Genomic DNA, 115,343 nt, shown 5'->3' with positions numbered 1-115,343 from the left:
TATACGAGATTTAGCGACGACCGGTAAAGGCGGTCTGGGTGTTGATTTTGATAATGACTTTGAAGCAACTTATAAAATAAGTAAAGATAAGAAAGATGTTGTAAAAGAATTAAAAGCAAAAGCGAAGAAAGCGGATGCTGTTTATCTTGCAACTGACCCCGACCGTGAGGGAGAGGCAATTTCTTGGCATCTTGCGAATGAACTAGGCGTTGATCTCGATCAAGATAATCGTGTTGTTTTTAACGAGATTACAAAAGATGCTGTTTTAAGTGCATTTGAATCACCACGTCATATTGATATGAATTTGGTAAAATCACAGGAAACACGACGCATACTTGACCGAATTATTGGTTTTAAACTTTCAAAATTATTGCAAGCTAAAATTAAAAGTAAAAGCGCAGGTCGAGTGCAATCAGTTGCGTTAAAACTAATTGTAGATCGCGAAAAAGAGATTGATGCATTTACACCAGAAGAATACTGGTCTGTTCTCGCATTTTTTGAAAATGAGGGAAATATCATTGAGACAAGTGCAGAACGTTATAAAGGGAAGAAACTAAAACTTACGAATGAAGCAGAAGCACAAGCAGTATTGGATGCATCACAAGGACCTTTTAAAATTACAAAGCTTGAGAAGAAGAAACGTAAGAAAGAATCAAAACTTCCTTTCATTACATCGACACTTCAACAAGAAGCATCGACACGTCTCGGTTTTCCTGCAAAGAAAACCATGCGTGTCGCTCAAAAGCTTTATGAAGGAATTCAGATGGGTGCAGATACAGAAGGTTTGATTACCTATATGCGTACGGATTCTACACGTCTTAGCAATGTGTTTGTGGATGACGCAAAGGCATTTATTGTAGAAGAATATGGTAAAGAATATTTAGGTAAATACCGTCAAGGTAAGAAAACTGAAAATACTCAGGATGCTCACGAGGCAATCCGACCAACAAGTATTTCGCGTCGCCCCGAAGCTGTGAAATCTTACCTGACCCCTGATGAATATAAATTATATCGTTTTATTTATTACCGAACACTTGCATCGCTTATGGCACCATCCATTTCCGATTCAGTAAGTGTTGTTTTCAGTCAAAATGATTATGATTTTAATGGTAGTGGATCGATTATGACATTTGACGGTTACTTAAGAGTATATGAATACGAAAAGACAACCGATAAGGTCATGGGTGAGTTGGATGAAGCAAAAGCTTATAATGCACAAAAAATTGAAAAGAACCAACACTTTACACAACCACCTGCACGCTATACAGAAGCGCGCTTGATCAAAGAATTGGAAGAATTGGGAATTGGTCGTCCAAGTACCTATTCAATGATTTTGGAAACGATCGTTTACCGAGCATATGCAACATTTGGTGCAGTTTCGGAAACATCTAAAACTAAAGTCTTTAAACCTACTGACCAAGGAATTCTTACAAACGAAAAACTTCAAGAACATTTTTCGGATATTATCAACGTTCATTACACCGCAAATATGGAAGATGAGCTTGATCGTATTGCGGAAGGTGAAGAAAACAATGTTGAAGCACTGCAACGATTTGTCGATAAATTTTATCCATTGCTTGAAGAAGCTGATGAAAAAATGGAAAAAATCGAAGTTGAGAAAGTTGGAGAGGTTTGTCCCGACTGTGGCGGTGAACTTGTCTACCGATTTGGACGTTTTGGTAAATTTATTGCATGTGGTAACTTCCCTGAGTGTCGATACAATCGTGCGCTGGATCAAGATAAACGTCCAGAGCCTGAAAAAACGGGCGAAATGTGTCCGGATTGTGGTGAACCTTTAGTAAAACGTAAGAGCCGTTACGGAACGTTCTTTGTAGGATGTTCAGGATTCCCTAAATGTCGATACATTCAACCCAATGAAAATGCTAAGAAACCAAAGACGAAAAAGCCGAAAGAAGCGTCAGCGGAGCATGAACCATTAGGTGAAGAAATTAAAGATTAAATAAACGCTGACATCGCTTTTAAAATTATGGTGCATTAAACACGTTTGAAGGTGATGCATCGCGTATAATTTGAAGTGTATGTCAGTTTTCTTTGGCATAAATTAAGATAAGGATGGTAATTATGAAACAACCTCAAGTTAGAGTTATAGGGGCAGGATTAGCAGGAAGTGAAGCTGCTTATCAACTTGCGAAACGTGGATTTATTGTAGAACTTGTTGAGATGCGTCCGGTTAAAATGACGCCAGCTCATGTTACAGAACATTTTGCGGAACTCGTATGTTCAAATTCATTTCGTTCGGATGATTTAAATAACGCTGTTGGACTACTAAAAGAAGAAATGCGTCGTTTTGATAGTATTATTATGAAATCAGCGGATGAACATCGTTTACCAGCCGGTAGTGCGCTAGCCGTTGACCGTGTTGGTTTTAGTGAAAAGGTATCAGAAAAAATTTCGAAAATGGACAATATTATCATTTCAAATCGTGAAATGACGGAACTGGATGATTTGCCAACGATTGTTGCGACAGGTCCCCTTACATCTGATAATTTTTCAAAGTACTTAATGAATTATCTTGGACAATCAGAGATGTATTTTTATGATGCGATTGCACCGATTGTTTCTGTGGATGGCATTAATTTTGATATTGCCTATCGTAAATCACGTTATGACAAGGGTGATGGTCAGGATTATATAAACTGTCCAATGGATCGTGATCAATTTGAAGCATTCCATCGTGCTATTTTAGAAGCGGAAGAAGCTCCAATGCGCGATTTTGAAGATGTCAAAGTTTTTGAAGGGTGTATGCCCGTTGAAGTTATGGCTCGCCGTGGTATCAAAACCATGCTATTTGGTCCGTTAAAACCTGTTGGTTTGGAAAAACCAGATGGTACGCGCCCTTATGCTGTCGTACAATTACGTCAAGATAATGCTGCTGGATCACTGTATAATCTCGTAGGATTCCAAACGCGATTAAAATGGGGAGATCAAAAACGGATTATTCAAATGATACCAGGATTGGAAAATGCTGAAATTGTTCGCTATGGTGTGATGCACCGTAATACCTTCATTAAATCACCATTACTTCTCAACCATCACTATCAATCAAAAACGCAACCAACGCTTTTCTTTGCGGGACAAGTGAGTGGCGTGGAAGGGTATGTTGAATCGGCGGCCAGTGGACTTGTAGCGGCACTTAATATGGCTCAATTCCTTAAACAAGAACCGTTGATTGACTTACCTCAAGAAACAGTCATGGGTTCGATGGCTTATTATGTTTCACATGCGAATCCCTCACAATTCCAACCGATGAATGCAAACTTTGGAATTGTAGGCAATCGTTTAAAAGATCGTGAAGCAATGTCGGTTCGCAGTCTTGCACATATCGATAAGCTCGTTTCACAGTTTGGTTAAGACACTTCGGTGTCTTTTTTTCTTGAGATTAGCGTATAATAAAAAAAGAGGTGATTGAATGAAGACTGAAGATATTGTAATCGATTTTATGCGTCATATTGCGATAACCAATACGTCATCCGAGCATACAAATCTTGCATATGAACGTGATATTCGGCAATTTCTTGATTTTATTGAAGACATACCGTTAAAAGATGTAGGGCGCTCGACAGCATACGATTACTTAAATATGCTTTATGATTCAAAACTGTCAAGTGCAAGTGTTGCACGTAAAATATCGACATTACGATCTTTCTATAAATTTCTGCAGGTCAATTACGGACTTGCAGATAATCCGTTTCAACAAATTAAGATTAAACGACAAGGAAGACATCTTCCCCATTTTCTCATGTACGATGAAATTGAAACACTACTCCTAAGTTGTGATGATTCTGTCTTAGGTGTGCGAAATCAGGTGATGATTGAATTGATGTACGCATGTGGTTTGCGGGTAAGTGAAGTTGTTGATTTACAGATTCATGATTTAGATCTCACAGAACGATCGTTACGGGTAATTGGTAAAGGAAATAAAGAACGTCAACTTTTTTTCTATGAATCATTGGTTACTAAGCTTTGGTCGTATCTCAATGTATATCGGCCTCAAATTGCCAATAGTTCAAGATCACATGCTGTTTTTTTAAATCAAAGAGGAAATCCACTTACGCCACGCGGAATACAACACATTCTAGAGCACCAAGGTAAGACCGCAGGACTTCGGATGAAGTTGCATCCACATATGTTGCGACATAGCTTTGCGACGCATTTATTGGACAATGGTGCGAGTTTACGTGTTGTTCAAACGCTTTTGGGTCATGAATCTCTGAGTACAACGCAAATCTATACGCACGTTAGTATGCAAAAAGTTAAAGAAGTCTATGACGATGCGATTGAAAAAATACCAGTCACATAATCTTACATACTTCTGGTATATTTCTTACATATTATTTGTGTATGATTCAAGTGTAAGAAGAAACTCTTACACGTATGATTCCTCTTCTCCTTTATTCATATCCCCTTATGAATAACCAAAAATCATACATAATCTTTCCCCTTATAAATAAATAGAAAAAAAGAGAAGCTGATAATAGAGCTTTTCTTTTTTTGTGTATAAGAATCTTATTGGTCTAAAATAAATAAATCTTGACTTGTTATGCTATTAAGGATATAAAGAGTATGTTATTTTAGTTTTACAATTATACAGGTTATACAAAATTAAGGTTGATTTTATAAAAAAACGAATCATCGAAAACATGAACGGTTTCGTTTGACATTCCAGTTTGTAATCTATATAATTAAGTAGCGTTAAAGAGTAGGGTGAGAGTATGAAATTTTATAGAGCTGATTTAGATCGGTTAAAATCACCACGTTTAGAAATAGACGAGGAAATTATCATCGATCAAGATCTCTTGAAAGGTTTTTCTCTATGTACTGCTTTACGTGAGATCTTCGCAGTAGGTCATGGTTATTATGACGAACACACTTCTAAATTAATTACCGATCTGACAATAGAAGGTATTATGACAGTACCCTGCGCCATTACACTTGAACCATTTGATATCGAATTTTCGATTCCAGTTGGTGATGTGTTTAGTTTCGAGAAACTCGAAGATGACGAAGTAGGTATTGAAATTGAAGGTGAAGAGCTTGATCTTGATCCATATATCGTGGATTCTATCTTAGCTGCAGTTCCCCTAAAGGCAATCCATCCGGATCTTAAGGAATATCCAGAGGGAGATGGCTGGCAGGTTATGACTGAAGAAGATTATACAAAAGAGAAGAGTCAAGAGATTGATCCTAGACTTGCAAAACTAAAAGACTTTAAGTTTGATTAAATGGAGGTGAGACGATGGCAGTTCCAAAAAGACGCACATCTAAAGCAAGAAAAAACAAACGTCGTACACATTACAAATTACCTAATGTGACATTAGCTAAAGATCCTCAAACTGGGGAGTGGAAATTACCACACCGTGCAAATCGCGACGAGGTTAAATAATATAATTAAGTCTTGGATATCCAAGATTTTTTTATGTGAAAATATGGGAAAATTTGGGAAAGTGAGTGTTTAGTATGAATCGTAAATCAGTCGTTTTCGGTCCATTGGCAGTAATTTTTTCATTCGCATGCTTAGCATGCGTTTTAGTATTTACGAAGTATATGCCGATACGGAACCGTCTTATAATATTAGTTGTGGCGGTTATCGTTGCAATGGTGGTCATGATTGTGACCAAACGACCATTTTGGCGTTATTTAATTGCGATTTGTATCCTGATAACCAGTGTATTTGTATTTAGTTCTCAACGATTTGTCGATCAAATGGCGGATACTAAAGAATACGAACTCATTAAGTATGATTTATTGCGAATGAAAGATCATGAATTCGCGAATAATCCGATTATTGGACTCTATGGTGTAAAAGAAAATCATCTTGAGGCCATTTCTGATGACCTTAAAAATGAGATTGGAACCGATCGATTTAAGAAATTCTCGGATATAGATGAAGTTGTTTCTTCGTTTTATGATCAAGAGATTGATGGGCTTTTTGTAAACAAAGCAATGCTTGCGAATTTATCCTTTCTGTATCCCGACTTTTTAAAAGATACGATTTTAGTCAATAGCTATGAATACCGTCTAAGCCGTGATTCTATTGTGAAACATGTGGATGTTTTAAAAGAACCGTTTACCATTTATCTAAGTGGTATTGATGTATATGGAGATGTTGTTACACGATCACGAAGTGATATGAACCTTCTGTTATCTGTGAATCCTAATACCAACGAAGTCTTAACGGTCTCTGTCCCGCGTGATACATATGCTCCGTTGGGGTGTGAAAATGGTGAAATGGATAAGTTGACACATGCAGGTCTTTATGGCGTTACTTGTTCCGTTAAGACGCTTGAAAAGCTATTTAATATTGATATTAACTATTATATTCGTGTTAACTTCACAGGCTTGGTTCAGATAGTTGATACCTTAGAAGGTGTGGATGTTCTCTCTCATTATGATTTTATCACTGAGAATGGGGATGTGTTTATGAAAGGCATGAATCATGTTGATGGTGAAAAGGCTCTGGCTTTTGCGCGTGAGCGAGACCATGTAGAATATGGTGATGTTGCCCGTGGTTTACACCATCAAGAATTGGTCAAGGCAATCTTTGAAAAAGCTACACAAACTGAAAACCTGATCAAGGCACCACAATTAACAGGGCTTGTAAGCCAAGTTGTTGATACTAATCTGGATGATGGTAGTATCTCTAAATTGATTTCTAAACAAATTGAAACCAGTGATCGTTGGCATTTTGAAGAAGATTATCTTCGCGGTACCGGTGATATGCAACCAACCTACAGCCAAGATGGTCGTTATAAATATTATGTATATTGGCCTTCAGAAGAAAGTGTTGCATCGATACAAAAACAAATTAGCGATTTAATCGTCGCAAATAAGGAGGGGTCGTAGTGGGCGATACCACAGCGAATTCAGTTTTATTTTTAAATGCTTTTGTACAAATTGAAATGTATTTGCGAAATTTATTAAATAATCCCAGTGTTGGTTTTGTGCAAATGGTTCATATGGGTGCGCGAAAAGATGAAGTTATTCGTCATTTTCAAACAGACTTAGTGGAGTATGCTCAATTGCGTAATGCGATTGTTCATAATCGTGGTGGTAATGAAGAAGCGATTGCAGAACCGCATGACTCAGTTGTTACGCATATTCAAACAATTGTCTCGAAAATTTATAATCGTAAAACAGTGATGGACTTAGTGCATGACAAACCATTCAGTGTCCCTTCGGATACGTTATTGCTCGATATGGTGAAGCAACAAAACCATCAACATTACTCGGCAATTCCGGTGTATAATAAACATGTTTATGTTGGGGTGGTGCATCCGCGATTATACCAAAGACTGATGGAGGATGCGTCACGTACGTCTTATGATTTAGCGATGATGCGTGTTGAGGACTTACTCAAATATTATCAACCAGATGATCGGGTTGTTTTTGTACCCTTGACCATGTCGATTCCTGAATTGTTGGAGGTCTATGAGACAAATCACAATCGTGGAAAAAGTGTCATTGCAATTATTGTGACAGAAACAGGAAAACAAAATGAAAAACCGCTCGGAATTTTTACCGTTGCGGATTTACCAAATCTTATACGTGAACTTGAATAATTGAACAGTAACGTGTATATTTATCATTGGTAACACTATATAAAAGGAGTTCTTATGGCAGATTATTTTGTGATGAAAAATGCGTCGTTAAAACGCTATAATACAATGAGGTTAGATGTAACAGCGGATACGGTGATAATTCCTCATACTGTTGATGGATTAGTGGAAGCATTACGCGATCATACAGGGAAACGCATTGTTCTTGTTGGAAATGGATCAAACATGATTTTTTCTCAAGAGCATTATGATGATAATACCGTATTTATTATCACAATTTTATTAAATGATTTGGAAATTGTTGATAATGAGATTGTTGCAGAATCAGGGGTTCGTTTAAATCGTCTTGCTTGGTTTGCGTGTGAGCAATCTTTAGGTGATATGGAATTCTGTGAAGATATTCCTGGAACTGTTGGTGGTGCATTAATTATGAATGCGGGTCAATGGCAATATGCGATTGGGCAATTTGTAAATTGGATTGAAGTGTTTAATTATGAAACACAAGAAGTTGAACGTCTTGTTCCCGATGAAGCATTTTTCGGTTACCGTTATTCACGTTTGAATGACCTGCCGGTTTATGTTTTACGAAGTGGATTAAAAACAATTGAAGGCGATTATAATCAAGCGTTGGAAAAAATGCTTTACTATCGCCATGAGCGTTATGTGAAACAACCACGTAATTATGCGAATGCAGGAAGTGTGTTTAAGCGACCAAAAGATAAAAACGGTGAATCACTCTTTGTTTGGAAACTTTTTGATGGTGTTGATCTTCGTGGATTCCGTGTGGGTGATGCGATGGTATCTGAGAAACATCCTGGATTTATTGTGAATGTGGGTCAAGCATCCGTTGAAGATGTTCAAGCTGTGATTCAAGAATGTAAGAAACGTGTTAAAGATGAATACGATGTTGAGTTAGAACTAGAATGGCGTGTAATCTAACATGAAAAAAACGACGATTATTGTAATGTTTATCGGTGTCCTGTCTAAAGTCTTAGGCTTTATCCGTGATATTACCTTATCTTCAATGTTTGGTATGGGGGCCATCACCGATGCATTTAATGCTTCGGTAGCAATCCCTACGGTTGTGTTGTCAGTGATTGGTTCGGCTTTGATTACCGGGGTAATTCCAATGCTGACAAAGATTTCTCATGAAGACAAAAAACGTGGTGATCGATTTGCAAGTAATGTTCTTAACATTATGATTGTGTTTTCTTTAGTGTTATCGCTTTTTATGTTTTTAGTTCCGGAAGTTGTTCTAAAAATAGTAGCGGGTGGATTTAAAGGAGAAACATTGGCGTATGCGGTTGTTTTCGTCCGAACGTTATCCCTCGGTGTTTTCTCAGTAGCGGTGATGCAACTGGGAACAGGATATCTTAATGTAAAAGGAAATTTTATCGTTCCCGCAATGGTAACAATTCCAATGAATCTTATTGTCATTGCAGGGATTGCCATTAGTAGTAAAGCAGGGAATCCTTACATTCTTGGTTATGCGCAACTTATTGCGCTGATTGTGCAAGCAGTAATCATTTTATTCTTTATGTGGCGTAGTGGTTTTGTATATCATGCTGTTATTGATTTAAAAGATGACGATTTACGTTCAATGGTTGCTTTAGCGTTGCCATTGGTACTATCTTCATTTCTAGGTCAATTTAATGATATTGTAATGAAAAATTATGCGACCGTTTTACAAGGTGAGGGTGGTTATAGTTATATGACTTATGCCACGAAGCTTATTGGTTTTGTGCAAGGGATCTTTATTATCGCAATTCTCCAAGTAACCTACCCAACTATTGCAAAGAGTGTGGTTGAGAAGGATATGCGTAAGGTGAATGATTCGATCAACGATGCGGTGCTGATGATTGCATTGTTTGTATTGCCAGCGATGGTTGGATTTATAACCTTAGCACGTGGTATTGTGGAGTTTGTATTCTTGCGTGGTGCAGTAACACCTGCGGATATCTCTGTGATTGTTCCAATCTTTATTTGTGATACGATTGTTCTTTTTGCATATGCGATGCGGGAGTTAATGTTCCGAATCCATTATGCGTATCACGATATGAAGGGGCCGGTTCGCAATACCGTTCTTGTATCGGTACTGTTTGTTGTCGGAATGGTGTTGTTTAGTTTTATTTTCGGTAAATTTGGAATGCCTTTGGCTGGATTGTCCTTTGCGTACTCCTTGGCGGCATTGATTTCATGTGTTCCGTTATATAAGAGTATGAAGAAACATATACCGCGTTCGCGCTTGCGTTTTATTGCATTGGATTTCATCAAGATTACATTGGCAGCATTCATTATGGGTGTTGTGGTTGTACTCCTCAAAAATCCTGTTCAATACTTGATTCCGGGTAAATTGTCGACGATTGTCATCATCCTTGTAGCAGTATTGGCGTATATAATCGCAATCTTAGCCTTAAAAGTTCAATTTGTACGAAATTTAATCTTAAGTTTTCTGAAATAATCGTGAAATGATAAAAAAACGCTTTGGGAGTGGCTTATGCCACTCCTTTTTCTGTGGGTTGATTTCTTCCCATATATCAGGTGATATGATACAATAGTGGTACAAAGTGGTAAGAAGTGGAGGAAAGTGGGGACAATTCAATGTTTATTGGAGAATATCAGCACAATATCGATACCAAAGGAAGAATCATTGTTCCCGCTAAATTCCGTGAGGAGCTCGGCGAAGCAATGATTGTTACGCGTTGGCTCGATGGATGCCTCGCACTTTACACACTTGAACAATGGCAACAAGTCTATGAGAACTTAAAAAAGTTGCCATCAACGAAACGAGAAGTTCGTATGTATACACATATGATTATGTCCAAGGCCGCCGAATGTGATCTGGATTCGCAAGGTCGGATTCGTATCCCTGCACATTTAACACAAGAAGCAAAGTTAACAAAAAATTGTGTTGTAGTTGGGGTAAGCGATCATGTTGAGATTTGGGATCAAACACGATGGACTGAATACTGTGATGCAGCGAGCGAGAATTTTGAAGAAATAGCAGAATCGCTAACGGAGTTTTTCTAATGAAACATATATCAGTCATGCTTGATGAAACAATTGAATTATTAAATATAAATCCAGAAGGAATATATGTTGACGCAACATTAGGTGCCGGAGGTCATAGCTATGAAATTTGTAAGCAATTGACAACAGGAAGACTTATTGGGTTCGATAAAGATTTGGATGCGATTGAACGTACTTCCAAACGCCTCGAAGGTTTCGGTGATAAAGTCACGATGGTTCACGGGAGTTATACGCAACTTACGGATAAACTCAATGAGTTGGGTATTCACGAAGTGGATGGGGTTCTATTTGACTTAGGCGTCTCATCACCTCAGTTTGATGATGCAGATCGTGGATTCAGTTATCGTTTTGATAGCAGGTTGGATATGCGTATGGATCAAACCCAAGCGCTCAGTGCTTATGAAGTTGTGAATGAATATGATGAAGAAAAATTGGTACAGATACTGAAAGACAATTCGGATGAGCGATATGCACGTCGTATTGTTAAACAGATAATTGAAAATAGACCTGTGGAAACAACATTTGAACTCGTTGAGTTGATCAAACGTGCATATCCAGGAAAAGAACTTAAAAAGGGACATCCGGCTAAGAAAACATTTCAAGCTTTGCGTATCGAAGTTAATAATGAGTTTGAAGAAGTTAAGGATGCAGTTGAACAAGCGGTTCATGTTATTAAGCCAGGTGGCCGTGTTGTTGTTATCACATTCCATTCTATCGAAGATAGAATTGTTAAACGAATCTTCAGTAACTACGGTAAACCCAAAAAGGTTGATCCAAAACTACCAATCATTGAAGAACAAGTACTTAATTATAAATTGGTTTCAAAGGCACTCAAGGCCTCTGCAGAAGAATTAGAGTTTAATAATCGCGCACATAGTGCAATCTTAAGAGGGATCGAAAGGGTGAAATAATTATGGCAAAACACGTAATTAAAAGAAAAAAGAAAACAATTCGTTGGAGTGGACTTGTTGGTTTTGTATTCACGATAGCATTATTATTTTCATTTGTTACGCAAATTTTTGTTCGTTCTGAAAATGCACGTCTTGCACGAGAAATTCAAGTTGTTAAACAACAACAAGCAGATATTAATGTCAATAATGAAAAGCTAACAGCTGAGATTCAAGATTTAAGTGATTCAAACCGCGTGGTGTCAATCGCAACGGAAGCTGGATTAGATAACACACATAATGTTGTAACCGTAAAGCATGGTGATTAGATTTGGAAAAGAAGAAGTTACGAAAAAGTGCAAACTATAAAGTTTTAATTGTATCAATCACAATGGCGCTCCTCTTTGTTGTAGTGGGTGCCAATGTTTTTGTTGTATCCGTACTGGGTTATCATTTAAACTCGGGTACGGATTTTCGTGATGACATCAATGGAATCCATACAGTAGAACGTAAAATTCCTGCGAATCGTGGTAAAATTGTTGATCGAAATGATACGGTAATCGCACAAGATCTTGTTGCCTATACGTTACAAGCAAGTCTTGACGAATCACGGATGCATTCGGATAAAACGCCTGCACATATTGATGACAAAGAAAAGGCAGCACAGGTTATTAGCGAGGTTATTGGAACGCCATATGATAAAGTTATGGAAATTATTAGTCAAGATGCGCTTCAAGTAGAGTTTGGATATGCCGGTAAGTATTTAAGCTTAGATCAAAAAACAGAGCTTGAAAACTCGGGAATTCCGGGATTGATGTTTGAAAAAATTATTACCCGGAATTATCCTTTAAAAGTTTTTGCATCGAAGTTGATTGGTTACTCACAATATGATGAATTGGAAGAGGGGCAAGTTGGGCAGATGGGACTCGAAAGTGCCTATAATGATGTATTGGAAGGAACCAATGGATTTGAACAATACACCCATGATCGTGATAATTTTAGACTTCGTTTCGATGATGGACAGCGGAAAGATCCAATTAATGGTAATGATGTAAAGTTAACCCTTGATCGTGGGATTCAAGATTCATTAGAACGTGCACTGCTTGGCATCACCCAAGATCCGGGTGTTAAGGCATCAGAAGCTTGGGGACTTGTTATGGAAGTTAAAACTGGAAAGATTTTAGCGTGGGGAGATGCACCAAGTTTTGACCCGAATGCGCCTGATTTCAGTAATGGTTTTACGAACCGTGTATCTCAAAGTACTTTTGAACCGGGTTCAACGATGAAAACATTCACCGTCGCTGCAGCCATTGAAGAAGGTGTCTGGAATAATGAAGAAACATTTGATTCCAATCCATTCCATGTTGGGGTTGAAAATAATAAAGCATACCGATTACCCTCTGAGGATGGCAGTGTTCATACCATTACCAATGCAGGGGGTCATACTTATGGTCAAATGCGATATGACTATGGGTATGCATTAAGTTCGAACGTTATGATCGCGGAATTACTTACGAATAAACTAGATCCAGAAGTGTTCCACGATTATTTATATAAACTTGGTTTTTATAAAAACGTAAATACGGATAAAATACCAGAAGAACAAGGCTATGATTTATGGCAAGAACCGCTAGAGAAAATTAGTAACGGTTTTGGTCAAGGGTCAAGTGCTTCGATCTTACAGCTTGCTCAAGCTTACACGTCTGTTTTAAATAAAGGTGTAATGGTTAAACCTTATTACATCGATGAAATTAAAAATTCACAGACTGGTGAAGTTATTTATAAAGGACAAACCCAAAATCTTGGTAAAGTCTTTTCTGAAGAAACCGCAAAAAAAGTTCAAGATTTAATGCGATATGTTGTAGATATTACGGGTTCAGGGTATCGTTTTAATATTCCCGAGACTAATGTGATTGCGAAGACAGGTACTGCGCAAACGGTTGTTGAAGGGGTACCGGGTTATTCCCCAACAATCTATAACTTTTCAAGTGCGGTAGCATTACCGTATGAAGATCCGGAAGTGCTTGTTTATACAGCCTATAAAGCGAATTATGGTCATGATGTTGATTATTCAGCGGTTTACATTCGTGATGTCCTTCATAAAATCGCTGCGACTTACGGTATGACCAACGAAGGTGGTAAGGAATCTATTTCTGAAATAACAGTTCAGGAACTTCAAAATTATATTAATTCACCGGTTCCTAAAGCGAAAGAGTCACTTGAGTCTTTAGGTTACAAACCTGTTGTAATTGGTGATGGTGAAACGGTTATTAACCAGAAACCCGAAGTAAATCGTCAGGTTATCAATAATGAGCGGGTTTATCTCTATGCTGGCGATCATAATATGACCTTACCAGATTTTAAAGGGTGGACACGTAAAGAAGTACTCAGTTTTATGAGTATTTCGGGATTAAATGCGGAACTGTCGGGTTCGGGATATGTTACTGAACAGTCTATTCCGCCAGGAACAATTTTCACAAAAGAAGATACGGTTTCACTTAAACTGAATTAAGAATTTGTTATAATAAGTAAGATGTAAGGGAGAAAGATTATGATTGTAGGAATTATCGCGATGTTAACAGCATTTGCGCTCAGTGTTGTTGCTTATCCAAGATTTATTAAATATCTTCAAACAAGCAATATGGAACAAAAAGTCAGTGAATATGCATTAGAAGAATTTAAAAACAAACAAAAAACACCAACTTTTGGAGGCTTTATTTTTGTTGTTGTTTCGGTTTTAGTTGCTCTTGTTTTTAACGGATTTAATTTCAATGGCTCGGTTCTTTTACTTATCGGTGTGTACGCAATGTATGCACTGATTGGTCTCATTGATGATTATAAAATTGTGAAAGAAGGCAAAAACGACGGTCTTTCACCAAAAGTTAAAATGTTTTCACAGTTGTTATTGGCTGTTTTATTTTATGTTATCTATATAAAAATGGGTGGTGATAATAAACTCGCACTTCCATTTATGAAAGAACCCATTGATCTGGGTTGGTTCTATTTACCACTGTTAATGTTTATTTTTGCGGGTGCTTCAAATGCCGTAAACCTAACTGATGGGATGGATGGATTAGCGGGCGGTACAAGTGTTATTGCGTTTGCAGCATTTGCTTTTGTTGCATACACCTTGAACCGCATGGATGTATTTATGGTTCTTTTAGCAGTTATCGGTGGTCTTCTTGGATTTTTGGTTTATAATCGCAAGCCTGCCAAGATTATCATGGGTGATGTCGGATCGCTTGCTTTAGGGGCTTTATTTGCTGGGGTATCGGTATTGCTCAATAAAGAAATTCTTTTAGCGATTGTTGGAGGCGTTTTTGTCTTTGAAACACTCTGTGTTATTATTCAACGGACGTCTTGGAAATTAAGACATAAAAAAGTATTTAAATATACGCCGATTCATTACAGTTTTACACTCAATGGATGGAAAGAGGAAAATGTCGTCAATTTCTTCTATGCACTTGGTGTAGCGTTTGCCATCATTGGTTTAGCCTTAAACGCGATTGCATAGTATGAATGCGTTAATTATTGGAGGAGCACGTTCAGGGATTGGATGTGCTCGTCTTCTCAATAAAGAAGGTTTTGAAGTGATTTTGACGACAAATCAAGACTTTCCGGAGCGTCATGAACTTGAAGCTTTGGGGATCAAAGTTTCTTTAGATGATAAAGATCTGCGTCTTGTTGCACCTTACGATTATGTAATTAAAAATCCTGGGATTCCAAATGATCATCCACTTGTATCCCAATTTTCACGTACCTATAATGAAATCGAAATTGCATCACGGTATGCGAAAAACGCAATGTTTTATGCGATATCGGGGACCAATGGTAAAACAACCACAACTACATGTCTTCATGAAATGTTATTAAAGAAAGATTCGAACGCATTGCTTGCAGGGAATGTGGGATATGCATTGAGCGAAGCGGTTTATCGCGATGGAGATGTTGTTCGTGATGTCGCCTTAGAAATATCGGCTTTCCAAATGGAAGGAACACCGACCTTTTCACCGGAAGTTTATGCGCTTATGAATTTAAGTCCCGATCATATGGATCGTTACGACCAGGTTGATGACTATTACAAGGCAAAGCTAAATATCCTACCCAACGTTAAAACATTTATTCGTAACTGTGATGATGAAAACATTATGCGCTTAACACGCGATTATCAAGGAACGGTTTATAATTTATCAATTACTCATGATGCCGATATATGTGTCCGTCAAGGTTGGGTATATTTCCTGGACCAAGCATTGGTCGAGGTTGCGTCTTTAAAATTAGTGGGGGCGCATAATTTAATGAATGCGGCTTTTGCGGCGAGCCTTGCTTTTCTAGCGGGTGTTGATCTTCAAGCCATTCAAAATGTGATTCAAACATTTAGTGGTGTGGAACACCGTATTGAATTTGTGGATGAAGTGGATGGGGTTCGTTATTATAATGATTCAAAAGCAACCAATCCAGAGTCTACAGAGGTATGTCTTCAAGCCTTTGAAAAACCCATTATCTTATTAGCGGGTGGTTTTGATAAGCATATTTCATTTGATCTCCTTAAACCTTATGAATCACGCATTAAGACCTTGTATGTATTTGGTGAGAGTGCTGATCAAATTTGTGAAGTATTTCCGTTTGCCATCAAAGTCGATTCGATGAAAACAGCGTTTATAGAGGCGAAATCGCATGCAATTCCTGGCGATATCATTGTATTGTCTCCTGCATGTGCAAGTTATGACCAATTTGAAAATTTTGAAATTCGTGGTAACATATTTAAAGAATACGTTAAAACTCTCTAGTTAGAGTTTTTTCTTTTGTGTTTTTCGTGTATCATATACGTGATGAGGCGAGGTGAATGTATGAAAGATGATAATACACAACAATTTAAATTGTTACTAACATTAAGACTTCGTCAAATACATAATAATGGATTAGAAGGCGTTTCATATGATGATTTGTACCGCATGTTTACAACCTATGTATGGCGTCATAAAGAGCCATCTCGGTTAAGTGAATTAGCCGATGATATTTTTAAAACGACGGATGAAGATGTTGTAAGGTGGCTTGCGACGGAATCTAAAATCAATGGGTTAAAATCATCTCTTGAAGACTATCAGAATTTATTTGAGGATGAGGAGATTCAATGAAAACAAAAGCTGAGTTAAGAGTTTCGTTTATTGTAATCATTGTTACTGTTTTGGTAGGTTTTTTGACGCTTACGACGGTTGGGAGATTAAATACGGGTTTGGGCTTTGGTCACGATGTTCGTCTAATCGTTGAAACAAAAGATCGTACGGGCTTAAACAACTTTCTTTCAAACCAAACACGCAATAATCGTGAATGGCGTAAACGTGTGATTGATTCAAATCACTATGCGTTATCCTTTTCAGGTGTCGAAAATATAACCGACCTTGTTAATAGTATTGATGCTCATGTATCAGATTTAGTGGTTTGGAATACAGGAACATTTGGATCGGTTACAAAATTGATGAGTACTCAGAGCTTTATTAGTTTGTATCTGGTTTTATTTATGGCCTTAACGGTCGGTTATTTTTGTTTTAGGTTTCGGTTTTTTGGATGGATTGCAGGGATGGAAATCGTAATTGGTGTGATGTTATCCCTGCTTTTAGTTTCGTTATTTGGTTATCCGTTTACAAAATCGCTCTGGTATTCAGTCTTGATTTCTTTTATGATGCTTGTTTACCAAAAACAGATGTATTTAGTGGACTCTGAAGGCTTAACCTTGCATGAGGTTGTGGAGTCGCGTCAAGATATCCGTAAGCGACACATTCGTGTATCGTTGCTTCATTCCGCATTTTATTTGATTTTTGGTTTTGTTGCGGTCGTTTTGAATCGATATGGGCTTGTTCGTACCGGCTGGTACATGATTTTCTTAGGCTATATTGTTTTAATACAATTCCTATTATTTAATTTTGTATTTGAACGATTCCTATTAAAAATTCCAAAATCATCGAGTTTTATCCATTTTCAAAATATTAATGTTTTAAAAATAACCCAACCTACCCATGCGTTATTTAAAAACACTGTGTCAGTTATGCTTGCAGTCTTGCTATTAAGTACCCTGTTTGCGATCCCAAAAGGGATTGATTTACACAAGGGTTGGGATTTTGCAAATCAAAATGTATTAATTATGAATGATGCGCGATCAACGGCATACCTTGAACTTCAAGCGACGCTTTATGAAGTGGGAATTTTTGATAATCAATTAAGCTATGAGGTAACCGAACAGGGCGACACATGGATTCATTTTGATGAAAATGTCACCTCCAAACAATTGGGTGCTGCTGCGCGTGGGGTTAAGACGAAATTTAATGTTAAGGGAACTTATTACGATACCCATGAGAATCTATTTCCTCTGGAAGATGTTGATTTCTATCTAACCTTAGGTGTGTTTATTCTTGCATCATGGATTATGGTAAGTTGTATTTTTGGATTTAAACGGAGTATCTTGATTCCAATTTTAAGTGTGTTGTCCTCAATGCTCTTTGTCTTCTTAACGATGGTTTATCATATTAAATGGAGTCGAGAGACGGTTTACATTGTCTGGACGATTCCATTAATCATTGGATGTTATTACAGTTCTCAATATTCCTTAAATCGATTTTTTAATTTAGATTTGTTTGAATCGGAGTTTATGGACTCATTGATGCTTAATCTCATTTTATTTGCGATTATTTCAACACCGATTCTAATAATTATTCCGGTTCCAATAACGGTTGAAATGATTGCGATTTTAATGATGATGGTTTTTGCGATTTATTTAGCTTTAATCATCCTCTATTGTATTGCTTGGTTAATTAAAAGGTGGGTACACAAACGTGAACGATATGACTAACGCTTTATCACCCCTTGTACAAGAAACGCTTAAAACGATGAACTTAACGGACTCTCAATTACAGGAATTATTCAATCCAACAGACCGTATTGTTTCCAATAAGGCCATCGATTCCATCATTGATTTCTATCAACGTGCTACTAAACTCATTGTTTGTGGCGATTATGACTGTGATGGTGTTTCTTCAACAAGTATTGCGGTGCTCTTAGCAAAAAAATGTAATCTTGAAGTCGGTTATTATATTCCAAATCGACTTAAAGAAGGATACGGGGTCTCAAAGGAGACCATAACCATGGCTCACAAACGGGGCTATAAGGATGTCTTAATTATCGATAACGGGGTTAAGGCTCATGAAGAGATTGCGTATGCGCAAGCGTTAGGAATGCGTGTTGCGGTGGTTGATCATCATATCATTGATGAACCCGTCACCGCTGATGCGTTTTTACATCCCGACGTATGCAGTCCGTATGAAGCATCAATGTGTGCCAGTGGACTCATATATTGTGTTGCGGAACGCATGGGTTTAAGTGATTCATACATGCTTGCCTTGGCATGCACTGCTACGGTTGCGGATGTAATGCCGCTTTGGGGTAAAAATCGTGAGCTTGTTCGTAACGGAATTCAGGCATTGAATCAAAATCAATTCTTGCAATTTGATGCGTTAGTTAAACGAAATCGCTTTACGCATTACTCCGCAAAACTGTTGTCATTTCAAGCAATTCCAAAAATCAATACGGTTGGACGCTTGGGTGATCTTGCGAATGTGAATACCTTAGTCCAATACTTTACAACACCGGATGAATCGGTAATTACGTCATATGCCAAACAATTATTCAAACTTAATGATTACCGTAAAGAACAAGGAAAAGCATTGAAAGAAGTAGCCATGGCTCAGGTTAATGATGATCCCATTCAAATTATTGTTGATAAGCGATTCCATGAAGGGTTGCTCGGTATTGTTGCGAACCAAGTTGCACAAGAAACCATGAAACCAACTGTTGTTCTTACGGAATATGATAATGTATTAAAAGGAAGTGCTCGAAGCATGACGTTCTCACTTCAAGATATTTTTACTGAAGTTCATTCAGATTACTTTGTGGCCATGGGTGGCCATGATTTCGCATACGGAATGACTTTAAACAAAGCAACCTTTGATGCTTTTAGAGCAGATGTTAATCAGGTTGTATCCGATTTTGGAGCGTTTGAAGGACGTCATGAGACCGTGCTTTCCATTGATCCGGCTTGGATCACTCAAACAGCTTTGGATGAGTTACGCCACCTAGAACCCTTTGGTGAGGGTTTTAAATTGCCGTTAATGCGCATTGATATCCCACGTGATTTTCAATTATACAATCTTAATGGATATGGATTTAAATATGCATTTAATGGGTTTCCATTTGATGAAGCGGTATTTTTTACCCAACAATATCAAAAATATCAATTGCAAGCTGCACGCAGTTTAATTGGAACATTAGATTTAGACAGTCGTTCAAAAAATGTATTGTTCGTAGAAGATTTTGAATAACTTATGATATGATAGAAATATTGATGAGGAGGCATGTTATGTTTAAAACATTTTTAGCCACAGTATTACTTCTGAGTGGTATTGGGCCAAATCCACAAATTAATAAGCAACCCATTGCGGATAAGATTCCTCCTGCTACGCATCGTGTTGCGGTATCGCAAGATGATACGGAAGTTGTTAAAGATCCAATAAAAATTAAACAAACCAAATATGATTTGTATGAAAATTCAAGCATGCAAATTGATTACACCTTAGAAGGGCTGAGCAAGCAAGCGACGGTATCCTTTAAAAGTGAAAATCCAGATATTGTAAGTGTGTCGGAAAAAGGCTTGCTTACAACGCTTTCAAAGGGATCGTCCATCATCACTATTGTTGCAGTGGATGGGGAACAAATTTATACGAAAGAAATCAGTGTTAAAGTAAATGTTTTGGATGGAACCATCAATTTTAAAAATGAAGACATTTATATTAACCGTGGATTTGAATATGAACTTGAATATACCTTAAGCAATGACGCCATGAAAGATAAAAGCATTATTTGGTCATCTGAGAATACGGCCGTTGCAGATGTTGTAAATGGCAAGGTAACCGCGAAATCTGCGGGGACGACAACGATAACTGCGCAGATTGGAACCATTACATCCAGTGTGAAAGTTACCGTAACCATTCCTTTACGTGATATTGAGTTTAATCCTTCAAATCTCACCATTGTTTTGGAAGATGAAGTCGCAATCCCTGATCTTATTTTTGTACCTTATGATACAACGACTTCACGCAATGCAAGTTATGTTTCGGAAGATAATGGTATTGTGGAAGTTATCGGAGATCATTTGGTTGCAAAGAAAATTGGTAAAACCAAAGTTACCGCAACAATTGGTGAACATCATGCTGAACTTGAGGTTACAGTTAAATCAAAGCAAACAGAATCCGGTGCCGATATTATCAAACTGAAGGTTGATAAAGAAGATGGCGATCGATTGGTTCTCGTTACAGATAATCTTAGTAAGGCAGATAATCAAAAATACGCGCTTACATTACCGGATGAAATCTTAACGAAGTTTATTGAAACTCGTGATCATTCAGAAGTGATATTGGTTCTGGATGATGTGTTATTAGAAAAAGATATGGCAAACCTAGAGTCCTTTGTTGTTTCTGAAGCAGTCATGAGCGCCTTAACGGATAAAACATTATCCATTCATTTGGTTGATAAGCGTAACGTACCTCTAATCATCTATAATTTTCAAGGTGCCTATCCACATGATGTGGATTTACGATTTAAAATCATCCAAATCACAGAGCGTTCACCCTTGTATGAACAGTTATCAGGGCGGGCTTTTGAGTTGGTTTTTGCGAATCAATCACAATTTGGTGAAGGGACGACCGTAGAGTTGTCTGCGAAATTGATTGAGTCAACGTTCTCCCAGATGCATTTTATCTATGAACGTACAAACAAAAACGATCTTGAGTTTACCAATCAAGAAGTCTCTGTATCCAATGAAGATCGACTTAAATTTTCGGTAACCAATAATGACTATGTGATTACATTCAATAAGCTTGCGAAAACCGATGATCATTTTATCATTATCTCGTTACTCATTATTGTCCTAACAATAATTGGAGGAAGTGGTTTTTTCTATTTTAATAAGTACAAGAAAAAGAAGAAACTATGATATAATAAATAATGTACTTTGGAGGATGTTATGGATTTAAAAAACTATATTGCAACAATTGATGATTTCCCTAAAGAAGGCATCAAGTTTCGAGATATTACCCCTTTAATGGCCGATGGTGAAGCTTTTGCGGAAGCAACGCGCCTCTTTGAAGGTTTTGCCCGTAAAGTCGGTGCAGATGTTATTGTAGGACCGGAGTCCCGAGGGTTTATCTTTGGGTGTCCAGTTGCTTATGCAATGAATATTGGGTTTGTTCCTGTTCGTAAACCGGGTAAATTACCTCGTGAAACGGTAAGTTACAAATACGATCTTGAATATGGTTCCAATGAACTTCATATCCATAAAGACGGTGTAAAACCAGGACAAAAAGTGCTCATCATCGATGACTTACTTGCTACTGGTGGAACGGTTGAAGCGTCGGTAGCACTTATTGAAGAATTGGGTGCTGAAGTTGTAGGATGTGGATTTCTTATTGAACTTGAAGATTTAAATGGTCGCGACAAACTTGAAGGCTATGAAGTCTTTACAATTATGCAATACTAAGAACGAAGATCCCTTCGTTCTTTTCACAAATTTGGAGGTAGCCGATGAGACAATTTCAAGATATTAGTTTTGATATGATACTCGAAGAGACGTCAAAATATATTACATCACCTGAAAACATTGAATTAATTACGCATGCATATAAGTTTGCGGAAGCGAAGCATTCAGGTCAATATCGTAAAAGTGGTGAACCGTATATTGTTCATATTTTGCACGTGGGTTATATCCTTTCAAATTTAGGCATGTCTCCAACCACCATTTCTGCAGGATTGTTGCATGACGTAATTGAAGATTGTGATGTAAGTAAAGAAGAACTTGCAGAAGAATTTAATGAAGAAATCGCAACACTGGTGGAAAGTGTTACCAAAATAGGAAATATTGAATTTAAAGATGAGAAGGAGTATCTTGCGGCAAATCATCGTAAAATCTTTATTGCGATGGCAAAAGATGTCCGGGTTATTTTTATTAAACTTGTAGACCGTCTCCATAATATGCGAACGCTCCAATATCATACTCCAGAAAAACAAAAAAAGATTGCGGCAGAAACCTTAGATGTCTATGCTCCGATTGCCCATCGATTGGGTCTTGGTGAAATTAAAAATGAACTCGAGGATTTAAGTTTCAGTTATCTTCACCGTGATAAATATTATGAGATTGCAAGACTCGTGGATGATCGTAAAGCAGAACGCGATGCACAGGTCACACGCATGATTGAAGATATTGCCGAGCTATTGCTCGAGAATAATATTCGTTTTAATATTTTTGGGCGTTCTAAACATCTCTATTCGATTTATAAAAAAATGACGACCAAACATAAACGTTTTGATGAAATTTTAGATTTACTTGCAATCCGAATTATTACCGAAACCGAATTAAATTGTTATGAAATTCTGGGTCATATTCACGCGAATTATCGCCCGATTCCAGGGCGTTTGAAAGATTATATAGCAATGCCGAAAATGAATATGTATCAATCCCTTCATACCACAATCGTTGGTGATGAGGGCGCTATTTTTGAAGTTCAAATTCGAACGAAACAAATGGATGAAATTGCGGAGCGTGGGGTTGCAGCGCATTGGCGATATAAAGAAGGCAACACCAATCAAGAAGCAAATCAAAAAGAAATTGAAGATCGCCTTTCATGGTTTAGAGATATTAATATCCTTACCGAAGGTGTGGATGAAAATGCACAAGACTATATGAATGTGCTTCAAAAAGATATTTTTGAGGCTAATGTTTATGTGATGACTCCCAAAGGTCGCGTTATTGGCTTGCCAAATGGTGCAACGCCAATTGATTTTGCGTACCGAGTGCATACCGAAGTCGGACATCAAACCGTTGGTGCTATTGTCAACGGAACCTTAGTACCTTTAAATACACCCCTTAAAACGGGGGATGTTGTTCAGGTTAAGACATCGAAGCAATCGACACCCAGTGAAGATTGGCTGAAAGTAGTCAAAACAACGCATGCCCGAAATAAAATTCGTAACTTTCTTCTAAAACAACAAATGGATAACCGCAAAGAAGTTGTGGATAAAGGCGAGTCTATGTTTAGAGAAGAATGTAAACGTCGTGGTATCGATGAGAAGGAACTCAAGGCTTCAAAACGATTTGAACATGTATACAGTCAGTTTTCAGTAAATTCTTTTGACGATTTAATGTATGCGATTGCTTCTAAATCACTATCCTTTCCTGCTCTTTTTGAAAAATTAGACCTTAACAAAAACATCAATGATGAAAACAGTAAAGTTGAAAAAGTGGTTGCTCGCAGTGCAACGCAACAAAGCAAGTCAACCAGTAAATCTGGCGTTAGTGTTTCCGGAATTGATTCAATGATGATTGGTTTAAGCAATTGTTGTAATCCAGTCTATGGCGATGAAATTGTAGGTTATGTTACAAAGGGGAGTGGTGTTAAGGTACACCGCAAGGATTGTCCAAACATTGCCCATGAAACAGCCCGTCTCATTGAAGTGCAGTGGGAAGAAAATCATGAACAAGGGGAGTATGAAGCAGTGCTTCAAATTCTCTCAACGGATCGTAACTTCTTGCTTACAGATATCATCACCATTGCTTCACAGCTTAAAGTGCGTTTGAATGCTGTTAATTCAGAAATCAACGAGGATCGTATTCATGCGACCACAACGATGCGCGCTGTTGTACGGGATGCAGATCACTTGAAAACATTGATTGCGAATCTGCGAAAAGTTGATAGTGTGATTCGTGTTGATCGCATCACATTGTAATTGCATCTCGAGTTCGATTGTGTTAAAGTAATATCATATTCAATGATCATGATTAAATTCTGGTTTGATGGTAGAGAAATGCTGGTTGGTGAAAAGCATATCAATAAAGGAATGGGACACATGGGAGATACAATTTTGAATCAGTAGAAATTGTCGTGACTCGCGTTAAGAGATTAAGTAAACAACAAAGGTGGTACCACGCGAATAGCGTCCTTGGTAGCACCTTTTTATATACTATAGGAGGTAGAATTATGTCAGAAAATTATCGCGCACCTCGCGGTACACAAGATGTTTTTGGAGCAGAGGCTAAAAAGTGGCAATATATTGAACGCATTGCTCGAGATATGTGTGATCGTTACCATATCACTGAAATGCGCACGCCAATCTTTGAACATACGCATGTATTTGCGCGAGGCAATGATGGTAGTGATGTTGTGAATAAAGAAATGTATACGTTTGAAGATCGTGGTCACCGATCGCTTACACTAAAACCGGAAGGAACTGCGGGCTTAGTTCGAAGTTTTGTTGAACACAAACTGTATGCAACTGGTGGGGCGCTGCAACGTTACTTTTATATTGCACCAAATTTCCGCTATGAAAGACCCCAAGCAGGACGCTTGCGAATTTTTCACCAATTTGGTGTTGAATTTTTAGGGGAAGCAAATCCATATATCGATATTGAATCCATGCTCGTTGGAATTAATATATTAAAAGAAGTTGGAATTACTCAGTTTAAACTTGTTGTAAACACATTGGGTGATCAAGCGTCACAAGATGCATATAAAAAAGCATTGCGTGATCATTTCAGTGGCCATTTAGATACAATGTGCGCGGATTGTCAACGTCGCTACGAGCAAAATCCATTAAGAATGTTGGATTGTAAAGTAGATCAAGACCATGAAGCCATGAAGACGGCTCCATGTAATCATGACTATCTAAACGATGCTTCACGCGATTACTTTGAAGCTTTAAAACGTACACTTGATGAACAACAAATCGAATATGAAATTGATTCTCGTTTGGTTCGTGGTTTGGATTATTACCATCACACGGTTTATGAACTCATTTCTACAGATCCTAAAGCTGCATCGCAATCAACAATTTTTGCAGGTGGCCGTTATAGTAAACTCGTCGAATACTTCGGTGGACCTTCTGTGGATGCGATTGGATTTGCGATGGGATTAGAACGTTTACTCCTGTATGCAGATTTAGCAGGCGTTGAATTTGATACAGAAGATCGCATTGACGTCTTTGGGATGCCTTTGGGAAGTGAAGCAAATGCATCAATGTTTAAGATGGTCGAAACATTACGTGAAGCAGGTTATGATGCGGATATGGATTACTACAACAAATCCATGAAAGCACAATTTAAACAAGTAGATCGCTTTAATGCGAAGATTGCAATGATTTGTGGGAGTGATGAAGTTGCGGAAAATGCAGTAACCTTAAAAAATATTGAAACACAAGAACAATGTCGTGTTGCACAGACCGATGTTGTGGAACAAGTTAGAAAATGGATTGGAGCTAAATAATGGAAAGAACACATCATAATGGAATGTTAAGAATTGAACATGTTGGGGAACATGTGGAACTTGTTGGTTGGGTTGCGAAACGTCGTAACTTTGGGTCCATTAATTTTATTGATTTAAGAGACCGAAGTGGCTTGGTTCAATTAGTTGTGAATCATGATGAATATCCAATTGTTCAAGAATTAAAGAATGAATTTGTCATCGCGGTTCGTGGAACGGTTCGTGAGCGTCAGGACAAAAATCCTAAGATGGCTACAGGGGATATTGAAATCGATGTAACTGACGTTAAAATTATTAATAAAGCAGCACAAACACCAATGATTATTGCGGATGAAACCGATGCATTGGAGGAAACACGTTTAAAGTATCGTTATCTTGATTTGCGTCGTCCTGTGATGCAAAATAAATTAATTACCCGTGCACGTATTGTCACGGAGATGCGTCGTACCCTTGATGAGATGGGATTTATTGATGTTGAAACGCCAATGCTTACCAAATCAACACCAGAAGGCGCTCGTGAATATCTTGTGCCTTCCCGTGTTCATGAAGGGGAATTTTATGCCCTTGCGCAATCACCGCAAATATTTAAACAATTACTCATGATTGGTGGCCTTGAGCGTTATTACCAAGTCGCACGTTGTTTCCGTGATGAAGACTTGCGTGCTGACCGTCAGTTAGACTTCACCCAAGTCGATATTGAAGCATCCTTTTTGGATCAACAACAATTTATGAGTCTTATTGAAGAAATTGTGAATAACGTGATGGTCAATGTATTAAACCTCGAAAAACCACGTATTCCTCAAATTCGCTTTGAAGATGCATTGAATGTTTATGGTTCCGATAAGCCTGACATGCGTTTTGAAATGTATCTTCAAGATTTTAATCGAATTTTTATGCTGAGTGAGTTTAAAGTGTTCAGTGATACCCTTAAAGAGGGTGGTGTCTTGAAAGGTCTTGTCCTTAAGGGACAGGCTGAATCGATGACCCGTAAAGTCATGGATAAGTACACAGATCTTGTAAAGAAAAACGGATTAAAAGGTCTTGTCGTCTTGAAAGTTGAAGAAGAAGGTTTCATCGGTGGTGCGGCTAAATTTATCGATGAACAAGAACGCCTTCAAATGATTCAAGAATATGATTTAGAAGTCGGTGATGTTGTCTTTATTGGAAGTGGTATGTGGGAAAACACATGTACGGCAATTGGGGCACTTAGACTTCAACTTGCTAAAGATTATCAGTTAATTCCTGAAGATGCATTTGCATATTGCTGGGTTGTGGATTTCCCAATGTTTGAAATGGATGAGGACGTTATTATTGCCCGTCACCATCCATTTACAGCACCACGAGAAGCGGATGAAGCACTCTTAGAAACTGAACCCCTTAAAGTTATTGCGCAGGCTTATGACCTTGTATTAAACGGATTTGAAATTGCAGGTGGATCGATGCGAATCTACCGTCAAGAATTACAAGAACAAATGTTTGAAATTATTGGCTTTACGCCAGAACAAATTCAAAAACGTTTTGGTTTCTTTGTAGATGCCTTTAAATACGGTACACCACCACATGGTGGTATTGCGTTTGGATTGGATCGCTTTGCGATGGCGTTAACACATTCGGATACAATTCGTGATGTTATTGCGTTCCCTAAAAATGCATCAGCACGTTGTCCATTAACCAATGCGCCATCCCCTGCCGTTGATAAACAACTTGAAGAGCTACACTTAGAGATTGTTCATAAAAAGAAAGATTCTGAATAAACGAAACGCACCCACTGGGTGCGTTTCTTCGTTGTCGGCTTTTCAAAAATTATATTTAAAATAAGTATAGGCAGAATCGTAAAATAAATGTATAATATGTTGGCTAATAATTCACGCTTTGTGGACTTTGTTTCCGGAGCTGTTATTGAGTATTTCATTGACATGTTGATATGACCGTGATATACTTACCAAGCAATAAGAAAGTAGAAGCACACTTCTCACCTGATGATTCATTCATAGGTAATAAGCTTAGGTCACTATTAATTTATACCTTTGAGTGTGTTTCCTATAATGAGACACATTTTTTATTGTTTACACCACAAGGAGGTGAATTTTATTAGTAGAAGATATGGAAATGAAAAGCCAAAAGGACCCGAGGATTTAGTGAACGAAGCAATTCGTTTTAAAGAAGTTCTTGTTATTGGACCTCAAGGTGAACAACTTGGTATCCTTATGCGTCGCGAAGCGTTAGAGAAAGCTTATGAGCACAATCTTGATTTGCTTTGTGTTGCGCCTAATGGAAACCCACCAGTATGTAAAATCGTGGATTACGGTCGCTATCGTTTTGAATTACAAAAGAAAGCGAAAGAAGCGAAAAAACATCAACATGTTACGCAGGTTAAACCACTTCGCTTATCACCAGTTATTGATCAACATGACTTTGATACAAAGTTACGTCATGCTCGTAAATGGTTAGAAGAAGGAATCAAAGTTAAAGTTGACATGAGATTTAGAGGACGTCTTATCACTCGTTTAGAGGTTGGACGAAAGACAATGGATAGTTTCATCGAGGAATGTTCAGATTTAGGATCCGTTGAAAAACGTCCGAAACTCGAAGGAAATACAATGTCTGTAGTAATATCTCCAAATAAAAAGAAATAGTTTATAAGAGGAGGGCCAGTTATGCCTAAAATGAAAACAAAACGTACTTTAGCAAAACGTGTTAAACGTACAGGAACAGGACAATTAAAAAGACAACAAGCTTATGTTTCTCACTTTGCTAGACATAAGACAAACAAACAAAATCGCCAACTACGTAAAGCTACATTAGTTTCTAAGAGCGATTACAAACGCATCAAGCATTTGTTACAAGATTAAGGAAGGATGAATTAGTATGCCAAGATCAACAAATTCAGTAGCGTCACGTGCACGCCGTAAAAGAACATTAAAATTAGCGAAAGGTTACTATGGTTCAAAACATGTACTTTACCGTACAGCTAATGAACAAGTTATGCGTTCACAACGTTATGCTTACCGTGACCGTAAACAATTAAAACGCGAAATGCGTAAACTTTGGATCACACGTATTAATGCTGCTGCTCGTCTCAATGACATTAGCTACAGCCAATTAATGCATGGTCTACGTTTAGCAAACATTGAAATTAACCGTAAAATGTTATCAGAAATTGCTATCCATGATCCTAAAGGATTTACAACTTTAGTAGGAAAAGCTCAAAAAGCTTTAGAAAAATAATAAATCATGAGAGATGATGCTGGTAAAGTAATTAATGAATTATTGGTGGATATTTTTAATCAAATTTTAATATTAGAAGAACGATATCATCGTGTTCATGGTGTTCGATTATCTATGACGGAAATTCATGCACTTGAAAGCATTCAAAAAAGCAAATCGAAAATGATGCGGGATGTTGCGGAGGCGCTTCGAATAACACAAGGCACTTTAACAACAACAATCAATCGATTAAGTCAGAAAGGCTATGTTCTTCGTGAACAAGATGAGAACGACCGACGTGTTTATCGACTCCGTTTGACGGATAAAGGTGAAGCAGTTATGGAAATTCATAATCAATTTCATGAAGCGATGTCTGACCGACTGCTACTTCATCTACAAGATAAAGAAGAACTCATCGATTCCATTGCGGAAATTAATGAATTCTTTAAAGAGTTATATGAAATTAATTAGATCCTTCGGGATCTTTTTTATTATCAATAAAAACAACACACACCTTTTAAACGTTGGCGTGTGCTGTTTTTTGATATGCTTCACAGAGCCGCTGATACTTTAAATCAGCAATTTCTTGATAGATGGGTTGCTGATGAGACTCAAACATCATTTGCCCCCAAGCGCACCATAACGCGTTATGAGCGACTTCAAAGACATCAAGCTTATGTTGTAGTGCTGCATCGGGTAAAGAACCAAAGTAGGCTATATAAAAGCGATTTCGGGTCTCGTGATCGATAATGTCATTTTCTGTGATAAAGGACATCACATCTGAACAGGGATCGTTATCCATAGCATACTCATAATCAATAAGATAATCGTGCGTAGCTGTAAATAAAAAATTACCAGGAACGAGATCATTGTGACATAAAATCGGATCATCATGAGTATAGTGGTCTGCTTGATCCATTAGATTCTCAACAAAATCTAGATGATAATAGGGATTTTGAATACGGCTACAGTATAGTTCAAAATGCGCTTTGATACTGAAGATTTTTGCAGACTTAAGATGACGTTTATGGAGTGAAGCCATAAGCTTTGCGGCACGTTCAAGATATTCAATCGAGAAAGCTTGTGCGCCATGAACATAATCGGCACATTTAATTCCTGTTTTGGGATCGAAATACCACAAATGCGGTTCCAGTTCAGTCTTTTTTAAAAGATTAAGAACAGACGCTTCATGGTGATAGTCAAACAAGCCTTGGTTTTCGGGTTTTGGCATTCTTAAAACCACATCATAGTGTTTGGTTTTTACGTGGTAGTTATCATTCGTAAGCCCAGTCTCGATGTGTTCTATCTGAAGGGGTGCTTCATTTAAAATCTGTACAATGGTTTTTTGAATTTTCATAGTGTAATTATAGCATAAGTGTTATAATTTCATAAGACTTGGAGGTATTCTATGGAACTATTAATTGCAAGCCATAATGAAGGAAAGATTCGAGAGTTTCGCGAACTTTTAGAACCTTTAGGCTATTCTGTACTCAGTGCAAAGGATTATGGCATTTCAATGGATGCTGTAATTGAAAATCAGGAAACATTTCGAGGCAATGCCCGTCTTAAATCAAAATATTTATCTGAACAAACGGGCCTAACAGTAATTTCAGATGACTCAGGCTTAGTGATTGATGCGCTGCCTGATATTCTTGGTGTGAAATCAGCACGTTTTATGGGTGAGGATACATCTTATGAATTAAAAAATAATGAAATACTAAAACGTCTTGAAGGTGTAGAAAATCGCAGTGCTCATTTTCATTGTGCGATATCCTTGTATGGCCCTGAATGTGATGAGATTTTTGAAGGTGTTGTTGAGGGGGTCATCGGTGCGATTCAAAATGATGGTACAGGATTTGGTTATGATCCGATTTTCTATCCGGAAGGCTCAGATCAATCGTTTGGTACAATGTCACGCGCTGATAAGAACAACATATCGCATCGTGGTCGTGCAGTTCAATTACTCTTGAATTATTTAAGGGGGTAATCATGAAGCGAAAATGTTACGGATTCGCTGTGATGATTTTTGTTATTTGTATGATGATTACAGCAATTGATTTGTTGTCTTTTAACAGAAGGATGTATGAAACATTTTATAAACGTGATCAAACAGCACAAAAAATTGGAATTACTGAAACTGAATTGGAAGATGTTACGGTGCAACTGTTAAATTATCTAAAAGATCGCGAACCGAGCTTGTCCCAGACGGTTGTCATTAACGGAGAAACGGTTCCTATGTTTAATGAACGTGAACAAGAGCATATGAAAGATGTAAAGGTTTTATATCAAAAAGCGATGTTGTTTCGTAATTTAGGGATGATTTTTGTGGCAATGATGATAGTGGTAAGTTTGGGTTCAGGTGATTATCTTGATCTCGTTCTTAATCGTGATGTCCTCGGCTCATCATTAATGATTTTATTGATGATTTTGGGAACGATAGGAATGATTGCGATTTTGGATTTTGATACGTTCTGGCTTACTTTCCACAATATTGTCTTTAGTAATGATTTATGGCTTTTAAATCCTCGAGTGGACCGATTAATACTTTTGGTTCCCGAACCTTTTTTTATGGGGCTTGTTTATCAGATTCTTGCTGCCACGGCAGCGCTGTTTGCCCTTATGGGCGGTGCCTATTTTGGCTTAGATTGGAAGGTTAAATATGATTCACGTCGTGCTTTACGAACCGGAGATTCCTCAGAACACCGGTAATATTATGAGAACATGTGTAGCAAGCGGTGCTGCACTTCATCTAATTGAACCACTCGGGTTTATCTTAGATGAGAAACGCGTTAAGCGAAGTGTAATGGATTACTCGGATGACTTAGTCTTAACACGTCATATGGATTGGGAAAGTTTTTTAGAGACAGTGAACGGTCCCGTGTTTTATCTTACTCGTTATGGCGAATATACTCACAGCGACTTTGACTATGCGGCTCTTGAAGAAACAGATATTTATCTTGTTTTTGGAAAGGAGAGTACGGGGATTCCTAAATCAATTCTAAAAGAAAACTATGACCATTGTTTTCGAATTCCCATGGCTCCCAATGCGCGCAGTATGAATCTTTCAAATACAGTAGCGATTTGTGTATTTGAGGTATTACGTCAAGTCGGATACCCAAAATTAGCGACGCATGAGGTATTAAAAGGAAAAGACTTTTTAAAAGATTTTAATGAATAAAGAACAAAACATGCATGGTGCGGATTCGTTGAATTCAAAAAACCATTAAACTATAATATAAGAAATGAGGTGACAAAGATGATTGAAGATTTAAATGGGTTTTTGAGTTTAGGAAGCCTTCTAATTATCGTCGTTGGTGCGATTGTGGGTTACTTCAAATTAAATAAACGCTTTAAGAAAGATGAAGAAATCGACGAGTACTATCGCGATTTATTGTAGGAGGCATACATCATGGTTCGAAAACAAATCCGTCCCGAATCCGGTCCGAAATCTGTAGGTCCGTATTCAATGGGATTACTGATTGATCAGACGCTTTATGTTTCAGGTCAGTTACCCATTGATGCGGAAGCGAATGTTGTTGCGGAAGATATTGTGAAACAAACAATTCAAACAATTGAAAACATGGAACATATTTTGGAAGCCAGCGGTTTAAGTTTAAGTGATGTCGTGAAAACGACCGTTTATCTTACCGATTTTGAAGATTTTGATAAGATGAACCAAATGTATGCAATTTACTTTTCATATCCTTATCCAGCGCGAAGCTGTGTTGAAGTCTCACGTTTGCCTAAAAATGCCAAGATTTCGATTGATTGTGTAGCAATAGCGCGTGATGATTTGGAATTTGAAGAAGATGAAGATGAAGGATGTGAGGGATGTTGTTGTGATTAGACGACAACCTCTTTTTTTATATCTGCTTGCGATTGTGCGTGTATTCACATAGTTTTTATCATGGATTTTCAAAAATAGGGATTGATTGATTGGGTTTTTATAAAAATGTGGTATTATCAATTTAGAGTTAAGAAGGGATGTACTCAAAGTACAGTTATGATAAATATGGAAAATTTAAGGTTAATTAAACCCAAACATATCGTTGGAATTGTTGTTGGTGCGTTGTTTTCAGCGCTGGCAATTAAGACCTTTGTTCGTCCCGGGAATTTAATTCCCGCTGGAGCTGGTGGATTAACAATCTTATTACTGAAAGAGAGCAGTCGATTATTTGGAATAGAATTGTCTTATGGAATTATGTTCTTCCTCATTAATGCTATTGTGTTGATGTTTGTATGGAAAAAACTCGGTCGTCGTTTCCTTGCATTATCTTTTTTACACGTAGGATTGGTGTCGTTATTTGTTGAATTATTACCTACAGTTTCCGTTTTGCCAAATGTCGATCCGAACGATCAATTGATCCTCCTGGCAATTTTTGGAGGGGTCATGAATGGGGTTGGATCGTCATTTGCCTTAAAAGTAGGTGGTTCTGCAGGGGGTACGGATTTTGTCGCAATCTATTATTCCATGGTTAAAAATAAGCCAATGTGGGATAAGATTATGTATTTCAATATTACGTTACTGATTTATTCAGGCTTTGTTTATGGTTGGATGCTTGCGTTGTATTCAATTATTTATCAATTTGTATCGACACAGGTTATTGATCATTATCATGATCGCTATAAGTTGTCGAGTTTACACATTATTACCGATATCCCTACGGAAGTATCGGAGGCGGTAATGGCTGTTACACGTCATGGGATTACCAAAATTGATGGTATTGGGATGTTTAAACAAAAATACAAAGCAGTTCTTTATATTGTTGTGAATCAGTTTGAACTTGCATGCATCATTGATGCGATTACGCATACAGATCCAAAGGCGTTTATTGAGATTTCATCTGTAGAACGTATTGAAGGAAATTATCGTCAGAAACCTCTGGAATAGGCATTTATGCTTATTCCTTTTTATATTTGTTGATGGGTCTTGCATAAGTACCGATAAAATGCATGATTTTCATTGCATTTTGGGATCAATTAGTTTAAGATATAGGCACGATTATCAAGAGTTGAGGTAGAGAGTTAGCTCATTAACCTCATACCAACCTGCTAGTGCAAGGTGGTACAGCTAACAACGATAAGAAGCTATAGATGTATTTCTGAGCCTTAGTGTTGTTGCTAGGACTTTTTTTTATGTCGTTAGAAAAGAGGCTAGTATGAATTTAGTATATTTTACATCAGAGAGTGTTACGGATGGTCATCCGGACAAGATGTGTGATCAAATTGCCGATGCAATTTTAGATCAAGCATTAAAACAAGATTCCAATTCTAAAATGGCAGTAGAAGCGACCATTAAAGATAATTTTGTTTTAATTTATGGGGAGGCGAATACAAAAGCAGTGATTGATTATGCACAGGTTGCGAAAGATGTCATTGCAGATATTGGTTATCCTGAAGATTATGAAGTCATGGTAAAGGTTAATAAACAGTCATCTCAAATTAATAACGCGGTTGTTTCCCAAGAAAATGTGGGAGCCGGAGACCAAGGAATTATGTTTGGATTTGCATGTAATGAAACCGAAAACTATATGCCCCTTCCGATTCATTTGGCACATGCTTTATCAAAACGTTTAAGTGATGCGAAATCAGAAATTGATTGGCTTTATCCGGATGGAAAAACACAAGTTACAGTGGCATATGAAGGGAATGAACCGAAGTTTGTGCATACTGTTTTAGTGAGTGCATCTCATCGTGCAGGCATTGATCACGAAACCATCGAGAACACCATTATGGAGTCTGTAATCAAACCTGTTATTGATTCAAAATGGATTACTGAAGAAACACGTTTTATTGTGAATCCAAGTGGTGAATTTAGTATTGCGGGTCCTTTTAGTGATAGTGGTACGACAGGTCGTAAGATTGTCGTGGATAGCTATGGTGGGTTTGGCCGTATCGGTGGTGGCTGCTTTAGTTCAAAAGATCCATCCAAAGTGGATCGCTCAGCCGCTTACTTCTCACGTTATGTCGCTAAGAGTGTGGTTGCGGCAGGGCTTTGTGATAAAATTGAATTGCAATTAAGTTATGCCATTGGTTTATCTGATCCTTTATCGATTCATATTGATACATTTGGAACGCATAAACGTCCTGAATCAGAGATTTTGGACATAATAAAAGCCAACTTTGATTTTAAAGTCGGCAATATTATTTCGGAACTTGATTTATTACGTCCAATCTATCGTAATACCGCTAATTTCGGTCATTTTGGTCGCGATGGGTTCCCATGGGAAGTCATTAAACCCCTTAAGTTTTAATAATTATTTCGGAGACTTCTTGTTTAAGAAGTCTTTTTTGTGTCGCTATATCTTTGGGTAAGGTGTAGACTTCGGTGGCACGCAGTTCAAGATCTTTGAACTGATAATGTTTAAACTGGGTTGTGTAGGGAATCTCTTCATCGGATAATTGACGTAAGTAAGCTTTACCACGTGAATTCATCCCTAAGACCCGCACTTGTTTTAAGGGACGTTCAAGATCCTTGGAATAATTTAAAAGGATATTCATCAAGGTTCGTTGGATCCGTGATCGTGTATAACGTTTTGAGGTGCATGTATCAATTAAATCGGATAGGGGTAAGTGTCGATGTTTGATAAATAGATTTTGAATGCCTTCCGATACGAGTGAATTTTGACTGAGTGTCTCTGATGATTGTACCGAAAGCAAATAACGTATGTATGGTTCATATTCTTCGAGTCGATAGGTGGTTAAGGCATTAAGATTTAAGGGTGTTGTATGGCTTACCGATGTGCCTTCGTGATGGGCCTTTCGGATTGCTGAGGCACTTGCGATATTAGCGGTGATTGAAAGATCATGGTAGGTGTTGGTACGCTGAATGGTAAGAGGTGTAATGCCATACTTTTGACATGCTTGTACATAGTAAACCCCTAAAATATCATTGGCTTGGTGGTTTGATGTGTTTGCGGCATGTGCAAAGGAGTGACCTTGTTCAAGCAAACGTTTATCAAACTGTGGTTCTGCTGGTAAAATATTTGTTTCTGAACCGAATACGAGTGATTGAATTTGTACATGATTTAAGATTTCAACCGCTTTTGACGCAAAAACATCAGCACTTTGAAGTGTATAAAGTGTGGGTAACTCTAAAACGAGATCAACGCCTGCATCCAGTGCGGCTTCGGTACGAACCCACTTATCCAAATATGCCGGTTCACCACGTTGCACAAAATTGGGAGACATAACCGCAATTAAAACATCACTATTCGTGATTTCGCGTGTCTTTTTAATATGGTAAACATGACCATTATGTAAGGGATTATACTCAACTATAATCCCCGTTGCAGTGAGTTTCTTTTTCATATTTGTATTTTATCACATATTCATGAAAATAATGTAAAAAACGAGGTAAGAAGTCTTGAAGCATGGTACAATGTACATATTAAAATGAGGATGATTGCATGAGATTACGTAAAAAAGAGTGGAGCTCAGAAGTCTTTGAAACTTTTGCAGACTACACAGTAACAGAATTTGAAACAATTAAAGGAAATTGGAAGGAAGCACTCGGTAGTGAATTGCTTCATTTAGAGATTGGTTCGGGGAAAGGCGATTACTGGCATCAGTTATCGGCCCTTTATCCAGATCGTGGTATTGTTGCGATGGAGCGTGATTTTACGGCTTCTTCGATTGCATTGAAAAAATTAGAAAACAATCCTGGAGATCATAAGAAGTTTATTTATGGTGACGCCGAGAATCTGAATGATATGTTTGCGCCCGGTGAAGTGGATGTGGTTCATTTAAACTTTAGTGATCCATGGCCGAAGAAGCGTCATACAAAACGTCGTTTGACGTATAAGGATAAATTGGATGAATATTATTCAGTCTTATCGGAAAACGGCGAGATTTGGATGAAAACAGACAATGTGGGTCTTTTTAACTATTCACTTGTGAGTGTTGGCCAACATAAGTTTGAACTTGTGGAGGTGGATGTTGATTTTAGAAGTCATGAACATGAAGATCCATTTACTGAATATGAACGTAAGTTCCACGAAATGGGACAACCGATTTTTAGAGCGATTTGGAGGAAAAAATAATGTTGAATGAAAAACAATTAAATTGGTTTGAGACCTTAACACAACTTGATGGAGTGAGTGGTCATGAACATCAAGTAGCTCAATATTTATTTAACGAATATTCAAACTATACGGATGAAATTCTCCGTGACAACTTAGGAAGTATTCTTGCGGTACGTCGAAGTAAGAAAAAAAATGCACCTAAAGTCTTGGTTTTAGGTCATATGGATGAGGTTGGATTTTTAGTTCGAGAAGTTACTGAGACCGGTGTATTAAAGATTCATCCTGTTGGCGGTTGGTTTAGTCAAGTGCTTTTAGGTCATCGTGTACGCGTGACAACACGTCATGGTGAGGTTTATAATGGTGCGATTGGTGCTACACCGCCTCATATGCTTTCAGCTGAGGATCGTTTAAAACCAATTCAAATTCCTCAAATGACTGTGGATGTTGGGGCTACAACACCTGAAGAAATACATGCGATGGGTATTCAAGTTGGTGATATGGTTGTGGTTGATGGTGAATTCAATGTCTTAAACAAAGGGAAACGTCTTTTGTCCAAGGCATTTGATAATCGTTATGGATGTGTAATGGGCTTGGATTTACTTGAAGCATTAAAAGACCAAGAATTCGATTATGACCTCTATGTTGGATGTAGTGTTCAAGAAGAAGTTGGGTTGCGTGGTGCACAGACGGTCGCAAACCTTGTGAAACCCGACCTTGCCATTATTCTTGATTGCTCGCCTGCAAATGATGCTTTAGATTCAAAAGCTATCGGGAAACTGGGTGGTGGTGTCTTGGTTCGTGTAATGGATGGTAATATGATTGCGACAAAAGATTTGATCTATAAATTTGTGGATATTTGTAAAGAACATGATATTAAGCACCAATATTACTTTTCACCAGGTGGGACGGATGCAGGGGCTGTACACAAATCAAATTCAGGGGTTAAAACGTTAACATGTTGCTTATGTGCACGTAATATTCATACATCCAGTTCAATTTTGGATACGGATGATTATTTAGCGGCGCGTGAAGCGTTATTACACTTTATTGATAAGAAGACATGGGGTGATGTCATTGCGTAAGTTAATGACTGCATTGGTACTGTTACTTCTTGTAAGTGGTTGTACACCAGCAGCGGTAAATTATGATGACCTTGTTAAGAGTGCATTAAGTCGACCAATGCCTGAGGCGACAAATCATAATAAAAAATACTATCGTTATTATTTATTGCCTGATGTGGGGATTAAACAATCAACACAGATTTCAACGCTTTATGAAATTGATCGTAAACCCATCATGCTTGATTTGGATGTTGCGAATATTGTAGCGAAACGATATACCGAAATTTCAGAAAATACTGAGGGAAAAGAAAAAGGCGATCAAAAAGAAGATTCTAAAATTCAATTTTCCTCCTTAATCAAAGAAGAAGCGGTGTCCTACCGGACAACGGGGACTTATGTAGACGGTTCAGATAAGGAACAACATTTTATCTTTAGCATCGTTGATCTCGAAAAAAACAAAGCTGTGGTCTTAGAGAATGGTCAAGTTGATATGATGGCAATTGTGAATGATGCCAATATGGATATGATTGTGCAATCAATGTTTACGACAATGCGAAGCATTACCGTAAATGAAGATTTAGTAGTCCAAGATTTCTCAAAGAAAGATATTATTACATATCATGAGCGATATGAAGAATTCTTTGAGCATGCGATACCAGAATCTGGAGCAATCTCGGATATAATTGATAAGACAGCTCCAAAAACGGAGTAGGATAGAAAGGTAGAGGTAATATCATGTTTCGTCGTTTAGCATCAGTTTTATTTAAAGAAGAAGAAATTGTTATTGAAGAAGAAATTTCTGATCATGTTGGTGAAGTGGAAATTCCTGAGTTGAAACCAATTCTTCCCAAAGAAAAGAAAATTGTAGAAAAGCCCAAAATCGTAACAGAACATGTTGATATAACAGAAACTGTTATACGTGAAAAGCCTATTACTGATATGACTCCTGACGAGGTAGCGAATACAGCCAGTGAGTTAAACCGTAAATCACGCATGATTACGGCTGATGATGACCTTGCAAAACGTAAGATGGAGCGCGCTAAAGTAGCACGCACATCCGAATTGGAAGTCAAAAAATTTGAATACCAACGAAAAGATATTATCAGTCCTATGTACGGAGGCCCTTCACAACCTTCAGAGCCATTGGATATTCCCAAAAAGAAGTATCCATCAAAGCATGTGCCTGTTGCGGAAGTTATTAGTCCAATGTATGGAAAAGTTCAAGAAGAGTCAAAAGCAGAAACACGTAAAATTGATGAATCCCTTATGGATTTACGTGTTGATGATATTATTTCAAATGAAGGAAAAGGAGAAACCGTTCAAGTTTCTCTGTATGATTATTTAGAAGGAATTGATGAGCATGAAGAATAAACCAATTTATTTTATTGGTATTAAAGGGACAGGTATGGCAGCATTAGCACGTATCTGTTACAAAATGGGATATGAAGTGATGGGGTCTGATATTGATCGTCATTTCTTTACAGAGGATGCACTCAGAGCGTTAAACATCCCAATCGTTCCATTCAGTAAAGACAATATTAAAGATAATACAGTCGTTATTATTGGTAATGCCTTTTTAGATGATCATGAAGAGGTTCAAGCTGCGAAAGCCAATCCAACTGTGGAGACGTATCGTTATCATGAATATCTGGGTAAGATTATGGATTCTTATCGTACCATTGCGGTAAGTGGATCCCATGGTAAAACAACGACAACGACACTTTTACGTGATATGTTGAGTTATTCCAAAGAAACTGGATATCTTATCGGTGATGGACGCGGAGATTTGCAGCGTGATGATGAATACTTTGCGGTAGAAGCATGTGAGTTTCGTCGTCATTTCTTAGCCTATAAACCTAAGATTGCGATTATGACAAATTTCGAGATTGATCATGTGGACTATTTTAAATCGGTTGATGATTATTTATCAGCGTTTAAGGAGTTTGCTCAGAATGTGGAATCGTTAATCATTGTCTGGGGTGATGATCCACATTACCAAGACCTAACATTCGATGTGGAAACGTGGTCTTATGGTTTTGGTGAAGGCAATAAAATTCGTGCAACCGAACTTGAGAAAACAACCACTCACAGCATTTTTAATGTTGAGGTGGATGGTAAGCATGTTCACCGATTTACCCTTCCAATTGTAGGCGATCATATGATTTTGGATGCACTTGCAGTGATTGCAGTGGGGCTTTATGAAGGCATTGAACCCAGCGATATTGAAGCAGGTCTTCAAACCTTTACCGGTGCGAAACGCCGATTTGTCATCGAAACGGGTAAAGAGAATGTCTATATTGACGACTATGCGCATCACCCAACTGAAGTTCGTGTAACACTTGAAGCAGCACGAACACGTTATCCGGATCGTAAAATTGTTGGTATTTTTAAACCACATCGTGTAGGACGTGTGTATTATTTCGCAGATGAGTTTGCGGAAGCGCTAAGCCTTGCGGATGAGGTGTGTTTATGTCCATTCACAAGTATCGATGATGCGGAAGAAGGAATTGATATTGATATTACATACCTTCAAGATCGCATAGAAGGCAGTCATGTTGTTGATTTAAATGATCAAGATTTGGACCTGCTTGAATCCTTTGGACCAGCAGTTTATGTGTTTATGAGTTCCAAAGATATTTATGATTTAAAAGATGCATTGAAAATACGTTTCAACGATTGAAAACTTTTTCATATACAGTTATAATGACATTAGAGAGGTGATAGAATGGATGCATTAATTCAGAATTTACGTGAAGTATCAATCTTAATTGCACCAATTGTGGGTGTTGTTTGTTTAATTATATTGGCAATGATTTTGTATCGTGTTTATGTTGTTGTGAGGGATTTGCCGAAAACAATTGACCGTGTAAACGGTGTTATTGACTCGACACAAAGTTCAGTGGATCAACTTCAAGCACCTTTAAATACATTAAATAATGTCACAAATACAGTGGATTTAGTCAATCAATCAGCCGTTAGTGCTGTCAGCTCGGTCGCAAGTTATGGGGCCAAGCATTCGGATACCATTGTAAATTGGACAAAAGATTTCTTCGATAAACGTCGAAATGGCCGAAACCCAGAGAATTCGGATGTTCAAAAATCTGGAGATGAAAAAGAGGAGGATTTTGGAATTTATGAGTAAATATGATGAAATTTTAAATGAACTTGTTTATCAAATTGATGATGTTGTATATAACTTTTATAGTGAAAGTAATGAAATTATTGCCACTAAAAATGGTCAAGAACGTCTTTTAACGTTTAGAGATAAAACATTAAATACCATTAATGATATGAATGTCCGTTCATTGGAAATTATTGCAAGCTTTAAGGATAGTCAACTTATTCAAGAACGCACAGAACATTTACTTGTTAAGAATAAAGATATTGTGGATTCCGCATTAGAAGTGCTTCGTGCAGCTCCAGAACGTAATGAATTCTTTGATGATCTTGGTAATCTTGCGTCGGGATTTTTTGAATCCGCAAAGACTACATTTCAAAAAGTTGAAGAATCTGAAACGTTTGACCGCTTAAAAGTAGGGGCACTATCGGGTTTAAAGAAAATGCAAAAAGGATTGGATGATCTTTCAAAACATCCAAGTGTTGTTAAAAGCACTGATATTGTAAAAGAAAAAACAAAAGAGGCTGTTGATGCTGGCGCTCAAATTGTCAAAGATACCACAAAAAACGTTACGGATTGGTTATCTGAACAAGAATTAAAGGCTAAGGCTGAAAAAGTCTCAAAAGAAGTTCATGCAGGCGCTGAAACCGTTAAAGTTAAAGTTCAAGATGGTGCAGAAAAAGTTGCTGATTTTGTTGAAGAAACCGTTGAAACAAAAGCTCAAGAATTTGAAGAAAACGCATTTAGTTTCCTGGATACGTTAGAAGAAGAACTGGATCAAGTATCTAAAGATGCTGAATCCATGATTGAATCTTCAAATATTGTGGAAGCGGCAGAAAAACAAGTTCGTGAACTCGATAAAAAATTAGATGAAGTAAAAGAGGATGAAGAAGTATGAAACGTGTAACGATTTATGATGTAGCGAAAGAAGCAGGGGTATCACTCGCTACTGTATCACGTGTAATCAATGGTCTCGAAATTGTTCGTGAAGAGACACGTGTTAAAGTAGAAACTGCAATTGATAAATTAGGATACAAACCAAATGCTATTGCCCAAGGCCTTGCTTTACAAAAAACTACGACGATTGCGTTACTCGTACCTGAAGCAAGTTTTGGCTATACCGGTCAAATCATCAATGGTTTGATTGATGTCGCAAAAATTTATAAATATAATATTATGCTTCACACAATGACCGAAGGTATTGTGGATATTAAAGATGTTATTGATGATATCATTAAATCTCGTGTGGATGGTGTAATTATCTATAATGATAAACTTATGGAAAATGAATTGGCTGAATTGAATAAATATCAATTCCCAATCGTAATTATTGGAAATAAAATGTCTGATAAACAAATTTCATCTGTTTATGTTGATATTGAAAAGGCAGTTTATGAACTGACAATGCAAAAGATGCAAATGGATCCTAAAAATCGTGTTGCGGTAATTCAAGACCGTAAAAATGATTTTACTACAAACCAAATGGTTTCTGGGGTACAACGTGCATATAAAGAATTAGGCATCGATGATGACGGATATATTGAAATTCCTGTAGAATATCGACGTTCCTATGACTATTTCTTAGACCATATTGAATCCATGGATTACAATTTCTTAATTGCAAACCGTGATTCTCAAGCGATCTCCGCAATGAATGCAGCGCATGAGCGTAATATGAATATTCCTGAAGATTTAGAAATTGTATGCTTAATTGATACGAAATACAACTCAATGGTGCGTCCTCGTTTATCAAGTTTCGCAATTCCATCGTATGATCTTGGTGCCGTGGCAATGCGTGTTCTTACCAAGATGCTCAATGAAGATGAGGTTGAAGATAAAGAAATCGAACTCAGTTATCTTTACACACCACGTCAATCAACCAAAAACTAAAAGACCCTAAGGTCTTTTTTTTATACCCAAAAACATATGATTTGTGACTTGTTCAGAACTTCGATTCAAAATACCATAGTAGTGTAAGCGTTTTCCGGGAACGTATGCACACTTGAAAGGGGATATTTATGAAAAGAAATTCTAGATTTAAGTCTTATCTCAAGACAACACTTGTGGTTGTCACCAGTTTTTCGTTACTATTACCTTTTTTTGTAATGCCATCTCACGCACTTGTAACGGGGGATGGAACGGATGAGGTGAATGAAGCATATCACGAGGGTCTATCGCTTCAACCGTTATCACCTGCATTTCGACTTGAAACATTGATGAAATGGAGTCCAGAAACTGATCCTGATGCTGAATTAAATCGATCAACCATACCGTTAAATACCAATCGTTTTAAAGGGCATCAAATTAATGATCTTGCGCATCCCGATGCAAAGATCACGAATGCGGCAATCATTAATGCAAATCATGACAGCTCACCATCAACGGGCGGTAGTGATTTTAATATTTACGCATTTGATAACTGGCAGTACATTGATTCCCTTATATACTGGGCGGGTACGGATGAAGGGATTTTTGCGTTGCCTTCACCAGATATCGTTGATGCGGCGCATAAAAATGGGGTACCGGTTTATGCTACGTTAGGATTTCCTTGGGGAAGTGGTCAACCCGACTCCCTAAAAGAACTTGAAGCCATGGTCCAACAAAATCCTGACGGTTCATTCCCAGCAGCTGATAAGATGATTGAGATTGCTCAATATTTTGGCTTTGATGGCTATTTCTTTAACCAAGAGACGTATGGTTCCAACCAGCGTGTAGCAAATCAATTGAATGCAATGTTGCGTTATATGCGTCAAAAATCAAGAGATATGGGTTACCCAATAAATATCTCGTGGTATGATGCTATGGCAAATAATGGGAACGTGAGTCATCAAAATGCCATCAATCAATATAATGATTTATGGATGAAACCGGTTGATCACGATAATGACTTTGGTGTTGATGAATTCTTTATTAACTATAACTGGCAAGGTCGTGTGCAAGGAACTTCAGACTACTTAAAATCAATCGGTCGTGATCCTTTTGCGGCTTATACCGGTTTTGAAATCCAACAACGTTCACATAAAACAAATATTGATGCACGGACTTTAATTGGTACGGATAAACGTATTTTATCATCCATTGCATTGTATGCATCCAACTCAACCATGGGGCTTGCGAAAGATCCTGAAGATTTCCATAACCAAGAAAACATCTTATATACAGGTCCACAAGGCGATCCAACTTTAGCGGATGATTCCCAAAATTGGAAGGGGATGTCACGTTATGTAGTGGATAAATCTGTAATTACCGGAACTGAATTCCAAACAAGTTTTAATTCAGGTCACGGACGTAAATGGTTTGCAGATGGTGTTTTAGCCCGTGAAGGCGCATGGCATAATCGCGCAATTCAAGATATTATGCCAACATGGCGATTCTGGGTTAAAGATCTCAAAGAAGGTGTGCCACGTGCCGCCATTGCTTACGATTTTGATGATGCGTATAATGGCGGCAATTCTTTAAAAATAGAAGGTGATTTTAAAGCAGGGGACGCCAATGAAGTGATGTTATATAGTACCAAATTAAATGTAACCGATACGACAAAAATTGATATCGTTACCAAAACAACTCCGAATACATCATTAAAATTAGGGGTATCTTTTCATGAAAACTATAAAGACCACAATGCAACACATTTTACGCTTGCATCCGATGAAAACGGATGGGTACGCCATACGATTGACTTAGCGGATTATAGTGGTTCTGTTATGTATGCATTAAGTTTAAACGTTGGAGCTAATCAAACGGGACCGATTAAAGTGAATCTCGGTCAAATTCAGGTCTATACAAACACCGCACCGCTTCTAGCAGGTCCATCAAATATTGTTGTTACAGAACAATTACTTTCGGATGCACGTATGGGCCAATTTAGAGCGACATGGGACACGGTAGAGGGTGCCAAGTACTATGAAGTCTATCAAGTCAATAATGACGGTGTAGCCGTATTATTAGGAACCAGTACAAATAACCATTTCTATGCGGATAAGATCACCCGAAGTGATGCGAATGCATTTGAAGACAATCATACAACCATTCAAATTAAAACAGTTAATAAAGAGGGGTATCGTGGTGAACCAAGTGTAGGTCGTTTTGATTGGGGTGTCGATTTAAACCGAAGTGAAGTGGTTGAGATGGAAGTTCCGGTCAATGTAGCATTAAATGCGGAAGTTACTGGTGTCAGTCACCAAAACGATGCGGAACCAGCGTCAAAAGCACTGGATGGAACCGCACAAGGAAACAGTAAATGGGCATCATCACCTAAGAGCAGCGGTTATATGGATATTAAACTTGATGCTGCACGCACCATTAAACGTTGGCGTGTTGAACATGCTGAGTATGGCGGTGAAGCGAAAGACATGAATACGATTAACTTCTCGCTACATTATAAAAATGAACAGGGAAATTGGGTCCTCGCAAAAGAAATACGAAACAATCGTGAAGCGGTGACGGATGTCTTGTTGGATCAACCGATTACGGCTCAGGAATGGAAATTAAAAATCGACTTAGCGGGATCATCGCCATGGCAAGCCGTTCGAATTTATGAATGGCAGATGTTTGAAACAGATTCTTTCCCAAAACCGAATAATCTACTGCTTAGTCAAGTAGAAGCAAAACCACAATCAAATGGGATTGGATCCTTAACATTTAAACATGTTCCCGAAAAAACAACGATTCATCTCTACCGCAAACTTGAGGATACAAAACCGGTTCAATCTATTCGAAATGAGAAAAAAGGAACGGTTGCACTTAAAGAATTTAATTTTAAGGAATACGATGGTTTAATTTATTACACCATTCAACCCGATTTTTCAGAGGAAAGTTTTAAAAACAGTATTGCCTTTGAAATTCCAACTGAAACCAAGGCCTTGACCTCAATTCACATTACAAGTGATGTAGGGGAAGCTGTGACAGTACCGTTTATGATTAAAAATAGTGTTGGTGAAACGGTATTTGAGGGGATAAGTGGTGCAGATCATCTCCAAACGGAATTGCTACTGGGACAATACACACTGACACTCAAATCATTACCGAAAGGATATCCGGATAATGTCCGTGAGTATGCTTTTGATGTGAAAGGTGATGTGGCTCTTGATGAAGTCCTTATCACACTGGTTCAATCGAAATCATATCAAGCACTGGTTACACAGCTCAAAGCATATCAAGCGCTTGATCGTAAAATCTATACTGAAGCATCCCTTCAGCTTGTGGATGCCGTGATCAATGAAGCACAATCACTGATTGATCAAGAAAGTAGCCAAGAAAACGATTATCAAATGATGGTTACCACGTTGACTGATGCAATTAAACAACTCGAAAAAATTCAAAATATTGAGTATGTGAAACTTCAAGAACGTCTGCATGAAATCGAAGCGATGGATCGAAGTGTCTATACGGAAGACTCTTTAGCTAAACTTGATGCAGTCTACGAAGAAGCTAAAGCGTTGGTTTCAGGTAATGAAGGAACCGAAAAAGACTATGAGTCAATGCATGAACGACTCCATGAAGCACTGGAACAGCTCGTGTTAAAATTAGACACAAAAGCACTTGATGCTCTCATTGAAGAAGCAGCATCCATTGATATCAAGCTTTACACAGACGCGAGCATCGCAACACTTAAAGATGTGCTGGAACATGTTAAAGCATCACGAAATGATGTAGACAGTCAAGAGGCGATAGATGCATTGGTACAAACGCTACAGGAGGCCATGGATGGCTTAAAACGTATCCGCAATACAGAATACCTCGAGGAATTGATTCAAGAAGCAGATGCAGTTGATCTAAATCTCTATACAGAATCCAGCCTCATTCGTCTTCATGATGCACATAAACACGCGCGTACGATTGCGGCATTAGAATTATCAACGCAACAAGATATTGACGATGCAGCTGAAAACTTAAAACACGCCTTGTCACTGCTTGAGCGAATTGATAACCCTCAAGATTGGGAAGCCGTTGATGAACTCATGGAAGTCCTTGATGAACTTGAGTCAAACCGTTATGACGCGTCATCCTTTAAAGCCCTGCATGAATCCATTGAAACTGTGAAAGCAATGCGTGGAAACCATGATCTCCCCCAAGATGAGATTGATGCACTTGTGGATAAACTTCAAGATGCAATCTTAAACTTAAAACCAATTAAGCTTGATGAAGCATTGATTCAGCGATTGGAACAACAAATCGAAGAGGTGCGCAATCTTGATGAATCAAAGTATACTGAAGCAAGTTTCTCAAAATTTGAAAATGCACTTCAAGAGGCAAAGGCAATCTTGAATCGAATTCAAGGGCGTCAATTTAGAAGCATTGCAATACCCAAACCTGTTTCACCAGAAGAGTTGAATCAGGCAGTGGAAAATCTCGAAAATGCAAGGAATTCACTTGAACTGAAAGATGTAGTGGTAGAACCTCAAGAACCAGAGGAAAAACCAGAGGAAAAACCAGAAGAAAAGCCAGAAGAAAAGCCAGAAGAAAAGCCAGAAGTGAAACCGGAGCAAGACACAAACCAAGTGGACTCCGTAGATGGCACTTCCAAACTGGAAAATAATGAAGTCACCGCGACTTCGACACTTCCTAAAACAGGAGTTTCAAATGCTAACCTTTACAATGGCATTATTCTATTAGGGTTGGGAATTGCATTAAAACGACGTCATAATGATTAATTGAAGAGAGGGGAAACCCTCTTTTTGTTACGTTACTCGATACTTGTTACTTTGTTATCAAAGTAAATCTTAATAAAAATTTAATTTTTGGTTATATCCTTGACAATAAATGACCAAGAGCGTATTATTGTACATGGTCAGTGATGACCGGTTGAACACCAAATATTCTTTACCCCCCCACCCAAGATATTTGTGTGATTCAACAACTTCATTGAAAGGCGCAGCGTGCGTCTTTTTTTCTATTACAAGGAGGTTTCAAATGATCGTTAAATATCTCGAGGATGATCAATTTAAAGAGGCTAAAATCTGTCATGTTCGTAATACCGTTCGTTGTTTTGTCATGAATGAATTGGGACAGTGTGCGATGATTTTGATTAAAGGCCAGGATTTATTTGGTAAACGAAATCACTACGAATCACCCGGTGGTGGCATTGAAGTTGGTGAGTCGATGGTTCAAGCGGTTCATCGCGAAATTCATGAGGAACTGGGATATGAAGTTGATTCAATTTCATATCTCGCAAGTATTGTGGACGTCTATAATTTATTAAATCGCACAACGGTGCATAATTATTTTGTCTGTTACATTACAAAAAAGACGCATTCAGCTCGAACGCGTCTTGAAGAACAGTTATTTGACGATGTTATTTGGTGTTTCCCTGAAATGTGGCTTGAAACACTCAATCAGCCTCAAGAAGGGGTTAATGAGCTGGTTCATGCACGAGAGCGGGTTATGATGCGTTATTTCTTAGATCAACAAGAAATGTAATGGGACTAAGCGGTGTTTCATATTCTAAGGTCTCATAAGGCAAGTGGGTTGAGACGATATAATCACGAACAGCCACATACTCTTCATAACCGCCTTCATGTTTTAAATAACAAGCGATAACTAAAAAATCAGTCAGCAAAGGTATAATAATTTTGAGGGAAGCGACCGTCGTATGTGATGTTGTGATGATCGACTTATCGCTTCGAGGCAAGTATCCAAGATTGTAGATAGCACCTGTAAAGGGTGCTTTTTCTTTGAAATTGACACGACTGTGATCGGAATGAATATAGGTTATATTCGTGGATCCTTGATTCAGTTTTTTTGCACTTTCGATCGCTTCTTCTTGAATATCAATTGCATATACATGACCTGCTTGTGACGCAAGAAATTGTGTATCATAGCCATTACCACAGGTCATATCAACAACAACAGCGTCATTGTTGAGGAATTGTTGCATCCATTTATGAGATTGTTCTTTATGATTCATAATACCTCCAAAAAAAAGCCCTATGCTTGTGGGCTTTTTAAAATAACAATCATTACATCAGGATTTGATAAAAGGCGCATTTCAGGTTCTTTTAAACCAATTCCTGAAGAGATGATGAGGGTTGTTTCATCAACCGTTTGACGTTTATTAATATAATCTGAGGACTCGGTAATCGATCCAATGAGTGGTAAACGAATGTAACCACCCATGGTTTTTCCAGAGAGCATCAGATCGACTTCAGTATCATCAAACTCTTTAACATTATCCGGATTATTGGCAATGGTAATGTTGAAGATGTCTTGGGATGTTGAAGGGTAAGGGAACTCAGTTTCTTTGTTGATGTCATTGTTTGCATCGATTCCAACGAGTTGAATCGATTCATTGGTAAAGTTATGAACATCAATTTTAGTATTTGAAATAAGTTTGAATCCACTTTTCGTTAACACAGCCTGTGTTACTTCGTTTGCTTTACGGATATCATTTTCACCCAATACCGCATACTTACCAAGTTTCGCATTCAACTTACTTAGTTTTTCAATCATTATAGTTTGTTCTTTTTCTGATGGTGCTGCTTTAAATAGATTACCACCAAAAATAATCATATCTGGCTTAAACGAATCAAGTTCTTTTAAGGCCTTATCGAGATTATCATCATGACTGTACACATCGGATAAAAATCCAATCGAAAAATTGTTAAAGGATGCAGGAATGCGTGTTGATTCCACCATTTCAATACGCAACTTAACACGCTGGGGTGCAAAATGTGTCATTTCTAAATAGATTAGAGATGACGTAATTGCGATTAACCCCAGTAAAACCGCTAACTTTTTTTTACTCATGCTTTACGCGGTTGTTGAGGTTTTGGTGCTTTTGGTGATTTTGGTTTTTTAGCATCCTTTTGTTGTTTCGGTTCGTGATTTGGTTTGTTGTTATTTTTTTTCTGTTTTTTTACAGGTTTCGCTTCTTGAGTCGTGTTTTCTTTTTTTGATTCACCTTTAACCGGTGCCATTGCTGTTTTTTGATTTAAGATTACAGGAATAACAAGTGGGTTACGTTGTGTATGTTTGTATAAGAATGGCTCAAGCGAACCACGGATTGTGTTTTTGATTTCCCCGAAGGTAACTTTTTTTGTCATGCGTTTTTTTAACGCTTCATAGACAACAAGCTCAGCTTCTTTGAGTAATGTTTGATTTTCTTTAATAAATACAAATCCACGTGTCACAATCGTTGGTTTACATAAAATTTTATTTTGACGTGAATCGATGGTAACAACGACTGAAACAAGACCACTGTCGGATAAAATCTTACGATCTTTAAGAACAGCTGTGGATAAACCGCTGGAATCATTGCCATCAACATAAATATCGTCTGCTTGAATTCGTGTATCGCTCATAAACGCAACACCGTCACGAAGGGCAACGACATCACCATTTGAACAAATAAAGATGTTATCTGGATCAACACCCGTTTCGATTGCTGTTTGACGGTGTGCTTTTAGCATCTTGTATTCACCGTGCATTGGCATAAAGAATTTTGGTTTGATTAATTGAAGCATCAGTGTTTGTTCTTCTTTTGAAGCATGACCTGTTGTATGAATTGAATTTAGAGGTGAGTTCGTGAGAACATTTGCCCCTGCACGTGTCAATTGGTTTACAACATGGGAAACACTGGTAGCATTTCCAGGAATTGGGCTTGAAGAAAATACAACAGTATCGCCAGGCATAATGCTGATTTGACGGTGTGTTCCATTCGCAATACGGCTTAGAGCAGCGAGTGGTTCACCTTGGCTTCCTGTACAAATAATACAGGCTTGATCTGCAGGTAATTTGTTTAATTGATGCGCATTAACGAAATGTTTATCCGCAGCATCGATATGTCCAAGTTTACGAGCAATATTTACAACGTTATCCATGGAACGACCAAAGATTGCAATTTTGCGGCCATCCGCAATAGCTGCTTCAATAATTTGTTGAACGCGATAAACATTTGAGGCAAACGTTGCGATAATGATGCGTCCTTCCGTTTTATTGAAAATGCGTTTAATTTCGCGACCAACTTCTTTTTCACTGATGGAAAATCCGCTAACTTCCGCATTAGTTGAGTCACTCATCAATAAGGTCACACCAATCTCGCCCATATATGACATGATTTGGTAATCAGGATTATTTCCAACCGGTGTTAAATCAAATTTGAAATCTCCAGTTGAAACAATACGACCATTTGGCGTATTTACAAGAACACCAAGAGCATCTGGGATTGAGTGAACGACATTAAAGAATCCAATAACAAAATGTTTTGTTTTAATGGTAGATTTTGAATCAATTTCTTGAATCTTATGTTTTGTTCTTATTTTACGTTCTTCAAGCTTGCGCTCAATTTGTGCTTTCGCAAATTGAGGTGCATAGATTTGAGGAACATTAACTTTTTGGAGTAAGAAAGGAATTCCACCGATGTGGTCTTCATGGCCGTGTGTAATCACAAGCGCTTTGACTTTCTTTTGATTGCGAATTAAGTGAGCATAGTCTTGAATGACATAATCAACACCCAATAAGTTTTCTTCGGGGAACATTACCCCACAGTCAATAATGATAATTTCATCATCATGTTCAATACAGTACATATTTTTACCGACTTCGCCCAAGCCACCTAAAGCATAGACTAGGGTATCGGTTTTTCTTAATTTCATATTTTTTTCGTCCATATAATCTCCTATTCTATGATTTTAAGTCCTTTTTCAGCCATCCATGGGTCCTTTGAATCAATGTGATCGTAAAAGAGCACACCATTTAAATGATCAATTTCATGTTGTAAAACAATTGCTAAGATGTCTTTTGCGACAATCTCAATACGTTGGTCTGTAATCATATCGTACGCTAAAACTTTGATGCGTTGACTACGACGTACGAGGCCAGGATAATCTTTCCGAATGGATAAGCACCCTTCACCATAACTGAGCGCACATTGTTTTACTGAGTGAGAAACAATCTTAGGATTCACTAAGGCATATTCAACGGTTTTGACATTGCCATGCTTATCTTCAAGATCAACAACAAGGGCTGTCATTTGTTTCGCAACACCAATTTGAGGTGCGGCAATGCCATTTGCTGGTTGCAAATTATACTTTTCAGCAAGTTCAGGATCCCTTGAATCACGAACATATTGCAACATGTTTTCAAGTGTATTACGGTCTTCTTCCGACAAAGGAAAAGACACCGGTTCGCATTTTTGACGCAGAACTGGGTTTGGATCTAGGACAATTGTGTCCATATTTATATCGTGCATTTAAAATTCCTCTATTCCATGATAAAAATAAATAATATACACTACATATATTATAATATTTAAGTATGAATTATATGTGGGTCTATTCAAACTCTTTAAGCATAGTTTATCGTATTTTTACTCTTTTTGAAAGGCTTTCGCTTATTTTTCATTATATCTATGATAGAATAAAGCCATGAAGAAAAGAAAAATATCACTTAAAATGCCAATGGGCTATAACCGCCCAATTCATGCAGCAGCGTTAATATTAAATATCTTTGGGGTCCTTATGGTTATCTCCGGAAGTATGACATCAGGAAGTACAGCCAAGTCATTAGTCTTAGTCGGAGTTAAGGAGCTTGTTTTTGTAATTGTATCCTATATTATGATGGTTATGGTTGCGCGGCGATTTTCGCTTAATTATTTTCGAAAGAATTACGCCAAAATATTACTCTTAATGGTGGGTCTTTTGGGGATTACGCTCGTTTTCCCGGCCATTAATGGTGCAAAAGCTTGGATTAATCTTAAAATTATGACCATTCAGCCCAGTGAGTTTGCAAAGATTTTCGGAATTTTAACCATTGCGACGTTTCTCGCAGATCGAAATAAACGGACGAAGGCAAGCACATTTGATTTAGTAAAGAAGCCGTTCTTTATTATTCTTGCGATTTTCCTTTTTGTTGTGAAAGCACAGCATGACCTTGGGTCGGCGGTTGTTATTCTTGGAATTGCTTATATCTGTGTATTAATTCCATCTCATGATAAACTAACGCGATTACAAAAGTGGATGTTCATCCTAGCAGGTGTGGGAATTGTTGGACTGATCTTTTTAGATTCCTCATTTGGTATTAGTCTTATTGAAAAATTAAATATCCCACCTTATATGATTGGTCGTTTTAAAACGTCCTCAAATCCATTCTTGGACCGCTATGGTAGTGGCTACCAAATCTTTAATGGAATGGTTGCAATGTTTAAAGGTGGCATGTTTGGGATGGGTTATGGAAATAGTCTAATCAAATATGGGTATCTTCCTGAAGCGCATACTGACTTTATTCTCGCTGTCACAATCGAAGAATTAGGCATGATTGGATTCTCAATTATAGTAATTGGATATGGTACGATGTTGTATCAACTCGTTAAGTATTCGTTCAAAGTGAAACAAGAATCGGATAAAGTTATCTTAATGGGTACTGTTGCTTATATTATGATTCACTTTATCTTTAATATCGGAGGTATTACCGCGTTGATTCCGTTAACTGGAGTACCACTTCTGTTTATCTCTAAAGGGGGATCCAGTCGTATGGCGATTATGTTGGCGATCGGGTTAACACAAAATGTCATTTCACGTTATGAAATGGGAATTATTAATATCAAACGTAAAGATCAATTACGCATAAAACAAGAAGAAATGAAACGCAAAGAGAATTTGAAACGCTTAACAGAGGTAGTGTAATGAGAGTTGTAGCAGGAACATTTGGTTCGCGACCAATTAAGACGTTAAAAGGAGATACAACGCGCCCGACGACCGATAAAGTTCGCGCAGCAATCTTTAATCGGATTGGGCCATTTTTTAATGAAGGAAAAATGTTAGATGTCTTTGGGGGATCGGGAGCTATGGCTCTTGAATCAATCAGTCGAGGCATCGAACATGCAGTTGTTTTTGAGAAAGATGTGCGTGCTTATAACGTTATTCGAGATAACATCAAAACTTTTGATCTTGAAGGATGTGTCCAACTTAAAAAAGGCGACTCAATGAAATTATTGGAGACGGTATCTGGATCTTTCGAGTTTGTTTTCCTTGACCCTCCATATCGATACGAACATACCCTTGAAATTATCAAAATCATTATTAAGCGTAATTTGGTTGCAGAGGATGGCTTAATAATTTGTGAGACGGATAAGAACTATGATTTGCCGGATGTGATTGACGGGTTTTATCTAGACTGCGTTAAGGATTATGGTATAAGTAAAGTACGATACTACAAAAAGGACAATTAGGTCCTTTTTTATTTTTTAGCACTTAAAGGTTGACAGTGCTAAACTCGTGGTGTAGAATAATACTAGACACAAAGAATAGAGTGTTTAGGAGGCGAGAATAATATGTTGACGCCACGAAAAATAGAGATATTTAAGGCGATTGTTAAAGAGTTTATTAACACTGCTGAACCAGTGGGTTCGAAGACGTTAATCGATAAATATAACTTATCATACTCGTCTGCGACAATACGAAATGAGATGTCAGATTTAGAAAAAATAGGACTACTGGAAAAGACACATACGTCCAGTGGACGCATTCCTTCAACAAAAGGGTATCGATTCTATGTAGAACACCTCATGGATGAAGAAGAGAATTACGGGATTGAAACCGCGATTGCTCAAATTTTCTCCGATCGACGACTCGGTATTGATGAAGCGATTCGACAAAGCTGTGATATTTTATCACAGATGACGAATCTAACCACGGTTGTATTAGGTCCCAGTGCGATGAATGAAACACTGAAAAGTGTTCAATTAATTCCATTGAGCGAATTTAATGCAATGGCCGTGTTCGTTACAGAGTCAGGGCATGCAGAGCATCGAATTTTTAATTTTGATAGTAAAGTCGATGTGAATGACCTTGAGGCGTGTACTTCAATATTAAATGAACGATTAAAAGGTACAGCACTTTCAGAAGTTGTTGATAAGATGGAAAGTTTAAGACCAATTTTATCAAGACGAATTGAAAAATATGAGGTACTCTTTGAAGCGTTTGTAGGAGCATTTATTAAATTTGCTCAAGACGAAGTCTATTTAAGCGGTGAACGAAATATGTTATACCAGCCAGAATTCTCAAACATAGAGAAACTTCGTGAAATGATGGATATGCTCGAAAACAGTGAAATGTGGCGTAACTTATCCACAGGACAAAATCACTTGAGTCTTAAAAAAGGCGATCAAAGTGAAATTGTTTGGGTTGATGATATGGCCGTTGTATCCAGTTCGTTTAATTTACTCGATAATCATGAGCATAAGTTGATGATTGTGGGACCAAGTCGAATGGAATACAGTCGCGTTGTCTCGTTGATGGATTATGTTTCGGAGATGATCGAAACGGTGTATGGGAAAGGTGGCAATGATGAGCAAGACGAATAAAACCGCTGAAGAATTGCATGAAGAAGTTCAAGATGAAACAGTACTTGAATCAACAAACAGCGAAGAAATTGAAACTTCAGACTCAGTAAATGATACTTCTGAAAATGATGAAGCAATTGATGAGAATGAAGCCTTACGAAAAGAAATTGAAACGTTAAAAAACGACTATTTTAAAATGTTAGCAGATACAGAAAATTTAAAAAAACGTCTGCAACGCGAGCATGATCAACTGCGTAAATACCGTATTCAAGGATTTGCAGCAGATGTGTTGCCTGTGTTAGATAATTTGGAACGTGCATTAAAACAAGAAACAACTGATGAGGCTTTACGAGATGGTGTACAAATGATTTACGATCAGTTAATGGCATCGCTTAAAGCAGAAGGTGTTGAACCGATTAATGCATTGAACCAACCCTTTGATCCAAATATTCATCAAGCAATGATGACAGAGGAAAAAGAGGGTGTTGAATCCAATATAGTTATTGAAGAATTCCAAAAAGGATATATGTTAAAAGATCGCATTCTACGTGCGAGTCTTGTAAAAGTGAGTCAATAGGAGGATATATATTATGAGTAAAGTTATTGGTATTGATTTAGGAACAACAAACTCAGCTGTTTCCGTAATGGACGGTGGAGAAGCAAAAGTAATTACAAACCCAGAAGGAAATCGTACAACACCTTCTGTAGTCAGCTTTAAAAATGGTGAGCGTATTGTTGGGGATGCAGCGAAACGTCAAGTTGTAACAAACCCTAACTCCGCAGTATCAGTTAAACGTTTAATTGGTACAGGCGAAAAAGTTACACTTGAAGGAAAAGAGTATACACCAGAAGAAATCTCAGCAATGATCTTAGGCTATATGAAGAGCTATGCAGAAGATTATCTTGGTGAAAAAGTTACAAAGGCTGTAATTACCGTACCTGCATACTTTAATGACGCACAACGTCAAGCAACAAAAGATGCTGGTAAGATTGCAGGTTTAGAAGTAGAACGTATTATTAACGAACCAACTGCGGCTGCGCTTGCATTTGGAATCGATAAAACAGATAAAGATGAAGAAAAAGTATTAGTATTTGACCTTGGTGGTGGTACCTTCGACGTTTCCATTCTTGAATTAGCAGATGGTACATTTGAAGTATTATCAACTGCTGGAGATAACAAATTAGGTGGAGATGACTTTGACCACATCGTTGTTGATTATTTAGTCGATATTTTCAAAAAAGAAAATGGTATTGATTTATCATCCGATAAAATGGCTATGCAACGTCTAAAAGAAGCAGCAGAAAAAGCGAAGAAAGATTTATCTTCAACTGTAAATGCTTCAATTTCATTACCATTTATCTCAGCAGGCGAAAATGGTCCATTACACTTGGAAACAACATTATCACGTGCTAAGTTTGAAGAAATGACAAAGAGCCTTGTTGAACGTACAATGGTTCCAGTTCGTCAAGCACTAAAAGATGCTGGACTTACTAAAAATGATATTCATCAAGTATTGCTTGTTGGTGGATCAACACGTATTCCAGCTGTGGTTGAAGCTGTTAAAAATGAATTAGGAAAAGAACCAAATAAATCTGTTAACCCTGATGAAGTTGTTGCAATGGGTGCCGCAATTCAAGGTGGTGTTATTTCAGGAGATGTTAAAGATGTGTTACTTCTTGACGTTACACCATTATCATTAGGTATTGAAACAATGGGTGGTGTGATGACCGTTCTTATTGAACGTAATACAACAATCCCAACATCAAAATCACAAGTATTCTCAACAGCAGCAGATAATCAACCCGCTGTAGACATTAACGTCTTACAAGGTGAACGTCCAATGGCTAAAGACAATAAATCACTTGGTTTATTTAAATTAGATGGTATTGCTCCTGCAAAACGAGGTATTCCTCAAATTGAAGTTACATTCGATATTGACGTAAATGGTATCGTAAACGTTTCAGCAATGGATAAGGGAACAAACAAAAAACAATCCATTACAATTTCAAACAGCTCAGGATTAAGTGATGAAGAAATCGAACGCATGGTTCGAGAAGCTGAAGAAAATGCTTCCGAAGATTTACGATTAAAAGAAGAAGCAGAGCTTAAAAACCGTGCAGAACAATTTATTCATCAAATTGATGAGTCCTTAGCAAGTGAAGATTCACCTGTGGATGATGCTCAAAAAGAAGAAGTTACAAAATTACGTGATGAATTGCAAACAGCAATGGATAACAATGATTTTGAAACATTAAAAGAAAAACTTGATCAATTAGAACAAGCAGCTCAAGCAATGTCACAAGCAATGTATGAACAACAAGCAGGTCAAGCTGAAGCAGATGCTTCGTCAAGTGATGAAACAGTTGTTGACGCTGAATTTGAAGAAAAAAACTAGTTTAAAAACTTTCGGAGGTAGATATGGCAGATAAAAGAGATTTTTATGAAATACTTGGAGTAAGTAAATCTGCCACAGATGCAGAAATTAAGAAAGCCTATCGCCAGTTAGCGAAGAAGTACCATCCTGATATTAACAAAGAGGATGGTGCTGAAGCTAAATTTAAAGAAGTCCAAGAAGCCTATGAAGTCCTTAGTGATTCTCAAAAACGTGCGAACTATGATCAGTTTGGCCATGCTGCCTTTGATCAAAGAGCCGGCGGGTTTGGAGGCGGCTTTAGCGGTGGATTTGATGATTTCGGTGATATCTTTAGTTCATTCTTCGGCGGCGGAGGCGGAGGCCAACGTCGTAATCCTAATGGACCTATGAAGGGTCAAGATCGCTTTATGAGTATGCGAATTGACTTTATGGAGGCTGTGTTTGGTGCCAACAAATCCGTGACTTTAAATGTCGATGAAGAATGTACATCGTGTCATGGTTCGGGTGCACATAGCAAAGATGATATCAAGACATGTTCACGTTGTGGTGGAACGGGTCAAACGGTAACGCAACAACGTACACCTTTTGGTGTGTTCCAATCTCAAGCAACATGTCCAGACTGTGGTGGTACTGGTAAAACAATTACAAAACGCTGTGGCGAATGTCATGGTAAAGGATATAATACAAAGCGTGTCGAAGTGGATATTAAAATTCCTGCGGGCATTGTTACCGGACAACAATTACGTGTTTCTGGTAAGGGTGAGCGCGGCGCCAATGGTGGACCAAACGGCGATCTCTTTATCGAGATTGTAGTTGGAACACATAAGCACTTCAGACGTGAGGGGAATGACATCCATATTAACATTCCTTTATCAGTAATCGATGCCACATTGGGTACGGAGATTGAAGTACCAACTGTGCATGGTGATGTTAAATTAACAATACCTGCAGGTACACAACCTAATACTAAATTTAGACTTCGTGAAAAAGGGGTTAAAGACCTTCGATCAGGACGTATGGGAGACCAATATGTTGAAGTTAAATTAGAAGTTCCAACTAAATTATCACGTCAACAACGTGAACATTTAGAAGCGTTAAAAGAAACAGAAGTAAAAGGTGATAGTGTCTTTGACCGCTTTAAAAAAGCGTTCAAGTGACACACGTCACTTTTCTTTAAATTAAATATTAGCACTCTAAGTAGTTAATTGCTAAAATGGAGGTGAATTGCATGAACTACGAAAATTTAACTGAAAAAGCTCAAGCAGCTTTAATGGAAGCTGTGAACTATGCGACACAAATGCAACACAGTGCCGTGTCGTCAGCCCACTTGATGAAAGCACTTTTGAATTCAGGTGATCTCGATTTAATTTTGGAAGAGACAGGAACGAATAAGTCGAAACTTCTTCAATCTGCCGATGAACGGTTGGATAAACTTCCAAAGGTGCAAGGTGCGCAATTGACCATGGACCAAGAAATCACACATGTTTTTGCGAAAGCTCAAGCATGGTCAACGAAACAAGGGGATACCTATATTTCCCTATTTGCCCTTTTTCTGGGAATTTTGGAAGCTGTAAGTGCATATCGTAATCTTGTGGATACCCGCACAATCGAGGCTTCAATTCTCAGTCATCGTTCCGGAAGAGTCATGGATTCACCCCAAGCTGAAAATCAAATTGATGCCTTGTTAAAATACGGACGTGATTTGGTGAAGGATGTTCGTGATGGTAAGATTGACCCTATTATCGGGCGTGATGATGAGATTCGAAGAGTAATCCAAATTCTATCACGTAAAACCAAAAACAACCCAATTCTAATTGGAGAACCGGGTGTTGGTAAGACTGCGATTGCTGAAGGACTTGCATGGCGTATTATGCGTGGTGATGTGCCTTTTAGCTTGAAAAACAAACAACTCATCGAGTTGGATATGGGCTCTTTGATTGCCGGCGCAAAATACCGCGGTGAATTTGAGGAGCGATTGAAGGCGGTTCTCGAAGAAGTAGAACAAGCAGATGGAAACATCATTCTATTTATTGATGAAATTCATAATCTTGTAGGTGCAGGTAAAACAGAAGGATCTATGGATGCCGCAAACTTATTAAAACCGATGTTAGCCCGTGGTGAACTCCACCTAATTGGTGCGACAACGTATAATGAGTACCGCCAACACATTGAAAAGGATGCCGCACTTGAACGTCGTTTCCAACGTGTATCTGTAAGTGAACCTTCAGTAGATGACACCATTTCCATATTAAGAGGTCTTAAAGATCGCTTTGAATCGCATCATGGTGTTAAAATTTTGGATGAATCCATTGTAGCGGCTGCGAAATTATCGGATCGATATATTACAGATCGCTTCTTGCCGGATAAAGCCATCGACTTGATTGATGAAGCATGTGCTTCCATTCGCGTCGAAATGGAATCGATGCCAGAAGAATTGGATGAATTAACACGGAAAATACGCCAACTTGAAATTGAAGAAGCTGCCCTAAAAAAAGAAACTGATGCGAAGACGCTTGAACGTCGTGATGAGATTGTAGAAGAACTCAGCAACCTCAAAGAGACCTATCAAGATCTTTATGCACGATGGGAAAAAGAAAAAGCACAAGTTGATGGGGTTAAAGATGCGAAAGAGGCTTTAGAACGTGCACGTTTAGACTTTGAGAAAGCACAAAATGAAGCGCGTTATGAAGAAGCTGCACGTCTACAATACGAAACCATTCCTGCCCTTGAACGTCAAATTCAAGAAAGCAATGATAACGAAAATTCTGGAAGCATGATTCAAGAAGTAGTTGATGAAGCGTTGATTGCTGAAATCGTATCGCGTTGGACACAAATTGATATCACAAAACTTGTAGCTTCCGAGCGTGAAAAACTCTTGAACCTTAAACATGAGTTGGAAATGTATGTTAAAGGACAAGATGAAGCCCTTCAAACAGTTACAGATGCAATTCTTCGCTCGAAGGCACAAATACAAGATGAGAATAGACCTTTAGGTTCATTTATGTTCTTGGGTCCAACAGGTGTTGGGAAGACAGAAGTTGCTCGTGTTTTAGCCCAACAGCTTTTCGACGATAAAAACCGAATTATTCGTATCGATATGAGCGAGTATATGGAAAAACACAGCGTATCAAGACTTATTGGTGCCCCTCCTGGATATGTTGGTTACGAACAAGGTGGACAATTGACGGAACAAGTACGTCGTCATCCGTATTCAATCGTGCTTTTGGATGAGATTGAAAAAGCACATCCGGATGTGTTTAATGTACTCCTTCAAATTCTGGACGATGGACACATTACGGATAGTAAAGGGGTAACGGTTGATTTTAAAAATACAATCATCATTATGACCTCGAATCTTGGAAGTCAGTTTGCTTTTGAACCGGATCAAGCAAGTAGAGATAAACAATACATGCAAGCGGTCCAAGCACATTTTAAACCTGAGTTTATCAATCGTATTGATGAAATCATTGTCTTTAATGCACTAAACGATGCGGTGCTTCATGATGTTGCTCGTAAGTTCATTGATGAGCTTGCGGTCCGTATTGGAAGACGTAACCTTAAATTAAGTGTTACAGACAAGGCAATTGATTTAATTGTTGCGGAAGGTAGCGATGTAACCTATGGTGCAAGACCAATGAAGCGTTTTATACAACGTGAAATTGAAACCAAAATTGCATACCTTCTTATTGAAAAGGATGTGGAAGATAACAGCATCCTTGAAATTGATGCACATGATCATGAGTTTGAAATTCATATTCTTGGGCCTCATAAAAGCTTAAATTAAAAAGAGCCACCTCGGTGGAGTAGTAAACTAAAAGTAGACAAGTAAAAAAGACTTGTCTACTTTTTTTGTGTAATAATAAAATCAAAGATAAAACGGAGGTATTAATGATGGGAAGACCCAAAGGTGGATTAAATAATAAATGGACTTTAATGGTTGATACCTTCAACAATGAAATTATAAGTTCTGCATTATCGCGTACAACTGGTGATCCTAAGCCTTACTACAAGTGTCTCGAGGATCTCCTTGGGCTACTTAAGGATAATAAAAAAACAGCTCCCACGATTCTTCACACAGATCAAGGAGCTGTCTACCACTCTAAAGCTTTCGCTAAAGCGCATGAAAATTATAACATAATTAGATCTATGTCGCGAGCTGGAACACCTACAGATAATCCAATTATCGAATCATTAAATGGATGGATTAAAGCAGAAATGGCGTGTGATTATCAATACTGGTCTGTAGATAACTTTGAAAATTTTATCGAAGAATATGTACATTATTTTTAATTTTGAAAGACCTACTTACTGTTTAAATTACAAAACCCCTATCCAATATAAAATGGATAAGGGTTTCTAGTCTTTTATTAATGTCTACTTTTGTTTGACAACTCCACCTTGGTGGCTCTTTTTAGTGTTGATGATAGAAACAAAAACTAAGATAAATGAAACATATAAAACCAACAATCAATCCTAATGCAAGCGTAGCATTGATGAAACAGAGTAGACAGGTTGACGTCATGGCGCCTAAAAAAAATAAGAACCATGTTAGAATTAATGTTGATACTTCATGCCAGCTCGTCTCTTTGCGTACAAAGCGCGCAAACGCTTCACCAATACCATAAAGCACTCCGGTCATAAATCCTTTCCCAATTGTTGCGTTATTAACTTCAACTTGGGCCTTGTTTTGAATTCCCATCGCAAAACTTATGAGGGGAAAACTCCACGTTTGATAGGTGGTAAATTGAAACGCCAGAGCGACGACCAAACAGAGGATATCAAGTTCTAAAATTTTTTTGATGGATTGCGCATGACTACCAGTGCAGAAAAGGTTACCGATAAAAGATCCTAGAACAAAGGAAATGAGTACCAAAACATAGCGAAGAACTTCAATCCATTCTTGGTTAATCAAATGAATCCCTAAGCGGGTTGAGTTACCACTCATAAAAGACAGGAATACACCACCAATGGCAAGGATTCCTAAAACATCTAAATAACCGGAAATAAATGAAAAAACATATGCGAAACGACTGTTCTCGTGTTGAAGATCGATTGATTTCATAGTACACCTCTTTTTACTGTTTTTAGTATAGCACGCACCGTCGTAAAAACGATATTTTTTATTAGAAATGCTTGAAATAATTGACATTGATACGCGACCGCGTTATGGTGTTACGGTTGTGAGCGCCGTTACATAAACGCTCATTTAATTTTCATGACACATGACCATGAATACGATAAGATAGGTTTATGGAGGATGTCGTAATGATTTGTCTTGGTACCCCAGAACAACTTGAAGAATTGGTATATCTAAGCATTATGTGTGAGACTGATTGTTCTTACGAACATCGACATGCCGTAATACAAGAACAACTAAATTCAGATCAAGATGTTTTTGTTATTAAATATGATTGTGGCTTTCCAGCAGGGTTTGCGCACATTCAAAAAGATTCCGTTAATAAGAATCACGCACGACTTCAAATGATTTATGTCGAGGAAGCGTTTCGAGGGAATGGATACGCAACTGAAATGGTTGCGATGTGTAAGACGTTAATCGGATGCAATGACGAGGTGCGTTTATCCTCGGAGTGTGCCTTTCAGGTTTCTTAAATGCACCTTAGGTGCATTTTTTTATTGCTCCCAAGAGCGTTGGTTCATGAAGGATGAATTAATGAGCTAAATTAAGGTATAATTAAAGCAAGTAATTTTGAGGAGGATGTATGTCAATGGATTACAGAGAAGATATTTTCTACGGTGAGACGGTTAACCACGAGGTTGGGATTGGGGACATTGAATCCCCTTTAAAAGGAAAACGATTATTTTGGAGTGTGCTTTCCATTTTTATTTTATCGACATTTTCAGATGCATTTGTCGGGGTGTTTATTGAGATGAAAATGGTTCAAGAAATAAACATGACTGCGTTTACGCCCATTGTAATGATGTTGTTAACTACGGTAATTTTATTATGGATTAATTTACCATTAATCAAGGAGGCACGTACGTTTCCAAACCCATTAACACGTATACACATATTACGGAAGGTCGGTTTCTATTTTGTAGTAATGGTTTTTGCGAATTTTATTGTAAGTCCATTGGTGGCAATGCTTATTGAAACACTGGGTGGATCCAGTCAACCGATTAATCAAGAAGCGCTGATTGCAATGAAAGGGATTGGATTCCCTATGTATTTTGTTTTTGCGGTTGTTGCTGGTCCAATTAAAGAAGAACTGCTCTTCCGAGGATTAATTTTCCGCAAGTTGATTCATAAAAACCGCTTTGCAGCCTATGCAGTAAGCTCGATTTTGTTTGGCTTGATGCATCTTACGACGGAACTTGTGACTGGGCAATGGGTGATGATGTTTAATCTTATAATTTATGCAGGAATGGGCGCATTTTTCGCATATATCTATGAAAAGACAAACAGCATCAAAGCTGCAATGTATTTACATATGATTTGGAATACATTGGGCGTAGTCGCGATTTTCGCAGTCTAATTCAAACATGAAAGAGCCGATTTATTTACTAGAAGGGATTATCCCCAATTCGATTTTAGTTCAAGAAGCAGATCGTTTTATCTGGGTTTCGAATTTTCCTCATAAAGGCATTACTGTGACATCTGAAACGGTACAATCAAATTTGAAATCATGGGATGTGGTTCGTCGTGTAAAAACCATTGATTATGTTAAGGAGACATCATTGTGTGCTTGGTCTGATGTTTATCATCTTTGGTATTCGACTAAATTTTTATGTCAAGAAATTGATGATACCAAAGCTCGAACTCTGGGTCGGATGCTCGCCTCGCAAGAAAATGATGATTTCGAAACGGTACGGGAACAAATTATGGATATTATTTACTGTACTTCTACCCCTGAACGCATCAAAGGTTGGTTTCAGAAAGCGATGGCTCATGAACGTAAGCAAAATCCAAAGATTGAGCTATTTCAGACGGTAACGGAAGATGCATCGGATGAAGGGGTGTATCAAGGGATTTGCCAACTTGAGGCATACGCTCATAAACATTGTTTCTTTTTCCAACTGGAACCCTATACAAAAAGAGAAGCTAAATAGCTTCTCTTTTTCGTGAAATTTGATGGATACTGCGTTTAATTTCGGACTGAATCGTCGGATGGTCGCAGGTTAAGTACTGGCTGTTTAAAATTTCGAGCGCACGATCAAGTGGAAATACTGAAAGACATTGCATGCATTTCCAAAGAATTAAATCATCATCTGCGTAAGTATTGATGAGATATTCGATGACATTTAAGTGTGCTTGTGTCGCCAAATGAGGATGCTCTGAAATAAAATAACCGTAAGCATCAACAAACTCACTGACTTGATTTTGTGAGAGCGAACCTAAGGAATCAATCATTGTGTATAGAATTGCGGCATTCATATTACCCAATGTACGTGCAATGATATCACGCGGTAAAGGATAGCTTCGTTTACGCGAGACTGCCTTTGGGATGTTTTGATGTTGGTTGTGCCCAATCTCTCCAAGATAGGGCATCATCGCAGCGGCGACATCATTATTGCCACCTTCTAAAACACGACATATTTCAAGTCGTGTATAGAGCGCTTTTTCATTCATTAATTGCTTCAAGAGCAAATCAACAAACCAGGGTTCGTAATTCCATCTTCTTGCGCCGACATGGACAGCTGCCGTGCGTTCTTGTGCAGTTTTCGCATTTAATTGTTTTACCAATGCGTCATCACTAAAGTCTGCACACTGTGTCACGATATTTAAGTCGAGATATCCTCGATGTTCAAGATCGTGTCGTGTGTTTTCCATATTATCACCTATGATTATTATATCATTCTTGGGAAAGGGTTTATGAAATTCACGCAAGATAACATAATGCTTTAATAGAAAAAACGTGAGGATTCACGCTTTTTTGTTTGATTTATCTTTAATCGTTTTCTGAATTTGAATTGCATCATAGATAACGTAAATACCATAAGCAAGCATAAACCAAAAAACACCTGTTCGAATTATTTGTGGAAGCCTTGATAAAGATAATCCCAAAATAAAAGCGATAAAACTTAAAAGCATCTTTTGATGCTTAATGATCGATTGTTTCATATTTCCATCCCCCCTAAGAGGATTGTAACATAAAAAAGACTCGAGCCTGTATGAGAACTTGAGTCTTGTTTGTAACGATTGTACAGATGATAACTTATTTTCATGGAGAAAGACATGCATCGCTACATCAAAATTATAACAAGCTCCACCCAAATGAAACTAAGAATTAGGTATTCTTAATAAAATGTTAATGAATATTAAGAAATCAAAAGACCCTTATCCATAAGGGTCTTTTCGAGATATTGATGTTCTTTTAGGTTTAATACTTCTTGATTTCTATGATATCAACCTAAAATTCACCTGTGTTTTTATTCAAAGTAATCAGTTTTAATCACGCTGTAGTGACCTAGTTCGTAGGTAACTTGGTTGAATAAAATATAAGAAGGGTAAGTAATTCTTAGTTGCTTTGTAACACGATATTTACTAAATGAGAGAAACTAATTGGGTAAATTTTCAAGAGCGTAATTTGCTTGATCTTCTGTAAAATTCTCTCCATGTTCTGAAACAAGTTGTTCCCAAATAGAATCACGAGACATGCTCATTCGAGATTGATAAGTTTTTGCTTTTTCAAGTGCGTTGTTATTGTAATCTGCTTTGATATTCTCAATAGCGTACTGTGCAGCATCCTCAGGAAAATTCTCTCCGTATTCTGACACAAGTTGGTCATAGATGGCACGTTCAGACATATTCATGCGATCGGCATACTGTTGTCCTTTAATCAGGGCATTTTTAAATTCAACAGATACAGACTCTTTCTCTTTCTCCGAAGACTCTGTTTTTATTGTTTCGTCTTTTGACTCCTTCTCGGGGTCTTTTGCGGATTCTACTGCAACATCTATCTCATCGGTGCTTCCAGTAGAGGGGGTATTAACCATAGCAATCCCAAAGAGTACGACCGAACCTAAGATGATAAACAAGGGTTTCTTCTTACTCGTTTTTTTAAATAATGAAATGACGAATAAGATAATTCCTATAAAAAATGTAAGAATTCCAAGTATTCCAAATAATGCTACCATAATTATATTTCCTCCTTAGTTTTCAATAAATTATTTTTCACTAAAATGAAAAAAGGAACTTTTTGTATTACACGCTCATAGAAAACATGTGTTGTTTAAAGTAGTATTGAGTCCATGGAAATGATAAGCCATGACCAGATGAGTAAGTCAAAATAATATTTAATGAATCTCACGTGTTTTTTTTATTATAGAACATTGTGAGAAAAATCATCTTGAAATCCATCCCTTCTTGTTCACATAGTACTATAGTGGACATGAAGGGTCAACTGAAGTCGAGATAAGGGCGGATGTGTTTAATGATGAGTTACATTTAGAAATACCAAGTAATTTGAGACGATTTAAACAATCTGTAGGCCTTTTGTAGGCCATAAAACAAGAGGGTAACATAAAAAAACCACTCGAAAGTGGTTGTATTTATATAATTGGCAGGGGTAGCAGGACTGTCTTAGTTGTATCATTCAGTGTCTAAAACCCACTATTTAGTGGGTTTTGCTATCATAGGGTATCATCAAATATCGCTATTTTTCATGGTTTGTATGGCAGATGTATGGCAGAAACTAGAAAGTGATATTCTGCTTTAAATCTTCAAGAATCTTGTTAAAAGTGGTTTCGATTATATAAAAAGATTGCCCTTTTATGACTGAAAGTATTTTATCTTCAAGATTATCGTCATTCATACTTTCTGATGTGCAAATAGAATCATCATTAATATAATTTTGAATGGCATTAATTGCACGAGCATCATCGCCTTTAAATAAATGGACATAAGTTTGCATTGTTTCTGAAATTGAACTATGACCGAGTCGTGCACTTACTACAGTTATTGGAATATTCTGGCTTGCAAGGAATGTAGCGTGAGAATGTCTCAGATCATGAATTCTAACATGTGGAATTTCTTTTAAGCCAATTTCTCTGCGAGAGATATTAGCTTTATATAAACATGCACTAAAACGACGATTAACCGTGTTAGGAGCGAGATTTGTTTCTCCGCCTAATAAGAATTTACCTTTGCTCTTTGCGTGCGGTAGGAGGCGATTATAGAGGTCGTCGTGTATTTTGACTCGCCTATAACTACTCTCGTTCTTTGGTGGACCAACTTCCTGATATGAATTAATTGAGTTATAAACGTCTAACTCTTTTGTACGAAGCAAATCCTTTTTGAAAAGAGCTAGTGCTTCGCCGCGTCTAAGTCCTGCCCAAAAGTAAATTTCATATAGAAGTCTAAATACTTCTAATTTTTCGTACTGTATGACTTCCTGGAATTCCTCAGGAGTAAGAGTGTTGTATGTGAATTTTTCTTTAACCTTTGGTTTGATAATCTCTACATCGGAAGCAATATCATTGATACCAAAAATTCTCTTACCAAATTTATAAATCGATTTAAGAAGATAGATGGCTTTATTTTTTTGTGTTATGGATCCATCTGCTGCTTCAATATTATTTCTAAGGGTGATTAAGTTAAAAGGTGTAATATATTCAATTTTTTTATTGGAAATTTGAATGAGATACTTCGTAAATAACTCTCGTTCTTTTCTTAACGTTTCGGGTTTAACATTTGGTTTTGACTCGTGATATGCTTCAAATAGTCTTATAAATGTCATCTCTTTAGTAACACCAAGTTTTAGTTCTTCAATTAATAGATTCTCGGCTAAGATTGCGTCTCTACGTGTACCATAAATAATCTTTCTACGTTCAGTTGGTTTGCCGTATCCATTTCTATATGCAACACGCACATCATATTTTTTATTTTTTATAAGTTCTTTAACTGCCATCTGTAATCACCTCCAAATTATGTTATAATTTAGGTACAACAAAAGGGAATCTGCTCGATTCTTAGTTGTTTTAGCACCGGTTGCTGCCGGTGTTTTTATCTAGTTTGAATATTCTCTGATGATTGTGTCAAACATTCTTAATTTAAAATTTTGTGAGTATCTTGTGCCTATTCCGTCAATTATACTGACATTGATAGGTAGATATTTTGAAGTTACAATAATATCATTTTCTAACATACTTTCAACTTGAATCTAAATGATATTGATTACTTTAAAGATTTAAATTATATATTAGTATCTTTTTTATTGACAGATTATCCATGTATGCTATAATTTACCCATGAACCAACCAAAGTGTTGATTTTAAATAAATATAAACAAGAAACATAGTTGCGGTTTAGGTTAGCCCTGAATGAGATAATTATGTTTTTTTGTTTTCAATTAAATCTAAGTACATAACACTTCGTTTGAAATATGTTGATTTTAAACAATCGTCTTTTTTTAACATATAATGTTCAATGCAAAAATCTCTTATGATTTCTTGAGTAAAGTTTCTAATATTTTTACCTAGAACTTTGAATATGATATCAACTCTCTCTTCATTAAGTTTGGCTAAATGATCATTCAAATCATTTATGTCAACAAACTCAGGAACTTTTGATAGATTTCTAATTATATTATTTCCGTATATCGTTTCATAAGAATCCCTAACTAAAAATTTATTTAGATGCGGATTATTAATTTTTTCTTCTGAAGTGAGTTTTTCATAATATTTATATATTGGTACGAGATTAGTTTTCGCTACTGACTTCAATCTCTCAGATACTATTAAGTTTGGAACATACCCAAATGAATCAAATAAAATGTCTTCGAATAAGTTGGAAATATGGAAAGTAGAATATCCATATTTCCCCAGAATTGCTTCTTTTTTCCCGAATGCGATAGCAATTTCATTGTTATCTAGATTATCTAGCTCTTCAGAGTTAACAACTATGGTTGAAGTATCACCTGTTTCTAAACTACTATCAACTATATTTTTTATTAGACGTTTCGTTGATTTGACCAGTGAGGACGGAAGTCCTGGTGTGATTTTGTTAAGTTCTAAATATAACCGTGAATAGTTATCTGTAGATATTTTCGTTATGGGAATGGTGCCTCGAGAAGTAACAATATTTTCTCTTGTTTCAATAAGTCCTTTTTCTCCAGGCTTAAATTCTACAAAAATAAAATGATCTTCAATTTTTTCAAAATCTTCCTTGTCAACACATTCCAAAAAATCCAAGATGATATTTTTGATGTTTTCGTCTTCAAGAGAATAGCCTAAAAAAATAATTGGGGAATCAGAAAAAAGTGTCAACATTTTTGCAATGATTAATCTACGATTATAGTTGAAAGAGTCATAATCTTGTTTGGTGAATACTAAAGAAGTTACATTAGAAATACATCCATGGATTTTATAAATTTCAGCTATATTAAATCGCTCCGATTTGAATAAATCACTTTGATTTATATAAACATCGAAACCTTCATTGAAAATATGATCTTCTAAGAATTTGTCATAGTTTGTTGTGATAATTGAGGAAACTTTATTGTTTAGTTCTCTTAACAGTCTAACTTCTTTTTTCAAGTATCCGTTCTGCTTAAATGATATTTTCTTAAAACGATTTTTAAGATATATTTTATAGGGAGAAATGTCTTCAGCTACCCATTTTGGAATTGTTTTTACGCCTCTTTCTTTCAAAGAGTTATAAAAATAATCATTATAATATTCTTCTGCTTTTGAGCCTAGGTATTGATTGGTTTCGAAAACCGATAAATTTTTTTGTTTACATTTATTTAATTCCTGAGCGTAGGTAATCCCAGAAGGGTCAACAACTTTGAAAGATTCTTGAATTACAGTTACCCAATCTGGAGAATCCTTTAAATATCTCTTTGACAAGCCTGCCCCAATGAATAGCACTGGCAATCTCTTACTGGAAACAACTCTTTTAATTACTGTTTGATAAGCCATGTTAAAGATACCTTTTTCTTTCTATTTATACAAATACCAATTCCATTACTTTTATCATTGCGTCTATATCTCATTCACATTCCCAGGCTTCATGAATGCCATATGTGAATTAACTCTTTAAGAAGTGTATAATTGCATGAATTAAGATTTCTTTCAACTAATCATATATCTACTAGAGTATCCTACTAATCCTGATCCCTCTCTTTTTTTATCCCTTTAGCAACCATCAATACCGTTTCCAAATCGATAGGTGATAAGTCTTTAGAGATACTGAATAACTGTTGTAGTTGTTCATTATCATGAATTTGACGATAGATGTCAAACAATTCTGGTTTATCTGAAAGACTTTTTAAGTTTGTATCTTCAACGTTATCTACCGTAGTGTAAAAGGTATCCGGATCATCGGATGCCAATTTAATATTTCCATCAAATGTTTCCCATCCGGTAAGATACCCAGGAGTGGTTTTTAAAGCATCAGCCAACGGTTCCAAGATTGTAGTTGGTAAATTTTCAATATCACCATTTTCATACCTATATATTGTTGCTCTGTCTTTTCCAATCAAGTCCGCTAGCTGCTGAGCGGTTAAGTTTAGTGATTTTCTTCTTTCTTTAATTCGTTCTCCGATTTTATTCATGTTTTGCACCTCATGTTTCTATAATATACCAATATTCGCAAATATGCAACTGACGTTAACAAAATCAACGACACAATTCGCGTTTGGCGCGAATTACTGTTGACAATATTATTCTTTCAAGTTATTCTATGTGTGTCGCAGATAAGCGACTAAGGAAGGAGGTGTCTATGTGAATTCGAGATTACTTAGAGCAAGAATGTTAGAAAATAAGATTTCTATAGATCAATTGGCAAGCTTACTCTCAATTCATCCAGCAACGCTTTATCGAAAACTCTCGAATGATAATGGTACTTTTACAATTAAGGAAGCATATAAGGTTGTAGAATTACTAAATCTTAGTTCTAATGATGCACTATCTATTTTTTTTGATGGTGTTGTCGCAGATAAGCGACAACCGGATAGTAATGATATCTAAGAAAGGAGAAGTAAATGCCTAAACGAACAGATGAAGAAAAAATGTTATTTGATGATTATATAGCAGTAACGACAATTCAAAGATATTTTTCACTCAACAAAATAGATGCCCAGGATATCTTCATCAAGGCAAAGAGCTGGGATGAAGATAATGGATACTTGGATATCTTTCCAGAAAGGGTAAGGAAAGGGGCGGTACTACAAGTATTGGGGTTAAATTTAGAAACGATGTTGATGTGTTATCAGATTAAGAAAGGGAAATAATAGTTCAGATAATTTGATATACATTTGACGCGGATATTACTTAGTATCAAACGTATTGGTTAAAAAACATCGCTATGAAAAGCGATGTTAATTAAAAAATGATGCTTTGCCACGGAAATACTAGAGTTTATGAGACAGTTACTGACTGTCCATCTTCTGAAAAATCTAGTGAATATCCGGAATCTGTCAATGCATTCACTATTTCATCTTTAGATAGAGCATATTTACTAAAAATAATCTTACGTTTTGGAAATTCAATTAAAGGATTTTCGAATTGCATATCCAATTCAGTTTGTAACTCTTTCCAAGATGGTTTTGAATATCTAGAATCAGGTTTACGTTTTAAATTACCCATATTTACCCCCTTCCTATTCTAAGTAGACTATATCAAAAGAAGGAGAAGTATCAGTGAAAAAACAAAACAAAAAAAGGACACTCACCTTGGCCGGAAAAGTAATCCTTTACGGCTTTATTTTAACATTAACTTATTTAACTGTCCAATCTCTTGAATTGGCCAAAAAAGAACGAAAAGTTTTAGAGTCAAAAATACAATTAATCAATCAAGAAATGGTGAGACTAGATAAACAACAAATTGAGAATAAAACCAAAATTGAAACTATGAAACATATCTCAAATGTTGGAGCAGAGGTAACTTCCGTTAGAGTGTATATTACTGAATATGGAACTTGGGATGGGGAATCAACAAACAATACTGCGTCAGGATTAACGATAGAAGATTTTACCGTATCTGACGGAATTTATCAGTATCAAGGTAAAGATGTACTTGCAACTGCGAACACAACTCGATGGCGAGAACGATTGAAGGAAGGATTTAAGTCATACGATCTGTATGAAACTGTTAGTTATGAATTAAATGGGGTTTTAAGAACAGGAATTGTCTTAGACGTATGTGGTGCATGTCATGGGGTAGATGGTGAAGAACTGCAAAGGATTGATGTGTTTACAGAAAGCCCAGTCATAGGGAAGAAAGAAGGGAAGATATATGAATGATAAAAACAGCGTGATAATTAAGAAAGAAAAAGATGGAATTGATATCAAATGTAATGGAACACAATGTTTTCTATTAAATGCATTAGTAGGTTTATGTAAAGCAATCCATGAAGCAGGGATTCCAACTGAGTTACAAATTTTAACAATCCTGGGTTCTTGTGAATTTACAGAAAAACTAGAAAGAGAGGGAAGCTTGAATGAATTCCATTAAAATAAGTAAATTGGAAATTGAAAATGTTAAACGTGTACGTGCGGTACAAGTTGTACCATCTGAAAAAGGTCTGACAGTCCTTGGTGGTAAAAATAATCAAGGGAAGACATCTGTACTAGACTCTATTGCTTGGGCACTAGGTGGTAAAAAATATCAGCCATCAAATCCACGAAGAGAAGGTTCCGTAACACCACCATCACTTAGAGTTGAGTTAAGTAATGGCTTAATCGTAGAACGCAAAGGGAAAAATAGCGATTTAAAAGTAATTGATCCCTCAGGCAATAAAGCAGGTCAGGCTTTGCTAGATTCTTTTGTAGAAGAACTTGCACTAGACTTACCCAAATTTATGGAGGCTACAAGCAAAGAAAAGGCACGAACACTTTTAGAAATTATTGGGGTAGGCGATAAGTTATTTGAACTTGATACCTTAGAAAATAAACTCTATCAGGAACGTTTGGCAATTGGTAAAATTGCTGATACTAAAAAGAAACATGCTCAAGAAATGCCGCGTTATGAAGGCGTTCCTGAAGAACTGATTAGTGCATCAGATTTAATTAAACAGCAGCAGGATATTCTAGCTCGGAACGCAGAAAAAGAGCGTAAACGACGCAATTTAGCCCATCTAGAGAACGAAAATAAACGTCTGAAAGAAATACTTCAAGATTACCAAACTAAGCTAGAAGCCAACGAAAACGACCTTGTAGAAGCTCGTAAGTCTGCATTAGACCTTCATGATGAATCAACAGCTGAACTTGAAGCTAATATCGCTAATATTGATGAAACGAATGCAAAAATTCGAATCAATTTAGAGAAAGACCAAGCAGAACAAGAAGCGGAGTATTACAGTCAACAATATAAGGATTTAAATGAAGAAATCGATGCAATTCGTAAGGAACGTCTCGATTTATTGAAAGGAGCAGATTTACCGCTACCAGGACTAAGTGTTGTTGATGGGGAGTTAACATTCAATGATCAGCATTGGGACAACATGTCAGGATCTGAACAATTACGCGTTGCGACTGCAATTGTACGAAAACTTAAACCTGAATGTGGGTTTGTTCTAATCGATAAATTAGAACAAATGGATATCGATACCATGAAAGAATTTGGTGAATGGTTGGAGCAAGAAGATTTACAAGCGATTGCGACACGTGTCTCAAGCGGAGATGAGTGTCAAATTATTATTGAAGATGGATATGTCGTGGGACAGGAGACACTACCAAAAGAAAACGACATGAAAGTTGAAGAGAAAGGATGGGAATTTTAGTCATGAATATAACGAAAGGTAAAGTGATAAAGGCTCAAAAAGTTATTTTGTATGGACCTGAAGGAATTGGGAAATCTACCTTTGCTTCAATGTTTCCAAATCCATTATTTAGCGACACAGAAGGATCTACGATGCATCTTGATGTAGCGCGATTCGATAAACCAACTTCATGGCCAATGTTATTGTCGCAAATCGAATATGTTAAACAAAATAAACCTTGTCTAACATACGTTATTGACACTGCTGATTGGGCTGAAAAACTGGCCAAAGAGTATCTTATAGGCCAGTATCCAAAGATTAAGTCCATTGAGGATTTTGGATATGGGAAAGGGTATACGATGCTTGCAGAGGAGTGGGGTCGATTCCTTAATAAATTACAGGAAGTTGTTGACGTTGGAATCAATGTCTTAATCCTAGCGCATGCCATGATGCGTAAATTTGAACAACCTCAAGAATTAGGTTCTTATGATAGATGGGAGCTTAAACTTGAAAAGAAAACGTCGCCTCTAACTAAAGAATGGGCGGATGCAGTTTTATTTGCGACTTATGAAATTCATGTAGTCAATGTCGATAATCAAGGTGCTGCAAAGGGTAAAAATAAAGCACAAGGTGGTGCACGTGTAATGTTTACTTCTCATAATCCAGCATGGGATGCTAAAAATCGTTGGGGCCTTGCTGATAAACTTGCATTTGAATTTAAAGAAATTGCATTACATATTCCTGATCATCTTGTTGGTCCAATTATTGAAACCAAACAAGTTGTGAATGAAGATAATTCATATCAAAACGAAGTGCAAGAAGAAACATCAGAGGAAAATATTTCGACTGATACTGAAAATGATTTTGAGTGTTTAAGTATAGCGTTGCAAGATTTACTTAAAACCGATAAGGTAACTAAATCTGAGTTGATGCACTACATAATCGATATAAAAGGGCATTTTCCAAAAGGAACACCTTTAGAAAATCTACCACAAGAATATACTGATGGAGCACTTGTGGCTAATTGGCCAAAAGTTATTCAAGAGATTCGAAATATGAGAGAACCTGTTTTAGATATAAACAGTGACGATTTACCATTTTAAAATAGGAGGACAAAAATAATGACATTAAATAATAATCAAATTGAACGCGAACTAGGATGGGACGATGAAATTCAAGATGATGGAGAAGATTTTATTATTTTAAAGCCTGGAAACTATGATTTTGTAGTTAAGAAATTTGAACGAGGTCGTTTTGACGGAAGTGAGAAAATGCCAGCTTGTAATATGGCTTTAGTAACATTGACTGTAGAAGACCCTAACACTGGTCGACAAGTTGATGTTCAAAATCGAATACTACTTCACAGCAGAACGGAATGGACTATCAGTGCCTTTTTTGCATCACTTGGCATGAAGAAAAAAGGTGAAAAAATTAAACCACAATGGAACATGATTGTTGGTAAAGTCGGCAAATGTAAAATTAAGAACCGTGAATATAATGGTAACTTATACAACGAAGTCGATAAGTTCTATCCAAAAGAAGAGGAAGTCGTAAAACAACAAGCATCCTGGGGATTTTAAACCATGGAATTAAGACCATATCAAGAATCAGCAAAGAATGCGATTCTTAAAGAATGGAACAATGGCACTAAGAGAACATTACTCGTGCTACCTACTGGATGTGGAAAAACAATAGTTTTCTCTAAAGTAATTGAAGAAAAAGTTAGAGAGGGCAAGCGTGGGCTTGTCCTCGCACATCGAGGAGAACTTCTTGAACAGGCGTCCGATAAACTTTATAAGGCATCAGGAATTAGGACTGCTCTTGAAAAAGCAGAGTCTACGAGTCTCAATAGTTGGGAACGTGTTGTTGTAGGTAGTGTTCAGACATTGATGCGTGAAAAACGTTTACATCAATTTAGCAAAGAACACTTTGATTTTATAGTTGTTGATGAAGCACATCATTGTATTTCTGATAGTTATCAGACAGTGCTAAGTTATTTCGAAGATGCAGATGTACTTGGAGTTACTGCAACTCCTGATCGTGGTGATATGAAAAATCTGGGTAAATACTTTGAAACGTTAGCCTATCAGTATTCTTTACCACAAGCGATTAAAGAAGGATACTTGAGTCCGATTAAGGCTCTCACAATTCCGCTACAATTAGATTTATCCAGTGTCTCACAACAAGCAGGAGACTTTAAAGCAAGTGATATTGGAACTGCATTAGACCCGTATTTATATCAAATTGCCGCTGAGATGGTTAAGCACTGTCAAAATAGAAAAACGGTAGTGTTTCTACCGTTAGTTGTTACGTCACAAAAGTTTAAAGATATTTTAAATGAAAAAGGATTTAGAGCAGCGGAAGTAAATGGAAGTAGTTCTGATAGAACTGAAATCTTGGAAGATTTTGAAAACAACAGATACAACGTGCTTTGCAATTCTATGCTACTTACTGAGGGGTGGGACAGTCCTGCCGTGGATTGTATCGTCGTACTTAGACCAACAAAAGTGAGAAGTTTATATTCTCAAATGGTTGGTCGTGGGACGAGACTTTATCCTGGGAAAGAGGAATTATTACTCTTAGATTTCCTATGGCATACCGAACGTCATGACTTAGTACACCCGGCTCACCTGATAGCAGAAAATGAAGAGGTTGCAAAAGCAATTACTAAGATATCGGAAGATAATGCGGGTATTGCACTAGATATAGAACTTCTTGAAGAAAAGGCAAAAGAAGATGTTGTATCACAAAGGGAAGAAGCTCTTGCAGAACAGCTAGCGCAAATGCGTAAGCGTAAGCGAGCACTTGTAGATCCTTTACAATTTGAATTAAGCATTCAAGCAGAAGATTTATCTAATTATGTACCAAGTTTTGGATGGGAAATGGGGCCACCTACAAGTAAGCAACTTCAACAATTAGAAAAAGCAGGGATATTACCTGATGAAATCGATAATGCAGGCAAGGCATCACTACTCATTGACAGAATTAATAAGCGTCGCGATGCAGGTCTTGCCACACCAAAACAGATAAGACTATTGGAACGATTTGATTTCCAACATGTAGGAAGTTGGTCCTTTGAAGCAGCAAATAAAATGATCAGTAGAATTGCTGCTCAAGGGTGGAGACAAGTTCCTCCGGGTATTGAACCGAGAACGTATAAGCCAGAATAAAAGGGAGGAGTAATGATATGAAAGTTTATGCAGTCTATAAAGGAGAGGATATTTTGGCAATCGGAACAGTTAAAGAAATTGCTAAGATATTAAGAATTAAACCTGAGTCAGTTCTTTTCTACAACTCTAAGACATATAAAAAACGAACGTCCGAAAACGCTCGTAGATTAGTAGAAATATAATTAACAAAATAGTTATTTTTTTTATGATAATTACAACAGTAAAGCTGTTATCTCTAATAATTGTTGATTTAAATTATAAACAGGTGATTGATGTATTGTTTCTATAAATAACTCCAAATTGTGTGTTTCCGATTGAGAGTTTAAGTAATTCAACGCACGTATCAAAGTGTTCGTAGTGGTCCTAACACTAGATACAAAATTCTGCAATTCAATTTCTAGTGTTTTATTTTTCTCCCTACTGAAAAATTTCTTACTAGTGCTTTTATTGATTATAGTAGAAAATCTATTGATTTGTGAAAGAATTCTATTATTGTTCTCTCTAATTCTAGAGCGCAATTGAAATAAGCTCACTTGATTACCAATGTCTTCTTCATTCAAATATATAAGTAAAAGTTCTTCATTTATAGACAAAAATTCCTCCACATATTTTTCTGTAGTATCAAGAAATTGATTTTTTTTCAGGTCGCGATTTCGTGATTTGTCATAAACCCAAGTAATTAACAAAGTTAATAAAGTAGTGAGAATAATGGGTAATAAATGGTTGAAGAGGAATTCTAGAAAACTAAATTTGTATTCGGGCCAATTTGATATTGAAATTGTATCATTTATATTAGCTGGTATTGTACCTGTGAGTATAATTGAAAATCTTTTGAAAAATGATAATATGAACATTTTTGTTCCCCCTTAATAAAGTAATAATATCAAAATATTACATTACATGTATTCATATATTGGTATATTTGCAAATAAAATAGAAAGTGAGAAAACATGAATGAAGTAAATCTATTAAGTATAATAAAAAATATTGATCCATCCAAATTATCATATACAGAATGGGTTCAAGTCGGAATGGCTTTGAAACATGAAGGTTATTCTGCTTATGATTGGGATTTGTGGTCATCTAAAGATACCGAAAGGTATAAACCAGGAGAGTGTTATCTGAAATGGGAAACATTCAATGAACAAGCAGGAACGATTGTAACAGGTGGGACAATTGTTCAACTCGCGAGAGTACAAGGATTTGAATTTCCGAAATATGATGCAGGATATGCACTCGATTGGGATGATGAAATTGAACAAGATGAACTCGTTGTCATCGATAAGTATTGGCTTGAAGATAGAGAAATTGATGAGCCGTCAGAGGATAATTGGCATCCTGTTCAAGAACTTATGAAATATTTGCAAGTTTTATTTGAGTCAACTGAAAATGTTGGCTATGTGACCTCCACCTATAAAAATGATGATGGTAAATACTTACCTCAAAAAGGAAACTTTGACCGAACTGCAGGTGAGTTAATCCAAGAATTGCATAAGTACAAAAATGATATTGGTGCAGTCATTGGTGATTACAAACCAGAAGCAGGTGCATGGATACGATTCAACCCTTTAGATGGTAAGGGTGTTAAAAATGAGAATGTAACAGATTATCGATATGCACTAGTAGAGTCAGACTCGATTCCAGTTGAGCGACAAAATGCCATCATTAGGGAATTAGAACTTCCTGTAGCGACACTTGTATATAGTGGTGGCAAGTCCATTCATGCAGTTGTCAAAGTTGAAGCTGCAACGATGGAAGAATATCGAAAACGTGTTAATTATCTCTATGATGTTTGTAAGAAGAATGGTCTTGAAGTCGATACTCAAAACAGAAATGCAGCACGCCTAAGTCGAATGCCTGGTGTCGTGAGAAATGGTAAGAAACAATTTCTTATGGCCACAAATATTGGAAAAGGCTCATGGGCGGAGTGGGAAGAATGGATTGAAGGTGTAAATGATGATTTACCTGATCCAGAACCTTTGATTGAAGTGTTCGATAACTTGCCACCATTATCACCTCCATTAATTGAAGGTGTATTACGACAAGGACATAAGATGCTTATGGCGGGTCCATCAAAGGCAGGGAAATCATTTGCATTGATTGGCTTAACAATTGCTATAGCGGAAGGTAGTAAATGGTTTGGCTGGCAGTGTACGCAAGGAAGAGTGCTATACGTCAATCTAGAGCTTGATAGAGCATCTGCTTTACATCGTTTCAAAGATGTCTATAAATCAATCGGAATTAAGCCTAAAAACCTCAAGAACATCGATATTTGGAATCTTAGAGGCAAAGTAGTGCCGATGGACAAACTCGCTCCTAAGCTCATTAGACGAGCTCAAAAACAAGGATATATCGCAGTGATTATTGACCCAATTTACAAGGTAATTACAGGAGATGAAAACTCTGCAGAGCAGATGGCTCATTTTACAAATCAATTCGATAAAGTAGCCAGTGAGTTAGGTGCTTCGGTTATTTATTGTCACCATCACAGTAAAGGCTCACAAGGCAGTAAAAAATCAATGGATAGAGCAAGTGGTTCGGGCGTGTTTGCACGGGACCCTGATGCACTCATTGATTTAGTAGAATTAGAATTAACACCTGAATTAGTTAATCAAGAACATAATCGAATTATTGCAAGCATCTATGCTGAGGAACTTAAAAAGCGAAGTCCAAAATATTATGAAGAAGTAGTTGGTGAAGATGATGTATTAAGTAAATTCCAAATGAAGGAATATATCGATTTAGCTCTAAAAAAAGACGAAATATTCGAGGTAGATTCTAGAGTTCAAGAAGTGGAAACATCACTCGTAAATCGTTCTGCATGGCGTGTAGAAGGGACGCTTAGAGAATACCCTAAATTCCCACCACTGAACCTCTGGTTCGAATATCCAATCCACAAAGTAGATGAGGTGGGAGTGTTAGCTGATGTAGATCCTGAGGGTGTTTTTGGGAGCCAATTATCTAGAAAAAAAGGGAACGATAAATTAGCACGAAAAGGTGAAGTTACTCGTAATCGAATTAAAGAAGCAATTGAACTTTTGATATCGTTTGGTCAAGAACCAACTGCAAAAGAAGTTTCGGAGTATTTTACTGATGAACATGGAGATAATGAAAAAGGTGGAAGTGTTAAATCAATAAAATCTTTCGTAGAAAAATCTGATGAATATGAGCTTGTATCTGTAGAAGGGTCACGAGCAAAGAGAATTAGAAAGGTTAATAATTAAGTGGAAATCTCTAAAATTTCCAATTGCCACTTAACTGGAAATCTTATATTTTTAAAATTTCCAGTTGTTTCTCCAGTTCATCAATTAAGTGGAAATTTAAATGGAAATCTCTTGGTTTCACAAGAGAATAGCACTTCGACAAATAACTGGAAATTTAAGTGGAAATTTAATTTTGAGATATTTAGTGGAATTTTAAGTGGAAATCTCTTGGTTTTTAAAGAGAATTCCAGATAGTAAAACAAGTGGAAATTTTTAGTGGAAATCTCTTGTTATATATATGTGTTCATATATTTCCACTTGCGTCTGCGTGTTGTAGTAGGGGGCTAGTGAGTCAGCCCCTCCTACGAACAACAGGACACAAAGACTCCGCGAAGAAAAAAGCAATTTAAAAAAAGAGAGGAGAAAAATATGACAGTTAAATTTAATAGAAGAAATTCGGTAATCGAATTAAGATTTGAGGATGTGATTGTCTGTGAGAGTAAGAAATAAATTAACAGGAATTATTGGGAACAGCAACATGTTCCACGAACATGACTTGAATCGAATTATTGTTGCTACTGAATTTTGGGTTGATGATGACGATGTATCGAATTACGACGTGTATCTTGAAGGTAAGGGATGGATTGATCTCGTCGAAGCATTTCGATTGAAACTTGTGATTCCAGATAATTACACGAATTACTTTAGAGCATCAAAGTCGGATATCGAAAGAGAGCGTGGTTATTATGAGTGATTTGCAAATGCATATGGCAAAGGTAAATGAACTGATGGAGTTTCAAAACTCTAAAAACTTCCAACATCTCTCGGAGTGTTCTAAGTATAAGTTCAAACGTAGATTAAATTTTCACTTGCATCAGATTGTAGATTATTATACAAATTTTGCTTTTGAACTATTTCATGCGATTAAACGTGCGGTAGAGGAAGTGATGATATGTTTGGAACCATTTATTTCTGCGATTATTAAACTTGTAGTTGGTGAAGCTGATGATTGAGTTTTTCATTCCGATGATTACGCCTACGACAACACATCAGCAAAAGAAAATACGTGTGGTAAGTGGCAAACCAGTGTTCTATGAACCGCCCAAATTGAAAGCAGCTCGCTCGAAGTTGATGGGATATCTATACGAATTTGCTCCTGAGGCTTCAATAAATGGCCCAATTCGCTTGAAAGTTGTCTGGTTATATAAAGAAACCCCGGGACATAAAAGAGGCTCCTATAAGCCTACAAAGCCGGATTTAGATAATATGCAAAAATTACTTCTCGATTGTATGACAGATTTAGGTTTCTGGAATGATGATGCTCAGATTACGTCTATGCTTGTCGAGAAAATGTATGACAAAGTTCCAGGAATTTATATCAAAATTGAAGAGTTGGAGGTGGAGGTATGATTGACAACTTATGGTTGTTTTGAAGGCATCAGTTTTAATGTTAGGTATTGCAATTGTTTGGGCAATTATATTTTCAGTAATTCGAGAAGTGGTAATTCAAAATCATGATGATCCTGATAGCAAGTAACGAAAGTAAGACCTTAAAAGGAGTTGATAGATAATGCGACAAAATAATAACTATCTGCGTGATTGCTGTGACTGATAAACGCGCCAAGATAAATCACGCTAAGTCTGAACTTCGAAACTACATGTATCTTCTTAACGTGTGTCACAAATACGAGAGTAGAATTATTGAGTTAGAAACGCAACTAGAAGCCGTGAAATCATCGTCTGCTCCTTTGATACTCGGCAATAGCGGTTTAAATCCTGAAGAGCGTAAGAATGAGCTTAGAGATAAACTGCAAATTTATCAAAAGGAGTTAGCGCTTGTTCGTTATCGAACTGATAAGATTAAAAACTTCCTAGATAGCCTCGAATATTCTGATCGCGTTATTGTGACTGATATCTACATCAAAAACATTAACATTGAGAAAGTTGCTACACGCTTTTATTGTTCAGAAAGAACATTAAGGCGAAAAGTAGATGAGTTAATGGTGAAATTTTGAGTAAACCTACACTAAGTGGTGTAGGTTTTGGTATGGTTTAATCAGTGATGAGGAGGGCAATTAATGATAACTATACCAAATTTATCTACATATAATTCTATAGAAAGTGCAAGAACATTAAAAGCAAATTTAATACTTAACCAAGAACCTAAAGTGAAGTTTAATTTGACTGCAATTCGCAATTGTGATCCTTTTGCAATGATCATTGTAGGACTAGCAATACGAGATATACTGCATGATAGAGAAGTCATTGCGGAAAATCTTAATGATATTAATGACTATGCAGGTAGCATGTGTTTTTATGACTTCATTGGTGTGAAAAATTTAGGATTAAAAGTGAATAGTAGGAGTGGATCTACCAAACACATTCCCATTACGATTGTACGGAAAAGTATACTTATGGAAAAGTGTAGAAATCAAAATAAAGAGTTTATTGACGCATTGAGGGAGTACTCATTTCGAGTAGCGAAGGTATTAAGTAGAAATTATCCGGAATCGGAGATTGCGTTTGAGTACTTAATTCGCGAAATGATTAGAAATATATTTGAGCATAGTGAATCAGAATGTGCATATATCTGTGGTCAATACTGGCCTAGTTATGATTTGATTGAAATAGCGATTGCAGATGACGGTATTGGTATAAAAAACTCCCTCAAATCGAATATGAATTATATAAATTTGATTGAAAATGATAATGACGCAATTAAATTAGCGATGAGACCTGGAGTTTCTAAAAGTTATAGTCAGTCGGAAAATCCTATATTTAATCCAGATAAAAATTCTGGATTTGGCTTATATGTTGTTAGTGAATTATGTATCGCGTTGGATGGGTCGTTTATTATAACTAGCGGCAGTAATTCAAAGCATATAGGACGTAGCTCTGAAAATAGCGGATTATTAATTAAAGAAAGTATTTCAAACCATAATGGAACAGCAATAATGATAAGAATTAAACCAACAATGTTAGTTGATTTCGACAACATTTTTGATTCGATAATCGAAAAGGGAGAGGAACTTGCAAAGCAAGATAAGTTGGCTTTTAGTAAGTCATCTAGCTTATCTAGAAAATTGAGCCGTGATCTATATTAATGACCGTCGCGACCCTGTTTTCGGTGCTATTATGGTAGTGTGGCAGTTGTGACTAATACACTTATTCATTCATTGACTTTTCCTTTCTGAGTCAAACCCCCTTAAGACCCTACTAGTATCTCTGGTGGGGTTTTGTTATGATTAAGACAAATATGAAGGGGTGGGAAAAATGAACAACAGCAACATAGATAAATATATTAATGGTTTGAAAAAATTTATTGAGTCGAATGATCAAACATTACTAGTCACAGGGAATGAAAGATACAATAAACATAAAATTATAATCAAATACATAAATTCTGAATTTACTAATAAAAATATTCTATTTAGAACGAATGGATTTGATAAAGTTTTAAATGGTAATTGGTTAGGCTTTACTGGTATTAAGAAGAAACCAAAAGGCAATACTTTTTTTAAGATAGGGAATAATAATTATATGGTTGATTCGTTTTTGAGCAAAGGATCTAAGTCTGATTCTTTCGTAAATTTTGATTTTGTGATTGTTTACCCGATTGATGGAATGTTGAGAGAATCAAAATTTGATAGAATTGAAGAGTTATATAAGGATTATGATGTGGGAAAAGTTTTCTTAGTTACATGCTCAGACAGCTGGCTAAATAAATGTAGTAATATAGAACATATTGTAGATCAGCATTTGTCATATAATGATGAAAGCGTAGTCGATGATTGTCAAGATAAAAAGATATCTCAAGAAAAATAATGGTAACATCATCGTTTAGTTGTTTTAGAATCGAGAGATTTCGATAGTTTATACTATAGATATTTGAGATTTTTAGTCGCAAGTTTATAGAGATAATTCATAGCGATAGAATTAATTGATGAGATATTAGAAAACTATGACAAGCTAATGGAAGAGGACAAATTGTCTTCTTTTTTATCTATTTTTTAAACTTAATGGGAGGTGATATCTATGTCAAATAAGAGAGGTAAATACGTAAAATGGCTTGAACCTAAAAATCTACTGCTTCTTGAAAGCTGGGCTCGTAAGATTTCAAACGAACAAATCGCAGCGAACATAGGTATCGCTCCGAAAACGTTGTATGCCTGGATGAACAAGTATCCTGAGATACGTGAAGCAATAGAACGTGGCAAGGAAGTCTTGGTATCTGAAATCGAGAATGCTCTTGTTAAACGAGCACTTGGCTTTACTGAAGAAGTGAAGCGAGCCAAGGTAACAAAAAATGGCGATGTGGTTCGGTATACGGAAGAGGTATATTATCCACCAGACCCAACGTCACTCATTTTCGCATTAAAGAATTTTGATCCTGAACATTGGCGTGATAAACACTCATATGAGCATAGTGGTGAGATTAACAATCCGTTTGCGAATTTGACGACTGAGGAGTTGAGAAAGATTGCAAACAAAGATTGCTGATGGTGCAAGACAAGAGCTTGCAAGAAGACACTATGCAGATTATGTATCATATACGCATCGCGGGAATTATCAGCATGCCAAGCATACACGTCTTATCTGTGAACGGTTAGAGAAACTTATTTATCAAACGAATCAAAGAATTGTTATCGCAATGCCACCTCGGCATAGTAAGTCGATGACAATCACAGAGACGTTTCCAAGTTTTTATTTATGTAAGCATCCAGAGAAACGTGTCATCTTAGCTGCATACGCTTCTACCCTTGCAGATGGTTTCAGTAGACGTAATAGACAAAAAATCGAGGAGTTCGGAAGGACTCTTTTTAATTTGGGATTAAGTAAGGAAAAAGCGACCGAAAATGAATGGGAAATGGACAATAAGATAGGTGGTTTGATTAGTGCAGGGATGCTTGGTGGTGTAACTGGTAAAGGAGCTGACCTGCTAATTATTGATGACCCGATTAAAAACATGGCAGAAGCTTTATCTGAAACATATCGTAATAAAGTATGGAATGAGTGGGAGGCAACATTTTCAACGCGTCTTCATCCTGGAGCAAATGTAATCCTGATCATGACGATGTGGCATCAAGATGACCTAGCCAATCGTTTTATTAGAAAAGATTGGGAGACAATTATCATTCCTTGTGAGGCTGAAGTGAATGATATTTTAGGACGTGAAGTTGGTGAGCCATTATGGCCAGAACGAGGTTACGATAAAGCTTGGATTGAAGCAAAGAAATTAGAAGTCGGTTCTCGTGTTTGGAGTGCTTTGTATCAACAAAAACCGGTACCAAGTGATGGTGAAATATTTAAAGAAAGTTGGTTCCGCTTTTATCGGAGAAATGAAGAGATTGAAGTGTCCAATAAGATACAGTCATGGGATTTGGCATTTGAAGGCAAGAAAACCTCGGACTATGTTGTTGGCCAAGTTTGGGGTGAGAAAGGTGTTAACGCGTATTTGGAGTACCAATGGCGTGATAGAGCATCATTTACGGAGACAGTTAAAGCAATCCGTACGGTAACAAATCGTTTTCCTGAAGCAAAGACGAAACTTGTAGAGAAGAAAGCAAATGGGGCTGCTGTCATTGACTCATTAAAAGACGACATAACTGGTATTGTTGATATCAATCCAAAGGAATCAAAGATAGCCAGAGCGAATGCAATCACGCCTTTTATGGAAGCAGGGAATGTTTGGTTCCCGCATCCTGATGAACAACCATGGGTCAATGACCTAATTGCAGAACTGCTAGCGTTCCCGAATGGCGCAAATGATGACCAAGTCGATGCACTTACACAGGCGTTACATAGAATTTATTTAAGTAAGAAGAAAGTAAAAACAAGGAGAGGATTATTCTAATGGAATTAACACGTGAACGAATTGAATACATTAAGAAACGAAAAAAAGAAGAAGCGTCACAGTTAAATCTTAAACTTGATTACTATAAGGGAAGACATCGTATTTTAGATAGGCTTAAAGATCCTGACTTATCCAATTACCGAATTGTTGTCAATCATTGTAAGCGAATTGTCGATATTAATGCAGGTGCACTATTCAATCAACCCGTACAGTATCAAGCAGATGAAGATGTTGACATTTCACCTATTTTAGAGGAATACAATAAACAAACTATCGAACGTCTTGATTTGGCCAATGGTAAGAAAGTTGGGATCTATGGGAAGTCTTATGAGTATATTTATGCAAAAGAAGTTGATGGAGAAATAAGTATTATTTCAACGCTATTAGACCCAAATTATTCATTTATTAAGTATGATAACAGCATAGAGAGAAATAAACTTTATGGTGTGTTTTGGAGTGAAGATGATGAGGCAAAGACTGAAGAATGGACAATTGTTGATGATTCAGAAATTAACATTTATCTCGTGGATAAGAAAGGCAGAATTACCCTTGATATAGAGCGTTCGACACCGCATTTATTTGGTCGTATTCCGATGATTGAGTATTTTAATAACGACGAAAAACAAGGTGACTTTGAGCAAGCGATTAGTCTTAATGATGCACTCAATGTATTGCAGTCTGATCGTATCAATGACAAGGAACAACTTGTTGCTGCTATTTTGGCCATTTATGGGGCAAACGTTGATGACGAAGATATGGATTCAATTAAAACAAATCGCGTTATCATGTTTCCAGAAGGCTCAAAGGCAGAATACCTTATTAAAGCCATGGATGAGGATTCAATTGAGGTTTTAAAGAAATCAATAGTAGATGACATTTATACCGTTACGATGACTCCGAACTTGTCTGATGAAAAGTTTGCTGGTAATGCATCAGGTGTTGCACTCGAATTAAAGCTTATTCCATTTATCCAAAATATCGATAACAAAAAGACATTTATGTCGATAGGGCTAGATGAACGATTTGAGATTTATGCAAATGTTTTGAAGGCTTTAAAACGCATGGATGCTGATGTAGATGCATCAAACATGGATGTAATCTTTAAACATAACCTACCTCAAAACAAGCTTGAAATTGCTCAAATTATTGGTTTATTGTGGGGCAAAGTTGATAGAGCAACGCTTATTAGTTGGCTTCCTGATATCAAGGATGCTCAAGAAATACTTGATGCTATGGATGCAGATGAAGCAGAGGCTCGTAAAAAGTATGCAATTCCTAACTTTGGCGATTTAGGTGTAGGTCAAGATGAAGACGAAGAAGCGCTATAATTATTGGCTTAAAAGACAGGATGAACGGCTTGCTTATTCGGAGCGGATTTCAAACGAAACAATTGCTCAGATTATGGATGTCTACAATGATTCTTTACAACGTGTAGAGAAGAGAATTGATAATATTATCAAAAACTATTCGCAATCGATTCAAATGCCTGCTGACCAGTTAAAGGCGTTGCTATCCGAGCATGATAAACAAAAACTGTTTGAGGACTTGCAACGTGATTTAATTGAAAATGGTGCAAATACAAATGCCAATATGACTTGGCTTCGTGGTAATTATCTTAAACGCTTAACAGACCAGGAAAGTATAAAGTTACAATTGGAAAATGAGCGAAGAATTATTGCGTCACATGAAAAATCACTCAGTACGCTAGGCTATAAAAATACAATTGAACGTACCTACTTATCAATGACACGTGATTTAACCGGACAGACAAAGCATTTAAGTGAAAGTGCTAAAAACTCACTGTTAAATCAACGTTGGGTATCAAGTAAGAACTATTCAAAGCGAATTTGGAATAATACAGGGAAATTAAGCAATGATGTTAATAAACTTATTAATTCGTCCTTGATTTCAGGGGTATCGAGAAATGACATTATCAATGATCTTAAAGAACGATACGATGTTGCGCGGTATCGTGCTGAAGTTCTAGTAAGAACGGAAATGAATTACTTTGAGAACCAATCCGAGCTAAAATCGTATCAGGATGCAGGCATTGAACATTATATCTACATCGCAACACGTGACAGTCGTACGAGTGCGATATGCTCTGGTTTGGACAATCAACGATTTGCAGTTAAAGATGCTCAGGCAGGACTTAATTATCCGCCCATGCATCCTAATTGCAGAAGTACAACTGTGCCAGACTTAGATTTTGTAGATGACTATCGCGTCTATAAAAATCCGATTACTGGATTGCGAGAAAAGACGACAAAATCCTATGAGGACTGGCTAAGCGATATTGAAGAAAAAGCAGAGTCGAAGTATAATATAGATAGAGATAAAATCACATCAAAGTATGATAGAAACACCTTTGCAGAGACTCATCAGATGAGGGATATTGATTTAGTTCAATCTCTTGAACTGGATGAAATAGCACTTATTCAGTCTTACTCAAGGGATCTCTATCAAGATTTGAATAGATATCTAAGAGGTGAGTTTGAGTTTGCACCAGATATATTCAAAATTAACACGAGAAAACTTAACAATGCACTCAATCGTCATGAGTTAAAAGAAGATGCGTTATTAAGACGCGGAGTAAGTGGTGTGACTATCGAACAGATGGGAATAAAAGGTCTTGGAGAAGTTCAATTAAAAGGGTTCACTTCAACGACCATAAATCCCAATATTTCAATGCTATTTATGCATAAACAACCCAAGAAAGTTTATATGGAGTTTTTAGCACCCAAAGGAACAAAAGGGTTATACATCTCAAATTTAGCCGAATATGGTAGTGAACAAGAATTTTTATTACCACATAATACACGAATTAATGTTGAATCAATAAAGGAAAAGGAGGGTTACACACATGTCAAAGCACGGATCATTGTCTGATAAGGACAAGAAGATAAAAGTTTTTACAGAAGCTAAAAAGAATCGCGAGCTTTCTGAAAAGTTTTTAAGTGAAACAGGTCGCAACACTAATGCGTTTATGATAGCGCGTTGGAATAGTGAAAGTGACCCAACATCTACAGAGTTCGATGACTTGAAAAAAGAATTTGAACAATGGAAGAATAACTATAATATCAACTAAGACGGTAACCCCGTCTTTTTTAATGAAAGGATGTGTAGGGAAGCAGTAGAAAAATAATTTAGACGCTCATGGTGCGTCTTTTTATTTGTCCTGAGTATGACGCTATAAAGTGCTTAATTTGAAGAAAGAACTTTAAGGTAGAAAACTTAAAGGGCAGGAGGTAAAAATGAAAAATTTAATGAAATTCCCACTAAACATTCAATTGTTTGGTGATGAGGCACCTAATGATACACAAGAAGGTAATGAGAACTTAAGTGGAGCAGAAAAGCCGAAAGTATTCACGCAAGCAGATATCGACCGTGCTGTTACTGCAGCAGTTAAAACACGTGATGAAAAACATAGCAAGGCATTAAAAGATGCGGTTGAAGCAGCAATTGCCGAGCAGAAACGTCTGGCTGCGCTAACAGAAGAAGAACGCAAAGAAGAAGCCCGTAAGCTTGCGGATCAAGCTGTAGCACAAAAACAAAAAGATTTAGATGAAAAGATTTTGCGTTTTGATGTTGGTGAGGTACTTGTAAAGCGTGGACTTAATCCAAATTTACTTAGTTTTGTTTTAGGGGAAGATTTAGACGATTCAGTCGCTAAAATTGATGCTTTAACAGAAATCATCAATAAGCAGGTAGAGGAACAAATAAAACTAGTTGTAACGAAACCTGGAGTTCCTACACGACCTAAAACTAAGACACTAACTAAGAAAGAAATCATGGATATTAAAGATAGTGAAGAACGATTACGACAAATTGCACTTCACCCAGAATTATTTAATTATGGAGGATAGAAAAATGAAACAAAAGATGAAGTTTCCATTGGACATTCAATTGTTCGCAGAAGATAACTTAGTTAAAACCCCTAATATGGGTGTTGCACAGGATATTGACTTTGTGGAGCGCTTTAGTGCTTCTTTAATCAAACTTTCAGAAGCCTTAGGTGTTACACGTCCACTTCCTTTGAAGCAAGGAAATAAGATTCAAACATATAAATTTATTTTGACAAAGCCAACAGGTGATGCTGCAAAAGGTATTGTTGGAGAAGGTGAAGATATTCCACTAACTCACGTTAAACGTGAAAAAGACCAAGAGTATACTGTTCATTTCCGTAAATACCGTAAAGCAGTAACGATGGAAGAAGTACAACGTGTGGGTTATGATGCTGCCGTTAATAAATCAGATAATCAAGTTCTTGGTTTAATGCAAAAGAACATCCGTACTGATTTCTTCGATTTCTTAGCAACTGCACCAACAAAACTAAAAGCAGATTCTCTACAAGGTGCATTTGGGAAGTCATGGGGTAAAATTAATGCATTATTTGAGGATTATGGTGAGTTCCAAATTGTTCAATTTATTAATCCTGAAGATGCAGGAGAATACCTTGGTGAAGCTGCAATTGCTAATGGTGAATCCGTTGGCTTTGGATTAACACTTTTAAAAGATTTCACGGGAGCTGGAATTGTAATGACAAATGCGTCTGTACCTCGTGGAAAGGTTTATGCAACTGCGGTTGATAATATCAATCTAATGTATATTGATGTGAATGGTGAGGCTAAAAAAGTCTTTGAAGGTAAACCAGTGGTTACGGATGAGTTAGGGTTAATTGGTCTTGTAAAAGAGGCAAATACAGTTAATGCTACTACAAGTTCAACGCTATTCAACGGAATCAAACTGTTCGCTGAAATTACCAATGGTGTTATTGAAGTAACTATTGAGAAACCTGAGAAAAAAGCAGTTGAAGGGGATGCTCTTGCAGCAAAGAAAACACTTGAAGAAATGACGGTCCCTGAACTTAAACAACTAGCAGAACTTTTAGGAGTTGACTACGGGCAAAAAACTAAGAAAGAAGAACTTGTAGCACTCTTAAAAACTGTAAAAGCAAATCCATCAGGATCTGTTTAATTTAAGAGGTTAGATAATGATGGAAATGGTCCAAGAAATCAAGAAATACCTTCAAGTCTTGGAACCAAATATCACGATTACTGACGTTCAAATTGACATGATTTTAAATCGAATAAAGGTATATCTCAATAGATCAGATATACCTTTTATTTTGTCATCGACGATTGCTGAAATGATTATTGAGCAAGCAAAAATGAATCGTAAAAACGACGACGATACAATTTCTTCAATTTCAGATAATGGGCAATCCATATCATTCAGTAATAAAGTCTTTCAGTCGATGATGTCACAAAAAGACGTAGATTTATTTGCATCACATACTGCTATCTTAAATCGCTTTCGAAAGGTAGGTGTCATAGGTGTACATCCCTTCAAAAATGAATAGTTTGATGCGCAAGTATTTCTACGATAAGTCAGTTGAGTTTTATAAATACGAAAAAATTGGTTCAAGTGAAGGTGGTAGATCTAAAAAAGGCGAAAAGGTAGCTTTAGGAAGTATTCAATGTAATATACAGCCAACATCTCATAAACTGATAAAAGAGACGTATGGTATTGATATCGATGCGAAATATGTCGTTACATGTGGAGTCAGTGAACATGTTGAAAAAGGATGGCGACTTTATTTCAAAGGAGAGGAAATGGAAGTTGTAGAGGTATTGCACTATGATTCCTATTTGATGATTTTATGTCAGTGATTAAAAACCTTGATAAATTAACCAAAAAGCTATCAGGTACGCATCAACTTGTTCTCCAAGAAAGTAAAAAAGAAATTACTCGAAAGACTTTGGCTATCCAAAAAGATGCAAAGCTCAATGCTCCATCAGCAGCAGGTGATTTAATAAATTCAATTAAAAAAGAAGTACGAATCGAGGGTGACGAAATCGTCGGTCGGGTTTATACCAAAAATGACCATGCACTTTTTGTAGAGTTTGGTACGGGTCCAAAAGGTAAAGGATCAGCAAGTATTGTGCCTAAAGGCGTTGTACTTCAATATCGAGAAACGCCATGGTTTGTTAATATAAAGGATTTTCCTGACTACAAGCGGTACAACTTGATAACTTACACGGTTGGCGAAGAAACGTTTGTCTTAATTCGAGGTCAGAAAGCGCAACAGTTTATGTCGCCGGCAGCCAAACGATACAGTGGTACAGTAGGAAAATCAGTAGGCGCGGCAATATCTAAGCAAATTAGAAAGGAACTAATAAAATGAGAGAAGAATTCTATGAATGTCTATGTACAGTTTGTCAAAATGTATTTCAAGACTATCCAGATGAAAACACTTCATTTCCTTGCTTAATTTTTGATTTGGATTATACTGCTGCTTATTCCCTCAATAACATTGCGTATTTTAAGCAATATGCTCGTGTAGAAATCTTCACAGAAACTTCTGAAGAACGAAGTGCACTCGAGCTCCAGTTAATTGAAAAATTATTTGAATATGATTGGATTAATGTTAGCAATCGAAGTATTCCTGATGTTGAATATTACAGACAAAATCTTACTTTTGAAAGGAAAGTGTAATCGTGTGGAGAAGAACTGGAATGATTAACGAAATAGAAGAAAGTAGAGAGGTGGTAAATATGGAAAAAGAAACCAAACGTACAATTGGTACAAAATTACTCTTAAAGAAATCAGGTAGTGAACAAGCAGACTTGGCTATCGGTGATTTAACGAATATTGGAGAAATTGGATTAGAGTCTGAAGAGATTGATGTAACAACACATGATAGTGAAGGTGACTTCAAGGAATATATTGCAGGATCTAAAGATGGAGGCGAAGTTTCTGTTGAAGGATATCTATTCAATCAAGAAACCTTTGAAAAATTATTGGCTCTTGCGAACTCTCGAGAAGTTCGTGATTGGGAAGTTAAATACCCAAGTGGTGCGGTTTGGTCTTTTAAAGCATTCGTAAAATCTTTAAAAGATGGCGCAAAAGGTCTCGATGATGTATCAAGTTTTACTGCAAACTTACGTGTGTCTGGTGCACCAACATTCAAAAAATCTGTTTAATGGAAAGAGGTAAGTATGACTAAAATTTTATTCAAATTCAATGCTTCAACAGTTGATTCAATTGAAAAACGTACTGGAGAATCAATCGGTAATGCATTGACTAATACAACGATTAGTAATATTGCAACATTCGTAGAACTTGCATCAGTTTCAGAGGAAGGGAAGGTTGGGATGTCTCGTTCATTGGCACTCAAGAGCATTGACGCTTATCTTGAAGAAGAAAATGATATGGACGATTTAGTTCTCGATATTACAGAACAGCTGGTTGCTGACGGTTTTTTATCGCGGGGTCTCTCAGTAGAGAAGATGAGAGCTTTGAAGGAATCGAAAGTTCAAGAGTTTGCGAAAGCAGTAGACAGAGAATTGAACAAATAATCTCTTATCGTTTCGGCGACCATTGGCGTGAGAATGAATCAAGTGCGATTGAGATAGGCTTAGACTTAAATTACTATTGGAGTTTGAACCCAAAACAGTTTCAAAAGCATGTTGATATTTTCAATAAGAAAGAATCAGAACGAATGATGTATGACGATAGACTTAATCATTTATTAGGTCAATACATTGTTCTTGCAATTCATGATCCAGGAAGTTATCCAAAGGATTCATTTTTATCTCAAGCAAACACGAATTCAGATAGAATGAGTGACTTTGAGATGGAAAAAATGGCGCGCCGAAACACAATTATGTTAGGAGGTGACATTGTACAATGACCATTGAAGAATTACAGATTTTAATTACTGCAAATACAAATGAATTACGTAAAGAGATTTCTCGTACGAATAACACTTTACAAGGTTTAGAACGCAAATCCGCGAAAACGTCGCGAGGTGTCGTGAGTGGTTTTCGATTCATGAAAACTGCTATCTTAGCACTTGGAATTGGTAAACTTATTCAAAGTATCACTAATGGACTCGATGGTGCCATAGCGCGTGTTGATACAATGAATAACTTCCCACGAACGATGAGTAATCTTGGTATCAGTGCAAGTGATTCAAAAATGGCAATTGACCGATTAAGTAACAAGCTTAAAGGTTTGCCAACAACACTTAATGATGCAGCACTTTCTGTTCAACGATTTACAAGTGCGAACGGAAACATTAAAGCATCAACTGAAATGTTTTTAGCAATGAATAATGCTATTCTAGCGGGTGGAGCGCCTATTGAGCTACAAAAAACCGCCTTAGAACAATTATCGCAAGCCTATACAAAAGGGAAACCTGATATGCAAGAATGGCGTGCAGCGATGACTGCGATGCCTGCTCAATTAAAACAAGTTGCGATGGCCATGGGTTATGCCAGTGCTGATCAACTTGGAGAAAGTCTTCGTAACGGTAGTGTTTCGATGAATGAGTTTATGCTTGCAATGATTCAATTAAACAAGCAAGGAATTAATGGTTTTCAAAGCTTTGAGGCACAAGCTCGAAATTCTACTGGAGGAATTGCAACCTCTATTGCAAATTTGAAAACTGCAATTACTCGTGGAATTGCAGATGTTATCAATACAATTGGCCAGGCAAATATTGCTGGCTTTTTTAATGCAATTACAAATGCAATCAATGCAACGATTCCGTATATCTTAGCATTTATTAAAGTAGTACAAATGGCGGTTGTGTGGGTTGCTAAACTGTTTGGAAAGACAATTAAACAATCAAAGACACTTGGAAGCAATGTACAAAGTGCAACAAGCTCTATGGGTGGTTTAAGTAACCAAGCAGGAAATGCTACAGGAGGTATCAATAAAGCTACTAAAGCTGCCAAGAAACTTAATAAAGAAATGAGTTCACTTGCGGATTTTGATGGTGATCTTCACGTAATGAAACAAGACGTTGGAGATTCGGGTGATTCAGGCGGTTATGGTGGTGGCGCAAGTGTGCCAAATATTGGTGGAGGAGCGGTTGACTTATCAGGACTTGAATTCGATTGGAATGAGCAAGCGGATAGTATTGATAAAGTAAATGAGAAAGTGGAACAACTTCTTGGGTTTGTGAAAGGGATAGGAGCTTTTGTAGAGAAGCATAAAGTTCCAATTGTTTCTACGCTTGCCGCAGTAAGTGCAGGATTAGGTACACTAGGATTAATTGCACTATATGGTAAATTTCAAAAAGTTGCCGAAGTAGCTTCTAAAGTCGTTGGACTATTTAAACTTTGGACAGGAGAAATGGGCTTGGTCAAAGGGACATTAGACTTGCTGGTAACAGCAATAGGACCGGCAACACTTATTATTGCAGGAATTGTTGCGGTTGTTGCTGCAGTCGCCGGGGCTTTAACTCAACTTTGGATGACGAATGAAGAGTTTAGAAACAAAGTTACAGCGGCGTGGGAAGGGCTTAAAGAAACATTATCCTTATTCTACGACACAGTAATTGGACCTGTTTTTACCTCGTTTAAAGAGGCTCTAATGATGATTTGGACGGATGGTGTTCAACCATTATGGGATGGCTGGGTTGAGTTTGTTCGTTCCATCTCAAGTGCACTCTTAGATTTTTGGAATGATGTCCTGAAAGATTACGTAGATTGGTTTATTAAAACCTTTGGACCAGTTCTTTCTAACGTTTTAGACATCGTTATGAAAGCATTCTCGTTTGCAATGTCTACAATTGGTCGTCTTGTTGGAACAGTCTTTAAAAACATTGGAGCACGTGTAGAAGGGCTTGTTGGAGTATTTATAGGATTAATTACCTTTATTCGAGGTGTATTTACTGGTGATTGGAAAATGGCGTGGAATGGCGTTGTTAAAATCTTTGATTCTATAACAACAGCTATCGGTAAGATTTGGGGTAATACTTGGGATTTTATCCTCAAGGTCTTTAACACGGGTGGTAAGGTTTTTGACGGAATTAAAGCAGGTATCGTGAATGCGTTCTCTGCGATCGTTAATGCGCTGATTGGTGGAATTAACAAAATAATTGCATTACCATTCAACTCGATAAATGGCATCCTCAATGGTATCAAGAATATATCGATATTGGGTGCTAAACCATTTAGTGGTTTTTGGGATTACAATCCATTGCCAGTACCACAAATTCCAAAACTTCCAGCATATGAAAAAGGTACAAACTATGTACCGGAGACTGGGTATGCGTTACTCCATAAAGGTGAGTCTGTTGTACCTGCAAAACAAGGAGCTCCCTATCGTGAGAATGTGCAAGAACGCCTTGAAATCATTCAAATCCTTATGGAAATGAATATTCATTTGCGTCGTATCTATGAAAAAAATACAGATATCTATATGGATTCAGTCAAACTGAATCAACAGCTTAAAAAAGCAGAGCTAAAGCAATTAAAAGCATTAGGAGTCGGATAGGAGGTGTATCATGGCTAGTAAAAATGATTTGAGGATTGTTGTAGAAGGATACACTTTTCCTTCTCCATTGAGAGATACGTTCTCTGTTAAAAAAATTAAATACAATGCGTTTGCTGAGCGAACTGCAAAGACGATGCGCATTGATCAATTAGGCGATGTATGGGGCGTAGAGTTTACGCTCCCATCACTTCCAGAAACTGAATATAAGAAGATTGCAGATGCACTTTCACCCTTTGTTGTAGAAATGGAATTTTATAATGTGTTCGAGGGAAAGCGTATGAAGACTACGTTTTATCATTCAGACTTAGAAGTTGTGAGAATCAGTCAAGATTTACACAGACCACTAAACATTAAGTTCACGGGAACTGAGGTGATTTGATGTGGCAAACATCGGAGGCCTATAAAAAACTTGCAAATGCGCAAACACGTACACCGATTCCAATTGTACAAATCAATGGTATTGAAATTGACATCATTAGTTTAGAATTCAAGGAACCAAGAGAAACTTTTATTGGTGGTTTCGCTGCAAAATACATTGTCCTACAAATTGATAGGGATGCATATGCAGGTGAATTGATAGGTGCGGAAATTGAACCATTCATTCAATTTAAAGGAGACGAAACTAAAGTTCCTATTGGTAAGTTTTATGCAGATAAAGAAGACGTTGAATTTGATGAGGTAAAGAAAAAATATACAATAACAGCTTATGATAAAGCTATTTGCTTCGATAAGCGATATGAACACCTAGAATGGCCAATGACAGGAGAAGTGTTTTTAACCGCAGTATGTAGAGCTGTCGGTGTTAATTTGAATATTGAATGTACATCTAAAATATCGTATTATCTTAAGCCGATTCAGGGTATCAATGTAAACGAAAAAGAAATTATTTCTTATCGACAACTCATCAATGAATTTGCGCGCTTCAATTTTTGCTCAGCACATATTAATCGACGTGGTGAATTAGAGTTTAGAAGTGTCTTTATTAATAATTCAATTAGTGAAGTAATAACTGGCTATGACTATAATGACTTAAAAATAGACAAGGCCGTTAAACCTTTCAACTCATTAGTATATGAACAAAAAGATATCAATGATCCATTTTTTAAAAAAGATGAAGTAAGTATTACAACGCATGGATTAACAGAATTGAAAATTACAGATAATGTATTTATTGATTTCATGGATAAAGCAACGCAACAAAATTATGTTGATGAAATGTTCTCCAAAATATCAGGATTTATTTATCATAAGTTTGAAAGTAATTTAATCATGAGACCTGATTATGATTCATGTGATGTTCTTGGGTATGAAGACTTAGATGGTTACTTATATCGAGTTGTTTTAACTGATATTTCATGGTCATGGATTGGTGGTGGAATGAAAGGAACGTTGAAGTGTCCACAATTGCCTGAAACTGTGACGAAGTATGAATTGGCAGGGGAGCGCCAAGACTTGTTGAATATGAGCATCGATGTAGATAGAGTGAATAAAAAAATTACTTCACTTGCTCGAGAAACAGGGAAGATACAAGATCAGAATGATTATTTATCTGACCTCGTTGAAGACAATCAAACTAAAATCACACAGACTGCTGAAAGGATAGAGAGTGAAATTAGTTCGCGCATTGAAATGGGTGACAAAATTTTAGAAGAAACTCGAAGTGTATTTCAACAGCTGGAAAATCAGTACAACTTTGAAATAGTAAAAATCATCGATGGTTTAGATGAAATGAAGTCCTGGTTTCGTATCGATGAAAATGGCGCCATCATTGGAAAAAGTGGAAACCCTGTTAGCGTTCATATTGGCCATAATGTCATTGAGTTTATTGAAAATGGTGTAGCGGTTGCGGTTATGGATAATCAAAAATTACGGATTACTAGCGTTATTGCCTTAATGGATATTATTGTTGGAAATCATATTATTATGAAATACCCTCAATCAAAAACCATTACGATTATTAAACCGGTAGAAGGAGAGATGCAGTAATGGCATGGGTGAGAAAAGAAAATCGCGAAATACCAAATTCAGGTGGTGTTTATCTTGAGGTTTGGTATGAAGTAGGGAATCAAAGTATTGAATCGAACTTCACACCGATGCGTTGGGAAATTGGCTTGCGTTCAACTGGTTCGCGATGGAATGCAGACGCAAACTCAAGTCTTAACCAAACGATTTATGGTGAGTCGTATTCAAGTTCCTTTGCCTATGATTTTAGAAGTACAGATTACATCGTATTAGATTCCTGGAGTTGGCGTAATGTTGGTCACAATGACAATGGAACCAAGACGGTCTATTATGATATTTCAGTTTCATTAGTCAATCCATTAGGGAATGGATCAGTAAGAGCTCAAGGTAGTGTTGTTTTAAAAACAATTCCACGAAAATCGAGTTTATCATCCTATCCAAGTGTATACTCCATTGGAGATGTCCTGTCGCTTCGTATTGAAGCAAAACACAGTTCTTTTAGACATAACATTTATGTAATGTATGAAAATAGTGATAGTAGTACCGATTATTGGCTGCAGCAAAAAAATATTGGCGCAGGACTGGTGACGTTTAATGTTACAGAAAGTCAAAAAAATAGTTTACTCAATCGAATGCCAACCGTCTCAAGTCGAAAGATGTATCTATGGCTTACAACCCTTAACGCAAGTGGCAATCGTATTGGCTATAACGTCTATACGATTACCGTCAATATTAAAGAAGCGGATAATAAAATTACGGTATCAGGATTTCAACTCAGTGAAGCAAACGCCTTAGTGAAAAATGGATTCCTGCAACACAATTCGCAAATACGTTATGCTTATAAACCGAATGCGCCGATAGGAACGAGCGTTAAATCAACTTCGATTCAAATCGAAGGGAAAAACTATTCAAATACCAGTGGTGTTACCGGTGTTCTGTTGAAATCAGGATTAAAGCAGAAAGCAATCATAACGGTTGAAACCAAGCGAAACCGTAAGGCAAGTTTTGAGTATCTGTATGATGTAAAACCCTATACCTATCCAAGTGTTCAGAATTTATCGCAAACCCGTACTGATTCGGTTGGGAATCCTGCAACACTGGGAACTTACATTCATATTAAAGGTGCATTGAAGTTTACTCAACTTGGTTACAATAAACTGCGTGTTCGCATTCTTAAAAATAGTGTTTCGCAAGCTGAAAACACGTATACCCAAAATGGATCACTTGACCGATTGTTGAGTGGTTTTTTAGTGCACGAACAATACGCATTAACCGTTGAACTATTTGATGGCTTAAAAACAGTAACCTATCCGCTGTTTATTCCAACATCAAATGTCACGATGAGTTGGAATGAAACAAGTGTTGGAATTGGGATGGTTGTGAATGAATCCGACAAAGACTTGTTGCGTGTTAAGGGAAATATTTATCAAAAAGAAAAAATTCAAGTTCTCGATACAGAAACAGGTCGAAGACGATATCCAATCGGTGTCGGTGTGATAAACTTCAACGACTACTATAACGATGGAGACTATCTCATCAGTTCGAATGCCAATGCATCTAAGTCATACAACGCACCGTGTTCTTATGCAGGAATTTTTAGAGTTCGCACATTAAGAGCAGGACAGTATCCAAATAAAAATGTACCCTGGATGTATGTGATGCAAAGCTATCTTGATTTAAATGGCGTTGAATATCAACGTTCTATGATGACGGATGGCAATGGTGTTTGGAACTACGGCAGATGGCGCACGGTATTATCAGTTGAGGAAGAAAAACTTAGTGGAGAAGGTGGCTATATTAAACATCAAAGCGGTCGTTTAGAAGTATGGGGCCGGGTAAGAATCGATATCCAAGCAAAAAGTCGAGGATCAGCAGTTGTACGTTTTCCAATCTCATTTACCGATACAAAGTATACGGTAATCACTTCAGTAAATACGACTGCACCGGATGTTCAAGAACACGTTTCATTTGAACCAGATAGTTCGTCACAAATGACCCTATATACTTATCGCACGACATCAAACTGGATTTGGGCCCATTACCACGTAATTGGCCGTTGGAAATAGGAGGGAGTTATAATGTTGAACCTAATTAATCAAAAAATTAAAGCGCTTGAAGTGGAACGCAGTCAATATGATTATTCGCAAGATGAAATTATTGTGGAGCGAAAAGAACGCGAACACCAACAAGCTTTAAACAAAATGCTGGAAAAGAAAGCACCTTATGATCGTATTACCGAAGAAATTAAACGTCTGGATTCGATTAAGGCGTATCTTGAGCAACTTTCAAATGATAAAGGAGTGAAACCACATGAGTGAATTTCTAAATGAATTACTAAATCTTTTGCGTCCAACAATCATGACGGGTGTAACCATCATCCTGGGATTTCTTGGCATGAAAATTAAAAACTACTATAATGTAAAAATATCATTTGAGCAACAAAAACAAATTGCGAATATTGCGAAAGCAGCCGTTATGTTTGTGGAACAAGTAGCGGGAGAACATTTGTTGTCGGATGATAAATTAAGCATGGCAAAACATCGTGCAAAAGTGACCCTCAATCAAGTTGGTATTGATATTACCGATGAGGAATTGACGATGTGGATTGAAGCCTTTGTGGGAGGTTTAAATCATAAAGACGCCTTGCAAATTAATGAAGGAGGTCATCATGATATCATTTAAAATACGAACCACAGGGAGCGATTTACATCGTCTTCCCGAATACAATTCCTACGCGAATGGCACCATGAACCCTTACCATGACGAATTTGCACCGTTAAGTGTGCAAGGAACCATGAGTGGTTTAAAGAACAAATATGCGCTTGGGAATTGTACCTGGTATGCTTTTGGACGTATGCTTGAAGTTTTTAAAATTCGTCCAGACTATCCATGTTGCCGATGGGATGCAAAGCGATGGGGTGACGGTGATGGTGCAGTTCTCAGTGATAAGCCTGAAGTAGGGGGTATTGTTGTCTTTGGGGTACCCGGTGACCCAGACGACTATGGCCATGTTGCTTTTATTGAAAAAATAGAAAATGGACGTGCATACTTATCGGAGTCCGCTTACAGTGAACGAACCAATGGATTCTTATTCAAATATGGACGTAGTATCCAGGATGTGGAACATCAATGGGGAATGAAAGTCATTCGTTATCTAGCACCGCTTGAACCCGCAACATCTTATGAAGCACCAGTGCCAAGCAAGAGTGTTAAAGGAAAATATATTAACCTATTACCGCTTAAAGATTATCCATGTTATGGGACTTATGACATGGGTGTGGTGCCAATTGCACAGAATATTAGCCATTATATTGAAGTGATGGAACTTGAACCCAATACAGGGATTTCTTATGAGATTGTAGACTGGATAAATCCACAGGTAGCATGTATCGAAACGCGTGATTTTGGGAAACAACAAATCTTTGTGGATTCAACACGCGCAACGGTCACGGATAAACCTGTAGGACGTGTCTATGGAAAGAAATCAAACAAAGTCACAGATTACACAGGGCAAACCCTTGTCATTCATGACTACGCAGGATACGTACCGCTTTATAACGAAGACTTTACATATCAATATCCTGATGGATTAAGTCCTCGTAATCGTGAGTTCAAAATCTTACGTCAAATCGCGGATGGTCATTATATCGTCAACATTCCTTATGCTGATCCGCAAATTGTAGGGATTAAGTGGCAATCAGGAATTGGGTTTAAAGGATAGATTATGAGCAATACAGAATTTATTGGATTACTCTTTCTAGTAGGAATCCCAACAATCGTATCAATCTTTAAGCTCTCCATATCGATTGCGAAGTTCACGGTATCGGTTGACAACCTACTTGAATGGCAAAAGTCCAAAGATGATAAAGATGTTGAGCAGGACCGTAGACTGAATGAACATGAGGGACGTTTAGAAAAGATTGAACGTACGAACTTTATTAAAGATAGAATATAGACAAAGGCCACCCATCGGATTTAAAGGGTGGCTTTTGTTTGTTAGAACCTGTATAATTTTGTTATAAAGATTACATATAAATGGTGGGTGATGTTATGATTAGATTATACCATTATACTTTTAAAGATAATGTAGAAAGCATCTTGGAAAATGGTTTATTAGAATCGATTCATAAGGAAAAAAACTGGCAATGGCTTGGAAACGGGATATATTTTTTTGATGAGGCTGTAAATGTTGATTTTGTTAAAAATATGTTGAAAAGTAAAGGTAATATTGGAGACTTAGTTAGAATCGAAAAAACATTAGTACATGCGGATATAGAAGAACATATGTTCGATTTGCGAGACAAAGATGACCAGAGTTACATTATTGAATATTTTGAGTATGGAATTAAAAACCAATTTTTCGGGTTAAGTGAGACTGATCTCATATTAATGAATGTTATATTTGAACATTTAGATAAGGCTAGACCGTTTAACAATAAGTATTTCGGCATATCGCTAGGTAATTTTATGAATAAATTCGTAAAAGATTGTACATTAGAAATTTGGTGCATCGTATGTGCTTTCGCAACAAAAAAATCAATTGATACCCATGTCCAGTACTGCTGTAAGCCTGATAAGGACGGCATTTTCATGATTAATCCAATAGAAACAGAAGAGATTAAATATTTGAATAGCAGTGGATGATATGCTAAGATAATGTAAATGTAATTGTAAAAAGGAGAATCAATATGAAAAGAAAATTTAATCCAGCAGACTTTAATTATGAATCAACTTCAGCTGATGATTTTGTAAATTCTTGGAATAACTTGAAGAAAAGTCAAGAGTTAAAAGATTTTCTCCTGGAAATAGATATGAAGGAATTATATGATTCAATTAAAAATGAAACGACAAGAAGTGGATATAGTGATGCCAAAAAAATTAATAGAATTAGTTTTTCCATCGATTCACAAGAATTTTTGAAAAATTCAGATTTTGACGTTATCGACAAATACTCCATAAAAATAGATAAATCTCAAAAAATAAAAATTGATAAGAGTTTTTTAGAGGATTTTACTTTCAATAGATTTATACTGGATAATGATATACAGGTCGGAAGTAAATATGAAGGTATCAAGGATATATATAAATCTAGAATTGCCAATGTTCTTAATCCTTTTAAATCAGTAGAAAATGAAATAGTTAATAAGCAAGTTATGGACAATAAGACCTATAACCCAGACTTAAATAGTGGTTATTTATCTGCACAATGTTAGGAGAAAAAACATGAAAGAGAGTCAATTTCAATTTAAAAATCCTGTTGTTCTAGAATTAGTTTTTACATATAATGAATCATTTAATCATGAAGAAGATTTTTTTCTGGAAAATGAATTTACCCAAAGCATTTCAAGACATGAAACCGAGCCAAAGGCATATGTTGAACTTGAGTTAGAAGTTAAATCTGAGTCTAATACACCATTTTATCTAAAAATAAAGCAAGCATCTGAGTTTGTATGGGAGTCTGATATATTTTCGAAAGATGAGATCGACCAATTATTATCAATTAATGCACCAACGATTCTTTTATCTTATATGAGACCAATCGTGTCCACAATCACTGCTTCATCGCCGCTTCCAGCTTTTAATCTACCATTTATTGATTTTACTTCAAACGAGTAAGTAATTGTTTAATTCAAATTTCAACCGCACCACCTAAGGTGCGGTTTTTTTTAAAATTAGGGATTATTGTTACCACCTGATTTAAATAGATAATCATTTATTTGTTATAACTATATTTTTATATTTCCTCAAAACATGATGAAACTTGTTTTTCATTCAAACTCATTTGATTTTAAGGGTGCAAAAAGCACTTTGTATGGCAGATGTATGGCAGGAACATTTGTGTGAAAATAAAAAAAGCCACTTAGAAGTGGCTGTAATTGTATTGTTGGCAGGGGTAGCAGGACTCGAACCCACATTAACGGTTTTGGAGACCGTTGCTCTACCATTGAACTATACCCCTAAAAAGGCTTTGCAAGACGTTATTTAACTGACTGCCAACAAATAATACCATAGTCGTATATCAATATCAATAGGTATTTGATATAATATTTCTTGAGGTGTTAAATTATGAAAACTATAATGGATGAAAGTGCAATTAATCGATCGCTCATTCGAATGACGCACGAAATTATTGAGAAAAATAAGGGGCTCGATAAAGTTGTACTGTTGGGAATCGAAACACGTGGTGCCACGCTTGCGTTTCGCATGGCAAAACTTATGTATCAGTTTGAAAATATTAAAGTACCTGTGGCATCACTTGATATCAGTTACTGGCGTGATGATGTGAAAGCATCAGACCAAGCATTCCGCTTACCGATTAGTGTCCAAGATCGTGTTGTGGTTATTGTTGATGATGTGCTCTTTAAAGGTCGTACGGTTCGTGCAGCGTTGGATGGTATTATCTATAACGGTAGACCCGAACGCGTACAACTAGCTGTTTTGGTTGACCGGGGTCATCGTGAGTTGCCAATTCGTGCCGATATTGTTGGTAAGAACATTCCAACATCGCTCAATGAAACCGTAAAAGTAAAACTTCGTGAAGATGATTCAGAAGAATGTGTGGTCCTTTATTAATGAACACCCCATTTTCGGGGTGTCTTTTTTTGATATTTTTCCTAAATTAGATTATTATTAATACAGTGAAATTAAATGCCAAAGGAGGCATTCTCGATGAGAATTGGTTTATTTACAGATACTTATACACCGGACATAAATGGTGTAGTAACATCAATTGTTACTTTAAAAAATGCGTTAGAAGCGCAAGGACATAATGTTTTTGTGATAACAAACCAACCGTCAATTTTAAGCACGACTTATGAAGATGGCGTATTACGACTGCCGGGTTTAGAATTGAAATTTTTATATGGTTATGTCATGAGCAGTCCGTTACATATTCAAGCAATGAGTGTTATAGAAGAAATGGATTTGGATGTGCTTCATGTTCATTCAGAGTTTGGTGTGGGGATGTTTGCACGTCTTGTTGCGAAGAACCTTCACTTACCGCTTGTCTCAACCTATCATACGACTTATGAAGATTATACCCATTATGTAAATCTATTAGGGCTTAAGTCCGTTGATCAGCTTTCAAGAAAGGCGATCGCGAAGATGAGCCGTATGTTTACCAAGCAAGCTCAAGTGATTATTTCGCCATCTGAGAAAACTAAGAAAATGTTGCTTGGTTATGATATTCGTAAAGAGATTGCCGTAATTCCTACGGGTTTGGATCTGACGCGGTTTGCGACTCGGAATGAAACACGGATTCGAGAAATTCGTGAATCCTATAATTTAGGAACACAACCAACATTTGTATATATCGGTCGTCTGGCCAAAGAAAAAAGCATAGATGTTGTTATTGATGCGTTTGCTGAACTTTTAAAAAGGGATGTCGAAGCGAAACTCTTAATTGTTGGTGGTGGGCCTTCGGATAAAGATCTTTTACATCAAACACAGAAACTTGGCATCCAAGATGCAGTCATTTTTGTTGGACCCGTGGATTCCACAGATGTTGTGAATTTTTATCATGTATCGGATGCGTTTATTTCGGCGTCATTAACAGAAACACAAGGATTAACGTATATTGAAGCGTTAGCATGTGGTTTATGTGTCTTTGCACGCCCTGATAAACCACTTGAGGGGATTATTGTTGATGATGAGACGGGATATTTATTTGAGTCATCTGAAGAGTTCGCAGACAAAGCGCAGCATCTTCTACAATCAGATAAAGACCTTCTAGATCAATTTAAAACGAATGCACTTGAAAAAGCATCAACCTTTGATAGTTCGAAGTTTGCAGACAGTGTACTGACCGTATACCAACGTGCCATTGATACATACTTTGGACGTTATGTTGTTACAGCAATCGAACAAGTGGGAGATGAAGTATTTATTGATTTTGAATCAAAAGATAGTGATGAGCGCATGGTGATTGATCACTATGTGTTTGAACGGAGAGGAATCGAGGTGGGTCGCGAGTTGTCACGAAATGAGCTAAATGAGATTGAGGATGATCAAGCCGTTTATGAAGCGTACCAGTTAGCGTTATCGCGAATTGGAGTCAAAGATTATACCTCGTTTGAAATGTCGGAATATTTGCATAAAAAACTTGAACTGACTCAAGAGCAAGTTGATATTGTTATTGAATTGCTAAAGCGTCGCCGTTTTATTGATGATGATCGTTACTTTAGAGATAAAGTAGACTATCATCGTGAACAAATGCGAGGAAATCAGCGTATCGTCGAAGACTTGCGTAAACGTGGGTTTGAAGCAGATCGCATCTTGGCTGCTTTAGAAGATGAAGACTACGATGACTATACAGAGCGTGGTGTACGCCGGGCTGAGACTTTTATGAAGACTTTAAGGGATGGCTCGAGCCGTCAACGTGAGTCAAAATTGCGTCAACATCTCCAACGTCAAGGTTATGGATTTGAAGTGATTAACGATATTGTGGGTCGTTTGATTAAAGATGAATTTGATGAGACCGATGAATTTGAAAGTCTTAAAAAAGTTATGGAAAAAAGCACTGCACGTTATGCTCGTAAATATGACGCCCGTGAAACACGAAATCGTGTTGTACGACATGCATTATCACGTGGTTATGATTACGATATGATTGCACGTGTTCTGGAGGAGTATGAAAATGAAGATTAAAGAATTTGAAGCCGGTCAAAAAAATACAGTGCCGTTGTTGATTTCACGTTATACAAAAGGCGTGACACAAAATGGTGCTCCCTATATGTCGATTACGTTGCAAGATGATACCGGAGAAATTGAAGGAAAGATCTGGGATGTCAAACCAGAACAAGAATTATTGATTCAAGTAGGTTTAATTGGAGTAGTGCATTGCGATGTCCTTCAGTATCGTCAAAGCTTACAATTGCGAATTCACAGCATTGAAATTAAAGAACAGTCTGAATATGTATTGAGTGATTTTGTGAACGCATCCAAATATGATATTGAATTTTTAAAAGAAAAAATAAATGGATTTAAAGATCAAATTGAGGATCCAATCATAAAAGAATTGGTTGAAGCATCGCTTGAGGATTGTGGGGAGCAATTTTACCAATATCCCGCTGCAACGCGTAACCATCACGATTTTGTTGGAGGCCTTGCAACGCATGTGTTTGGGATGTGTCAACTTGCCAACAGCATTTGTGACCTGTATCCAATTTATAATCGCGATTTATTACTTGCAGGTGTAATTCTGCATGATATGGGTAAGATTGAGGAATATACAGCAGCGATGTTGAGTGAATACAGTGCTAAAGGAAAATTATTGGGTCATATTTCTATTGAACACTCAAACTTTGTAGAAGTAGCAACCCGTCTTGGCTATCACGATACAGAGCAAGTGTTGTTATTGCGTCATATGATTTTATCGCATCACGGGAAATTAGAATACGGTTCACCCGTATTACCGATGATTAAAGAAGCGGAGATGTTAACCTTTATTGATAACATTGATGCACGTACCAATATGTTTGAAAAGTTCTACGATGACCTTGAGGAAGGCGAATTTAGTACGCGTATGTTTGCACTTGATAATCGAAATTTCTATAAAGCAAAGGGTGTCAAGTAAAAACACTTGACACCACTTCCTGTTATGATATACTTAACAAGGAAATTAACAAATACGTTTAAATTAATAGGAGGCTATACACATGGCAGTTAAATTACGTTTAAGAAGAATGGGTTCAAAACAAAAACCTTCATACCGAATTGTTGCAGCAGATTCACGCGCACCTCGTGATGGACGTTTCATCGAAATCGTTGGATACTATGATCCAACAACTTCACCAGCTGAAGTTAAAGTTGATGCAGAAAAAGCATTAAAATGGTTATCAGTTGGAGCTCAACCATCAGACACAGTTCGTAGCATTCTTTCAAAAGAAGGAATCATGACTCGTTACCACGAATCAAAATTAGCGAAATAATCATGAAACCGGTTGAAGATATTCTTTATGATTTAGTTCTTCCACTTGTGGAGGAAGAGAAGAGTTTGAGTGTCAAAAGGTTACCGAGCTTAGATGAAAATGAAATTATTCTTGCAATCTATGCGGATAGCGCAGATATTGCTCGTTTAATTGGACGACAAGGGACGATGGCACATGCAATTCGTCAAACAATGGCAATTGGTTCTCGTGTCCTTGATCAACGTATTTCAATTAAATTTGAATCATATTAAGGATGTAGCAATACATCCTTTTTTTGGAGGTTATATGGAACATATTATTATTGGTATTATTCAAAAGCCCTTTGGTATTAAGGGCGAATTAAAAGTTGCACCTAAGACTGACTTTGTGGAGGAGCGTTTTGCTCCTGGTCAACGCGTTCATTTCAAACTGGGTGGGAAATCAACGGATTACGTTATTGAGTCGTTCCGCCGTCATCACGGATCCATTCTGATAAAGTTTGAGGGACTGAATTCGCTTAATGATGTTGAGTTTTTCCATAAAGGTGAGATATCGATCGACCGAGAATCTCAACATGAACTCCCAGAGGATCAATATTATTTCATCGATTTAGAGGACTGCACCGTGTTTTCTGATGATGTTAAGTTAGGGATAGTAACTGAAGTAATGGAAACACCTGCACATCCTGTATTGCGTATTCAGGCTGAAGATCGTGATATTTTAGTTCCTTTTGTGGAACGATTTATTAAAAAAGTTGATACGCAAGCGAAGCGTATTGATATTAACTGGATGGAGGGACTTTAATGCGTGTAAGTATTTTGACCCTTTTTCCGTCAATGTTTACCGGGTTTGTTGAGTCTTCCATTATCAGTAAAGCCATCGAACGTGATTTAATTCAAATCGATGTTGTGGATATGCGAAATTTTACCGAAGATAAACACAATCGTGTTGATGATTATCCATATGGTGGTGGCGCAGGATTGGTGTTAATGTGTCAGCCGGTAATTGATGCAATTGAAGCAACCCGTACCAAGGATTCTTTAGTGATTATGTTAACGCCTCAAGGGAAGACTTTAAAGCAATCCTTGGCGTATGACTTAAGTAAGGAGCAACACATAATCTTGGTTTGTGGCCATTATGAAGGGTTTGATGAACGCATTCGCTCATATGTTGATATGGAAATGTCTATTGGAGATTATGTGCTTACGGGCGGAGAAACTGCAGCGATGGTTATTGCTGACTCTGTGATTCGTCTTGTTGATGGTGTAATTACCAAGGAATCCCATGAAGATGATTCTTTTAGTGATGGACTCTTGGAATATCCACATTATACGCGACCTCGTTCTTACAAAGGGCATGATGTTCCTGAAGTGCTAATGAGCGGACATCATGCGAATATCGAAACGTATCGTTTAAAAGAATCATTGCGTAAGACATACCGTGTTCGTCCAGATCTTTTGGAAAGTAGAAATCTTACCCCGACAGAGGCGAAATTGCTTCAAGAAGTTGTTGCGGAAGAAAAATAAAAAAAGGAACCTTTGTGATCCGCCATACCGAATCTTTTCAAGATTTGGTGTGCGGGTCATGGATTAAAGGTTCCTTTTTTCTATTCTTTTCGAGAGCGTCGATCTAATTTTTTAAGATAGTACTTATGGTCACGGTAATCTTTCCATTGTCGATAAATTAGATAGACAATCCCGAGAATCCCGAATCCAACGGCTAAGATAAAACCGATGATTTTTATCGCTTCAAAAGCAATCTGAAGATAGGAGATTTTTATTACTTCATCATTAATGATTTCTTTTTCAAGAAGTGTTTTTCCTTTGTAAGAGAAACGAATTTCACCCATCTTCATACCTTCTGAGATGGGAGCCTCAAATTCTTTCTGACTTGGGATAAATTCGATTTTGATGTCGTCTTGATCATAATCTTTGGGTAAGTAGCTCATGATATCGTCTTCGAACCAGATATCAAAATCGGATCGCCCGTGTTTAATTGGGATGGTTTGAATGGTTGTGTTTTTATACAATAAAGGAACATAACGATAATGTTCAAGGACGTGTTGATAGACGGTTCCGTGGTCGATAATCTGAGTATACAGCCGGTTTTCAAAAGGGGCATTGGTTGAAATGAAAATGTAGGATTGTGATGCATCTTCTGCAACACTTGAAAGTGCACGTTCTGCGAGATCGGTTGTCCCGGATTTTGCCCCTTTAATCATCGTATAGCCTTTTTGGTGTGCAACACTTAAGGATTCGTTAGTGAGTGCGATGCCGTTGGGATGAGTAGGGGTTGATGATGTAAGGTAGGTTTCGGTTTTATAGATAGTTTCGAATGTGGGGTTTTTTAATGAATACCTTAACAGTAATGCAAGGTCATCTAACGTTGTTAGGTGCTTTGGATCATCAAGGCCGCTCGTATTTACAAAGTGGGAGTTTTTCATTCCAATGCGTTGTGCGAGTCGGTTCATTTTTTCCACGAGTTTTTCGGGATCTTGTGTTAGATAGGTTGACATAGCCCGTGTCGCATCAGCTCCGGAAGGTAACATGATTCCGTGAAGCAGGTCATTGAGTGTTAATGCATCTCCCTCTTGAAATCCGGCAACAGAGGCGATGGGATCCAAGCCCTCAAAAACCTCGGGGGGCAAGGTATAAATCGTGTCAAGTGATGTATCGCCCAATGCTTCAATTGCGGTAATGACCGTGAGGACTTTTGTGATGGAAGCGGGGTGAATCGGTGTGTCGTGATTTTTTTCGGCGAGTGTTTGACCTGTATTGGAATCAACAAGGATGTAATTTTGACTCTGCAGATCTAAATCGTAGATCGGAATTAAATCATGATTTCCCGCAGCGTTTATGGGAAGAAGTGTCATGGCTAGGATCAGAAGTGTTAGGACAATTTTTTGTTTCATAAGAATACCTCAATATAAGTTTAATTAATCATACGACAAAATAGACAGAAATGGGTAAAAAACAACTGAAAAATGTATAAGGCAGAGGATTGATGACTTGATTTTAGAAGTTCTATGATAAAATAATACTAAAGAGAAAAGAGGTCAATCATGAAATTATTAGTTATCAGTGATCGGGACTCCGTAAAGCAAGAGCTTACCGATTTAAACCGTGATTTTGAATATTTGGATTTGCGAAAAGGATTTCCCAATGAACAATTAATGGATGTCTATGAGATTGAAAAACCGGAGTTGTGTCGTGTTGTCCGTCAAGAAATTGAATCGATTCATCCGGATAAGATTGTTGTTGTGGGTGAATTAACTGATTATGTATGGTTAGGGACAATTGTGACGCGTCTATTTGGTCAGTTCAATTCTTGGAACGGCCAACGTGAAAATGCTTTTGGAAAAACAACACTGTTCATTAACGGTAAAGAAGTTCCTTTATATGCAATTTATAAAACAAGCGATTGGAGGTATGTGGATGAAGCATAGGATTGAGGCTTTGACCCTAAGTGGTATACGTCAGTTTTCAGCGCGTTTTCAAGGTCGTAAAGATATGATATTTCTAACGATTGGTGAACCGGATTTGGATACACCTGAAATAATTAAACAAGCGGCAGTGGATGCATTGACGCGTAATGAAACGCATTATCCACCAGCGATTGGTAATCTTGATTTGCGCGATGCGATCGCTCGTTATGAATCACAATTTAACATCCATCCTTACAAAGCTGATAATGTGATTATCACTAATGGTGCAACGGAAGGATTAACGTTGGCGATTTGGTCGGTTGTGACGGAAGGGGATGAGGTGGTGATTTTCACACCCAGTTTTCCGTTATATCAAACGCAAGTTACACTAGCGGGAGCAAAACCGGTACTTCTCGATACCAGTGAATCACAATTTCAAGTTACATCAGCGATGCTTGAGAAGGTCATCTCACCACGCACTCGTGCAATCCTTTTCGCAACACCCAATAATCCAACTGGGGTCGTTTATAATGAAGCAAGCATTCAAGCAATCCGTGAGGTGCTATCAAAACGATCAGATATTTATGTAATTGTCGATGAGGTGTATCGTTCAATGTTGTATGAAGGGAATATTCCATCATTACGCATGGATGAATCAATTCAAGACCAAATCATTATTACGCAGAGTTTTTCAAAGTCGCATGCAATGACTGGATGGCGTGTAGGGTACGTTTTGGGTGAAGCGCATTTAATCGAGTTGATGCATCGTCTTCATCAAAATCTTGTAACTGGAATTTCAAGTTTCTCCCAACCGGCATGTATTGCTGCATTGGATGTGGATACACAGTATATGGTCGATGCCTACGCAAAACGTAGAACGTATGTTTTAGCGCGCTTGGATGCAATGGGGCTTCAGTATGTAAAACCAGAAGGTGCATTTTATGTCTTTCCTTCGATTCAACGGTTTGGGATGCCTTCGGAAATTTTTGCCACGAAACTTGCGGAAGCATATGGGTTGGTAACCATCCCTGGAATCTATTTTGGGACTGAAGGATTTATTCGAATTTCATATGGAAGTCCTATGGATGTACTTGAAAAAGGCCTTGATCGATTGGAACAATTTATCACGGATTTTGACAAGGATAAATCGTGATTTAGCCTTGTTTAAGCAAGGACATTATGATAAAATAAACAATGGCATCAAAAGAATGCCTAATTCACACATCATGGATTCGTAGACCCCGTGCTCACGATGAGTTGTCTACTTTAGAAATGATGGAGGACTAACGGAAAGGTAGGAATTTAGTTATGTCAGTTGTGACAATGAAGAAATTATTAGAAAGCGGAGTTCATTATGGACACCAAACACGTCGTTGGAATCCAAAAATGAAACCATATATTTATGCTGCAAAGAATCGTATTTACATCATCGATTTAAATAAAACTCAAGAAAAACTTGATGAAGCATATGCGGCAATGAAAGATATCGCAGAAAAAGGCGGTAAACTTTTAATTGTAGGTACAAAGAAACAAGCTCAAACAATCGTATTAGAAGAAGCATTACGTAGTGGATCATTCTTTATCAACCAACGTTGGTTAGGTGGTACATTAACAAACTTCCGTACAATCCAAAAATCAATTCGTCGTTTAGTTGAAATTGAAGAAATGGAAAACAGCGGATCAATCAATGTTTATACTAAAAAAGAAGTGTCATTATTACTTAAAGAAAAAGACCGTCTAGAAAACTTCTTAGGTGGAATTAAAGAAATGAAGAAACTTCCAGATGCATTATTTGTGGTAGACCCAATTGAAGATGCTAACGCTGTTGCTGAAGCACGTAAATTAGGAATCCCAGTATTTGGAATCGTTGATACAAACTGTGATCCAGATGCAGTTGATTACGCAATTCCTGGTAACGATGACGCAATCCGCGCAATCCGTACAATCGTAGGATTAATGGCTGATGCAATGATCGAACCAAAAGGTGGCGTATTGCAAGTTGCTTATCAAGATCAAGATGTTGAAGATATCACAATGGAAGACGTTATCGTTAATGTAGAACAACAAGCTGCTGAAAATGACCGTCGTCGTCGTCAACGTTTCGAAGAACGTCGTAAACGCGATGATCGTCGTCGTCAACAACGTTATACACGTAATGACCGTCCAACAAATAACCGTGATGAAAAAGTAGAAGCAAAAACAGAAACAAAAACAGAAAAAAGTGAGGCGTAAAGATGATTAGTGCAAAGTTAGTTAAAGAACTTCGTGATCTTACTGGAGCTGGAATGATGGACTGTAAGAAAGCTCTTGAAGCTACTGAAGGCGATATTCAAGCTTCAGTTGACTGGTTACGAGAAAAAGGTATTTCAAATGCTCAAAAGAAATCAGGTCGTATTGCTGCTGAAGGAACAACAAAGGTTACTGTTAAGGGAAACCGCGGTATTGTTATCGAAGTAAACTCAGAAACAGACTTTGTTGCTAAGAATGATCAATTCGTAGAACTCGTTGATACATTAAGCAACGTACTTCTTGAAGCTAATCCTGCAGATTTAGATGCAGCTTTAGCAGTTGATGTTAATGGACAAACAGTATCAGATTTAGTTGTTGCTGCAACAGCTACAATCGGAGAAAAAATTACATTACGTCGATTTGCAATCGTTGAAAAATCAGATGATGAAGTATTCGGTGAATACATGCATATGGGTGGAAAAATTTCAGCATTAGCAGTTCTAAAGAACGCAGATGATGAATTAGCAAAAGACATGGCAATGCAAATTGCATCAATGTCTCCACAATATGTATCACAAGCTGAAATTCCTTCAGAAATCATTGATCATGAAACAAACATTCAAGTTGAAATCGTTAAAAATGACGAATCACTTTCAAATAAACCAGAACAAGTAGTTGCTGGAATCATCAAGGGACGTGTAAGCAAATCAATGCAAGACATCTCTTTAG

The 115,343-nt window shown here is 37.1% G+C and carries 123 protein-coding genes and 1 tRNA gene (2 of these 124 only partly in view); 107 read left to right on the top strand and 17 right to left on the bottom strand.

The genetic code is table 11. The features are described 5' to 3' along the window. The 27 genes from topA to EPJ89_RS01220 all read left to right on the top strand — a co-directional run. On the top strand, positions 1-1,960 hold the 3' portion of the coding sequence (gene topA / locus EPJ89_RS01350; RefSeq protein WP_200548832.1) for a type I DNA topoisomerase. Its footprint begins 95 nt before the window's first position; the window shows 1,960 of its 2,055 coding nt (coding positions 96-2,055); its start codon lies beyond the left edge, outside the window; the stop codon is at positions 1,958-1,960. 122 nt (positions 1,961-2,082) lie between these two features. Next, positions 2,083-3,372, top strand: a complete 1,290-nt coding sequence (trmFO, locus tag EPJ89_RS01345) for a methylenetetrahydrofolate--tRNA-(uracil(54)-C(5))-methyltransferase (FADH(2)-oxidizing) TrmFO (protein WP_161636648.1) — start codon at positions 2,083-2,085, stop codon at positions 3,370-3,372. A gap of 58 nt (positions 3,373-3,430) precedes the next feature. Beyond that, positions 3,431-4,321: a site-specific tyrosine recombinase/integron integrase gene (gene xerA / locus EPJ89_RS01340; protein ID WP_200548831.1), complete on the top strand. Its 891-nt coding sequence runs from the start codon at positions 3,431-3,433 to the stop codon at positions 4,319-4,321. Between the two features lie 412 nt (positions 4,322-4,733). Then, positions 4,734-5,243 carry a YceD family protein gene (locus EPJ89_RS01335; protein WP_018578853.1) on the top strand — a complete coding sequence of 170 codons (510 nt, stop codon included), beginning with the start codon at positions 4,734-4,736 and terminating at the stop codon, positions 5,241-5,243. A gap of 14 nt (positions 5,244-5,257) precedes the next feature. Next, entirely contained in the window at positions 5,258-5,404 is a 147-nt protein-coding gene (gene rpmF / locus EPJ89_RS01330) for a 50S ribosomal protein L32 (RefSeq protein ID WP_003773155.1), read from the top strand. 74 nt (positions 5,405-5,478) lie between these two features. Continuing rightward, the gene (locus tag EPJ89_RS01325; protein ID WP_161636646.1) at positions 5,479-6,864 is read left to right on the top strand and encodes an LCP family protein; all 1,386 of its coding nucleotides are present in this window, start codon (positions 5,479-5,481) and stop codon (positions 6,862-6,864) included. Further along, positions 6,864-7,580, top strand: a complete 717-nt coding sequence (locus EPJ89_RS01320; RefSeq protein WP_161636645.1) for a CBS domain-containing protein — start codon at positions 6,864-6,866, stop codon at positions 7,578-7,580. The genes EPJ89_RS01325 and EPJ89_RS01320 overlap by 1 nt, the downstream gene beginning before the upstream one ends. Positions 7,581-7,634: 54 nt before the next feature. Beyond that, positions 7,635-8,516, top strand: coding sequence for a UDP-N-acetylmuramate dehydrogenase (murB, locus tag EPJ89_RS01315; protein ID WP_161636644.1), 882 nt, complete (start codon positions 7,635-7,637; stop codon positions 8,514-8,516). Position 8,517: 1 nt separating this feature from the next. Then, entirely contained in the window at positions 8,518-10,038 is a 1,521-nt protein-coding gene (gene murJ / locus EPJ89_RS01310; RefSeq protein ID WP_161636643.1) for a murein biosynthesis integral membrane protein MurJ, read from the top strand. Between the two features lie 140 nt (positions 10,039-10,178). Further along, the gene (gene mraZ / locus EPJ89_RS01305) at positions 10,179-10,607 is read left to right on the top strand and encodes a division/cell wall cluster transcriptional repressor MraZ (protein ID WP_181950055.1); all 429 of its coding nucleotides are present in this window, start codon (positions 10,179-10,181) and stop codon (positions 10,605-10,607) included. After that, entirely contained in the window at positions 10,607-11,518 is a 912-nt protein-coding gene (rsmH, locus tag EPJ89_RS01300; RefSeq protein WP_161636642.1) for a 16S rRNA (cytosine(1402)-N(4))-methyltransferase RsmH, read from the top strand. The genes mraZ and rsmH overlap by 1 nt, the downstream gene beginning before the upstream one ends. A 2-nt stretch (positions 11,519-11,520) precedes the next feature. Then, on the top strand, positions 11,521-11,823 hold the full coding sequence (locus EPJ89_RS01295) for a cell division protein FtsL (RefSeq protein ID WP_125164701.1): 303 nt from the start codon (positions 11,521-11,523) through the stop codon (positions 11,821-11,823). Between the two features lie 2 nt (positions 11,824-11,825). After that, on the top strand, positions 11,826-14,006 hold the full coding sequence (locus EPJ89_RS01290) for a penicillin-binding protein (protein ID WP_161636641.1): 2,181 nt from the start codon (positions 11,826-11,828) through the stop codon (positions 14,004-14,006). A 39-nt stretch (positions 14,007-14,045) separates the two neighbouring features. Next, positions 14,046-15,008, top strand: a complete 963-nt coding sequence (gene mraY, locus EPJ89_RS01285; protein ID WP_125164699.1) for a phospho-N-acetylmuramoyl-pentapeptide-transferase — start codon at positions 14,046-14,048, stop codon at positions 15,006-15,008. Between the two features lies 1 nt (position 15,009). Beyond that, positions 15,010-16,284, top strand: a complete 1,275-nt coding sequence (gene murD / locus EPJ89_RS01280) for a UDP-N-acetylmuramoyl-L-alanine--D-glutamate ligase (RefSeq protein WP_200548830.1) — start codon at positions 15,010-15,012, stop codon at positions 16,282-16,284. Positions 16,285-16,344: 60 nt separating this feature from the next. Further along, positions 16,345-16,632 carry a post-transcriptional regulator gene (locus EPJ89_RS01275; protein ID WP_161636639.1) on the top strand — a complete coding sequence of 96 codons (288 nt, stop codon included), beginning with the start codon at positions 16,345-16,347 and terminating at the stop codon, positions 16,630-16,632. Then, positions 16,629-18,341 carry a hypothetical protein gene (locus EPJ89_RS01270; RefSeq protein ID WP_161636638.1) on the top strand — a complete coding sequence of 571 codons (1,713 nt, stop codon included), beginning with the start codon at positions 16,629-16,631 and terminating at the stop codon, positions 18,339-18,341. The genes EPJ89_RS01275 and EPJ89_RS01270 overlap by 4 nt, the downstream gene beginning before the upstream one ends. After that, complete coding sequence (locus EPJ89_RS01265) at positions 18,334-19,866, top strand: single-stranded-DNA-specific exonuclease RecJ (RefSeq protein ID WP_200548829.1); 1,533 nt, start codon at positions 18,334-18,336, stop codon at positions 19,864-19,866. The genes EPJ89_RS01270 and EPJ89_RS01265 overlap by 8 nt, the downstream gene beginning before the upstream one ends. Before the next feature lie 38 nt (positions 19,867-19,904). Further along, on the top strand, positions 19,905-21,536 hold the full coding sequence (locus EPJ89_RS01260; protein WP_200548828.1) for an Ig-like domain-containing protein: 1,632 nt from the start codon (positions 19,905-19,907) through the stop codon (positions 21,534-21,536). A 30-nt stretch (positions 21,537-21,566) separates the two neighbouring features. Continuing rightward, positions 21,567-22,079, top strand: coding sequence for an adenine phosphoribosyltransferase (locus EPJ89_RS01255; protein ID WP_003773173.1), 513 nt, complete (start codon positions 21,567-21,569; stop codon positions 22,077-22,079). A gap of 44 nt (positions 22,080-22,123) precedes the next feature. Next, the gene (locus tag EPJ89_RS01250) at positions 22,124-24,322 is read left to right on the top strand and encodes a RelA/SpoT family protein (protein WP_161636636.1); all 2,199 of its coding nucleotides are present in this window, start codon (positions 22,124-22,126) and stop codon (positions 24,320-24,322) included. Positions 24,323-24,573: 251 nt separating this feature from the next. Continuing rightward, positions 24,574-25,854, top strand: coding sequence for a histidine--tRNA ligase (gene hisS / locus EPJ89_RS01245; RefSeq protein ID WP_161636635.1), 1,281 nt, complete (start codon positions 24,574-24,576; stop codon positions 25,852-25,854). Further along, positions 25,854-27,605, top strand: coding sequence for an aspartate--tRNA ligase (gene aspS / locus EPJ89_RS01240; protein WP_200548827.1), 1,752 nt, complete (start codon positions 25,854-25,856; stop codon positions 27,603-27,605). The genes hisS and aspS overlap by 1 nt, the downstream gene beginning before the upstream one ends. Before the next feature lie 291 nt (positions 27,606-27,896). After that, positions 27,897-28,487, top strand: coding sequence for a translation initiation factor IF-3 (gene infC, locus EPJ89_RS01235; protein WP_202605987.1), 591 nt, complete (start codon positions 27,897-27,899; stop codon positions 28,485-28,487). 21 nt (positions 28,488-28,508) lie between these two features. Beyond that, on the top strand, positions 28,509-28,703 hold the full coding sequence (rpmI, locus tag EPJ89_RS01230; RefSeq protein ID WP_125164690.1) for a 50S ribosomal protein L35: 195 nt from the start codon (positions 28,509-28,511) through the stop codon (positions 28,701-28,703). 16 nt (positions 28,704-28,719) lie between these two features. Beyond that, positions 28,720-29,079 carry a 50S ribosomal protein L20 gene (gene rplT / locus EPJ89_RS01225; protein WP_200548826.1) on the top strand — a complete coding sequence of 120 codons (360 nt, stop codon included), beginning with the start codon at positions 28,720-28,722 and terminating at the stop codon, positions 29,077-29,079. A 6-nt stretch (positions 29,080-29,085) separates the two neighbouring features. Next, positions 29,086-29,529 carry a MarR family winged helix-turn-helix transcriptional regulator gene (locus tag EPJ89_RS01220; protein WP_161636633.1) on the top strand — a complete coding sequence of 148 codons (444 nt, stop codon included), beginning with the start codon at positions 29,086-29,088 and terminating at the stop codon, positions 29,527-29,529. Between the two features lie 46 nt (positions 29,530-29,575). Here the strand turns inward: EPJ89_RS01220 and EPJ89_RS01215 are convergent, their stop codons facing one another. Then, complete coding sequence (locus EPJ89_RS01215) at positions 29,576-30,415, bottom strand: phosphotransferase (RefSeq protein WP_200548825.1); 840 nt, start codon at positions 30,413-30,415, stop codon at positions 29,576-29,578. Positions 30,416-30,466: 51 nt separating this feature from the next. Here EPJ89_RS01215 and rdgB point away from each other — a divergent pair, with 51 nt between their 5' ends. The 7 genes from rdgB (at position 30,467) to metK (ending at position 35,312) form a co-directional block, all read left to right on the top strand. Next, positions 30,467-31,045, top strand: coding sequence for an RdgB/HAM1 family non-canonical purine NTP pyrophosphatase (gene rdgB / locus EPJ89_RS01210; RefSeq protein ID WP_161636631.1), 579 nt, complete (start codon positions 30,467-30,469; stop codon positions 31,043-31,045). A 2-nt stretch (positions 31,046-31,047) separates the two neighbouring features. Next, a complete protein-coding gene (locus tag EPJ89_RS01205; RefSeq protein WP_161636630.1) occupies positions 31,048-31,767 on the top strand; it encodes a TIGR01906 family membrane protein in 720 nt (239 codons plus the stop codon). Continuing rightward, a complete protein-coding gene (locus tag EPJ89_RS01200) occupies positions 31,718-32,236 on the top strand; it encodes a tRNA (cytidine(34)-2'-O)-methyltransferase (RefSeq protein WP_200548824.1) in 519 nt (172 codons plus the stop codon). The genes EPJ89_RS01205 and EPJ89_RS01200 overlap by 50 nt, the downstream gene beginning before the upstream one ends. A 78-nt stretch (positions 32,237-32,314) precedes the next feature. Beyond that, a complete protein-coding gene (locus EPJ89_RS01195) occupies positions 32,315-32,455 on the top strand; it encodes a hypothetical protein (protein WP_003773197.1) in 141 nt (46 codons plus the stop codon). 12 nt (positions 32,456-32,467) lie between these two features. Continuing rightward, a complete protein-coding gene (locus EPJ89_RS01190) occupies positions 32,468-32,905 on the top strand; it encodes a RidA family protein (protein WP_125164683.1) in 438 nt (145 codons plus the stop codon). A 165-nt stretch (positions 32,906-33,070) separates the two neighbouring features. Further along, positions 33,071-33,949 (top strand): YitT family protein, encoded by an 879-nt coding sequence (locus tag EPJ89_RS01185; RefSeq protein WP_228410300.1) that lies wholly within the window; start codon positions 33,071-33,073, stop codon positions 33,947-33,949. Between the two features lie 268 nt (positions 33,950-34,217). Continuing rightward, a complete protein-coding gene (metK, locus tag EPJ89_RS01180; protein ID WP_125164682.1) occupies positions 34,218-35,312 on the top strand; it encodes a methionine adenosyltransferase in 1,095 nt (364 codons plus the stop codon). On the opposite strand, the gene EPJ89_RS01175 is transcribed toward metK, so the two are convergent. Beyond that, complete coding sequence (locus EPJ89_RS01175) at positions 35,302-36,369, bottom strand: tRNA(Met) cytidine acetate ligase (RefSeq protein WP_200542710.1); 1,068 nt, start codon at positions 36,367-36,369, stop codon at positions 35,302-35,304. The genes metK and EPJ89_RS01175 overlap by 11 nt on opposite strands. A 98-nt stretch (positions 36,370-36,467) precedes the next feature. Here EPJ89_RS01175 and trmB point away from each other — a divergent pair, with 98 nt between their 5' ends. The 10 genes from trmB (at position 36,468) to EPJ89_RS01125 (ending at position 48,680) form a co-directional block, all read left to right on the top strand. Continuing rightward, the gene (trmB, locus tag EPJ89_RS01170) at positions 36,468-37,100 is read left to right on the top strand and encodes a tRNA (guanosine(46)-N7)-methyltransferase TrmB (RefSeq protein WP_161636628.1); all 633 of its coding nucleotides are present in this window, start codon (positions 36,468-36,470) and stop codon (positions 37,098-37,100) included. Further along, positions 37,100-38,164: a M42 family metallopeptidase gene (locus EPJ89_RS01165; protein ID WP_200548823.1), complete on the top strand. Its 1,065-nt coding sequence runs from the start codon at positions 37,100-37,102 to the stop codon at positions 38,162-38,164. Before trmB ends, EPJ89_RS01165 begins: the two co-directional genes overlap by 1 nt. Beyond that, positions 38,151-38,855, top strand: a complete 705-nt coding sequence (locus EPJ89_RS01160; protein WP_125164678.1) for a hypothetical protein — start codon at positions 38,151-38,153, stop codon at positions 38,853-38,855. Before EPJ89_RS01165 ends, EPJ89_RS01160 begins: the two co-directional genes overlap by 14 nt. A gap of 23 nt (positions 38,856-38,878) precedes the next feature. Continuing rightward, the gene (locus tag EPJ89_RS01155; protein ID WP_200548822.1) at positions 38,879-39,514 is read left to right on the top strand and encodes a hypothetical protein; all 636 of its coding nucleotides are present in this window, start codon (positions 38,879-38,881) and stop codon (positions 39,512-39,514) included. Beyond that, positions 39,498-40,823: a UDP-N-acetylmuramate--L-alanine ligase gene (gene murC, locus EPJ89_RS01150; RefSeq protein WP_125164676.1), complete on the top strand. Its 1,326-nt coding sequence runs from the start codon at positions 39,498-39,500 to the stop codon at positions 40,821-40,823. The genes EPJ89_RS01155 and murC overlap by 17 nt, the downstream gene beginning before the upstream one ends. A gap of 45 nt (positions 40,824-40,868) precedes the next feature. After that, positions 40,869-41,285 carry a hypothetical protein gene (locus EPJ89_RS01145; RefSeq protein WP_200548821.1) on the top strand — a complete coding sequence of 139 codons (417 nt, stop codon included), beginning with the start codon at positions 40,869-40,871 and terminating at the stop codon, positions 41,283-41,285. Then, a complete protein-coding gene (locus tag EPJ89_RS01140; protein WP_200548820.1) occupies positions 41,278-42,159 on the top strand; it encodes a hypothetical protein in 882 nt (293 codons plus the stop codon). The genes EPJ89_RS01145 and EPJ89_RS01140 overlap by 8 nt, the downstream gene beginning before the upstream one ends. Then, entirely contained in the window at positions 42,156-43,151 is a 996-nt protein-coding gene (locus EPJ89_RS01135) for a LacI family DNA-binding transcriptional regulator (RefSeq protein WP_125164673.1), read from the top strand. Before EPJ89_RS01140 ends, EPJ89_RS01135 begins: the two co-directional genes overlap by 4 nt. A gap of 128 nt (positions 43,152-43,279) precedes the next feature. Next, positions 43,280-47,914 carry an endo-beta-N-acetylglucosaminidase gene (locus tag EPJ89_RS01130; RefSeq protein ID WP_200548819.1) on the top strand — a complete coding sequence of 1,545 codons (4,635 nt, stop codon included), beginning with the start codon at positions 43,280-43,282 and terminating at the stop codon, positions 47,912-47,914. Positions 47,915-48,173: 259 nt separating this feature from the next. Next, the gene (locus EPJ89_RS01125; RefSeq protein WP_200548818.1) at positions 48,174-48,680 is read left to right on the top strand and encodes an NUDIX domain-containing protein; all 507 of its coding nucleotides are present in this window, start codon (positions 48,174-48,176) and stop codon (positions 48,678-48,680) included. On the opposite strand, the gene EPJ89_RS01120 is transcribed toward EPJ89_RS01125, so the two are convergent. From EPJ89_RS01120 to def, 4 genes are read right to left on the bottom strand one after another with little or no spacing between them, the layout of a single operon-like run. Continuing rightward, complete coding sequence (locus EPJ89_RS01120; protein ID WP_125164671.1) at positions 48,643-49,167, bottom strand: class I SAM-dependent methyltransferase; 525 nt, start codon at positions 49,165-49,167, stop codon at positions 48,643-48,645. The genes EPJ89_RS01125 and EPJ89_RS01120 overlap by 38 nt on opposite strands. Before the next feature lie 20 nt (positions 49,168-49,187). Continuing rightward, positions 49,188-50,006 (bottom strand): metallophosphoesterase, encoded by an 819-nt coding sequence (locus tag EPJ89_RS01115; RefSeq protein ID WP_200548817.1) that lies wholly within the window; start codon positions 50,004-50,006, stop codon positions 49,188-49,190. Further along, on the bottom strand, positions 50,003-51,868 hold the full coding sequence (gene rnjA, locus EPJ89_RS01110; protein WP_200548816.1) for a ribonuclease J1: 1,866 nt from the start codon (positions 51,866-51,868) through the stop codon (positions 50,003-50,005). The genes EPJ89_RS01115 and rnjA overlap by 4 nt, the downstream gene beginning before the upstream one ends. A gap of 8 nt (positions 51,869-51,876) precedes the next feature. Further along, positions 51,877-52,449, bottom strand: a complete 573-nt coding sequence (def, locus tag EPJ89_RS01105) for a peptide deformylase (protein ID WP_161636620.1) — start codon at positions 52,447-52,449, stop codon at positions 51,877-51,879. A gap of 175 nt (positions 52,450-52,624) precedes the next feature. Here def and EPJ89_RS01100 point away from each other — a divergent pair, with 175 nt between their 5' ends. The 8 genes from EPJ89_RS01100 to EPJ89_RS01060 all read left to right on the top strand — a co-directional run bounded on the left by EPJ89_RS01100 (position 52,625) and on the right by EPJ89_RS01060 (position 62,204). Beyond that, entirely contained in the window at positions 52,625-53,881 is a 1,257-nt protein-coding gene (locus EPJ89_RS01100; protein WP_161636619.1) for an FtsW/RodA/SpoVE family cell cycle protein, read from the top strand. Next, positions 53,881-54,426, top strand: a complete 546-nt coding sequence (gene rsmD / locus EPJ89_RS01095) for a 16S rRNA (guanine(966)-N(2))-methyltransferase RsmD (RefSeq protein WP_161636618.1) — start codon at positions 53,881-53,883, stop codon at positions 54,424-54,426. Before EPJ89_RS01100 ends, rsmD begins: the two co-directional genes overlap by 1 nt. A 102-nt stretch (positions 54,427-54,528) precedes the next feature. Beyond that, positions 54,529-55,560, top strand: coding sequence for a heat-inducible transcriptional repressor HrcA (gene hrcA, locus EPJ89_RS01090; RefSeq protein WP_125164666.1), 1,032 nt, complete (start codon positions 54,529-54,531; stop codon positions 55,558-55,560). After that, positions 55,544-56,116 carry a nucleotide exchange factor GrpE gene (gene grpE, locus EPJ89_RS01085; protein WP_161636617.1) on the top strand — a complete coding sequence of 191 codons (573 nt, stop codon included), beginning with the start codon at positions 55,544-55,546 and terminating at the stop codon, positions 56,114-56,116. The genes hrcA and grpE overlap by 17 nt, the downstream gene beginning before the upstream one ends. Before the next feature lie 13 nt (positions 56,117-56,129). Then, positions 56,130-57,935: a molecular chaperone DnaK gene (gene dnaK, locus EPJ89_RS01080; protein ID WP_161636616.1), complete on the top strand. Its 1,806-nt coding sequence runs from the start codon at positions 56,130-56,132 to the stop codon at positions 57,933-57,935. A gap of 23 nt (positions 57,936-57,958) precedes the next feature. Next, positions 57,959-59,071 carry a molecular chaperone DnaJ gene (gene dnaJ, locus EPJ89_RS01075; RefSeq protein WP_200548815.1) on the top strand — a complete coding sequence of 371 codons (1,113 nt, stop codon included), beginning with the start codon at positions 57,959-57,961 and terminating at the stop codon, positions 59,069-59,071. Between the two features lie 71 nt (positions 59,072-59,142). Continuing rightward, complete coding sequence (locus tag EPJ89_RS01070) at positions 59,143-61,698, top strand: ATP-dependent Clp protease ATP-binding subunit (protein ID WP_161636614.1); 2,556 nt, start codon at positions 59,143-59,145, stop codon at positions 61,696-61,698. Positions 61,699-61,802: 104 nt separating this feature from the next. After that, positions 61,803-62,204: a DDE-type integrase/transposase/recombinase gene (locus tag EPJ89_RS01060; RefSeq protein WP_237558268.1), complete on the top strand. Its 402-nt coding sequence runs from the start codon at positions 61,803-61,805 to the stop codon at positions 62,202-62,204. A gap of 121 nt (positions 62,205-62,325) precedes the next feature. Here EPJ89_RS01060 and EPJ89_RS01055 read toward each other — a convergent pair whose 3' ends face one another. Then, a complete protein-coding gene (locus EPJ89_RS01055; protein WP_161636613.1) occupies positions 62,326-62,976 on the bottom strand; it encodes a YoaK family protein in 651 nt (216 codons plus the stop codon). Between the two features lie 203 nt (positions 62,977-63,179). Here EPJ89_RS01055 and EPJ89_RS01050 point away from each other — a divergent pair, with 203 nt between their 5' ends. From EPJ89_RS01050 to EPJ89_RS01040, 3 genes are all read left to right on the top strand, one after another. Then, entirely contained in the window at positions 63,180-63,524 is a 345-nt protein-coding gene (locus EPJ89_RS01050) for a GNAT family N-acetyltransferase (protein ID WP_161636612.1), read from the top strand. Between the two features lie 110 nt (positions 63,525-63,634). Next, the gene (locus tag EPJ89_RS01045; protein WP_244660775.1) at positions 63,635-64,408 is read left to right on the top strand and encodes a CPBP family intramembrane glutamic endopeptidase; all 774 of its coding nucleotides are present in this window, start codon (positions 63,635-63,637) and stop codon (positions 64,406-64,408) included. A gap of 7 nt (positions 64,409-64,415) precedes the next feature. Then, the gene (locus EPJ89_RS01040) at positions 64,416-64,982 is read left to right on the top strand and encodes a hypothetical protein (protein ID WP_161636610.1); all 567 of its coding nucleotides are present in this window, start codon (positions 64,416-64,418) and stop codon (positions 64,980-64,982) included. Here EPJ89_RS01040 and EPJ89_RS01035 read toward each other — a convergent pair. The 6 genes from EPJ89_RS01035 to EPJ89_RS01010 form a co-directional block, all read right to left on the bottom strand. Further along, positions 64,975-65,703, bottom strand: a complete 729-nt coding sequence (locus EPJ89_RS01035) for a hypothetical protein (RefSeq protein ID WP_161636609.1) — start codon at positions 65,701-65,703, stop codon at positions 64,975-64,977. The genes EPJ89_RS01040 and EPJ89_RS01035 overlap by 8 nt on opposite strands. A gap of 93 nt (positions 65,704-65,796) precedes the next feature. Further along, positions 65,797-65,994, bottom strand: coding sequence for a hypothetical protein (locus EPJ89_RS01030; RefSeq protein ID WP_125164657.1), 198 nt, complete (start codon positions 65,992-65,994; stop codon positions 65,797-65,799). A 437-nt stretch (positions 65,995-66,431) separates the two neighbouring features. Further along, positions 66,432-67,010: an Ltp family lipoprotein gene (locus tag EPJ89_RS08740; RefSeq protein ID WP_237558267.1), complete on the bottom strand. Its 579-nt coding sequence runs from the start codon at positions 67,008-67,010 to the stop codon at positions 66,432-66,434. 557 nt (positions 67,011-67,567) lie between these two features. Then, on the bottom strand, positions 67,568-68,782 hold the full coding sequence (locus EPJ89_RS01020) for a site-specific integrase (protein ID WP_200548814.1): 1,215 nt from the start codon (positions 68,780-68,782) through the stop codon (positions 67,568-67,570). Between the two features lie 421 nt (positions 68,783-69,203). Then, on the bottom strand, positions 69,204-70,793 hold the full coding sequence (locus tag EPJ89_RS01015; protein WP_200548813.1) for an SIR2 family protein: 1,590 nt from the start codon (positions 70,791-70,793) through the stop codon (positions 69,204-69,206). Between the two features lie 185 nt (positions 70,794-70,978). Then, positions 70,979-71,428, bottom strand: coding sequence for a helix-turn-helix domain-containing protein (locus EPJ89_RS01010; RefSeq protein WP_200548812.1), 450 nt, complete (start codon positions 71,426-71,428; stop codon positions 70,979-70,981). 169 nt (positions 71,429-71,597) lie between these two features. Between EPJ89_RS01010 and EPJ89_RS01005 the strand changes: the two genes are divergently transcribed. Both EPJ89_RS01005 and EPJ89_RS01000 read left to right on the top strand, forming a co-directional pair. Then, positions 71,598-71,843, top strand: coding sequence for a helix-turn-helix domain-containing protein (locus tag EPJ89_RS01005; protein ID WP_200548811.1), 246 nt, complete (start codon positions 71,598-71,600; stop codon positions 71,841-71,843). Positions 71,844-71,857: 14 nt separating this feature from the next. Next, positions 71,858-72,106 carry a hypothetical protein gene (locus EPJ89_RS01000; RefSeq protein WP_200548810.1) on the top strand — a complete coding sequence of 83 codons (249 nt, stop codon included), beginning with the start codon at positions 71,858-71,860 and terminating at the stop codon, positions 72,104-72,106. A gap of 127 nt (positions 72,107-72,233) precedes the next feature. Here the strand turns inward: EPJ89_RS01000 and EPJ89_RS00995 are convergent, their stop codons facing one another. Then, positions 72,234-72,461, bottom strand: a complete 228-nt coding sequence (locus tag EPJ89_RS00995; protein WP_200548809.1) for a hypothetical protein — start codon at positions 72,459-72,461, stop codon at positions 72,234-72,236. Positions 72,462-72,514: 53 nt separating this feature from the next. Between EPJ89_RS00995 and EPJ89_RS00990 the strand changes: the two genes are divergently transcribed. Genes EPJ89_RS00990 through EPJ89_RS00960 form a run of 7 tightly spaced genes read left to right on the top strand, consistent with a single transcriptional unit; the run spans position 72,515 to position 77,926 of the window. Further along, complete coding sequence (locus EPJ89_RS00990) at positions 72,515-73,117, top strand: hypothetical protein (RefSeq protein WP_200548808.1); 603 nt, start codon at positions 72,515-72,517, stop codon at positions 73,115-73,117. After that, entirely contained in the window at positions 73,110-73,328 is a 219-nt protein-coding gene (locus EPJ89_RS00985; protein ID WP_200548807.1) for a hypothetical protein, read from the top strand. The genes EPJ89_RS00990 and EPJ89_RS00985 overlap by 8 nt, the downstream gene beginning before the upstream one ends. Beyond that, the gene (locus EPJ89_RS00980) at positions 73,315-74,595 is read left to right on the top strand and encodes an AAA family ATPase (protein WP_200548806.1); all 1,281 of its coding nucleotides are present in this window, start codon (positions 73,315-73,317) and stop codon (positions 74,593-74,595) included. The genes EPJ89_RS00985 and EPJ89_RS00980 overlap by 14 nt, the downstream gene beginning before the upstream one ends. A gap of 2 nt (positions 74,596-74,597) precedes the next feature. Further along, positions 74,598-75,677 carry an ATP-binding protein gene (locus tag EPJ89_RS00975; RefSeq protein WP_244660774.1) on the top strand — a complete coding sequence of 360 codons (1,080 nt, stop codon included), beginning with the start codon at positions 74,598-74,600 and terminating at the stop codon, positions 75,675-75,677. An 18-nt stretch (positions 75,678-75,695) separates the two neighbouring features. Beyond that, positions 75,696-76,154 (top strand): DUF669 domain-containing protein, encoded by a 459-nt coding sequence (locus EPJ89_RS00970; RefSeq protein ID WP_200548804.1) that lies wholly within the window; start codon positions 75,696-75,698, stop codon positions 76,152-76,154. Positions 76,155-76,157: 3 nt separating this feature from the next. Next, entirely contained in the window at positions 76,158-77,744 is a 1,587-nt protein-coding gene (locus EPJ89_RS00965) for a DEAD/DEAH box helicase (RefSeq protein WP_200548803.1), read from the top strand. Positions 77,745-77,761: 17 nt separating this feature from the next. Further along, the gene (locus EPJ89_RS00960) at positions 77,762-77,926 is read left to right on the top strand and encodes a hypothetical protein (RefSeq protein ID WP_200548802.1); all 165 of its coding nucleotides are present in this window, start codon (positions 77,762-77,764) and stop codon (positions 77,924-77,926) included. Positions 77,927-77,956: 30 nt separating this feature from the next. On the opposite strand, the gene EPJ89_RS00955 is transcribed toward EPJ89_RS00960, so the two are convergent. Continuing rightward, positions 77,957-78,598, bottom strand: a complete 642-nt coding sequence (locus tag EPJ89_RS00955) for a DUF713 domain-containing protein (protein WP_200548801.1) — start codon at positions 78,596-78,598, stop codon at positions 77,957-77,959. A gap of 96 nt (positions 78,599-78,694) precedes the next feature. Here EPJ89_RS00955 and EPJ89_RS00950 point away from each other — a divergent pair, with 96 nt between their 5' ends. The 32 genes from EPJ89_RS00950 (at position 78,695) to EPJ89_RS00795 (ending at position 104,669) form a co-directional block, all read left to right on the top strand. Then, on the top strand, positions 78,695-80,968 hold the full coding sequence (locus EPJ89_RS00950; RefSeq protein WP_200548800.1) for an AAA family ATPase: 2,274 nt from the start codon (positions 78,695-78,697) through the stop codon (positions 80,966-80,968). 472 nt (positions 80,969-81,440) lie between these two features. Next, positions 81,441-81,701, top strand: a complete 261-nt coding sequence (locus EPJ89_RS00945) for a hypothetical protein (RefSeq protein ID WP_200548799.1) — start codon at positions 81,441-81,443, stop codon at positions 81,699-81,701. 7 nt (positions 81,702-81,708) lie between these two features. Further along, entirely contained in the window at positions 81,709-81,960 is a 252-nt protein-coding gene (locus EPJ89_RS00940) for a hypothetical protein (protein WP_207106277.1), read from the top strand. Next, a complete protein-coding gene (locus tag EPJ89_RS00935) occupies positions 81,953-82,357 on the top strand; it encodes a RusA family crossover junction endodeoxyribonuclease (RefSeq protein WP_200548797.1) in 405 nt (134 codons plus the stop codon). The genes EPJ89_RS00940 and EPJ89_RS00935 overlap by 8 nt, the downstream gene beginning before the upstream one ends. Positions 82,358-82,551: 194 nt before the next feature. Then, a complete protein-coding gene (locus tag EPJ89_RS00930; protein ID WP_200548796.1) occupies positions 82,552-82,962 on the top strand; it encodes a hypothetical protein in 411 nt (136 codons plus the stop codon). Positions 82,963-83,025: 63 nt separating this feature from the next. Next, on the top strand, positions 83,026-84,051 hold the full coding sequence (locus tag EPJ89_RS00925) for an ATP-binding protein (protein ID WP_200542620.1): 1,026 nt from the start codon (positions 83,026-83,028) through the stop codon (positions 84,049-84,051). 169 nt (positions 84,052-84,220) lie between these two features. Further along, a complete protein-coding gene (locus EPJ89_RS00920) occupies positions 84,221-84,772 on the top strand; it encodes a hypothetical protein (protein ID WP_200548795.1) in 552 nt (183 codons plus the stop codon). Between the two features lie 210 nt (positions 84,773-84,982). Next, positions 84,983-85,447 carry a hypothetical protein gene (locus EPJ89_RS00915; protein ID WP_200548794.1) on the top strand — a complete coding sequence of 155 codons (465 nt, stop codon included), beginning with the start codon at positions 84,983-84,985 and terminating at the stop codon, positions 85,445-85,447. Beyond that, complete coding sequence (terL, locus tag EPJ89_RS00910) at positions 85,428-86,801, top strand: phage terminase large subunit (protein WP_200548793.1); 1,374 nt, start codon at positions 85,428-85,430, stop codon at positions 86,799-86,801. The genes EPJ89_RS00915 and terL overlap by 20 nt, the downstream gene beginning before the upstream one ends. Beyond that, a complete protein-coding gene (locus EPJ89_RS00905) occupies positions 86,801-88,129 on the top strand; it encodes a phage portal protein (RefSeq protein WP_200548792.1) in 1,329 nt (442 codons plus the stop codon). Before terL ends, EPJ89_RS00905 begins: the two co-directional genes overlap by 1 nt. Continuing rightward, a complete protein-coding gene (locus tag EPJ89_RS00900; protein ID WP_200548791.1) occupies positions 88,107-89,690 on the top strand; it encodes a minor capsid protein in 1,584 nt (527 codons plus the stop codon). Before EPJ89_RS00905 ends, EPJ89_RS00900 begins: the two co-directional genes overlap by 23 nt. Then, positions 89,665-89,889: a hypothetical protein gene (locus tag EPJ89_RS00895; protein WP_200542640.1), complete on the top strand. Its 225-nt coding sequence runs from the start codon at positions 89,665-89,667 to the stop codon at positions 89,887-89,889. The genes EPJ89_RS00900 and EPJ89_RS00895 overlap by 26 nt, the downstream gene beginning before the upstream one ends. Positions 89,890-90,055: 166 nt before the next feature. Further along, entirely contained in the window at positions 90,056-90,667 is a 612-nt protein-coding gene (locus tag EPJ89_RS00890; RefSeq protein ID WP_200548790.1) for a capsid assembly scaffolding protein Gp46 family protein, read from the top strand. Between the two features lie 4 nt (positions 90,668-90,671). Continuing rightward, positions 90,672-91,778, top strand: a complete 1,107-nt coding sequence (locus tag EPJ89_RS00885; protein WP_200548789.1) for a Rho termination factor N-terminal domain-containing protein — start codon at positions 90,672-90,674, stop codon at positions 91,776-91,778. Between the two features lie 16 nt (positions 91,779-91,794). Further along, positions 91,795-92,163: a hypothetical protein gene (locus EPJ89_RS00880; RefSeq protein ID WP_200542646.1), complete on the top strand. Its 369-nt coding sequence runs from the start codon at positions 91,795-91,797 to the stop codon at positions 92,161-92,163. Beyond that, positions 92,156-92,473 (top strand): hypothetical protein, encoded by a 318-nt coding sequence (locus EPJ89_RS00875; protein ID WP_200548788.1) that lies wholly within the window; start codon positions 92,156-92,158, stop codon positions 92,471-92,473. Before EPJ89_RS00880 ends, EPJ89_RS00875 begins: the two co-directional genes overlap by 8 nt. Beyond that, positions 92,464-92,988, top strand: a complete 525-nt coding sequence (locus EPJ89_RS00870) for an HK97-gp10 family putative phage morphogenesis protein (RefSeq protein WP_200548787.1) — start codon at positions 92,464-92,466, stop codon at positions 92,986-92,988. The genes EPJ89_RS00875 and EPJ89_RS00870 overlap by 10 nt, the downstream gene beginning before the upstream one ends. After that, the gene (locus EPJ89_RS00865) at positions 92,985-93,299 is read left to right on the top strand and encodes a hypothetical protein (RefSeq protein WP_200548786.1); all 315 of its coding nucleotides are present in this window, start codon (positions 92,985-92,987) and stop codon (positions 93,297-93,299) included. The genes EPJ89_RS00870 and EPJ89_RS00865 overlap by 4 nt, the downstream gene beginning before the upstream one ends. 20 nt (positions 93,300-93,319) lie before the next feature. Next, the gene (locus tag EPJ89_RS00860) at positions 93,320-93,787 is read left to right on the top strand and encodes a phage tail tube protein (protein WP_200548785.1); all 468 of its coding nucleotides are present in this window, start codon (positions 93,320-93,322) and stop codon (positions 93,785-93,787) included. A gap of 15 nt (positions 93,788-93,802) precedes the next feature. Continuing rightward, a complete protein-coding gene (locus EPJ89_RS00855) occupies positions 93,803-94,162 on the top strand; it encodes a hypothetical protein (RefSeq protein WP_013852806.1) in 360 nt (119 codons plus the stop codon). A gap of 83 nt (positions 94,163-94,245) precedes the next feature. Next, the gene (locus EPJ89_RS00850) at positions 94,246-94,497 is read left to right on the top strand and encodes a hypothetical protein (protein ID WP_200542656.1); all 252 of its coding nucleotides are present in this window, start codon (positions 94,246-94,248) and stop codon (positions 94,495-94,497) included. Beyond that, positions 94,494-97,091, top strand: coding sequence for a tape measure protein (locus EPJ89_RS00845; RefSeq protein ID WP_200548784.1), 2,598 nt, complete (start codon positions 94,494-94,496; stop codon positions 97,089-97,091). Before EPJ89_RS00850 ends, EPJ89_RS00845 begins: the two co-directional genes overlap by 4 nt. Before the next feature lie 10 nt (positions 97,092-97,101). After that, the gene (locus EPJ89_RS00840; protein WP_200548783.1) at positions 97,102-97,470 is read left to right on the top strand and encodes a hypothetical protein; all 369 of its coding nucleotides are present in this window, start codon (positions 97,102-97,104) and stop codon (positions 97,468-97,470) included. Next, the gene (locus EPJ89_RS00835) at positions 97,470-99,077 is read left to right on the top strand and encodes a hypothetical protein (protein ID WP_200548782.1); all 1,608 of its coding nucleotides are present in this window, start codon (positions 97,470-97,472) and stop codon (positions 99,075-99,077) included. The genes EPJ89_RS00840 and EPJ89_RS00835 overlap by 1 nt, the downstream gene beginning before the upstream one ends. Continuing rightward, the gene (locus EPJ89_RS00830) at positions 99,077-101,119 is read left to right on the top strand and encodes a gp53-like domain-containing protein (RefSeq protein WP_200548781.1); all 2,043 of its coding nucleotides are present in this window, start codon (positions 99,077-99,079) and stop codon (positions 101,117-101,119) included. Before EPJ89_RS00835 ends, EPJ89_RS00830 begins: the two co-directional genes overlap by 1 nt. Before the next feature lie 12 nt (positions 101,120-101,131). After that, the gene (locus EPJ89_RS00825) at positions 101,132-101,371 is read left to right on the top strand and encodes a hypothetical protein (RefSeq protein WP_115354745.1); all 240 of its coding nucleotides are present in this window, start codon (positions 101,132-101,134) and stop codon (positions 101,369-101,371) included. Beyond that, positions 101,364-101,735: a phage holin family protein gene (locus EPJ89_RS00820; RefSeq protein ID WP_013852813.1), complete on the top strand. Its 372-nt coding sequence runs from the start codon at positions 101,364-101,366 to the stop codon at positions 101,733-101,735. Before EPJ89_RS00825 ends, EPJ89_RS00820 begins: the two co-directional genes overlap by 8 nt. Then, entirely contained in the window at positions 101,722-102,774 is a 1,053-nt protein-coding gene (locus EPJ89_RS00815) for a CHAP domain-containing protein (RefSeq protein ID WP_200548780.1), read from the top strand. Before EPJ89_RS00820 ends, EPJ89_RS00815 begins: the two co-directional genes overlap by 14 nt. 3 nt (positions 102,775-102,777) lie before the next feature. Then, positions 102,778-103,008, top strand: a complete 231-nt coding sequence (locus EPJ89_RS00810) for a hypothetical protein (RefSeq protein WP_115354748.1) — start codon at positions 102,778-102,780, stop codon at positions 103,006-103,008. A gap of 95 nt (positions 103,009-103,103) precedes the next feature. Beyond that, on the top strand, positions 103,104-103,697 hold the full coding sequence (locus tag EPJ89_RS00805; RefSeq protein WP_200548779.1) for a hypothetical protein: 594 nt from the start codon (positions 103,104-103,106) through the stop codon (positions 103,695-103,697). 44 nt (positions 103,698-103,741) lie between these two features. After that, positions 103,742-104,266, top strand: a complete 525-nt coding sequence (locus tag EPJ89_RS00800; RefSeq protein ID WP_200548778.1) for a hypothetical protein — start codon at positions 103,742-103,744, stop codon at positions 104,264-104,266. 10 nt (positions 104,267-104,276) lie between these two features. After that, a complete protein-coding gene (locus EPJ89_RS00795; RefSeq protein ID WP_200548777.1) occupies positions 104,277-104,669 on the top strand; it encodes a protein-export chaperone SecB in 393 nt (130 codons plus the stop codon). Positions 104,670-104,938: 269 nt separating this feature from the next. Here the strand turns inward: EPJ89_RS00795 and EPJ89_RS00790 are convergent. Beyond that, positions 104,939-105,012, bottom strand: a tRNA-Trp gene (locus tag EPJ89_RS00790). A gap of 107 nt (positions 105,013-105,119) precedes the next feature. On the opposite strand from EPJ89_RS00790, the gene pyrR reads away from it, so the two are divergent. The 7 genes from pyrR to trmD all read left to right on the top strand — a co-directional run bounded on the left by pyrR (position 105,120) and on the right by trmD (position 110,487). After that, the gene (pyrR, locus tag EPJ89_RS00785) at positions 105,120-105,626 is read left to right on the top strand and encodes a bifunctional pyr operon transcriptional regulator/uracil phosphoribosyltransferase PyrR (RefSeq protein WP_003773247.1); all 507 of its coding nucleotides are present in this window, start codon (positions 105,120-105,122) and stop codon (positions 105,624-105,626) included. 96 nt (positions 105,627-105,722) lie between these two features. Continuing rightward, on the top strand, positions 105,723-107,699 hold the full coding sequence (locus EPJ89_RS00780; RefSeq protein ID WP_161636608.1) for a glycosyltransferase: 1,977 nt from the start codon (positions 105,723-105,725) through the stop codon (positions 107,697-107,699). Next, positions 107,683-108,627, top strand: a complete 945-nt coding sequence (locus tag EPJ89_RS00775) for a 3'-5' exoribonuclease YhaM family protein (RefSeq protein WP_237558266.1) — start codon at positions 107,683-107,685, stop codon at positions 108,625-108,627. The genes EPJ89_RS00780 and EPJ89_RS00775 overlap by 17 nt, the downstream gene beginning before the upstream one ends. 82 nt (positions 108,628-108,709) lie before the next feature. Then, positions 108,710-108,982 carry a 30S ribosomal protein S16 gene (gene rpsP, locus EPJ89_RS00770; RefSeq protein WP_161636607.1) on the top strand — a complete coding sequence of 91 codons (273 nt, stop codon included), beginning with the start codon at positions 108,710-108,712 and terminating at the stop codon, positions 108,980-108,982. A 2-nt stretch (positions 108,983-108,984) separates the two neighbouring features. Beyond that, positions 108,985-109,233: a KH domain-containing protein gene (locus tag EPJ89_RS00765; protein WP_003773251.1), complete on the top strand. Its 249-nt coding sequence runs from the start codon at positions 108,985-108,987 to the stop codon at positions 109,231-109,233. A gap of 34 nt (positions 109,234-109,267) precedes the next feature. Next, entirely contained in the window at positions 109,268-109,765 is a 498-nt protein-coding gene (gene rimM, locus EPJ89_RS00760) for a ribosome maturation factor RimM (RefSeq protein ID WP_125164650.1), read from the top strand. Next, on the top strand, positions 109,765-110,487 hold the full coding sequence (trmD, locus tag EPJ89_RS00755; protein WP_161636606.1) for a tRNA (guanosine(37)-N1)-methyltransferase TrmD: 723 nt from the start codon (positions 109,765-109,767) through the stop codon (positions 110,485-110,487). Before rimM ends, trmD begins: the two co-directional genes overlap by 1 nt. 80 nt (positions 110,488-110,567) lie before the next feature. Here trmD and EPJ89_RS00750 read toward each other — a convergent pair whose 3' ends face one another. After that, positions 110,568-111,872, bottom strand: coding sequence for a D-alanyl-D-alanine carboxypeptidase family protein (locus tag EPJ89_RS00750; RefSeq protein ID WP_161636605.1), 1,305 nt, complete (start codon positions 111,870-111,872; stop codon positions 110,568-110,570). A gap of 150 nt (positions 111,873-112,022) precedes the next feature. Between EPJ89_RS00750 and EPJ89_RS00745 the strand changes: the two genes are divergently transcribed. The 4 genes from EPJ89_RS00745 to tsf form a co-directional block, all read left to right on the top strand. Continuing rightward, positions 112,023-112,406, top strand: a complete 384-nt coding sequence (locus EPJ89_RS00745; RefSeq protein ID WP_161636604.1) for a hypothetical protein — start codon at positions 112,023-112,025, stop codon at positions 112,404-112,406. Continuing rightward, positions 112,396-113,538: a pyridoxal phosphate-dependent aminotransferase gene (locus EPJ89_RS00740; protein ID WP_200548776.1), complete on the top strand. Its 1,143-nt coding sequence runs from the start codon at positions 112,396-112,398 to the stop codon at positions 113,536-113,538. The genes EPJ89_RS00745 and EPJ89_RS00740 overlap by 11 nt, the downstream gene beginning before the upstream one ends. Positions 113,539-113,693: 155 nt before the next feature. Continuing rightward, on the top strand, positions 113,694-114,617 hold the full coding sequence (gene rpsB, locus EPJ89_RS00735; protein WP_161636602.1) for a 30S ribosomal protein S2: 924 nt from the start codon (positions 113,694-113,696) through the stop codon (positions 114,615-114,617). 2 nt (positions 114,618-114,619) lie between these two features. After that, positions 114,620-115,343, top strand: the 5' portion of a protein-coding gene (tsf, locus tag EPJ89_RS00730) for a translation elongation factor Ts (protein WP_161636601.1). Its footprint extends 161 nt past the window's final position; the window shows 724 of its 885 coding nt (coding positions 1-724); its start codon is at positions 114,620-114,622; its stop codon lies off the right edge, out of view.

Origin of the sequence: Erysipelothrix sp. strain 2 (EsS2-6-Brazil) (assembly GCF_016617625.1) — a bacterium.
Taxonomy (GTDB): domain Bacteria; phylum Bacillota_I; class Bacilli_A; order Erysipelotrichales; family Erysipelotrichaceae; genus Erysipelothrix; species Erysipelothrix piscisicarius.
The sequence above is the reverse complement of the archived record's forward strand: the minus strand, read 5'-3'. Positions and strand labels throughout refer to the sequence as shown.

Bases quoted from the DNA above. Each gene is read 5' to 3' on its own strand.
- EPJ89_RS00780 (WP_161636608.1), top strand. From the start codon at position 105,723: ATGAGAATTGGTTTATTTACAGATACTTATACACCGGACATAAATGGT.
- EPJ89_RS00840 (WP_200548783.1), top strand. From the start codon at position 97,102: ATGGCTAGTAAAAATGATTTGAGGATTGTTGTAGAAGGATACACTTTT.
- rpmF (WP_003773155.1), top strand. From the start codon at position 5,258: ATGGCAGTTCCAAAAAGACGCACATCTAAAGCAAGAAAAAACAAACGT.
- metK (WP_125164682.1), top strand. From the start codon at position 34,218: ATGAATTTAGTATATTTTACATCAGAGAGTGTTACGGATGGTCATCCG.
- EPJ89_RS00875 (WP_200548788.1), top strand. From the start codon at position 92,156: ATGAATAGTTTGATGCGCAAGTATTTCTACGATAAGTCAGTTGAGTTT.
- EPJ89_RS00975 (WP_244660774.1), top strand. From the start codon at position 74,598: ATGAATATAACGAAAGGTAAAGTGATAAAGGCTCAAAAAGTTATTTTG.
- infC (WP_202605987.1), top strand. From the start codon at position 27,897: ATGAGACACATTTTTTATTGTTTACACCACAAGGAGGTGAATTTTATT.
- dnaK (WP_161636616.1), top strand. From the start codon at position 56,130: ATGAGTAAAGTTATTGGTATTGATTTAGGAACAACAAACTCAGCTGTT.
- EPJ89_RS01135 (WP_125164673.1), top strand. From the start codon at position 42,156: ATGAAACGTGTAACGATTTATGATGTAGCGAAAGAAGCAGGGGTATCA.
- EPJ89_RS00915 (WP_200548794.1), top strand. From the start codon at position 84,983: ATGTCAAATAAGAGAGGTAAATACGTAAAATGGCTTGAACCTAAAAAT.
- EPJ89_RS00920 (WP_200548795.1), top strand. From the start codon at position 84,221: ATGAACAACAGCAACATAGATAAATATATTAATGGTTTGAAAAAATTT.
- EPJ89_RS00955 (WP_200548801.1), bottom strand. From the start codon at position 78,598: ATGTTCATATTATCATTTTTCAAAAGATTTTCAATTATACTCACAGGT.
- EPJ89_RS01335 (WP_018578853.1), top strand. From the start codon at position 4,734: ATGAAATTTTATAGAGCTGATTTAGATCGGTTAAAATCACCACGTTTA.
- rplT (WP_200548826.1), top strand. From the start codon at position 28,720: ATGCCAAGATCAACAAATTCAGTAGCGTCACGTGCACGCCGTAAAAGA.
- hrcA (WP_125164666.1), top strand. From the start codon at position 54,529: ATGTTGACGCCACGAAAAATAGAGATATTTAAGGCGATTGTTAAAGAG.
- EPJ89_RS01145 (WP_200548821.1), top strand. From the start codon at position 40,869: ATGGATGCATTAATTCAGAATTTACGTGAAGTATCAATCTTAATTGCA.
- EPJ89_RS01160 (WP_125164678.1), top strand. From the start codon at position 38,151: ATGTCATTGCGTAAGTTAATGACTGCATTGGTACTGTTACTTCTTGTA.
- EPJ89_RS01155 (WP_200548822.1), top strand. From the start codon at position 38,879: ATGTTTCGTCGTTTAGCATCAGTTTTATTTAAAGAAGAAGAAATTGTT.
- xerA (WP_200548831.1), top strand. From the start codon at position 3,431: ATGAAGACTGAAGATATTGTAATCGATTTTATGCGTCATATTGCGATA.
- EPJ89_RS01115 (WP_200548817.1), bottom strand. From the start codon at position 50,006: ATGAGTAAAAAAAAGTTAGCGGTTTTACTGGGGTTAATCGCAATTACG.
- pyrR (WP_003773247.1), top strand. From the start codon at position 105,120: ATGAAAACTATAATGGATGAAAGTGCAATTAATCGATCGCTCATTCGA.
- EPJ89_RS01015 (WP_200548813.1), bottom strand. From the start codon at position 70,793: ATGGCTTATCAAACAGTAATTAAAAGAGTTGTTTCCAGTAAGAGATTG.
- EPJ89_RS00935 (WP_200548797.1), top strand. From the start codon at position 81,953: ATGATTGAGTTTTTCATTCCGATGATTACGCCTACGACAACACATCAG.
- EPJ89_RS00855 (WP_013852806.1), top strand. From the start codon at position 93,803: ATGACTAAAATTTTATTCAAATTCAATGCTTCAACAGTTGATTCAATT.
- rsmD (WP_161636618.1), top strand. From the start codon at position 53,881: ATGAGAGTTGTAGCAGGAACATTTGGTTCGCGACCAATTAAGACGTTA.
- EPJ89_RS00960 (WP_200548802.1), top strand. From the start codon at position 77,762: ATGAAAGTTTATGCAGTCTATAAAGGAGAGGATATTTTGGCAATCGGA.
- EPJ89_RS01040 (WP_161636610.1), top strand. From the start codon at position 64,416: ATGAAAGAGCCGATTTATTTACTAGAAGGGATTATCCCCAATTCGATT.
- EPJ89_RS01325 (WP_161636646.1), top strand. From the start codon at position 5,479: ATGAATCGTAAATCAGTCGTTTTCGGTCCATTGGCAGTAATTTTTTCA.
- EPJ89_RS00815 (WP_200548780.1), top strand. From the start codon at position 101,722: ATGATATCATTTAAAATACGAACCACAGGGAGCGATTTACATCGTCTT.
- EPJ89_RS00740 (WP_200548776.1), top strand. From the start codon at position 112,396: ATGAAGCATAGGATTGAGGCTTTGACCCTAAGTGGTATACGTCAGTTT.
- hisS (WP_161636635.1), top strand. From the start codon at position 24,574: ATGTCAGAAAATTATCGCGCACCTCGCGGTACACAAGATGTTTTTGGA.
- mraY (WP_125164699.1), top strand. From the start codon at position 14,046: ATGATTGTAGGAATTATCGCGATGTTAACAGCATTTGCGCTCAGTGTT.
- EPJ89_RS01295 (WP_125164701.1), top strand. From the start codon at position 11,521: ATGGCAAAACACGTAATTAAAAGAAAAAAGAAAACAATTCGTTGGAGT.
- EPJ89_RS01050 (WP_161636612.1), top strand. From the start codon at position 63,180: ATGATTTGTCTTGGTACCCCAGAACAACTTGAAGAATTGGTATATCTA.
- EPJ89_RS01260 (WP_200548828.1), top strand. From the start codon at position 19,905: ATGTTTAAAACATTTTTAGCCACAGTATTACTTCTGAGTGGTATTGGG.
- EPJ89_RS01035 (WP_161636609.1), bottom strand. From the start codon at position 65,703: ATGGAAAACACACGACACGATCTTGAACATCGAGGATATCTCGACTTA.
- EPJ89_RS00845 (WP_200548784.1), top strand. From the start codon at position 94,494: ATGACCATTGAAGAATTACAGATTTTAATTACTGCAAATACAAATGAA.
- EPJ89_RS00860 (WP_200548785.1), top strand. From the start codon at position 93,320: ATGATTAACGAAATAGAAGAAAGTAGAGAGGTGGTAAATATGGAAAAA.
- EPJ89_RS00820 (WP_013852813.1), top strand. From the start codon at position 101,364: ATGAGTGAATTTCTAAATGAATTACTAAATCTTTTGCGTCCAACAATC.
- rdgB (WP_161636631.1), top strand. From the start codon at position 30,467: ATGGAACTATTAATTGCAAGCCATAATGAAGGAAAGATTCGAGAGTTT.
- EPJ89_RS01045 (WP_244660775.1), top strand. From the start codon at position 63,635: ATGTCAATGGATTACAGAGAAGATATTTTCTACGGTGAGACGGTTAAC.
- EPJ89_RS01070 (WP_161636614.1), top strand. From the start codon at position 59,143: ATGAACTACGAAAATTTAACTGAAAAAGCTCAAGCAGCTTTAATGGAA.
- EPJ89_RS00805 (WP_200548779.1), top strand. From the start codon at position 103,104: ATGATTAGATTATACCATTATACTTTTAAAGATAATGTAGAAAGCATC.
- EPJ89_RS01175 (WP_200542710.1), bottom strand. From the start codon at position 36,369: ATGAAAAAGAAACTCACTGCAACGGGGATTATAGTTGAGTATAATCCC.
- EPJ89_RS00835 (WP_200548782.1), top strand. From the start codon at position 97,470: ATGTGGCAAACATCGGAGGCCTATAAAAAACTTGCAAATGCGCAAACA.
- EPJ89_RS01140 (WP_200548820.1), top strand. From the start codon at position 41,278: ATGAGTAAATATGATGAAATTTTAAATGAACTTGTTTATCAAATTGAT.
- murC (WP_125164676.1), top strand. From the start codon at position 39,498: ATGAGCATGAAGAATAAACCAATTTATTTTATTGGTATTAAAGGGACA.
- EPJ89_RS01060 (WP_237558268.1), top strand. From the start codon at position 61,803: ATGATGGGAAGACCCAAAGGTGGATTAAATAATAAATGGACTTTAATG.
- def (WP_161636620.1), bottom strand. From the start codon at position 52,449: ATGCACGATATAAATATGGACACAATTGTCCTAGATCCAAACCCAGTT.
- EPJ89_RS00905 (WP_200548792.1), top strand. From the start codon at position 86,801: ATGGAATTAACACGTGAACGAATTGAATACATTAAGAAACGAAAAAAA.
- EPJ89_RS00795 (WP_200548777.1), top strand. From the start codon at position 104,277: ATGAAAGAGAGTCAATTTCAATTTAAAAATCCTGTTGTTCTAGAATTA.
- murB (WP_161636644.1), top strand. From the start codon at position 7,635: ATGGCAGATTATTTTGTGATGAAAAATGCGTCGTTAAAACGCTATAAT.
- EPJ89_RS00830 (WP_200548781.1), top strand. From the start codon at position 99,077: ATGGCATGGGTGAGAAAAGAAAATCGCGAAATACCAAATTCAGGTGGT.
- trmB (WP_161636628.1), top strand. From the start codon at position 36,468: ATGAGATTACGTAAAAAAGAGTGGAGCTCAGAAGTCTTTGAAACTTTT.
- EPJ89_RS00745 (WP_161636604.1), top strand. From the start codon at position 112,023: ATGAAATTATTAGTTATCAGTGATCGGGACTCCGTAAAGCAAGAGCTT.
- EPJ89_RS01185 (WP_228410300.1), top strand. From the start codon at position 33,071: ATGGAAAATTTAAGGTTAATTAAACCCAAACATATCGTTGGAATTGTT.
- EPJ89_RS00985 (WP_200548807.1), top strand. From the start codon at position 73,110: ATGAATGATAAAAACAGCGTGATAATTAAGAAAGAAAAAGATGGAATT.
- EPJ89_RS01275 (WP_161636639.1), top strand. From the start codon at position 16,345: ATGAAAGATGATAATACACAACAATTTAAATTGTTACTAACATTAAGA.
- mraZ (WP_181950055.1), top strand. From the start codon at position 10,179: ATGTTTATTGGAGAATATCAGCACAATATCGATACCAAAGGAAGAATC.
- EPJ89_RS00775 (WP_237558266.1), top strand. From the start codon at position 107,683: ATGAAAATGAAGATTAAAGAATTTGAAGCCGGTCAAAAAAATACAGTG.
- EPJ89_RS00980 (WP_200548806.1), top strand. From the start codon at position 73,315: ATGAATTCCATTAAAATAAGTAAATTGGAAATTGAAAATGTTAAACGT.
- EPJ89_RS00865 (WP_200548786.1), top strand. From the start codon at position 92,985: ATGAGAGAAGAATTCTATGAATGTCTATGTACAGTTTGTCAAAATGTA.
- EPJ89_RS01120 (WP_125164671.1), bottom strand. From the start codon at position 49,167: ATGAATCATAAAGAACAATCTCATAAATGGATGCAACAATTCCTCAAC.
- EPJ89_RS01215 (WP_200548825.1), bottom strand. From the start codon at position 30,415: ATGAAAATTCAAAAAACCATTGTACAGATTTTAAATGAAGCACCCCTT.
- EPJ89_RS00750 (WP_161636605.1), bottom strand. From the start codon at position 111,872: ATGAAACAAAAAATTGTCCTAACACTTCTGATCCTAGCCATGACACTT.
- EPJ89_RS00825 (WP_115354745.1), top strand. From the start codon at position 101,132: ATGTTGAACCTAATTAATCAAAAAATTAAAGCGCTTGAAGTGGAACGC.
- trmFO (WP_161636648.1), top strand. From the start codon at position 2,083: ATGAAACAACCTCAAGTTAGAGTTATAGGGGCAGGATTAGCAGGAAGT.
- EPJ89_RS00810 (WP_115354748.1), top strand. From the start codon at position 102,778: ATGAGCAATACAGAATTTATTGGATTACTCTTTCTAGTAGGAATCCCA.
- EPJ89_RS00900 (WP_200548791.1), top strand. From the start codon at position 88,107: ATGAAGACGAAGAAGCGCTATAATTATTGGCTTAAAAGACAGGATGAA.
- EPJ89_RS01055 (WP_161636613.1), bottom strand. From the start codon at position 62,976: ATGAAATCAATCGATCTTCAACACGAGAACAGTCGTTTCGCATATGTT.
- EPJ89_RS00880 (WP_200542646.1), top strand. From the start codon at position 91,795: ATGATGGAAATGGTCCAAGAAATCAAGAAATACCTTCAAGTCTTGGAA.
- EPJ89_RS01250 (WP_161636636.1), top strand. From the start codon at position 22,124: ATGAGACAATTTCAAGATATTAGTTTTGATATGATACTCGAAGAGACG.
- EPJ89_RS01220 (WP_161636633.1), top strand. From the start codon at position 29,086: ATGAGAGATGATGCTGGTAAAGTAATTAATGAATTATTGGTGGATATT.
- EPJ89_RS00950 (WP_200548800.1), top strand. From the start codon at position 78,695: ATGAATGAAGTAAATCTATTAAGTATAATAAAAAATATTGATCCATCC.
- EPJ89_RS01205 (WP_161636630.1), top strand. From the start codon at position 31,048: ATGAAGCGAAAATGTTACGGATTCGCTGTGATGATTTTTGTTATTTGT.
- EPJ89_RS00970 (WP_200548804.1), top strand. From the start codon at position 75,696: ATGACATTAAATAATAATCAAATTGAACGCGAACTAGGATGGGACGAT.
- rnjA (WP_200548816.1), bottom strand. From the start codon at position 51,868: ATGGACGAAAAAAATATGAAATTAAGAAAAACCGATACCCTAGTCTAT.
- EPJ89_RS01020 (WP_200548814.1), bottom strand. From the start codon at position 68,782: ATGGCAGTTAAAGAACTTATAAAAAATAAAAAATATGATGTGCGTGTT.
- rsmH (WP_161636642.1), top strand. From the start codon at position 10,607: ATGAAACATATATCAGTCATGCTTGATGAAACAATTGAATTATTAAAT.
- EPJ89_RS00800 (WP_200548778.1), top strand. From the start codon at position 103,742: ATGAAAAGAAAATTTAATCCAGCAGACTTTAATTATGAATCAACTTCA.
- EPJ89_RS01100 (WP_161636619.1), top strand. From the start codon at position 52,625: ATGAAGAAAAGAAAAATATCACTTAAAATGCCAATGGGCTATAACCGC.
- EPJ89_RS01165 (WP_200548823.1), top strand. From the start codon at position 37,100: ATGTTGAATGAAAAACAATTAAATTGGTTTGAGACCTTAACACAACTT.
- aspS (WP_200548827.1), top strand. From the start codon at position 25,854: ATGGAAAGAACACATCATAATGGAATGTTAAGAATTGAACATGTTGGG.
- EPJ89_RS01200 (WP_200548824.1), top strand. From the start codon at position 31,718: ATGATTCACGTCGTGCTTTACGAACCGGAGATTCCTCAGAACACCGGT.
- EPJ89_RS01270 (WP_161636638.1), top strand. From the start codon at position 16,629: ATGAAAACAAAAGCTGAGTTAAGAGTTTCGTTTATTGTAATCATTGTT.
- EPJ89_RS01000 (WP_200548810.1), top strand. From the start codon at position 71,858: ATGCCTAAACGAACAGATGAAGAAAAAATGTTATTTGATGATTATATA.
- rpsP (WP_161636607.1), top strand. From the start codon at position 108,710: ATGGCAGTTAAATTACGTTTAAGAAGAATGGGTTCAAAACAAAAACCT.
- rimM (WP_125164650.1), top strand. From the start codon at position 109,268: ATGGAACATATTATTATTGGTATTATTCAAAAGCCCTTTGGTATTAAG.
- EPJ89_RS00965 (WP_200548803.1), top strand. From the start codon at position 76,158: ATGGAATTAAGACCATATCAAGAATCAGCAAAGAATGCGATTCTTAAA.
- rpmI (WP_125164690.1), top strand. From the start codon at position 28,509: ATGCCTAAAATGAAAACAAAACGTACTTTAGCAAAACGTGTTAAACGT.
- rpsB (WP_161636602.1), top strand. From the start codon at position 113,694: ATGTCAGTTGTGACAATGAAGAAATTATTAGAAAGCGGAGTTCATTAT.
- EPJ89_RS00870 (WP_200548787.1), top strand. From the start codon at position 92,464: ATGTCAGTGATTAAAAACCTTGATAAATTAACCAAAAAGCTATCAGGT.
- EPJ89_RS01030 (WP_125164657.1), bottom strand. From the start codon at position 65,994: ATGAAACAATCGATCATTAAGCATCAAAAGATGCTTTTAAGTTTTATC.
- EPJ89_RS00995 (WP_200548809.1), bottom strand. From the start codon at position 72,461: ATGGGTAATTTAAAACGTAAACCTGATTCTAGATATTCAAAACCATCT.
- murD (WP_200548830.1), top strand. From the start codon at position 15,010: ATGAATGCGTTAATTATTGGAGGAGCACGTTCAGGGATTGGATGTGCT.
- grpE (WP_161636617.1), top strand. From the start codon at position 55,544: ATGAGCAAGACGAATAAAACCGCTGAAGAATTGCATGAAGAAGTTCAA.
- EPJ89_RS00895 (WP_200542640.1), top strand. From the start codon at position 89,665: ATGTCAAAGCACGGATCATTGTCTGATAAGGACAAGAAGATAAAAGTT.
- EPJ89_RS00890 (WP_200548790.1), top strand. From the start codon at position 90,056: ATGAAAAATTTAATGAAATTCCCACTAAACATTCAATTGTTTGGTGAT.
- EPJ89_RS01195 (WP_003773197.1), top strand. From the start codon at position 32,315: ATGATTGAAGATTTAAATGGGTTTTTGAGTTTAGGAAGCCTTCTAATT.
- EPJ89_RS00940 (WP_207106277.1), top strand. From the start codon at position 81,709: ATGCATATGGCAAAGGTAAATGAACTGATGGAGTTTCAAAACTCTAAA.
- EPJ89_RS00925 (WP_200542620.1), top strand. From the start codon at position 83,026: ATGATAACTATACCAAATTTATCTACATATAATTCTATAGAAAGTGCA.
- EPJ89_RS00885 (WP_200548789.1), top strand. From the start codon at position 90,672: ATGAAACAAAAGATGAAGTTTCCATTGGACATTCAATTGTTCGCAGAA.
- EPJ89_RS01125 (WP_200548818.1), top strand. From the start codon at position 48,174: ATGATCGTTAAATATCTCGAGGATGATCAATTTAAAGAGGCTAAAATC.
- EPJ89_RS01255 (WP_003773173.1), top strand. From the start codon at position 21,567: ATGGATTTAAAAAACTATATTGCAACAATTGATGATTTCCCTAAAGAA.
- EPJ89_RS00765 (WP_003773251.1), top strand. From the start codon at position 108,985: ATGAAACCGGTTGAAGATATTCTTTATGATTTAGTTCTTCCACTTGTG.
- dnaJ (WP_200548815.1), top strand. From the start codon at position 57,959: ATGGCAGATAAAAGAGATTTTTATGAAATACTTGGAGTAAGTAAATCT.
- trmD (WP_161636606.1), top strand. From the start codon at position 109,765: ATGCGTGTAAGTATTTTGACCCTTTTTCCGTCAATGTTTACCGGGTTT.
- EPJ89_RS01130 (WP_200548819.1), top strand. From the start codon at position 43,280: ATGAAAAGAAATTCTAGATTTAAGTCTTATCTCAAGACAACACTTGTG.
- EPJ89_RS01265 (WP_200548829.1), top strand. From the start codon at position 18,334: ATGACTAACGCTTTATCACCCCTTGTACAAGAAACGCTTAAAACGATG.
- EPJ89_RS01010 (WP_200548812.1), bottom strand. From the start codon at position 71,428: ATGAATAAAATCGGAGAACGAATTAAAGAAAGAAGAAAATCACTAAAC.
- murJ (WP_161636643.1), top strand. From the start codon at position 8,518: ATGAAAAAAACGACGATTATTGTAATGTTTATCGGTGTCCTGTCTAAA.
- EPJ89_RS08740 (WP_237558267.1), bottom strand. From the start codon at position 67,010: ATGGTAGCATTATTTGGAATACTTGGAATTCTTACATTTTTTATAGGA.
- EPJ89_RS01190 (WP_125164683.1), top strand. From the start codon at position 32,468: ATGGTTCGAAAACAAATCCGTCCCGAATCCGGTCCGAAATCTGTAGGT.